The sequence below is a fragment of the Streptomyces sp. NPDC002884 genome (assembly GCF_040295245.1).
Lineage (GTDB): Bacteria > Actinomycetota > Actinomycetes > Streptomycetales > Streptomycetaceae > Streptomyces.
Map to the genome: position 1 here is coordinate 171588 of NZ_JBEOVB010000011.1, position 90177 is coordinate 261764.

Sequence of the window (90177 nt, forward strand, 5' to 3'; positions counted from 1 at the left end):
CCCGGATCCCTCGGGTCCCGGGCCGCCGGTGGCGCGTGCTTCCCGTGACCGCCGCACCTGTGGCGGTGATGGCCGGGGTGAGTGCCGTGACCGTGTCGGCGCGTGGTGGAGCGCCAGGGTCGCCGCCGGCGGTTCCGCCGCGTCGGATCGTTCGTCCATAGGCCGTGCATCGCCCGTCGCCCCCCTCGCAAGTCTGAAATGTCCATCCCTGACGCCGAACGTGCGCGGCGCAGCCCCTGTCGGGACGATACACCAGTCTCGTCACTCAGGGACATAGTTCCTCTACGCTGCGTGACGATCATCGGCATATGCGCCCGGAAGAGGTACGGAACGCGTCCGGAGGACTGCGGAGGGTGCTGGAACCGGACTACAGGAGCGCCCCGGCCGTCACGATCCGTTCGCCGTGCCCGTAGTGAGGATCACGTTGCGCAGTGGCTCCCGGTTCACGAAGCGGCCCAACTGGTCCACCAGCAGGCGTACGGCCCGGGGCAGGAAGGCGGAGGTGGGCCCTCCGACGTGCGGGCTGACGAGGACGCCGGGCGCGCTCCACAACGGGTGACCGGGGGGCAGGGGCTCGGGGTCGGTGACGTCCAGGGCGGCGGTGAGGCGGCCGCTCTCCACTTCGGTGAGCAGGGCCTTGGTGTCGACGACCCCGCCGCGGGCCACGTTCACGAGCAGCGCGCCGTCCTTCATCCGGGCCAGGAAACCGGCGTCGGCCAGGCCGAGGGTGCTCTCGTTCAGGGGCGTGCAGAGGATCACGACGTCCGCGTCGGGAAGCAGGGCGGGAAGTTCGGCGATCGGATGCACGGGACCGCGCGCCGTCGTGCGCCAGGAGCGCGCGACGCGCGCCACCCGCGCCACCTCGAAGGGCACGAGCCGGTCCTCGATGGCGGAACCGATGGAGCCGTATCCGACGATGAGCACGTTCTTGTCGGCGAGCGCGGGCCGGAACCCGCTCAGCCACTCCCCCCGGTCCTGGGCCCGGACGAAGTCGGGGATCCCTCGCAGCGAGGCGAGGATCAGGGTGAGCGTGAGCTCGGCCGTGCTCGCCTCGTGGACCCCCCGCGCGTTGCACAGCCGCACGCCCGGCCGCAGCGACGCGAGGGCCGGCACCACGTGGTCGATACCGGCGGACAGGGTCTGGACGACCTCCAGCGAGGTCATCGCGGACAGCGGCCGCTGCCCGAGGCCGGCGGGCTTCATGTAGGGGACGACGTAGAAGGCGCAGTCGGCCGGGTCCGCCGGGTAGTCCTCCTCACCGTTCCAGAAGCGGTAGTTCGGCCCCTCCGGGAGGCCCTCGATCTCTTCCGGGGGGATGGGAAGCCAGACGTCAGCGCTCATGGTCAGGAGGCTATGTCAGGTACGCGCGCGTGCAGAGGTTAGGTTGGGGGCTCGGGAGAGGGAGGGTCACGGGCAGGTGGAGCGCAGGACGATCGGCGCGGGGGCGCTCGAGGTGGGAGCCGTCGGTCTCGGGTGCATGCCGATGAGCTGGGCGTACAGCGGGTCGCGGCAGCGGGGCGACGAGTCGCTCCGGGCGGTGCACCGGGCGCTGGACGCGGGTTCGTCCCTGCTGGACACCGCCGACATGTACGGCCCGTTCACCAACGAGCTGCTGGTGGGGCGGGTGTTGAAGGAGCGGCGCGAGGACGCGTTCGTGTCGACGAAGGTCGGACTGCTCGTCGGCGAGCAGCACATCGTGGCCAACGGCCGGCCCGGGTATGTGAGGCGGGCCTGCGACGCCTCGCTGCGGCGCCTCCAGACGGACGTCATCGACCTCTACCAGCTGCACCGGGCCGATCCCGAGGTGCCGGTCGAGGAGACCTGGGGCGCGATGGCCGAGCTCGTCCGGGCGGGGAAGGTGCGGGCGCTGGGGCTGTGCGCGGTGGGGGCCCGGGGTGGTCGCCGGTCGGGCGGCCTGTACGACGGAACGATTCGGCAGTTGCGGCGCGTCCAGCAGGTCTTCCCGGTGAGCGCCGTGGAGGCCGAGTTGTCGGTGTGGTCTCCCGAGGCGCTGGACACCCTGCTGCCCTGGTGCGACGCGCGCGGTGTGGGCTTCCTGGCGGCGATGCCGCTCGGCAACGGCTTCCTCACCGGCACGCTCACCCCCGGCCAGGGCTTCGAACCGGACGACATGCGCGCCCGGCACCCCCGCTTCACCGCCGAGATGATGGCCGCGAACCAGCCGATCGTCGCCGGTCTGCGCCGGGTCGCCGCCCGGCACGGCGGGACCGTGACGGCGGCGCAGGTGGCCGTGGCCTGGGTACTGGGACAGAGCCGGCACGTGATCCCGGTCCCGGGCGCCAAGCGGGAACGCTGGGTGACGGAGAACGCGGCGGCGGCCGGCCTGCGTCTGACGCCACAGGATCTGACGGAGGTCGCGGAGCTGCCCGGGGCACAGGGATCGTGGGAGTAGCGCCGATTTCGGGTCGCGACGGCCGGAATCGGGAACCTGTGAGGCCTGAGCCGCGTAGGACAGGTGAAGCCCGCCGCAGGAACCGCCGTGTCGAAGGGACCATGATCGTGCAACGTCGAGCTGTTTCAGCCGTGTTGGCCGCGAGTGCTCTGCTGGTGACGGCCGGCTGCTCCTCCGACGCCGGGGGGTCCTCGGGCGCCTCGGCCAGTGCGTCCCCGAGTCGTACGGCGGCCCAGGTCTCCCCGTCCGCCGAGGAGACCCCGCCCGCGAAGGGCACGGTCGAGATGGTGCGCACGGTCGCCGAGGGCCTGAACACGCCCTGGGGCCTGGCGCCCCTGCCCGAGGGGGGCCTCCTGGTCGCCTCACGCGACGAGGGCACGATCACCCGGGTGGACACGGAGACGGGCGGGAAGACCGAGCTGGGCGAGGTGCCGGGGGTCTCGGCGGCCGGCGAGGGCGGCCTGCTGGGCCTCGCCCTCTCCCCCGACTACGCGGCGGACCGCATGGTCTACGCGTACTTCACCTCGGCCTCGGACAACCGCGTCGTCCGGATGATCTACGACCCCGCGCGGCCCGCCGGCGACCAGCTGGGGGCGCCCGACACGGTCTTCAAGGGCATTCCCAAGGGCATGATCCACAACGGTGGCCGGATCGCCTTCGGTCCCGACCGGCTGCTCTACGTCGGCACCGGCGAGAGCGGCGACCGGGGCCTGGCCCAGGACAAGAAGTCCCTCGGCGGCAAGATCCTCCGGCTGACCCCGGAGGGCGAACCGGCCCCCGGCAACCCGTTCCCGGACTCCGCGGTGTACTCGTACGGGCACCGCAATGTGCAGGGGCTGGCCTGGGATTCCAAGCAGCGCCTGTTCGCCGCGGAGTTCGGCCAGGACACCTGGGACGAGCTGAACGCGATCGTGCCGGGCGCCGACTACGGCTGGCCGACGGCCGAGGGGAAGTCCGAGGACACGAAGTTCCGGAACCCGACAGCCCAGTGGCACACCGACGACGCCTCGCCCAGCGGCATCGCGTACGCCGAGGGCTCGGTCTGGATGGCGGGGCTGAAGGGGCAGCGCCTGTGGCGTGTCCCGCTGAAGGGCACGGCGGCCTCGGCGGATCCGCAGGCCTTCCTCCAGGGCGAGTACGGCCGGCTGCGCACCGTGCTGTCGGCGGGCGGCGACAAGCTGTGGGTCACGACCAGCAACACGGACGGCCGGGGCGACCCGGCGAAGGGGGACGACCGGATCCTGGAGCTGCGGGTGAGCTGAGCGGCGGCGTCACTCGTCCCGCGCCTGCGCGTCCGCCTCCTCCGGCTCGGTCGGCCGGACCACGACCTTTCCGGACGCGAGGTCTATCGGCCCGCGACCCGGGTCGCCGTCGCCGACGTCCTCCCTGGTCAGTTCCAGCCGGTTCTGCTCGTCCCGGGTGTGCTTGCGGCCCGGCGCGAAGAGGTCCTCGAATGCGTTGAACATCGTTCTCCCATGCCGGGCCGGCTCGCGGTCGGTGGCCTGTACGGCTCCTCCCTGGTGGCTTGCCCCATTATCGCGCGATCAGCCGTTCTTCGGCCGTCTGCGGGAACAGCCCCAGCCGATGGGCCACCGCCGCCGCCTCGCCGCGGCCGGAGACGTCGAGCTTGGACAGGATGTTCGAGACATGGACGCTCGCCGTCTTCGGGGAGATGAAGAGCGTCTCGGCGATCTGGCGGTTGGTGCGGCCGGCCGAGACCAGACGCAGGACGTCGCGCTCCCGGCTGGTCAGGCCCAGCGCCGTCAGGGGGTCGGTGGGGTCGGCCGGGGTGCCCGGCGGGCCCGCGGCGGGGGTCAGGGTGAGCCGGGCGCGTCGGCCGAGAAGGGTGACGGCCTCGGTGAGGGGACGGGCGCCGAGGTGGGCGGCGACCGCGTGGACGAGACGCAGCAGCTCGGCCGCCCGGTCGCGTTCGTCGTCCCCGCCGACGGACAGGAGTGCCTCGGCCAGGCGGTGCCGGGTACGGGCGAGGTCGTAGGGCCGTTCCAGGCACTCGAAGGCGGCGACCACCTCGGTCCAGTCCTCCGGGTCGGTCCGGCCCTCGGCGCGCAGGAGTTCGGCGCGGACCCAGCGTTCGTGGGCCTGCCAGACGGGGGCGATCGTGGCGAGTCTCTTGGCGGCCGCCCGGATCCGGTCGAGGAGGCCGGCGCGGCCGGGGTCGGCGGCGGGCAGCGCGCGGGCGTCGCCCTCGGCGGAGGCCGCGGCGAGCAGCAGCGGCCAGGCGTAGCGCTGGGTGCCGGGCTGGAAGTCGCGGTCGAGGGCGCGCGCGAAGTGGGCGCGGGCGTCCAGCGGGCGGCCCTGCGCGGCGGCGAGTCCGACAGCGAGGCGGGTGAGGGGGAGGTGGTTCTGAGGGGCGTGTCCGTGGGAGCCGAAAAAGCCCTGTGCCGCGGCCAGTTGACGGCCGGCCTCGGCGAGGTCGCCGCGGGCGAGGGCGAGTTCGGCGACGAGGGTGGCGTGGAAGCCCCGGACCGCCACGCCCTGGCCCACCCTTCCGGCGGCGGCGCAGGCACGGTCGGCCTCGTCCCAGCGGCCGAGGGAGAGCAGCGACTCGGCGAGGTTGCCCCCCACCCAGGCCTCGGAGTCGGGCGGTCCGTGCCGCTCGGCGAAGGCGAGGCCCTCCTCCAGGATCGGCACGGCCTCCCGGGAGCGGCCGATCCCCTCCAGTTCGGAGGGGAGGTTGACGTAGGCGTTGAGCGCGACGGAGGGGGTGCCTTCGGCGAGGGCCTGCTCCCTGACCTCGTACAGTTCCGCGAGGCCTGCCTCGATGTGGCCGGCGTCGACCATGAGGACGCCGAGGACCTGGCGGGCGTCGAGCTCGATGTCACGGGCACCGACCAGCCGGGCGTACTCCACGGCCCGCTCGGCAGCCCCGTAGGCGTCGGGGCCGGGCGCGTGGACGAGGGACCAGCAGGCGACGTGGGTGAGCACCTCGGCGTGCACCTCGTTGGGCGGCAGGCCGCGCAGGAGGTCCTGCGCGGTGGCCAGCTCCTCGCGGCCGCTGCCCCGGCCCAGGGAGTGCGTGAGCCGGGAGCGCTGCACCCAGAACCAGGCGGAGCGCAGGGGGTCGTCCTCGTCCTCCAGCAGGCGCAGCGCCCGCTTGGTGATCTTCAGGGCGCGTTCGCGTTCCCCGCAGTAGCGGCCGGCGACGGCGGCCTCGGCCATCAGGTCGAGGTAGCGCAGCGGGGTGGTGGCCGGATCGCAGCCGCAGGGGGGATAAGCCTCCGTGTAGTCGACGGGGCGCAGAGCGGCCCTGATGTCCTCGGGCGCCGTCTCCCACAGTTCCATCGCCCTTTCCAGCAGCCGCAGTTGCTCGCTGTAGGCGCGTCGGCAGCGGGCCTCGACGGAGGCGTCGAGGACGGCGGGGAGGGCCTTCGCCGGGTCGTGCGCGTGGTACCAGTAGCTGGCCAGCCGCATGACGCGCTCGTCGGCGGGGACGAGGGCCGGGTCGGCCTGGAGGGCCTCGGCGTAGCGGCGGTTGAGGCGGGCGCGTTCGCCGGGGAGCAGGTCGTCGCTCACCGCTTCACGGACCAGGGAGTGGCGGAAGCGGTAACCGTCGCCGTCGGGGGTGGTGAGCAGGAGGTTGGCGCCGACGGCGGCGCGCAGTGCCTCGATGAGGTCGTCCTCGGCGAGCCGGGCGACGGCGTCGAGCAGCCGGTACTCGACGGTGGAGCCGCCCTCGGCGATGATCCGGGCGACCTTCTGGGCGCTGTCGGACAGCGCCTCGACGCGGACGAGCAGCAGGTCGCGCAGGGTGTCGGTGAGGCCGGTGCAGCAGCCTTCGTGGGCCGCCACGGCGAGTTCCTCGACGAAGAAGGCGTTGCCGTCGGAGCGTTCGAAGATGTCGTCGACCTGGGCGGGGTCGGGTTCGGCGGCGAGGATGCCGGCGATCTGGCGGCAGACCTCGTCGCGGGTGAAGCGGGCGAGTTCGAGGCGCTGGACGGTACGCAGCCGGTCGAGTTCGGCGAGCAGGGGGCGCAGCGGATGGCGGCGGTGGATGTCGTCGGCGCGGTAGGTGGCGAGGACGACGAGCCGGCCGGTGCGCAGGGTGCGCAGCAGATAGGACAGCAGGTGGCGGGTGGAGGCGTCGGCCCAGTGCAGGTCCTCCAGGGCGACCACGACCGTGCGTTCGGCGGCGACGCGCTCCAGGACACGGGCGGTGAGTTCGAAGAGGCGGGCCATGCCCTCCTCGTCGTGGCCCCGGCCTGGGGCGGTCTCCCGCAGTTCGGGCAGCAGCCGGGCGAGTTCCTCCTCCTGGCCGGCCGTGGCGGCGGCCAGTTCGTCCGGCAGGGCTCGGCGCAGGGCGCGCAGTGCGGTGGAGAACGGGGCGAACGGCAGTCCGTCGGCGCCGATCTCCACGCAGCCGCCGAGCGCGACCACGGCGCCCCCGCGGTGGGCGGCCGCGGCGAACTCCTCGACGAGCCGGGTCTTGCCGACCCCGGCCTCACCGCCGATGAGCAGCGCCTGCGGCTCTCCCGCGGCGGCACGGGAGAGCGCGTCGTTCAGGGTGTGCAACTCGTCGGCGCGACCGACGAAGACGGGGCTGACGGACCTGGTCTCCACGCAGGCGAGCATCGCACGCGGGTGCGACGACGGCCCAGCGGATATCGCCGGGGCCCCGGCGGGAGGGCGGCCGACCCCCGTGCGGCCGCCCTCCCCCGCCCCCGTGTTCACGCCGGCCGGGCGAACCGGAGCCGGCGCAGGAGATGGGTATGCGACTCGCTCCCCGCGCCGCCGTCCGCCCGTTCGGCGGCGGCGCGTCCGGCGGCCTCGCGGCGGGCGGCGCGACGGCCGCGGAGGGCCTCGCGGGCCAGTCGCTCGTGCTCGGCCCGGCTGCGCAGTTCGGCGGAACGGGCCTGCTGAAGTTCGTACTCGTACATGGTGTGTCCCCTGAGAGGTCGTTGTTCCGGCTTCGCTCTTCGCGATGCCTCAACCTTCGTCTCCCAGGGGGGTCCGCCACATCGGGAGAGTTCCGCATCTTCGGCGGCGGACGGCGCCTTAGACGCGGCCGAGGGGCCTTAGGGCGTCCCGTGAGTGGCTCACGGTCGCCTAAGACCCCTCGTGACCTGCGGTTCGATCAGCTCGCGGACGGCAGTCCGAGCAGGGCGTCGGTGTACTTGAGCACGGCCAGCAGCAGGCCGATGACACCGAGCGCGACGCCGGCCCAGGAGACGGACTTGATCCAGGGGGCCTGCGGCCTGGCGGGGGTGCCGAAGGCGGGCAGGGCCAGGACGACCACCCCGATGATCAGCGCGACCAGCGCGAACAGGCCGGACCACAGCGCGGTGGTCTGCCAGGCGTCGCCGTAGACCTCCTTGATCTGGGTCGCCACGCTGGCGCTCGACGAGGTCTGGAGCTGACCGACCAGTGTCTCGCGGGCGGCGGCGACGGTGCCGATCCAGCCGCCGGTGAGCGACACGAGGCCGAGCGCGGCGGAGACGACGGCTCCGGCGCCCTGGCCGACGCCGGTGGAGGCGGCCGCCGTGTCGGCGCCCTCCTCGGCGAGGACCTCGTCACCGTCCTCGGTGTCGTCGGCGTCGTCCGCGTCGACGGCGGTGGCGTCCTCGACGGCCTCCGCCTTCGTCCCGGTCGCCTCGTCCGGCGCCTCGGTCTTCGTGACGTCCACCTTCTCCTCGTCGCGCTTCGCCTCGGTACCGGATTCCGTGCCGGCCTCGTCCACAGTCTTGGTTCCCATACCTCGCACCGTACGGACGCTCTCTGAGAGGTCCCTTAATGATCGTTGTGAGCGGCACCCGCGCGTGCGTCGCGCCACTCCTGGGCGAGCACGGACCACACCTCGAGGTCGTGCCGCACCCCACGATAGGGGTAGGCCTGCCGGCGTACGCCGTCGCGGGTCATTCCCAGCCGCCGGGCGACGTCCAGGCTGGGGGTGTTGCCCGCGGAGGCGACCCATTCGACCCGTTGGATCCCGCGTCGCTCCACGGCGAAGTCGATCAGTACCCGCATGGCCCGGGTGACCAGACCGCGCCCGGTACCGGCGGGTTCCAGCCAGCAACCGACCTCGCAGTTGGCGTCCTCGGCGTCGAAGTTCAGGAAGAGCACACCGCCCACGAGCATGCCGTCCAGCCACAGGCCGTGCAGCGAGCCGGTGTCGGCGGCGCGCATGTCGGCGTACCTCTGGAGCGCCTCGCGCGCGGCGGCCACGTCGGTGGCCTTCGAGCCGAAGGGGACGTACTGGTTGATGAACTCCCTGCCCCGCTCGAGATGCGCCAGGAACTCCTCGGCGTGCCAGGGCTCCAGCGGGCGCAGTTCCGCTCCGTCGTCACCCAGCGATATCGCGTACATCCGGCCGCCGCTCCTTCTCCATCGCCTCCACTGCCTCGGTGAGCCTCTCATGGGCGGTACGGCACTCGGGCGGCTCGATGCTGATCCGCGGCAGGTGCCGGTCGAGCCGGCGGGGCAGCCACCAGTTGGCGCTGCCGAGCAGGTGCATGAGGGCGGGCACCAGGAGTGTCCGCAGAACGAAGGCGTCCAGGGCGACGGCGGCGGCGAGGGCGATGCCGAACATGGCGATCACCCGGTCTCCGCTGAGCACGAAGGCGAGGAAGACCGAGATCATGACGACCGCGGCGGAGTTGATCACCCGGCTGGTCTCGGCGAGGCCCACCCGGACGGCGCGCCGGTTGTCGCCGGTCTCCAGCCACTCCTCGTACATCCGGCTAACCAGGAAGACCTGGTAGTCCATGGAGAGGCCGAACAGCACCGACACCATGATCACGGGAAGGAAGGGCTCGATGGGCCCCGCGCGGCCGAGCCCCAGCAGCTCGCTGCCCCAGCCCCTCTGGAACACGGCCACGACGACCCCGAAGGCGGCGGCGACGGCGGCCACGTTCATCACGGCCGCCTTGAGCGGTATGCCGACGGACCGGAACGCGAGCAGGAGCAGCAGGCAGCCCAGGCCGATGACGACTCCGACGAACAGCGGGAGCTTGCCGACGATGACGTCCGCGAAGTCGTCGTAGCCTGCCGTCACCCCGCCGACGTGCACGTCGAGGGAGGTGCCGGTCTCGGCGCGGGGCAGCACCTCGGTGCGCAGCCGGTCGACGAGTTCGCTGGTGCGCTGCGACTGCGGGGCGGACTCGGGGACGACGGTGAGGTACGCGGTGCGGCCGCCGGAGTCGAACGTCACCGGTGTCACCGAGGCCACGCCCTCGGTGCCGCGCAGGGCGGTGTCGAGGTTGTCGAGGGCGAGCCGGTCCTGGGCGCCCTCGACGCGGGTCACCAGCGTCAGCGGACCGTTCACGCCGGCGCCGAAACCCTCGGCGAGGAGGTCGTAGGCCTGCCGGGTGGTGGCCGATTCTGGGCCGTTGCCCTGGTCGGAGGTGCCGAGGCGGAGGGAGAAGGTGGGCAGGGCGAGGACGGCGATGACGACGAGGGCGAACGTGCCGAGCAGCTTGGGGTGGCGCTCCACGAACGCCGACCAGCGGGCGGCCAGGCCGGTCGGCAGTTCCGGCCGGGGTCCGTGTTCGGCGAGCCGGCGGCGTTCGCGGCGGCTGAGGGCGCGCATCCCGATGAAGGAGAGCAGGGCGGGCAGCAGCGTCACGGAGGCGGCGACCGTGAGGACCACGGTCAGGGAGGCGGCGATCGCCACGCCGTTGAGGAAGCCGAGCCGCAGGGTCAGCATGCCGAGCAGGGCTATGCACACCGTGGCGCCCGCGAAGACGACCGCGCGTCCGGTGGTGGCGACGGCATGCGCGGCGGCCTCGGGGACCGTGAGCCCCCGCTTCAGTCCGCGCCGGTGTCTGGTCACGATGAACAGCGCGTAGTCGATGCCGACGCCGAGCCCGACGAGCAGGCCGAGCATGGGCGCGAAGTCGGCGACGGTCATGGCGTGTCCGAGGAGCACGATGCCCGCGTACGCGGTGCCGACGCCGACCAGGGCGGTGGCGATGGGCAGGGCCGAGGCGGCGAGCGAGCCGAAGGCGAGGAACAGCACGACGGCGGCGACGACCACGCCGACGATCTCGGCGAGATGTCCGCCGGAGGACTCGGTGAGGCCGATCGCGGCGCCGCCCAGCTCCACCTGGAGGCCGTCGGTCTCGGCTGCTTCGGCGGCGTCGACGACGGCCCGCGCCTCGCCCTCGTCGACGTCCTCGGCGCGGTCCTCGAAGGTGACGGTGGCGTACGCCGTGTGCCCGTCCTTGCTGATCCGCGTCGCGCCCCGGTCGTCGTAGGGGCCGGCGACGGAGGCCACGCCGGGCAGGTCGGCGATCTCCTCCAGCGCGCGGTTCACGGTCTGTTCGACGTCGGCGGCGCGCACGGAGCCCGAGGCGGTGTGCCAGACGACGGTGTCGCTGTCGCCGGCGAGGTCCGGGAAGCCCTCCGTGAGCAGCCGGGTGGCGCGGTCGGACTCGGTGCCGGGGACCTCGTAGTCGTCGGAGTACGCGGAGCCGACGGCGAGCGCGGCGGTCGCGGTGCCGCCGAGAGCGAGCAGCCAGATCAGTACCGCCATGAGGCGGTTGCGAACACACCAGCGTGCGAGGGCTGCCACTTGACGTGCTCCCGGAGGGTGAATGGTCGATCTTTGACCGGGAACCGTCACATCTGACCAGAACAGCCCGCAAAGAACGTATGAGCGATGTGGGGCCACTCTTACAGGCGAAGTCGATCGTTTGCCGCGTTCGTGGGGCTTTTCACAGGAGTGGGAGGCAGATCACAGGACAATAACGGCCGCGGTGTCAGGCCACGTAGGGCACGTGTCAGTCGGCCTGGTCGCCGATCGCCATCACCATCACCCCGGCGATCAGCAGCCACAGCGCGCGCCGGGTACGGCCGCGGGAGCCCAGGAGGGCGGCGAGGGCGCAGACCGCGGCGCCGAGGGCGTAGGCCGCCGGGACGAGGGCGGGGGCGGAGCCGGTGAGGCGCATGAGGGACGCGGCGAGTCCGGCGAGGGTGAGCAGCGCTCCGGTGCCGATCGCCGTCCAGCGGGCCCGCCGGGCGTCCTCGGTGCCGAGTTCCTCGTCCGTTTCGTCGTCCGCTTGGCCGTCCGTGTCGCTGTCCGTGTCGTCGTCCGGGTCCGCCGCGTCGGCCGCTTCGGCCGTGCCGTTCGCTCCGGTCGTTCCGGCCTGCGGGCCGTCGTGTATGTCGTCCTGCGTGTCGGAGTCGGTTCGTGCCCTCATGGCGGGCGAGCGTAGCGCGTCGCGCTGAGAAGGGAGACGCCCAGGGGGAACGCGCCGGTGCGGCGCATTCCCCCCGGGCGCGAGGAGAACGGCGGGCTCAGCCCTCGCTGACGCCCAGCTTCTCCAGGATCAGCTCCTTGACGCGGGCCGCGTCGGCCTGCCCGCGCGTGGCCTTCATCACGGCGCCGACCAGGGCACCGGCCGCGGCCACCTTGCCGCCGCGGATCTTGTCGGCGATGCCCGGGTTGCCGGCGATGGCCTCCTCGACGGCGGCGGTGAGCGCGCCCTCGTCGGAGACGACCTTCAGACCGCGCTTGTCGACGACCTGGTCCGGGGTGCCCTCGCCGGCGAGGACGCCCTCGATGACCTGACGGGCCAGCTTGTCGTTCAGATCGCCCTTGTTCACCAGCTCGGTGACCCGGGCGACCTGCTCCGGCGTGATCGCCAGCTCGTCGAGCGGGACGCCCGACTCGTTGGCGCTGCGGGCCAGTTCACCCATCCACCACTTACGGGCGGAGGCCGCGTCGGCGCCGGCGTCGATGGAGGCGACGATCAGGTCCAGCGCACCGGCGTTGGTGATCGACTGCATGTCGGCGGCGGCGATGCCCCACTCGGCGAGCAGCCGGTTGCGGCGGGCCAGCGGCAGCTCCGGCAGACCGCCCCGGATCTCCTCGACCCACTCGCGGGACGGGGCGATCGGCACCAGGTCGGGCTCCGGGAAGTACCGGTAGTCCTCGGCCTCCTCCTTCACGCGGCCCGAGGTCGTCGACCCGGTGTCCTCGTGGAAGTGGCGGGTCTCCTGGATGATCGTGCCGCCGCCGTTCAGCACGGCGGCGTGCCGCTGGATCTCGAAACGGGCCGCGCGCTCCACCGACCGCAGCGAGTTCACGTTCTTCGTCTCGGACCGGGTACCGAACTTCTCCCGGCCGTGCGGGCGCAGCGACAGGTTCACGTCGCAGCGCATCTGGCCCATCTCCATGCGGGCCTCGGAGACGCCGAGCGCCTTGATGAGCTCGCGCAGCTCACGGACGTACGCCCGCGCGACCTCGGGGGCGCGCTCGCCGGCCCCTTCGATCGGCTTGGTGACGATCTCGATGAGCGGGATGCCGGCGCGGTTGTAGTCCAGCAGGGAGTGGGACGCGCCGTGGATACGGCCGGTGGCGCCGCCGACGTGCGTCGACTTGCCGGTGTCCTCCTCCATGTGGGCGCGCTCGATCTGCACCCGGAAGGTCTCGCCGTCCTCCAGCTGTACGTCGAGGTAGCCGTCGAAGGCGATCGGCTCGTCGTACTGGGAGGTCTGGAAGTTCTTCGGCATGTCCGGATAGAAGTAGTTCTTCCGGGCGAAGCGGCACCACTCGGCGATCTCGCAGTTCAGCGCGAGACCGATCTTGATCGCCGACTCGATGCCGATCGCGTTGACGACCGGAAGCGCGCCGGGCATGCCGAGGCAGGTGGGGCAGGTCTGCGAGTTGGGCTCGGCGCCCAGCTCGGTCGAACACCCGCAGAACATCTTCGTCCTGGTGCCGAGTTCGACGTGGACCTCGAGGCCCATGACGGGGTCGTACGACGCCAGCGCGTCCTCGTACGACTCCAGGTCGGTCGTGGTGGTCACGGTGAAACTTCCCTCTCAGCCCAGCAGGACGTCGTCGTCGCCCAGCCGCTTCAGCTCGCGGTAGAGGATGGCGAGGCCGGTGACGATGGCGACGGCGGACACGGTGGCGTCGATCAGGACCAGGGTGTCCTTCTCGGCGCGGGCCTTCTTCAGCCGCTTGGCGACGCCGAACGCGCCGAACGCGGTCCCGGCGATGGACAGGTACGTACCGGACTTGGACTTCTTGAAGCCCTTGGCCTTGTTCAGTGCGCTCACAGCGACGGAGCCTCCTCGAGAAGCGGGTGACCCCACCTTTCCACGAAGGCGGCCTCGACGGCGGCGCCGACCTTGTACAGCCGGTCGTCCTTCAGCGCCGGGGCGATGATCTGCAGCCCGACCGGGAGGTTGTCCTCCGGGGCGAGGCCGCAGGGCAGCGACATGGCCGCGTTGCCCGCGAGGTTGGTCGGGATGGTGCACAGGTCGGCCAGGTACATCGCCATCGGGTCGTCGGCGCGCTCGCCGATCGCGAAGGCGGTGGTCGGCGTCGTGGGCGACACGATCACGTCGACCTGCTCGAAGGCCTTCTCGAAGTCCCGCGTGATGAGCGTGCGGACCTTCTGGGCGGAGCCGTAGTACGCGTCGTAGTAGCCGGAGCTCAGGGCGTACGTGCCGAGCATGATGCGGCGCTTGACCTCGGGGCCGAAGCCCGCCTCACGGGTGAGGGAGGTGACCTCCTCGGCCGAGTGGCCGCCGTCGTCGCCGGTCCGCAGGCCGTAGCGCAGGCCGTCGAAGCGGGCGAGGTTGGAGGAGCACTCGGACGGCGCGATCAGGTAGTACGCCGACAGCGCGAGGTCGAAGGACGGGCAGTCCAGCTCGACGATCTCGGCGCCCAGTTCCTTCAGCAGCGCGACGGACTCGTCGAACCGCTGGATGACGCCGGCCTGGTAGCCCTCGCCGCGGAACTGCTTCACGACGCCGACCCGCATGCCGTCGACGCTGCCGTTGCGGGCGGCCTCGACGACCGGCGGGACGGGCGCGTCGATGGAGGTGGAGTCCAGCGGGTCGTGCCCGGCGATGACCTCGTGCAGCAGTGCCGCGTCCAGGACCGTACGGGCGCAGGGGCCGCCCTGGTCGAGGGAGGACGAGAAGGCGACCATGCCGTACCGCGAGACCGCGCCGTACGTCGGCTTCACGCCGACCGTACCGGTGACAGAGGCCGGCTGGCGGATGGAGCCGCCGGTGTCGGTGCCGATGGCCAGGGGCGCCTGGAAGGAGGCGAGCGCGGCGGAGGAGCCGCCGCCGGAACCGCCGGGGATCTTGGTGAGGTCCCAGGGGTTGCCGGTCGGCCCGTAGGCGCTGTTCTCGGTGCTCGACCCCATGGCGAACTCGTCCATGTTGGTCTTGCCGAGGATGACGACGTCGGCGGCCTTCAGCCGCTTGGTGAGCGTCGCGTCGTACGGCGGGATCCAGCCCTCGAGGATCTTGGAACCGACGGTCGTCGGGATGCCCTCGGTGGTGAAGATGTCCTTGAGCGCGAGCGGTACGCCGGCCAGCGGGCCGAGCTTCTCGCCCCGCTCCCGCTTCTCGTCCACGGCGCGGGCCTGGGCCAGCGCGCCCGCACGGTCGACGTGCAGGAAGGCGTGGACCTTCTCATCGACGGCCTCGATGCGCGCCAGATGCGCCTCGGTGACCTGGACGGCCGTGAGCTCGCCGGAGGCGATCTTCGCGGCGGTCTCGGCGGCGGTGAGCTTGATGATGGTGACGTTGTCCGTCATGGCGGTTAGTCCTCCCCCAGGATCTGCGGCACCTTGAAACGCTGCTGCTCCTGGGCCGGGGCGCCGGAGAGCGCCTGCTCGGGGGTGAGCGACGGACGGACCTCGTCCGCCCGCATGACGTTCGTCAGCGGGAGCGGGTGCGAGGTCGGCGGTACGTCTTGGTCGGCGACCTCGCTGACGCGGGCGACCGCGCCGATGATGTCGTCCAGCTGTCCCGCGAAGTGTTCGAGCTCTTCGGGCTTCAGCTCCAGACGCGCCAGCCGGGCGAGGTGGGCGACCTCCTCGCGCGTGATGCCAGGCATGCAGCGTTCCTCTGGGGTGGAGTGAGTGTGTGGTTTGGGCCCAATCCTAGGGGGCGGGGCCCTGAACCCGTGACACGGATACTCCGGGGCTGTCCGGGGCGGGGGCTACTCGTCGGACGCCGCTGCCGGAAGGGCCGCGGCGGGGCGCTGCCAGCCGCGTGAGCCGCGGGCCCGCAGCCAGGCCGTCGTCTCCTCCGGGGGCATCGCCGCGGCCACCAGCCAGCCCTGCACCGCGTCGCAGCCCAGGTCGCGCAGGCGTTCCCAGGTCTCGTCGTCCTCGACGCCCTCGGCGACCACCAGCAGCCCCAGCGAATGCGCGAGGTCGACCGTGCAGCGCACTATCTCCGCGTCCTCGGTGTCGACGGCCAGCCGGGCCACGAAGGAGCGGTCGATCTTCAGCTCGCTCACGGGGAGGCGGCGCAGGTGCACCAGGGAGGAGTAGCCCGTCCCGAAGTCGTCCAGCGACATCTTCACGCCGTGCCCGGTCAGCGCGTTCAGGGTGTCGGCGGCTCGCTGCGGGTCCTCCAGCAGCACGTGTTCCGTTATCTCCAGTTGGAGCGCTCCCGCGGGCACTCCGTGCCGGGCCAGCCGGGCCGCGACGGAGCCGGCGAAGCCCGGCGTGTGCACGTCGCGGGGGGAGACGTTGACCGCGACCGGCACGTACAGCCCCTGGGCCCGCCACTTGGCGACCTGGCCGAGCGCCGTCTCCAGCACGTACTCCGTCAGATGGGGCATCAGCCCGGACGACTCGGCGATCGCTATGAACTCGTCCGGCGGTACCCTCCCGCGCTCCGGGTGCACCCAGCGGACCAGCGCCTCCAGCCCCGCCACCTGCCCGTCGAAGCGGACCTTCGGCTGGTAGTGCAGCTCGACCTCGTGGGCGTCGAGGGCCCGCCGCAGGTCGCCCAGCAGTCCGAGCCGGTCGGGGGTGTTGGAGTCGCGCTTGGACTCGTACACCTCCACGCCCGTACGGTCCCGTTTGGCCTGGTACATCGCCACGTCGGCCCGGCGCAGCATGCCCTCCGCGTCGAGAGCGTGGTCGGGGTAGACGGCGACGCCCGCGCTGGCCTCCAGGACGAGGGTGAGCCCGTCGAGGTCGAGCGGCGAGCTGAGGTCGGAGACCAGCCCGCGGGCGACCCGTGACGCCGAGGTCGTGGAGTCCGCGACGGGCAGTAAGACGGCGAACTCGTCCCCGCCGAGCCGCGCGACCTCCGCCCCGCGCGGCAGGGCGAGCTTCAGCCGCTCGGCTATCTGGAGCAGCAGCCGGTCGCCGGCAAGATGACCGAGGGTGTCGTTGACCGAGCGGAAACGGTCCAGGTCGATCAGCATCAGGGCGGCCCGGGCGCCGATGCGCTCCGCGTCGTCCAGGGCGGTCCAGATGCGCTCCAGCAGCCACTGGCGGTTGGGCAGCCCGGTCAGCGGGTCGCGCAGCTGCTCCTCGGCGCGGGCGCGGGCCATCCACAGGGTGGAGTCGAGGGCGATGAGCGGGATGGCGAACAGCGGCAGCAGGATCGGCTTGGCCACGGCCACCACGCAGATCAGCGGCGCGATGCCCAGCAGGGCGACCGCGACCAGGCCCTGTCGGACCAGGGCCGTGCGGGCGACGGTGGGCAGTCCGCCGGAGCGCGGGGCGTGCAGGTACCAGAGCAGGACCCGGGTGACGGCGAGATAGGCGACGGCCACCAGGACCACCTGGGGGCCGGTGTAGACCGTCCAGCTGTCGGGGGTCCAGGGGTGTTCCACGGACGGTATCCGGCCGCAGGCGGCCAGCAGCAGCGCGCCCGCGCCGATGCCGAGGATGTCCACCGCGCCGTGCAGGATGCCCTGCCGCCAGCGGTGGCGCCGGGCTATGCCGACCAGGACGACGACGGTGAGGCTGACCAGTCCGGCCGCCACCCAGCCGTACAGCAGCAGGACGGCGAGGGTGAGGGCGGCGCCGGAGCCGGTGCCGCCCCACCAGCGGGCGCGGCCGAGCAGGACCAGGTGGCCGACGATGACGCCGGCCAGTACGGCCAGGGCCCAGCCGGCCGTGCCGGACGGGAAGAGCGCGTGGTGGCCGGTGAAGGCGCGGTAGAAGCCGGCGCCGAGGGCGAAGGCGGCCACGGAGACGACCGAGGCGGGCAGCGCGGGCCAGGCCAGGTGCCGGTCGGCCTCGGGGTCGGACAGCCCCGGATGCGGGGCGGAGGTGACGCGGAGGTCGGGAGCGGAATGCGGCGTCGCGTACGGCGCGGTGTGCGGCACGTAGGCCTCCGCGCCCGGAGGCCGCTCGGAGCGCGCCGTCCACCAGTTCCCCCACCAGACGCCGGCGACCCGGCGTCGGCGCAGCCGTTCGTCCGGGGCGGCGCTCTCGGTCGGTTCCATTCCCGTCCCTCTCACAGCCTGCGGTGCCCACGCCACGCGACCCGTTGCCCGACAACTCCGGGCGGCGCCGCGTTGGAGAACCCTTCCCCGTGTCTCACCAGGAGCACGGGGATGCCCCGGCCGCGGCTGGGCACGGCAGGCGCACGTCTCAACAGTAGGCCGCGGAAGGCTTCCACGGGCAGCGGTCGTCGACGGTTGCCCGAATGCGCCCCGGCCACCCGTATGCATCTGGTATGCGCCGATCGGGTGACCTTCAACCGCCGATCTTGGCTACTCCTCGGTCGGAAGGGCCACTTCGGCCGCCGCCTCGGGTCCCTGTTCCAGGAGGACGGTGAAGCCGTCCTCGTTCAGAACCGGCACCTTCAGTTGCATCGCCTTGTCGTACTTGGATCCAGGATTGTCACCCACAACGACGAAAGATGTCTTCTTCGAAACCGAACCGGTCACCTTCGCCCCTTGGTTCTGCAGGGCGTCCTTGGCGCCGTCCCGGGTGAAGTGCTCCAGGGTGCCGGTGACGACGAGGGTCAGCCCTTCGAGGGGACGCGGTCCTTCGTCCTCCCCGGAGCCCTCCTCCTCCATGCGGACGCCGGCGGCCCTCCACTTGCGCAGGATCTCCTGGTGCCAGTCCTCGGCGAACCACTCCTTGAGCGAGGCCGCGATGATGGCACCCACCCCGTCGGTGGCCGCCAGCTCCTCCTCCGACGCCTGCTCGATCCGCTCGATCGAGCGGAACTCGCGGGCCAGCGCCTCGGCCGCGACCGGTCCGACGTGACGGATCGACAGCCCGGTGAGCATGCGCGCCAGCGGGCGCTCCTTGGCGGCGGCGATGTTCTCCAGCATGGCGAGCGCGTTCTTCTTCGGCTCGCCCTGCTGGTTGGCGAAGACCGTGGCGATCTTCTCCTCGCCCGTCTTCGGGTCCCGCTTGGGCAGCCCGCTGTCCTGGTCGAGGACGTACGCCTTGATGGGCAGCAGCCGGTCGATGGTGAGGTCGAAGAGGTCGCCCTCGTCCCGCAGCGGCGGGTCGGCCGGCTCCAGCGGGTTGGTGAGGGCGGCCGCGGCGACGTAACCGAACTGCTCGATGTCCAGCGCCTTGCGGCCGGCCAGGTAGAACACCCGCTCGCGCAACTGGGCCGGGCAGGCACGGGCGTTGGGGCAGCGCAGGTCGATGTCCCCCTCCTTCATCGGCCGCAGCGCCGCACCGCACGCCGGGCACTCGGCCGGCATCACGAACGCGCGCTCGCTGCCGTCGCGCAGGTCGACGACCGGGCCGAGGATCTCCGGGATCACGTCACCGGCCTTGCGCAGCACCACCGTGTCGCCGATCAGCACGCCCTTGGCCTTGACGACCTCCTGGTTGTGCAGGGTGGCGAACTCGACCTCGGAGCCCGCCACCGTGACCGGCTCGACCTGGGCGTACGGCGTCACGCGGCCGGTACGGCCGACACCCACCCGGATGTTGACGAGCTTGGTGTTGACCTCCTCCGGCGCGTACTTGTAGGCGATCGCCCACCGGGGGGCACGGGCCGTGGAGCCGAGCCGCCCCTGGAGGCGGATGTCGTCGAGCTTGACGACCACGCCGTCGATCTCGTGCTCCACCGAGTGCCGGTTCTCGCCGTAGTACGCGATGAACGCCCGTACGCCGTCGAGGTCGCCGACCACCTTGTTGTGCGGGGAGGTGGGCAGGCCCCAGGTCCTGAGGAGGTCGTAGGCCTCGGAGAGACGGGTGAGGCCCTCGTAGCCCTCCAGGGCGCCGATGCCGTGCACGACCATGTGCAGCGGGCGCGAGGCGGTGACACGCGGGTCCTTCTGGCGCAGTGAACCGGCCGCCGCGTTGCGCGGGTTGGCGAAGGGCTTGTCGCCCGCCTCGACCAGCCGGGCGTTCAGCTCCTCGAACTTCTCCATCGGGAAGTAGACCTCGCCCCGGATCTCCACCAGGGTCGGGACTCCGTCACCGGTGAGGCGGTCGGGGATCTCCGCGATGGTGCGCACGTTGGGCGTGATGTCCTCGCCCGTGCGGCCGTCGCCGCGGGTCGCCGCGCGCGTGAGCCGGCCGTTCTCGTAGGTGAGGTTGACGGCGAGGCCGTCGACCTTGAGCTCGCACAGGAAGTGGTACGCGGAGCTGCCCACGTCCTTGTGGACGCGCTCGGCCCACGCGGCGAGCTCCAGGTCGTCGAAGGCGTTGTCGAGGGAGAGCATGCGCTCGCGGTGCTGGACGGCCGTGAACTCCGTGGCGTAAGCGCCCGCGACCTTCTGGGTCGGCGAGTCGGGCGTCCGCAGCTCGGCGTACTCCTCCTCCAGCGCCTCCACGGCGCGCAGCAGCCGGTCGAACTCCGCGTCGCTGATGACGGGAGCGTCCTTCACGTAGTACCGGAAGCGGTGCTCCTCGATCTGCTCAGCCAGCTGCGCGTGCTTCTCCCGTGCCTCGCTGGGCACCGTCGTCTCCGCTTGCCTGTCGCCGGCCACCGTGTCGTCCTCCCGTTACTCTGGGTTGTCCGCGAGGGATCTCGCCGCCAGGACGCAGTGGGCGAGGGCCTGGCGCGCGTACGCGGGGGAAGCTCCCGCGAGGCCGCACGACGGCGTGAGCGTGACCGCCTCCGCGAGCAGCCCCGGCTGCAGCCCCAGCCTGCGCCACAGCGTCCTGACACCCATGACGCTACCGGCAGGGTCTGACAAAGGGGCGTCCACGCCCGGCACGACACCGGCGAACAGCCGGGTACCCCCTTCGACCGCCTCGCCGATCGCGTCGTCGTCACGCTCGGTGAGCAGCGAGAAGTCGAAGGAGACGGCCGCCGCGCCGACCCGGCGCAGCAGGGCGAACGGGACGTCCGGTGCGCAGGAGTGGACCACGACGGGCCCGTCGCCGTGCGCCTGGACGACGTCCCGGAGCGTGGCCTCCACTACCTGCCGGTCGACGGCGCGGTGGGTCCGGTAGCCGCTGGCGGTCCGCACCTGGCCGCGCAGGACGGCGGTCAGGGAGGGTTCGTCGAGCTGGAGCACGAGCTGCGCGCCGGGTACCCGGCGCCGCACCTCGTCGAGGTGGAGGCGCAGACCCTCGGCGAGGGAGCCGGCGAGGTCGCGGCGGGCGCCGTGGTCGGAGAGCGCCGACTGACCGTTCCTCAGTTCCAGGGCGGCGGCGAGGGTCCAGGGCCCGACGGCCTGCACCTTCACCTGGCCCTCGTAGCCCTGCGTGAACTCCTCCAGCGCGTCGAGGTCCTCCCCCAGCCAGGACCGGGCCCGCTTGGTGTCCCGGCCCGGCCGGTCGCCGAGGCGCCAGCCACTGGGCTCCACGCGCGCGAACAGCTCGACGAGCATCCCCGCGGTACGGCCGATCATGTCGGCGCCCGGACCGCGGGCCGGCAGCTCGGCGAGAAACGGGAAGTCCTCGAAGGACCCGGTGGCGGCCCTGGCGGCCTCGCGGGCGTCACCGCCGGGCAGGGAGCCGACGCCGGTGGCGGGGCCGAAACTGAAGTGTGCGTTCACGGGTGAAGCCTACGTAGGCGCGGGAGCGTGTCCCGCCCCCCGCGGACGCCTCACCGCCCCGGCCGCACCGTCAGGTCGTTGACCTCCGCGTCCCGGGGCAGGTCGAGGGCCATGAGGATCGTCGTCGCGACCGACTCGGGGTCGATCCACTCCCCCGGGTCGTACTCCTTGCCCTCCTGCCGGTGGACCTTGGCCTGCATGGGGCTGGCGGTGCGGCCGGGGTAGACGGAGGTGACGCGGACGCCGTTGCCGTGCTCCTCGGCGCGCAGGGCGTCCGCCAGCGCCTTCAGGCCGTGCTTGGAGGCGGCGTACGCGGACCAGTCGGCGCTCGCCCGCAGCCCCGCCCCGGAGTTCACGAAGACCACGTGCCCCCGGGTGGTCCGGAGCTGGGGCAGGAAGTGGCGGGTCAGCTCGGCCGGGGCGATCAGGTTGACGTCGAGCTGGTGGCGCCAGGCCTTCGGGGTCAGGTCGCCGACCGGGCCCAGGTCGACCACGCCGGCGATGTGGAGGAGCGAGTCCACCCGGTCGGGGAGCGTCTGGTGGGAGAAGGCCCAGCTCAGCTTGGCGGGCTCGGCCAGGTCGCCGACCAGGGTCCGGGCCCCGGGAAACTCCGCCGCGAGTTCCTTCGCGCGGCCCGCGTCGCGCGCGTGCAGCACGAGTTCGTCCCCGCGCGCGTGCAGGCGGCGGGCGACGGCCGCGCCGATGCCGGAACCTGCTCCGGTGATCACATGAGTAGCCATGCCCGCCATGCTCGCATCACCGGGGAGTCACGCGATGTCCTGCCCCGCGGCGGCGGCCGACGATGTCCCGGCCTCCAGGTAGGCCAAGGCGCCGACCGGCTCCTCCGCGAAGAACACCAGGTCGGCGAGGGGGCGGGGCAGGAAACCCTCGTCCTCCATGCGGCGGAACTGCTCCTTGAGGCCGTCGTAGAAGCCCGCGGTGTTGAGCAGCACGACCGGCTTGTCGGTGTGTCCGTGCTTCTTCAGTTCCAGGATCTCGGTGGCCTCGTCCAACGTCCCGGTCCCGCCGACCATGATCACGACGGCGTCGGACTTCTCCAGCAGGAGCCGCTTGCGCTCGGCGAGGTCCCGCGCGACGACCATCTCGTCGGCCCCGGCCCGCGCCTTGGCGGCGAGGAAGTCCACCGACACCCCGCACAGCCGGCCGCCCGCCTCCTGCACACCGTCCGCGACCACCTTCATCAGGCCGGTGTCGGAGCCGCCCCACACGAGGGTGTGGCCGCCCTTGCCGAGGAGTTCGGCGAACTCGCGCGCGGGGCGAGTGTAGCGGTCGGCGAGGTCGGCGGCGGAGAGGAAGACGCAGATACGCATGCGACCACCGTACGCGGGAAGAACCGGCGGCCCGCAGGCGCTTTCCCGTCATGACCCGAGGACACACGATCACCATCGAGCGGGACGACCGGCACGTCAGGGTCGTCCACGGGGGCCACGTGCTGGCCGAGACCGACCGGGCGCTCGCCCTGCGCGAGACCGGCTGTCCGGTGCGGTACTACCTCCCCGCCGAGGACGTACGGCTGGACCTGCTGACCCCCTCCGACACCCACACGTACTGCCCCTTCAAGGGGACGGCCTCGTACTGGTCACTGCCGGACGCGCCGGACCTCGTCTGGGGCTATCCCGATCCCAAGCCCGATGTCGCCGAGATCAAGAACCATCTCTGCTTCTACGAAGTGGAAGTCTCGGAAGCCGAGGTGTCGTAGGCCGATGACCGCCGTGCCGTGCGGCAGTCTGCATGAGCATGGACAAGAAGACCATTTCGCGCGACGGCACCGAACTCGCCTACGCAAGCGCAGGCGAGGGGCCCGCGGTCATCCTGGTGAGCGGGGCGATGTCCACGGGCGGCACCATGGCGCCCCTGGCCGGCCTGCTCACGGACCGCTTCACGGTCCTGCGGTACGACCGCCGGGGCCGCGGCGAGAGCGGCGACACGGCCCCCTACGCGGTGGCACGCGAGGTCGAGGACCTGGCGGCCCTCATCGACGCGGCGGGCGGCGAGGCGGCGCTGTACGGCGTCTCCTCGGGCGGCGCGCTGGTGCTGGAGGCGGCAGCCGCCGGCCTGCCGGTGCCACGCGTGGCCGTGTACGAGACGCCGTACGCCCTGGACGAGGAGGACGTGCGGGGCCGTGCCGCGTACACCGCGAACCTCACCGAGGCGCTCGCGCAGGGACGGCGCGGGGACGCCGTCGAGCTGTTCCTGCGGCTGACGGGGCTGGCCGAGGAGATGATCCGGGGCGCCCGGCAGTCACCGATGTGGGAGGGGATGGAGGCCATCGCGCCGACCCTCGCCCACGACGACGCCGTACTGGGCGGCGGCCCGCCGCCCCGGGAGCGGCTGGCCTCGGTCGGCGTCCCGGTGCTCGCCCTTGCGGGCGAGGCCAGCCCGCCGTGGCTGCGCGAGGCCACACGTGCCGTCGCGGACGCGGTCGCGGACGGCGCGTACCGCGTGCTCGGGGGCCAGACCCACATGGTGGACCCGAACGTCCTCGCGCCGGTGCTGGCGGAGTTCCTCGGGTCGCGCGGCTGACGGTCAGGCCACCCCGGCCGTCGTCCGCACGGTGGCCGCGATGGTCGCCGAGCCCACCACGCGCGTGTCGTCGTACAGCACGATCGCCTGGCCGGGGGCCACGCCCCGGACGGGCTCCGTGAAGGTGACCTCGAGGGAGCCGTCGACGAGTTCGGCCCGCACCTCGGTCTCGCCGCCGTGGGCGCGCAGCTGGGCCGTGTAGGTGCCGGGGCCGGTCGGGGCGGCTCCGCACCAGCGGGGCCTGATCGCGGTCAGGGCGCCGACGTCCAGGGAGGCGGCCGGGCCGACCGTCACCGTGTTGTTCACCGGGGAGATGTCGAGGACGTAGCGCGGCTTGCCGTCGGCGGCCGGGGTGCCGATGCGCAGGCCCTTGCGCTGGCCGATGGTGAAGCCGTACGCGCCCTCGTGGCTGCCCACCTTCGCGCCGGACTCGTCGACGATGTCGCCCTCCGCCCGGCCCAGGCGGTTCGCGAGGAAGCCCTGGGTGTCGCCGTCGGCGATGAAGCAGATGTCGTGGGAGTCGGGCTTCTTGGCGACCGCCAGGCCCCGGCGCTCGGCCTCCGCGCGGATCTCGTCCTTCGTCGTCACCGTGTCGCCGAGGGGGAAGAGCGCGTGGGCGAGCTGCCGGTCGTCGAGGACTCCGAGGACGTACGACTGGTCCTTGGCCATGTCGGAGGCGCGGTGCAGCTCGCGCGTGCCGTCCTCCCGGACCAGCACCTTCGCGTAGTGGCCGGTGCACACCGCGTCGAAGCCCAGGGCGAGCGCCTTGTCGAGCAGCGCGGCGAACTTGATCTTCTCGTTGCAGCGCAGACAGGGATTGGGGGTGCGGCCGGCCTCGTACTCGGCGACGAAGTCGTCGACGACGTCCTCGCGGAAGCGGTCGGCGAGGTCCCAGACGTAGAACGGGATGCCGATGACGTCGGCGGCCCGGCGGGCGTCGCGGGAGTCCTCGATCGTGCAACAGCCTCGCGCGCCGGTGCGGAACGACTGCGGGTTCGCGGAGAGCGCGAGATGGACGCCTGTCACGTCGTGGCCGGCTTCGGCTGCGCGGGCGGCGGCGACGGCGGAGTCGACCCCGCCGGACATGGCGGCGAGTACGCGGAGGGGGCGGGAACGCTGCGAGGTCTCAGTCATAACCCTTCCAGGGTACGGGTCGTCGGGAACCGGAGCCCGCGAGTATGCGTTGACGATCACGAGGGGCGAGGAAGGGCACGGACATGGGGGCGAAGAAGAGCGACTCCGACCGGCGGATCGGGCGGCGTGCCCTGCTGATCGGCGGGGCGGCGGCCGCCGTCGGCACGGGCGTGCTGGCGCGTGACGAACTGGCGCGGCTGTACTGGCGGCTGCCGGGCGTGCGCAGACAGCGGGTGGAGGGGGCGGTGGACTTCCGGGGCGCTCGGTGGGTGGCCGCGTCGGAGGCCAACTTCCGCTGGGCGGACCGGCCGGACGACTACGGGATCGACATGGTCGTCGTCCATGTCACGCAGGGCGACCTCGACAGCGCGGTGAAGGCGTTCGAGGACCCGGGGCACAAGGCGGCGGCGCACTACATCGTCGGCAAGGACGGCCACGTCACGCAGATGATCCGGGAGCTGGACGTGGCGTACCACGCGGGCAACCGGGCGTACAACGAGCGCAGTGTCGGCATCGAGCACGAGGGCTTCGTGGACCGGCCGCAGGACTTCACCGACGCGATGTACACCGCCTCCGCCCGGCTGACCGCAGCGATCTGCCGGCGGTACGACATAGCCGTCGACCGGGAGCACATCATCGGGCATGTGGAGGTGCCGGGCACGGATCACACCGACCCGGGCGAGCACTGGGACTGGGATCGGTATCTGCGGCTCGTGCGCGAGGCGCAGACCTCGGCCGCCTGAGGATCAGCAATGTGATACAGGTCACATGTGCTCAATATCGTGAACAACCGATGAGAGCCGGCCGTCCGATGTGTCCCGCGCCATGAACATGACCTGCGTTCCACCAACTTGGCTTTTCTTCAAGGGAGTTGGGAGGCACGGAGGTCGCACAGCCTCCTCGGCTCACTCCTAGGTTCGACCCAGTCTTCACATAGGCCTTAGCCCGAAGCTCCACGGCCATGACCCACACCACAGATCCCGCCTCCGGCGCGGGACGGCAGAGCAAGGGCGCCCACGCGCGAAACGACCGGGGCGCCAAGGACGAGCGCCACGCGAAGAGCGGTGAGACCAAGGGCGGGCAGGGCAAGGGCCTGCACCGGCGGAAGTTCCTCGGCGGCATGGCGGGCGCGGCCGGGCTGGCCGCCGTCGGGACGGCCGGGGTCACCTTCTCCCTGCTGACGGGCGGCAACAGCAACAAGGCGTCGGCCGCCGACGCCACCGGCACCCTGACCATCCCCGACCTGCTGGAGGCCACCACCACCGACGGCGCCACCACCTACACCCTGACCGCGAAGACCGGCACCAGCGAGGTGCTCGGCGGCGTCACCAGCACCACGGCCGGCTACAACGGTTCGTACCTCGGCCCGACCATGAAGTGGACCAAGGGCGACACGGTCCTGATGAACTTCACCAACACCCTGGGCGCGGACACCTCGGTCCACTTCCACGGCGCCCACATCCCGCCCAAGATGGACGGCGGCCCGCAGAACGCCTTCGCGGACGGCGTGACCTGGTCGCCCACCTTCGAGGTCCTCGACGAGGCCAAGACCCTCTGGTACCACCCGCACGCCCTGGGCACCACGGCCGAGCAGGTGGTCCACGGCCTGGCCGGGATGATCATCGTGGAGGACGACTCGGACGTCTCGGCCGCGCTGCCGAGCGAGTACGGCGTCGACGACATCCCGATCATCCTCCAGTGTCTGGCGGTCGACGCCGCCGGCGACATCAAGTACGAGGCCACCGGCTACCGCAGCTCGGGCGTCGTCTTCCCGGTGCTGGTCAACGGCACCAACGTGGACTCGACGACCCTCGGCTTCACCGCCACCAAGAAGCGCACCCGCTTCCGGGTCCTGAACGCCTCCCCCGCCGACATCATGACCGTCCAGCGCGGCGACGGCGGGACCCTCACCCAGATCGCCACCGACCAGGGCTATCTCACCGAGCCCACCGAGGTGACCACCATCCGGCTGGTGGCCGGCGCCCGCGCCGAGTTCGTCCTCGACCTCGAGGACGCGGTCACCCTCCAGGCCGTCGTCACCACCGGCTGGATCCGCGGCGGAAGCGGCACCTACGACTTCCTGACCGTGACCCCGGACGCCACCGACACCCCGGCCGCCCTGCCGAGCACGCTCAACACCATCACCCGATACGACACGAGCACCTTCACCGCCCGGACGATCACCCTCGGCCAGGGCACCGGCGGGACCATGACCATCAACGGCTCGGTGGGCACCACCATGGCCAAGATGGCGATGATCAGCACCACGCTGGACGCCGAGGAGATCTGGACGATCACGAACAGCACGCAGCTCGAGCACTCGTTCCATCTGCATGACGTGCCCTACCAGTTGATCGAGATCAACGGCGAGGCGCCGACCGGCGTGAACCTCGGCTGGTTCGACACCTTCGAGGTGGTCGGCGGCGGCTCCATCAAGATCGCGATGAAGTTCACCGACTTCACCGACGACACGTACATGTACATGCTCCATTGCCATCTTCTCCAGCACGAGGACGAGGGCATGATGGCGTCCCTCATGGTCACGGAGAGCTAGCCCGCCCCCGGCGGGCCGGTCACCGCGGCCCTCCCGAGCAGGCTGCCGCCGGCAGTGGAAGTGCCGGCGGCAGCCCCGGCCGGGCGTACCCGGGCCAGGTCCATGGTGGCGGCGGTGGCTGGCAGGCACCTTTGAACACATCCGCCTCGCCTCCGGCGCCGTCGGCCACCGCGAGGTCGCGTACGCCGTCACCGTCGAGACCGGCCGCCGCCGCGTCGCGGCCGCCGGGGACGGCCGGCGTCACGTCAGTCCGGCCGCGCGTGCCCGCTCCACCGCCGGGCCGATGACCTTGGCGACGGCCTCGACGTCGGCCTCGGTGGAGGTGTGGCCGAGCGAGAAGCGCAGGGTGCCGCGGGCCAGGTCGGGGTCGGTGCCGGTGGCCAGCAGGACGTGGCTGGGCTGGGCGACGCCGGCGGTGCAGGCGGAGCCGGTGGAGCACTCGATGCCCTGGGCGTCGAGCAGCAGCAGCAGGGAGTCGCCCTCACAGCCCGGGAAGGTGAAGTGGGCGTTGGCCGGCAGCCGGTCCACCGGGTCCCCGCCGAGGATCGCGTCCGGGACGGCCGCACGGACCGCGTCGATCAGCGCGTCGCGCAGGGCGCCGATCTCGCGGGCGAACCACTCGCGCTGCTCTGCGGCGAGGCGTCCGGCGACCGCGAAGGAGGCGATGGCGGGGACGTCGAGGGTGCCGGAGCGGACATGGCGCTCCTGGCCGCCGCCGTGCAGGACCGGCACGGGGGTGTACTCACGGCCGAGGAGGAGGGCGCCGATGCCGTACGGGCCGCCGATCTTGTGGCCGGAGACCGTCATCGCGGCGAGGCCGGAGGCGGTGAAGTCGACGGGGACCTGACCGAAGGCCTGGACGGCGTCGGCGTGCAGCGGGACGTCGAACTCGGCTGCCACGTCCGCCAGTTCACGGACCGGCAGGATCGTGCCGATCTCGTTGTTCGCCCACATGACGGTGGCCAGGGCGACGTCGTGAGGGTTGCGGGCGATGGCTTCGCGGAGCGCTTCGGGGTGGACCCGCCCGTAGGAGTCGACCGGCAGGTACTCGACCGTGGCGCCCTCGTGCTCGCCGAGCCAGTGCACGGCGTCGAGGACGGCGTGGTGTTCGACCGGGCTGGCCAGGACGCGGGTGCGGGCCGGGTCCGTGTCGCGGCGGGACCAGTACAGGCCCTTGACCGCGAGGTTGTCGGCCTCGGTGCCGCCGGAGGTGAGGACGACCTCGCTGGGACGGGCGCCGAGCGCGTCCGCGAGGGTCTCCCGGGCTTCCTCGACCGTGCGGCGGGCCTTCCGGCCGGCCGCGTGCAGGGAGGAGGCGTTGCCGGTGACGCCCAGGTGCGCGGTGAGTGCCTCGACCGCCTCGGGGAGCATCGGCGTGGTCGCGGCGTGGTCGAGGTATGCCATGGTGGGCCCGATTCTACGGGGGCCGGGTGGCACGCCTCGCTGGCAGGTGAGCCCGGGCGGTCAGAAGCTCCAGGAAACCGTCGAGTCCGCCTGCATGAACGCCACGAGGACCAGCAGGTCGGCGACGCCCAGACCCAGTCCGAGGAAGGCGCGACCGCGACGGGCCGTGCCGCGCCAGAGGGCGACCGTCGCCAGGACGATGGCGATCGGGCCGAGGAAGACGTTGAGGACGAGCAGGCCGACGAGGCCGAGGACGAAGGACGCGACGGCCATGCCGTCGGTGTCCCGGATGCCGGTGCGGCGGGTGGCCGGTGCGGTGAGTTGCATGGCTGGTCAGCTCCTGTGGATGACGGTGCGGCGGGTCAGTGGGCCGAGGTCGAGGTGTGCCGGCGACGGCCGTGGCGCTCGCGGAGCGCGAAGACGCCGAGCCAGGCGGCGATCACGGCGGCGGCCACGAGGGTGAAGGCGAACGGCGCGTGGGCCACGGTGCCCATGACGACGCCGAACAGCAGCAGGGCCGCAACGAGGAACAGCATGGGATCGGATCCCCCTCCGTAAAGTTTGGGTGAACAGTTGTGGTTACACTTGTTCACTGACTCTTGAGTCTAGCGTGTACCCCGGCTTTCCAATTCCAGAGAACAGTTGTTAACTGGATGACATGAGTCACACCCTCGGCATCAGGCAGGCCCAGAAGCAGAAGACCCGGCAGGCGCTCATGGACGCGGCGTTGGTGCTGCTGGAGGAGCAGAGCCTGAGCAGCCTGGGGTTGCGCGAGGTCACCCGTGCCGTCGGGGTCGCCCCGACCGCCTTCTACCGCCACTTCCGCTCCACCGCGGATCTGGGCGTGGCCCTGGTCGAGGAGGCGCTGGGCAGCCTGCACCCGATGATCCGCACCACCGTGACCACGGCCGGCTCCAGCGAGGAACGCATCACGCGCGCCGTCGAGTTGATCGCCGGTCATGTGACCGCGCACCCCGCCCCCGTCCGTTTCATCGCCCGGGAGCGGCACGGCGGGGTACAGCCGGTGCGGGAGGCGATCCGGGACCAACTGGCCCGGTTCGCCGAGGAGGTGAGGACCGAGCTGGCCAAGGACGCCGAGGCCGAGGGCTGGAGCGACGACGACCTGCTGATGCTCTCGCACCTCTACGTCGACCAGATGCTCGTCACGGCCTCGCTGTTCCTGGAGGCGCTGGAGTCCTCACAGGAGGAACGGGAGCGGGTCGGCCTGCTCGCCGCCCGCCAGATGCGGCTCATCAGCATCGGCCGCCGGCACTGGCTGGACTGACAGCCCCGCGGCACACCCGTACGCCGACGCCACAGGGGCGGCGCGCCCGTTCCCGGGTGCGCCGCCCCTGTGGCCGAACCGTCGTCAGCCCTGCTGCTGGGCCTGCTGCCCCTGCTGTCCCTGGCCTCCGCCCGGACCGCCGCAGCCGCCGCCCTGGCCGCCGCCGGGGCCACCCTGACCGCCGCCGCCGGGACCGCCGCTCGGCATGCCCGACGGAACACCCGTCGGCGTGCCGGTCGGTGTGCCCGTCGGCTGCCCCGAGGCGGCGCCGGTCGGCGCACCCGACGGGGCTCCCGACGGAGCACCGGAGGGGGCGCCGCTCGGCCTGCCCGAGGGGTTGCCGGACGGCGGCTGACAGGACTGCTGGGCAGTCGTCCCGCTGGTCGAGGAGGAGTCGCCCGAACCGCAGGCCACCAGGGCGAGGGGCGAGAGCGCCAGCAACGCCACCGCGGGGACGAGACGGACGGGCATCAGCGCACGCTTCATGAGAAACAGCTCCGGGGAAGATGAGGAGGACCTGAGACCGGAACTCAACCAACGGCGCTTAGGCCTTCCTTGGGGCCCCTCTGTCCCCTGCCTGTCAATCAGGTAAAGCGCATCTCAAGAAACCTTGCTGACCTGGCAGTTCACCTCGGCGGTCGGCTCGGTGCGCTGGTACAGCTCCGTGACAGAAGCCCCCGGGTGCCCGGGCTCAGCCGAGCCTGACCCGCGCCAACTGCCGTGACTGCGCGACCAGTCGGTCCGCGCTGTCCCACACCTCGGCGTCCTCCTCCAGGAAGCCGCCCGCGAGGTTGCGGGTGGTGACGGAGACGCGCAGCGGGCCCGGAGCCGGACGGCAGCGGACGTGGACCGTCAGCTCGACCGTGGGGACCCAGCCGCGCAGGCCGATCTCGAAGGCGGTGGGCGGCAGGGCGTCCACCGCGAGGAGGAGGGAGAGCGGGTCGGGGTCACGGCCGTCCTTCAGACCGAACCAGGCCCGCATCTCGCCCTTGCCGGAGGGCTGTCCGAGCGCCCAGCCGAGGGTCGACGGGTCGAGCTTGAGCATCAGACGGTCGGCGATCGCGGAGCTGCCGTCGACGGGCGCCGGTCCGTCCTCGGGGCCGAAGCACTGGTCCATCGGCGGGAGGGCGGGCGGCTTCGCCGTCGTACGGACGTCGTCCGGCAGGGTGTCCAGGTCGCCGTAGGAGGCGAGGACGCGGATCCGCTCGACCTCGGCGCCGTTCTCGTCGTACTGGAAGAGCGAGGCCTGGCCGGTGGACAGGGTGCGGCCGGTGCGGACGATGTCCGTACGGACGACCGCGGGGCCGGGCTGGGACGCCGTGAGGTAGTGCGCCGAGATCGTGAACGGGTCGCGGTGCGGCAGGGCGTCCGCGAGCGCGCGGCCGAGGACGGCGAGAAGGTAGCCGCCGTTGACGGCGCTGATGATCGTCCAGCCGGCCGAGAGGTCGATGTCGTAGACGCCGGGCGCGCGTCGGGTGAGCGCGGTGTCGCGGTCGAACTCGAACTCGGACTCGCTGTCACCGGTCGGGGCCGTGACGAAGGCGGTGGAGGTGCGCTCGGCCGCCGCGGTAGCTGCTTCTGGCATGCCTGAACCGTACAACAGCTCATTACTAAGCGGTAGCTTTGGATGCTTCGGCCGGGCTACGGCGGCGCTGCGGCCGCGCCAAGGCCGCGTCACTGCCGCACTACAGGCGTACTACAGGCGTACTACAGGCGTACTACAGGCACACTGCCGCCGGATGAACACACCGAGCCCGGGTCATGACCGGTTCGGGTCCCATCGGTGACCGGTTCGGGTGAGCGGTCGGCAATTTCTTGGTAAGTGTCCGAACTCGTCCGTAACCTCGACGCCCGGTTTCCCCTCTGCAAGGACATGAGCCTCACCGGGACTCCGTTCCTCTACACCCTGATCGCGCTGTCCGTGCTCGCCGTCGCGCTGCCGCTGCTGATGTGGTCGCGGCTGCGCGGGCCGCGGGTCCTGCGCGCCGCGGCCCGGATGGTGATGCTGCTGTTCGCCCAGGGCACGGCCGTGGCCCTGGTCTTCGTCCTGGTCAACAACTCCAACGGCCTGTACGACACCTGGGACGACCTGCTGGGCACCGGCACCCATGTGCAGCAGGCCGCCGACCTGGGCGCCGACGGCACCGGCGGTATCGCGCTGGACCGGCTGCCCAGGGTCCGGCAGACGTTCACGCAGGCCGAGGGGCCGGGCATGCACGCGGCGGGCGGGGTACGCGTCACCCAGCTCAAGGGCCAGGTCTCCGGCGTCAACGCCGAGGTCTACGTCTGGCTGCCCCCGCAGTACGACGAGCCCGCCTACGCCCGCCGCGCCTTCCCCGTGGTGGAGCTGCTGCCGGGCTACCCGGGCTCCGCGAAGTCCTGGTACGGGACGCTGCACGTGCACGAGCAACTGGCGCCGCTGATGCGCGCGGGCAAGGTCGCCCCGTTCATCCTGGTCGCGCCGCGCACCACGCTGCTCCCGGGCGTGGACACCGGCTGCGCCAACGTCCCGGGCACCGTCAACGCCGACAGCTGGCTCAGCATCGACGTACCGAAGATGGTCAGGGACAACTTCCGGGCCCAGCCCGCGCCCAAGGGCTGGGCGGTCGCCGGCTACTCCGCCGGGGGCCACTGCGCGGCCAAGCTCGCCGTCGCCCACCCGGACCGCTACCGGGCCGCGGTGAGCCTGTCCGGGTACAGCGACCCGATCGTCGAGCCCAACTCCCTCGCCGCGCAGAGCCCCGCCCTGCGCCGGGCCAACAACCCCTACGTGCTGCTGTGCAAGGCCGCCGTGCCGCCCCCCGTGGCCCTCTACCTCTCCGGCCAGCCGAAGGACGGCTACGAGGCGGCGCTGGCCCTGCGCCGGGAGGCGAAGGCGCCGACGGCCGTGCACGTCGTCTACATCCCGACCGATGCGGGCGGCCACACCATGGCGCTGTGGCGGCCGCAGGTCGTGCCGGCGTTCCGCTGGCTGACCACCCAGCTGGACCAGCACCCGGTCACCCACGACGGGAAGGGGAAGGGGAAGGCCAAGGGGACTACTCCTCGCGCACCGTCGACCGTCGATTCCAGGCACGCGGCGCTCGCCAGTGGAACCGCATCGCGAGCAGCCGCAGCACGAAGGCGGTGACGACGGCCACCCCGCTGGCCAGCGGGGTGAGCGCGTCGTAGCGGATGCAGAGCGCCACCACGGTGGCGCCGACGATCGCCGGGACCGCGTAGAGGTCGCGGTCCCAGCGCAGCAGCGAGGGGACCTCGTTGGCCAGCACATCGCGCAGCACACCGCCGCCGACGGCGGTGGCGACGCCCAGCGCGGCCGACGCGGTGAGGCCGAGGCCGTAGTCGTAGGCCTTCGTCGTCCCCGTGACGCAGAACAGGCCGAGGCCGGCCGCGTCGAAGGCGTTGACGCCCGCCTGGATGCGCTCCACCTGCGGGTGCAGGAAGACGACCAGGAGGGCGGCCAGCAGCGGGGTGAGGAAGTACCCCAGGTCCGTGAAGGCGGCCGGGGGCACGGCCCCGATGACCAGGTCCCGGAAGACTCCGCCGCCCAGCGCGGTGACCTCGGCGAGCATGGCGATGCCGAACACGTCGAAGTTCTTGCGGACGGCCAGCAGCGCGCCCGAGATGGCGAAGACGAAGATGCCGATCAGGTCGAGCGTGTGCTGGACGGAGGGGCTGAAGATTTGCTGGAGCACCCCTACATTCTCACCCAGCACAAAGCCCCCGCCTTACATTGCAAGGCGGGGGCTCGGTGTTACTTACTTCTCTTTGGCCGGAGCATCGTCACCGGAAGCCTCCGGAGCGGCCTGCGGGGCCTGCGCGGCTCCGCCGGTCTCCTCGGCGTCCCCGCCGGCCTCGCCCGGCTCGGCGGGCCCCGCAGCCGCTTCGGCCGCCGTTTCCGCCACTTCCGCCGCCACCGCGGCCGACGTCTCCGCCGACTCCGCGAGCACCTCGTCGGCCACCAGCTCCGCCGCCTCCTTGGCGACGGTCAGCAGGACGGTGTCCTGCGGGGCCTGGTCCTCGAAGTTCTCCGGGTGGTGGCAGGCCACCTGCTGGCCGGTCCGCAGCTCGACGAGGACCGGCTCGGTGGTCTTGCAGACCTGGGTCGCCTTCCAGCACCGGGTGTGGAAGCGGCAGCCGCTCGGCGGCGAGATCGGCGAGGGCACGTCGCCCTTGAGCAGGATCCGCTCACTCTTGGCGTGCTTGCGCCGCGGGTCCGGGATCGGCACCGCCGACATCAGCGCCTTGGTGTACGGGTGCATCGGCGACCGGTAGAGCAGATCCCGGTCGGCCAGCTCCACGATCTTGCCGAGGTACATCACCGCGATGCGGTCCGAGACGTGCCGGACGACCGAGAGGTCGTGCGCGATGATCACGTAGGTGAGGCCGAGCTCCTGCTGGAGGTCGTCCAGCAGGTTGACGACCTGGGCCTGGATCGACACGTCGAGCGCCGAGACCGGCTCGTCCGCCACGACCAGCTTCGGGTTCAGCGCGAGCGCGCGGGCGATGCCGATGCGCTGACGCTGACCGCCGGAGAACTCGTGCGGGTAGCGGTTGTAGTGCTCGGGGTTGAGCCCCACGACCGACAGCAGCCGCTGCACTTCCTTCTTGATGCCGCCCTCGGGCTCGACGCCTTGGAGCTTGAAGGGAGCGCCGACGATCGTGCCGATGGTGTGGCGCGGGTTCAGCGACGAGTACGGGTCCTGGAAGATCATCTGCACATCGCGGCGCAGCGGACGCATGCCGCTCACGCCGAGGTGCGTGATGTCCTTGCCCTGGAACTCGACCTTGCCCGCGGTCGGCTCGAGCAGCCGGGTGATCAGCCGGCCCATCGTGGACTTGCCGCAGCCGGACTCGCCCACGACGCCGAGGGTCTCGCCGGAGCGGACCTCGAAGTCGATGCCGTCGACCGCGTGCACCGCCCCGACCTGCCGCTGGAGCAGGCCCTTCTTGATCGGGAAGTGCTTCTGGAGCCCGGTCACCTTCAGCAGGACCTCGCCCGGGGCGGCGTCCGCGGTGAGCGTGGCGCCCTGATCGGTCGGCCCGTCGGCCTGTGCGGGGATCTTCACCGCTTTGTCGTCGTCACTCACAGCTTCGGCGCAATCTCTTCGGTCCAGATACGCTCCCGCTGCTCCGTGCCCAGGTGGCAGGCGGCCCAGTGCCGGCTGCCGACCTCGGCCAGCTCGGGCCGGACGGTGCGGGTCACGTTGTCCTTCGGGAGGTCCGCGTACGGGCAGCGCGGGTTGAAGGCGCAGCCGGACGGGATGTTGATCAGCGAGGGCGGGGAGCCCTTGACCGGGATCAGGCGCTCCTGCTGCTCACGGTCCAGCCGCGGCATCGAGCCGAGCAGACCCCAGGTGTAGGGGTGCCGGGGCTCGTAGAACACCTTGTCGGCCGGACCCCGCTCGACGCAGCGCCCGCCGTACATCACCAGGATGTCGTCGGCGAGTTCGGCGACGACGCCCAGGTCGTGGGTGATGACGATGACCGCGGAGCCGAACTCCTTCTGGAGGTCACGGATGAGGTCGAGGATCTGCGCCTGGACGGTCACGTCCAGGGCGGTCGTCGGCTCGTCCGCGATCAGCAGTTCGGGGTTGTTGACCAGCGACATCGCGATCATCGCGCGCTGACGCATACCGCCGGAGAACTCGTGCGGGTAGCTGTCGACCCGCTTGTCCGGCTGCGGGATGCCCACCCGGTCGAGCATCTCGACCGCGCGGCGCTTGGCGGCCTTCTTGGTGACGTCGTGGTGGATCCGGTACGCCTCCACGATCTGCTGACCGATCGTGTAGTACGGGTGCAGCGCCGACAGCGGATCCTGGAAGATCATCGCCATCTCGCGGCCGCGCAGCTTGCGCACGTGGTCCGGGTCGGCGGACAGCAGCTCGGTGCCGTCCAGCCAGATCTCGCCGGAGATCTGCGCCTTGCGCTTGCCGTACTGGCCGGCCGTGTGCAGACCCATGATGCCGAGCGAGGTCACCGACTTGCCGGAGCCGGACTCGCCCACGATGCCGAGGGTCTTGCCCTTCTCCAGCTGGAAGCTGAGCCCGTCGACGGACTTGACCAGACCGTCGTCGGTCGGGAAGTGCACCTTGAGGTCGCGCACTTCGAGGAAGGCGTTCGGCGCGGGCGAGGCGGGGGTGGGCTCGCCCACGGCCGCTCCGCTCTTGCTGAGTTCGGTCATGAGAGCCTCACTCGGGGGTCGATCACGGCGTACAGGATGTCCACCACGAGGTTGGCGACGAGTACCGCCAGAGAAGTGATCAGGGTGACGCCCAGGATGATGGGCAGGTCCTGGTTCTTGATGGCGTTGAGCACCGCCTGGCCGAGGCCGGGCAGGTTGAACGCCGTCTCGGTCAGGATCGCACCGCCGATGAGGGCGCCCAGGTCCATGCCGAGCATGGTCAGCAGCGGAGTCATCGTGGAGCGCATCGCGTGCTTGCCGATGACGGTGTGTTCCTTGAGACCCTTGGCGCGGGCGGTGCGGATGTAGTCCTCGCCCAGGATCTCCAGCATGGTGGCCCGGGTGATGCGGGCGTACATGGCCGCGTACAGGAACGCGAGGGTGACCCAAGGCAGGATCATCCCGCCGAACCAGCCGCTGAGACTGTCCTCCAGTGGCACGAACTGCCCGTCGAACAGATCCAGTCCGTAGACGAAGATCGACAGGGCGACCATGCCGGTGAAGTAGATCGGGAGGGAGACGCCCGAGAGCGCGATCACCATCGCGCCGCGGTCCCACAGGCTGCCCCGCTTGAGCGCGGAGAGCACGCCCGCCGAGACACCGAAGATCAGCCACAGCACGGCGGCACCGAGCGCGAGCGCCAGGGTCACCGGGAAGCGGTCGGTCAGCACCGGCCAGACGGCCTGCTCACTGCGGAAGGAGTAGCCGAAGCACGGGGCGGCGCAGTGTATGGAATCGCCACCGCCCGTGTAGGTCCGGCCGGCGAAGATGCCCTTGAAGAATTCCCAGACCTGGGCGTAGATCGGGTCGCCCAGGCCCAGCTTCTCGCGCACACCCTCGACGGCGGCAGGGTCGGCCTGCTTGCCCACGAAGCTCAAGGCGATGTCTACGCCAGCCCACTTGGGGATGAGGAAGAAGATGCCGAAGACCACCATGACGATGACCACGAGCATCACTGCGGCGGCGAACAACCGCCTGATGAGATAAGCGAGCACAGCTCTCGGCCCGCCGCGGACCGCGGGCCGTCGGAGATCGTCCGACGGCCCGCGATCACGCCGCGCCGGCCTTCACCTGCCTTTCGTGCCGTTCGGCGGGTGTGCCGGGACTACTTCTTCGGGTTCTTCAGGCCGAGGTTGACGAAGTCGTACTGACCGCTGTAACCGTCGGTGGTGTAGACGTTCGCCAGGTTGTCCGAGCGCCAGTTGAGGAACCGCTCGAAGACGAAGGGCAGGTAGTACGCGCCCTCCATCACCTTGTGGTTGATCTCCGTGGCGATCTTGGTCTTGCCGGCGTCGTCCAGCGTGGTGACGTACGACGAGAACAGACCGTCGATCGTCTTGTCGTTGATGAGGGCGTAGTTGTTGTTACCGCTCTCGGCGATGTACTTGCTGTTCCACAGCGGCAGACCGAAGCCCTGGACGGACGGGAAGTCCGGACCCCAGCCCATGATGATGATGCCGTAGCCCTTCTTCTTCACGTTCGAGGGGCTACCGATGATGCCGGCGGTCTGCGAGCCGTCGTACTGGTCGATCTCGGCGGTGATGCCGATCTTCTTCAGCGACGCCTGGAGGGACTGGGCGGTGGCCACCTCGACCGGCTTGTTGTTACGCACCGCGATGGTGGTCTTGAAGCCGTTCGGCTGACCGCAGGCCTTCAGGGCCTCCTTGGCCTTGGCCTCGTTGCCGCTCTTGTTGGCGCCGGAGATCTCGTACGGGTCGTACTTCTGACCCTCGGCACCCGGGACGGACGGCGGCAGCATGTTGGTGCCGATGTCGCCACCGGCGACCGGACCGCCGCGGGCGGTCTGGAGCGACACGTGGTCGGCGCCGAGGATGACGGCCTTGCGGCACTCGATGTTGTTGAACGGCGCGACGCTCTGCGGGAAGACCGCGTAGCGGACGTAGCCGGTGACCGGGTTGTCCAGGTTGCCCTTGTGCTCCTTCAGGGCGGTGGTGCGGCCCTGCGGCGACATGCCGGTCTGGTTCAGGTCGAGGTCCAGGTCACCACTGAGCAGACGCTGGTCGAGCTGGTTGGCGTCCGAGAAGAACTTGATGGTGATCTCGTCCGGGTAGGCCTTGCGGATCGGGTCCGAGGCCTGCTTCCAGGAGGTGTTGCGGACCAGCTTGAGGTCCTTGCCCGGGCTGTAGGACGCGAACTTGTACGGGCCCGAGGAGAACGGCTTCAGACCGTACTTGGCCTTCGTGTCCTGGTCCTGGCGGACCGGCGAGGCCGAGACCAGGGCCAGCATCTCCTCGAAGTCCGAGTTGGCCTGCGGGAGGTGGAAGACGATGGTCTTGTCGTCGGGCGTGTCGATCGCCTTCAGACCCAGCTTGTCCGCGGACGTGTCCTTGTAGGGGCCCTTGTACTCGCCCTTGGGGTCCAGCACGTCCTTCAGGTACGTCGGACCGCCGGACAGCACGTCCTGCGCCCACACGCGCTCGATGCCGTACTTCACGTCCTTGGACGTGATCGCCTTGCCGTCCTCCCACGTGATGCCGTCACGCAGGGTGTACGTGTAGGTCTTGCCGTCGTCCGTGACCTTCGCGGTCTCGGTGGCGAGGTCCGGAGTGACCTCGGCGCCCGCAGCGCCCGGCTCGGCCTTGTTCGTGACGAGCTGGCGGCTGTAGTAGCGGGCGAAGTTCCACATCATGCCGTAGTAGCCACGCGTGGTGTCCCACGAGTCGGCATCCTGCGCGGCACCGAACTTCAGCGTGCCGCCCTTCTTGGCGGCGGAGGCCTGGGCGACCTTGTTGTTCGCGGCGTCGAAGCCGGCGGCACCGGAGCTCGAGCCCTTGTCGCCGTCATCTCCACCGCCGCCGCACGCCGCCGTGGTCAGCAGCGCGGCGACCGCGGCAGCAGCGGCAAATGCCTGCTTCCGCCGCCCTGAGGTGCGTTGGGTAGTCACGATCTCGGATCCTCCGGATAGATGAGAGATACCCCGTGTGGAGACCACGGGACGGTTGAGGCGCCGTGTTTCGGCGGTTCTGCGGCTCGCTGTGTTCGCGGATCCCCGACGGGGCGGATCAGCGGGAGGCCTTCGGGTCCAGCGCGTCCCGGATGCCGTCACCGAAGAGGTTGAAGGCGAGCACGGTGATGAAGATCGCCACACCCGGGACCACCATGTACATCGGGTCCGACTCGTAGTAGTCGATCGCGCTCGAGAGCATCTGCCCCCACGAGGCGGTGGGCGGCTTGACCCCGACACCCAGGAAGCTGAGCGCCGCCTCGGTGAGGATGTTGGTGGGGATCATCATCGTCGTGTACACGACGATCGGGGCGACCAGGTTGGGCAGCAGTTCCTTGAACAGGATGTACAGCCGCCCCGCGCCCAGCGATCGGGCGGCCTCGACGTACTCGCGCTCCCGCAGCGAGAGCGTCTGGCCGCGCACCACGCGTCCGATGTAGGGCCAGCCGAAGAAGCCGATGACCAGGATCATCACGAAGACACGCACGCTCGAACCGGAGAGTCCCAGCATGTCGCTCGGCATGACGGAGACCAGCGCGATGATGAACAGCAGCTGCGGGAAGGCGAGCAGACCGTCCATCACCCGGCTGATCAGGGAGTCGACCCAGCCGCCGAAGAAACCGGCGAGGATGCCCAGCACCGTTCCGAGGATCACGGCGACCACGGCCGACAGGAAGCCGACCAGCAGGGAGATCCGGGCACCGTAGAGGATGCGGGCGAAGATGTCACGGCCGTTGACCGGCTCGACACCGAAGAGGTGATCGCCGCTGACGCCGCCCAGGGAGCCCGTGGGCGTGCCGAAGAGCGGGTCGATCAGGTTCTCGTGGTACTCGTTCGGGTCCTGCCCCAGGAGCCCGGTGATGACCGGCGCGAGCAGCGCGATCACGACGAGGGCGAGCACCACGACGCCGCCCGTGAGGGCGAGCTTGTCCCGCTTGAGGCGCTCCCAGGCGATCCGGCCCAGGGAGCGGCCCTGAACGGCCTTGGCGCCGCTGGTGGCGACCGACGCTTCCTCGGCCGCGCTCGGGGCCGCTTCCGCGGTCGGCTCGTGCAATGGTGCCGTCATCTGGCAGGGACCCCTCTCAACCGGCGGTAGCCGGCCCGCACTTGCCGCTGTAGCGGCGTGATCAGTCCGTAATACGCAGGGGATAAGTCCCCTGACGCCGGAGTCTTCAACGGTTTGGCGATCTGTAGCCAGACTTGGCAGTGAATGGATGCGTAAACGTGATCCGGGTAGAGGGGTTCCGTTATCCGGACGGCGGGTAACGGCCCCCGGACAGTGACTTATTGGGTCACATCGGACAAAACCGGTATCAATCGTCGTCATCTACGCGCGAAGACATCCTGTCCCGACCTCGCGACAGGACCGTATTCGGACGTCAGTATCGTCCGGTGGGCGGGTAGCCGTAACCGCCGGCGGGAGCCTGGGCCGGAGCGGGGGCGTGGGCCTCGCGGTCGTAGAAGGGCCGGGCGGTGGCACGCATCCACATCACGACGGGGTCGTACTCGTCGGTCATCGCCACCGTCGACACCGGCAGCCCGTCCGGCACGGCCCCGATGGACTGCTGCATCATCGCCCGTACGGCGTCCACGGCCGGCGGGGAGGAGTCGTACACGTCGAGCCCGATGGCCAGATAGGGCGCGCCCAGCGCCGGCTGGACCCAGGCGCGGCGCAACGCGCGGACCGCCGGGGTACGGTGGGCGTTCTGCGCGAGCAAGGCATAGAACTGCGGGATCTCGATGCCCGGTTCGGACAGCCGCAACGGCCCGGCCGGCTGGCGCTCCAGACCGGTGGCGATACGGCGCAGATCCAGCCACGGGATGCCGACGCCGCCGCCGGGGGCGTGCGGGTTCAGCCAGAGGCCGTAGTGGTCGGGGTAGAGGGTGCGGGCCACGTCCAGCCCGTCGACCACCTCGTACGACCTGTTCCAGCCACTCGCGCTGAGCTCCTGCGCGGAGGTGACGCAGGGGGCGTAGCCGTGCCCTTCGACCTCCATGTTTCCGTACTGGGCGTCGGGGGAGCCGGCCTGGCCGTGCCACAGCAGCATCCAGAGCCGGCCGGAGGAGGGGGTCGCGAGCGCGCGCAGGAGCGCCTCGTAGGCGTCGTAACGCCCGGGCGTGACCTGGCGCAGCATGTGCTCGACCGAGCCGGTCGCGGCAGTGCCAGCGCTCACTTTTTATCGCCCCTTCGAGAAGTTGCCCCGCGTAGGGGCCCAGCTTAGGCGCTCCGCTCGGTCGAGCCGTTGAGAGCTCGAGGCCGGCTGTGCGTCGGCGGATGCATGTCGGGTGTGGCCGGGCGGGCCCCGCGGCGGAGCCGCGGCCGGATACGGCCCCGCTCCCCCCGCGGTGGGCTGCTCCTCAGCCCGGTGTCTGGTGCAGCGTCGTGTAGAAGGGGCGGACCCGCTCCCGCATCCAGTCGGCCACCGGGTCCTGGGCCACATCCAGGAGGACCAGGTTGACCGGCCAGGGTGCGGCCGCCCTCGTCAGGGCCCTGCCCAGGGCCTCCAGGGGGAGGGCGCGCAGGTCGCCCTCCCGCGGGGAGAGTTCCACGCCCACGAACATCACCGGGTCCGCCGTCTCGATGGCGGCCAGGCAGCGGCGGGCCGTGCGGACCACGCCCGTGGCCTCGAACTCCGCCGAGGCCGCGGCCAGGAAGTCCATCGGGTCGTCCTGCCAGTCGGGCTCGTAGAGGCGGACCCGGCCGCCGGCCGCGGTGCCGTCCAGCGGGGTGCGGCCCGCCCGGCAGAGCTCGGCCACCGCGGGCGGCGGCAGCGGGACGCCGACCACGCCGTCCGGGTTGACCAGGATGCCCACCTGCGGGGGCAGTCCCCGGGCGAACTCCACGGCCGGCGCGATCGTGAACGACATGTGCGAGCCGACGACCTGCCGGAACTGCTCCTCGGAGCTGAAGACCGGCACGTACACCTGGCCCTCGAGCTCCATCGTGGGCAGGTCGAGGGGACCGCTGCGCGGGCCGCCGCCGCCGGGCAGCGGCACCCAGACGAAGCTGCGCCCGAGCACCTCGACGATCCGGCCGCCGGCTCCCGGCACGCCGAGGGAGACGGAGAGCACCTCCTCCAGCTCGTTGCCGGGCCATCCGCCGTGCGGATGGGGGTGTGCCTGCGCCGGAAAGTCCGCGGAGTAGTCCGTCGGAAAGTTCGCCGGGGGGAAATCCATCTGCCTACCGCCTGCTGAGAACCGCTCACTTCGCTGTGGCTGAAAGGCTAGCGGGTGCCGGGGGTCGCACCCGAGCCCTCAGTCCGTGAAACCGATACGGCGCAGCGCGTCGGCCGCCTCGCGGTCGAGCAGCACCGCCGAGCCGCAGCCGTCGGGCAGCCGGCCCTTCTCCACCGAGCGCACCAGTCGGGCGGCGGCATGGCGGTGGCGCAGGAACGCGTACCGGGAGACGCCCCGGCCGCGCTCGCGCTGCCCCTCCAGTGCCGTGTCCGCGCCGACGTCCAGCAGCAGCAGGTGGAGGGTGCCGCCGCGGCGGCGGGCCTCGCGGGCCAGCCAGTCACGGACCCAGGCCTGCGTACCGCAGTCGTGCACGACGACGCCCGCGGAGCCGCGCAGCGCCCGGCGCAGCCCGGCGTAGTGGGCGAGCCGGACGAGGGGCCGGTAGAGGCCGTAGGGCAGGAAGCGGGGGGCGCGGGCGTCCCAGCGGTCCCGGGTGTCCTGGGAGTCGATGCGGCTGCCCTGCACGGTCCGCCGCATGAGCGTGGACTTGCCGCTGCCGGGCAGGCCGGTGACCACGACCAGGTCGCGGGGGCCGAAGAGCAGGCCGTGCGGGCTGCGGCCGGCCCGCTCGCGCAGGTCGCGGACGACGGGCGCCGGCTGCGGACCGCACCCCTCCCGGGTCGGGGCGACGGGCTGCGCGGGCAGCGCGATCGCCGAGCCGGTCGCGAATGCCGTGGACCTCGCCGTGGTCGTCCTGTTCACCGTGATCGTCCTCCCCTGGGGTCAGATGGTGTCCTCATCCCCACCGAGCGTAAAGAGAAGGTAATGCGCCGCGCCCGGCGTTTTCGTGCGCGTACCGACACAAGCCGGTTACAGATGCGGCCTGCCGTGATCGGGGCGAGCCGTGCAATGATGGCCGCGCCAACTGCATACCGGCCGTTTGAATCCGCGCGGGAGAGTCCTCAGCAGCAGCTTCGCTGGGGCGCCGAAGGAGCAAGTCCCTCCCTTGAATCTCTCAGGCCCCGTTACCGCGCGGGCGAGGCACATCTGAAAAGCGGGTCGCTGTCTCCAGTGGCCCCACCCAAGGTGCAAGTCGTCACCGGCGTTCGCGCGGTCACGACGAACCTCTCAGGTTCCGATGACAGATGGGGAGGAACGACCTCGCCGTCATGCCTTGGGAGACGAACGTCCGATGAGCAGCAACGCCCCCACCGAACAACGCCACACCGCCCTCGACGCCGCGCATCGTGCGCTCGGCGCGACGATGACCGACTTCGCCGGCTGGGACATGCCCCTGCGCTACGGCTCCGAGCGCGACGAGCACCAGGCCGTCCGCACCCGGGCCGGGCTCTTCGACCTCTCGCACATGGGTGAGATCACCGTCACCGGCCCGCAGGCCGCGGCCCTCCTCGACTTCGCCCTGGTGGGCAACATCGGGGCGGTCAAGGCCGGCCGCGCCCGCTACACGATGATCTGCCGGGCGGACGGCGGCATCCTGGACGACCTGATCGTCTACCGGCTCGCCGAGACCGAGTTCATGGTGGTGGCCAACGCCTCCAACGCGCAGGTCGTGCTGGACGCGCTGACCGAGCGCGCCGAGGGCTTCGACGCGGAGGTCCGCGACGACCGCGACGCCTACGCGCTGATCGCCGTGCAGGGCCCCGAGTCCCCCGGCATCCTCGCGGCCGTCACGGACGCCGACCTGGACGGCCTGAAGTACTACGCCGGCCTGCCCGGCACCGTCGCCGGCGTCCCCGCGCTGATCGCGCGCACCGGCTACACCGGTGAGGACGGCTTCGAACTGTTCGTGCGGCCGGAGCACGCCGTCGAGCTGTGGCAGGCGCTGACGAAGGCGGGCGAGGGCGTCGGGCTGGTGCCCTGCGGTCTGTCCTGCCGGGACACGCTCCGCCTGGAGGCGGGCATGCCGCTGTACGGACACGAGCTGAGCACCTCCCTCACCCCGTTCGACGCGGGGCTCGGCCGGGTGGTGAAGTTCGACAAGGAAGGCGACTTCGTCGGGCGTACGGCGCTGGAGGCGGCCGCCGGGCGCGCCGCCTCGCAGCCCCCGCGGGTCCTCGTGGGCCTGGTCGCCGAGGGCCGCCGGGTCCCGCGCGCCGGGTTCGCCGTGGTCGCCGGCGGCGAGGTGATCGGCGAGGTCACCTCGGGCGCCCCCTCCCCCACCCTCGGCAAGCCGATCGCGATGGCGTACGTCGACGCCGCCCACGCGGCGCCCGGGACCACCGGCGTCGGGGTGGACATCCGAGGCAGCCACGAGCCGTACGAGGTCGTGGCGCTGCCGTTCTACAAGCGCCAGAAGTAGACACTGGGCGCATCGACGCCCGCCCGCGCGTGACCCTGCGCACATTTCCGCTGCTCACGTGCGTCAACAGCAGTCCCCCATTCACCAGCACCCTCCCGCGTACAGGAGAATTCAAGCCATGAGCAACCCCCAGCAGCTGCGCTACAGCAAGGAGCACGAGTGGCTGTCGGTCGCCGAGGACGGCGTCTCGACGGTCGGCATCACGGAGCACGCGGCCAACGCGCTCGGCGACGTGGTCTTCGTCCAGCTCCCCGACGTCGGTGCCACGGTGACCGCGGGCGAGACCTGCGGCGAGCTGGAGTCGACCAAGTCGGTCAGCGAGCTGTACGCGCCGGTCTCCGGCGAGATCGTCGAGGTCAACCAGGACGTCGTCGACGACCCGGCGCTGGTGAACTCCGCCCCGTTCGAGGGCGGATGGCTGTTCAAGGTACGCACGGCGGGCGAGCAGGACGACCTGCTCACCGCCGACGAGTACACCGCCTTCATCGCCGGCTGAGGAGTCGTAGTCGCATGTCCGTCCTGAACACGCCCCTGCACGAGCTCGACCCGGAGATCGCCGCCGCGGTCGACGCCGAGCTGAACCGCCAGCAGTCCACGCTCGAGATGATCGCCTCGGAGAACTTCGCTCCGCTCGCGGTGATGGAGGCGCAGGGCTCGGTCCTGACCAACAAGTACGCCGAGGGCTACCCGGGCCGCCGCTACTACGGCGGCTGCGAGCACGTCGACGTGGCCGAGCAGATCGCGATCGACCGGGTCAAGGAGCTGTTCGGCGCCGAGTACGCCAACGTCCAGCCCCACTCGGGCGCCTCGGCCAACCAGGCGGCCCTGTTCGCGATGGCCCGGCCCGGCGACACGATCCTCGGCCTGGACCTGGCGCACGGGGGTCACCTGACCCACGGCATGCGGCTGAACTTCTCCGGCAAGCAGTTCGACGTGGTCGCCTACCACGTGGACGACGCCGGCCTGGTCGACATGGCCGAGGTCGAGCGGCTCGCCAAGGAGCACCGCCCGAAGGTGATCATCGCCGGCTGGTCGGCGTACCCGCGGCAGCTGGACTTCGCGGAGTTCCGGCGGATCGCGGACGAGGTCGAGGCCTTCCTGTGGGTCGACATGGCCCACTTCGCGGGTCTGGTGGCGGCCGGTCTCCACCCGAACCCGGTGGAGTACGCCGACGTCGTGACGTCCACCACCCACAAGACGCTGGGCGGCCCCCGCGGCGGCATCATCCTCGCGAAGAAGGAGTTCGCGAAGAAGCTGAACTCGTCCGTCTTCCCGGGCTTCCAGGGCGGTCCACTGGAGCACGTGATCGCGGCCAAGGCGGTCTCCTTCAAGGTCGCCGCGAGCGAGGACTTCAAGGAGCGTCAGGCCCGCACGGTCGAGGGCGCGCGGATCCTCGCCGAGCGCCTGACCTCGCCGGACGCCCGCGCGGCCGGGGTGAACGTGCTGTCCGGCGGCACCGACGTGCACCTGATCCTGGTCGACCTGCGCGAGTCCGAGCTGGACGGCCAGCAGGCCGAGGACCGGCTCCACGAGGTCGGCATCACGGTCAACCGCAACGCGGTCCCGAACGACCCGCGGCCGCCGATGGTCACCTCCGGTCTCCGTATCGGCACGCCCGCCCTCGCGACCCGCGGCTTCACCGCCGAGGACTTCGCCGAGGTCGCGGACGTGATCGCCGAGACGCTGAAGGCGCCGTCCCCGTTCGCGCAGGCCGACGCGGCGGCGCTGAAGGCCCGGGTCACGGCCCTGGCCGACAAGCACCCGCTGTACCCCGGTCTGAGCCGGTAGTTCCCTTTCCCGGGTGCCGCGCACACTGTGAGGTGTGGGCGGCACCCCGCACCACCCCTGTATTGAGGAGTCCCCGTGGCCATCTCGGTCTTCGACCTGTTCTCGATCGGCATCGGCCCGTCCAGCTCCCACACGGTCGGCCCGATGCGCGCGGCCCGCATCTTCGCACGACGGCTGCGGGGCGAGGGCCTGCTGGACTCCACCGCGTCGGTGCGCTGCGAGCTGTACGGCTCGCTCGGCGCGACCGGCCACGGCCACGGCACGCCGAAGGCGGTCCTGCTCGGCCTGGAGGGCTCCTCGCCGCGCACGGTGGACGTGGAGGGCGCGGACGACCGGGTGGAGCAGATCAAGGACTCCGGCCGGCTGCGGCTGCTGGACTCGCACGAGATCCCGTTCTCCTTCGACGACGACCTGGTCCTGCACCGCCGCAAGGCCCTCCCGTACCACGCCAACGGCATGACGATATGGGCCTACGACGCCCAGGGCGCCGAGCTGCTGTCGAAGACGTACTACTCGGTCGGCGGCGGCTTCGTCGTGGACGAGGACGCGGTCGGCGCGGACCGCATCAAACTCGACGACACGGTGTTGAAGTACCCCTTCCGCACGGGCGACGAGCTGCTGCGCCTGGCGAAGGAGACCGGCCTGTCGATCTCCTCGCTGATGCTGGAGAACGAGCGCGCCTGGCGCACCGAGGACGAGATCCGGGACGGGCTGCTGGAGATCTGGCGGGTGATGCAGGCCTGCGTCTCCCGGGGCATGTCCCGGGAGGGCATCCTGCCGGGTGGTCTGCGGGTCCGCCGCCGGGCGGCCATGACGGCACGTCAACTCCGGGCGGAGGGCGACCCGTTGGCGCTCTCGATGGAGTGGATCACGCTGTACGCGATGGCGGTGAACGAGGAGAACGCGGCCGGCGGCAGGGTGGTGACCGCCCCCACGAACGGCGCGGCCGGCATCATCCCGGCGGTCCTGCACTACTACGTGAACTTCGTGCCCGGCGCCGATGAGGACGGCGTGGTCCGCTTCCTGCTCGCGGCCGGCGCGATCGGCATGCTCTTCAAGGAGAACGCCTCCATCTCCGGCGCCGAGGTCGGCTGCCAGGGCGAGGTCGGCTCGGCCTGCTCGATGGCGGCGGGCGCGCTCGCCGAGGTCCTCGGCGGCTCCCCCGAGCAGGTCGAGAACGCGGCCGAGATCGGCATGGAGCACAACCTCGGCCTGACCTGCGACCCCGTGGGCGGCCTGGTCCAGATCCCGTGCATCGAGCGCAACGGCATGGCCTCGGTGAAGGCGGTCACCGCGGCCCGTATGGCGATGCGCGGCGACGGTTCGCACAAGGTGTCCCTGGACAAGGTCATCAAGACGATGAAGGAAACCGGCGCGGACATGAGCGTCAAGTACAAGGAGACCGCCCGGGGCGGGCTGGCCGTGAACATCATCGAATGCTGATCGAACACTGAGGGAGCTTCCCCCGATATGAGCAGGTCCGTCGTCAGCGCTGTCAGCAGCAGCGGCACGTACTCCTTCACCAAGCCCAACCGGGAGAGCGTCACGCTGGTCGCCGGGCTCGGGGTGGCGGGGGACGTGCATGCCGGAACCACGGTGAAGCACCGGTTCCGGATGGAGAAGGATCCCTCGCAGCCCAATCTGCGGCAGGTGCACCTCATACACGAGGAGCTCTTCGAGGAGGTGCGCTCGGCCGGGTTCGAGGTGGCCGCCGGGCAGCTCGGGGAGAACGTGACCACCCGCGGGATCGACCTGCTCGGGCTGCCCGTGGGGACACTGCTGCGGCTCGGCGGACAGGCCGTGGTCGAGGTGACCGGCCTGCGCAATCCCTGCAAGCAGATCGACGACTTCCGCAAGGGCCTCATGAAGCAGGTCGTCGGGCGGGGTCCGGACGGCCGGCCGGTCTTCCGGTCCGGGATCATGGGCGTGGTGCTCAGCGGGGGTGTGGTGCGGCCCGGGGACTCGATCACCGTCGAGCTGCCGGACGGACCGCACCGCCCCCTGCGGATCGTCTAGGACCCGCTCAGCCCCGGAAGGTCGCCGGACGCTCCGGGCTCGCTTCGGCCAGGGCCTTGGTGACCGCCTCGACGCCGGCCCGCAGTCCGTAGACGGGGGTGTCGGGCTGCTGGCGCCAGGAGTCGTCGATGCCGCCCGTGTCGACGGTGTCGAAGCCGAGCTCGTCGATCAGGGCGCGTACCTTCGCCTTCGCCGCCTCGTCGTCGCCGGCCACCGGGAGCGCGATGCGGTCGGGGTCGCCCGCGGCGAGCGGGCGGTCAAGGATGTCCTGGGCGTAGGTGCCGTTGAAGGCCTTGATCACGGGGTGGCCGATGCGGCGTTCCGTCCAGCGGCTCTCGGTGAGGCCTTCGTCCTCGATCTCCGCGATCCGGCCGTCGCGCTGTTGCGGGTAGTAGTTGTTGGTGTCGATGACGGCCACGCCGTCGGCCGCGCCGTCCAGGATGCCGGACGGCAGGTCCGGGACCGCCTTGACCGGAATCGTGACGACCACGACCTCGGCACCGCGCGCCGCCTCCTCGACGGTGACGGGGGTCGCTCCCGTCTCGTCGGCGAGTTCCTTGAGCGTCTGCGGGCCGCGGGAGTTCGCGACGGAGACGTCGTGGCCGAGCGCGCTGAGGCGCCGGGTGAGGTTGCCGCCGATGTTGCCCGCGCCGATGATGCCGATCTTCATGAGAGGCCTTGCCTTCCGGGACCGAGAGTCGATTCAGGTTCGATGCACATGCATGCACCTGATGGGGGCAACCTCGGCCGTCGGCGGGCTATTCCGCCTCCGCGGCGATCCGTACGAGATTTCTCCGCGGCCCGGGGCGCGGCCTAGCACCGGCCGCCGAACGGGTCCTCCAGTTCCGCCGTGAGGACGGCCGCCGCGGCCTCCGGGTCCCCGTCCGCGACGGCCCGGGCCAGCGCCTCGTGGGCCCCGTCGGAGGTGTTGGGCTCCTGGACGCGCAGTCCGGTCAGGGTCAGGAGGTCGACCAGGCCCTTGCGCAGGACCGGGACGAACTCCGCGAAGAGGTCGGTGAGCACCGGGTTGTGCGCGGCGGCGACCACGGCCGCGTGAAAGGCGATGTCGGCGTCGACGAAGGCCTCGTCGTCCCCCTCCGACGCGGCCCTGCGTCCCCGCAGCGCGAGCTGGATCGCGGTGACGTCCTCGGGTGTGCGGCGGCGCGCGGCGAGCCGGGCCGCGTGGACCTCGACCGCGGCCCGGACCTCGTACACGTCCGTCACCGCGGCCCGGCGCAGCCGGGTGGGCCAGTCCTCGGCCGGCTCGGTCGCGACGACGAAGACGCCGGCGCCCTGCCGGGACCGGACGAGGCCCGCGCCGGCCAGCGCGCGCAGGGCCTCGCGGACGGTGGAGCGGCCGACGCCGAGCTCCTTCGCGAGCGTGGTCTCGCCGGGGAGTTTCGCGCCGACGGGCCAGTACCCCTCGGCGATCCGCGCGCGCAGGGCCTCGGCGGCCTGTTCGACCAGCGGACTGGGGCGGACGGCGCCGAGGGGCGAAGGCAGGGGAGGCACGGACACCGGCGCGACCAACTTGTCTGAGGAGTGAGTGGATTCCACTTGTCTGAGGACCTGAGGAGTGGATAGCGTACTCGGCATGACGCTCAGCGGTCTCCTTCTTCTCGGCTGCCGCGGCGGGGCCTGACGCGACCGGCACCCCGCCGCGGGTCGCCGTGCTGCCGGTCACCGCCCGACCGAGCCGAAGGCAGCCGCTCCCTTGACCACCAGGTCCCGCTGGAACCCGCAGCGCCCCAGCCCCATGCCGTACCACCGCTACCGCCCCTTCCACGAGCGGGTGGACGTCCCCGCCACCGACCGGCGCTGGCCCTCCGCCCGCCTCGAACACGCCCCGCTCTGGGTCCCCGTCGACCTGCGCGACGGCAACCAGGCGCTCGCCGAACCGATGGACACCCCCCGCAAGCGCCGCTTCTTCGACCTGCTGGTGGCCACCGGCTTCAAGGAGATCGAGGTCGGCTACCCGTCCGCCAGCCGCACCGACTTCGACTTCGTACGGCATCTGGTGACCTCCGGAGCCGTCCCGGACGATGTCACGCCGGTCGTGTTCACCCCGGCCCGCCCGGAGCTGATCGACCGGACCTTCGAGGCGATCGAGGGGCTGCCGAAGGCCGTCGTCCACCTGTACATCGCGACCTCCCCGGTATGGCGGGAGGTGGTGCTGGGCCGGGACCGCGGCGAGGTGTGGCGGACGGTACGGGAGGCGGCCGAGCGCATGGCACGGCGGGCCGGCGACACGAGTGGCATCCGCTTCCAGTTCTCACCGGAGACCTTCAACCTCACCGAACCCGACTTCGTCCTCGAACTCTGCGACGGGCTGACGCGGCTGTGGGACGCGAGCCCCGACCGCCCGGTCACCCACAACCTCCCCGCGACCGTCGAGATCGCCACGCCCAACGTCTACGCCGACCAGATCGAGCACCTGCACCGCAACCTCGCCCGCCGGGACAGCGTGATCCTCTCCGTCCATCCGCACAACGACCGCGGCACCGGCGTCGCCTGCGCCGAACTCGCCGTGCTGGCCGGCGCCCAGCGCGTGGAGGGCTGCCTGTTCGGCAACGGGGAGCGCACCGGCAACGTCGACCTGGTCACCCTCGCCCTGAACCTGTACGCGCAGGGCGTCGACCCCATGGTCGACCTCCGTGACCTCGACGCCGTGCGGGACACGGTCGAGGAGTGCAACCGCCTGCCCGTCCACCCCCGCCACCCCTACGCCGGTGAGCTGGTGCACACGGCGTTCTCCGGCACCCACCAGGACGCCATCGGCAAGGGCCTCGCCCAGCACGCCCGGCGGGCCGCCGAGTCGGGGGTGCCGGCGGCCGAGGCGCCCTGGGCGGTGCCGTACCTGCCGATCGACCCGGCGGACGTGGGCCGCTCCTACGAGGCGGTGATCCGGGTCAACTCGCAGTCGGGCAAGGGCGGAGTGGCGTATCTGCTGCGCACCCGCCACGGAGTCGACCTGCCTCCGCGGATGCGGCCGGACTTCTCCCGGGTCGTCCAGCAGGCGGCCGACGACAGCGGACGCGAACTGCCGGCGAAGGAGCTCCACGACCTGTTCACCGAGACGTACATGACCGAAGGACCCTTCCGCGCAAGGGAGTTCGAGGAGGTCGGCACCGTGTCCGGCCTGCTCGACGCCCTCGCCGCCCGCGGCGTCCACGTCGACGTCCTGGACCTCGGCCTCGGAACGGACGGTACGACCGCCTTCGCCGAGTGCCGGGTGGACGGAGCCGTCGCCTGGGGCGCGGGCGAGGGGACGACCGCTCCCGTGCGCGCGGTGCTGTCCGCGGTCAACAGGGCGAGCGCGCGATGACGGAGGTACTGCGCGCCGAGGACATCCACGTCGTGCGCGCCGGCCGGGCCATCCTCCAGGAGATCTCCCTGACCGTACGGGCCGGTGAGCACTGGGCGCTCCTCGGCGCCAACGGGGCCGGGAAATCCACCCTGCTCAGCCTGCTCGGCGCCCTCGTCCACCCGACCCGGGGCACGGTGGAGGTACTGGGCCGGCGACTCGGCCGGGTCGACGTACGGGAGCTGCGGGCGCATGTCGGGCACGTCGATCCCCGTCATCCGCTGTCCGAACCGCTGACGGTCCGCGACGTCGTCCTCACCGGTCTCACCAACTCCGTCGCCCCCGTCCCCCGTTGGCGTCCCACCTCGGCGCAGGAGGCGCGCGCCGACCATCTGGTCGACACGCTCGGCCTGGCCGGGCACCGCACGGCACGCTGGCCCACGCTCTCGCAGGGGCAGCGCGGCCGTGCCCTGATCGCCCGTGCCCTCATGCCGGAACCCAGGCTGCTGCTCCTGGACGAGCCGGCGACCGGCCTGGATCTGCCGGGCCGCGAGCAGCTGCTCGACGCGCTGGACTCCCTGCGCCGGGCGCATCCGCGCCTGGCGACCGTCCTGGTCACCCACCACCTGGAGGAACTCCCCGCGGGCACCACCCACGCCCTGCTCCTGCGCGACGGCCGCGCCCTCGCCCAGGGCCCCGCCCCGGACGTCCTCACCGGTGACCGGGTCGGCAAGTGCTTCGACCTGCCGCTGGCGCTGGAACGGCACGGCGGCCGGTGGACCGTGCGCATCGAGCGCCGGTCATGAGGAGGGGGCGCCCCGCATCGCGAGGCGCCCCCTTTCCGCTCGTCTCACTTGTTCAGGTGTGCCCAGAACTCGTCGAACGAGAGGAGCTTGTCACCGTCGAGGTCGCGGCTCTTGATGATGACCTCGGCGACCGACTCGGTGACGTTCCAGTCACCCCCCTGGGCCAGGGCGGTCTTGAACTCGGCCGCGGTGATGAAGCCGTCCCCGTCCGTGTCGATCCGCTGGAACTGCTTGCGCGCTTCTTCGATGTCGGCCACCGATCCGCCCCTCTTCGTCATGCCTTGCGGTCATACTCGCTGTTCTACTGACGCAGGTCAGATTAACGGCCCTGGTGAGCGCGGAGCGCGGCGACCACCCAGGAGAACTCCTCGTCGTACGAGGGCCCGCCTCCGACGCCGTTCACGATCGCCGACAACCGGCGGTAGCGGGCGACCCGTACGTTCGCGGCGGCGGTCAGCCGGTCCAGGACGGCGGCCCGGTCCGCGTCGCCCAGCAGGCCCCGCAGGAACTCCTCGGCGGCCGGGTCGTCGGGAGCGACGCCCTGGCGCAGCGCCTCGCCGCCGAGGTGCACGAGACGGCTCATGAACCACAGGGACGTGCCCGCCGGGACGTCCGGCCCGCGGTCCGCCGCGTTGAACTCGACCGTCTTCCGCATCAGGACCCGGAACTCCGGGTCCTGGATCAGCTCGCCCAGCTCCACCCAGGCGTCCACCTGCTCGGGAGCGGGATCGTCCGGCAGCTCCGCCGCGGCGAACCGCAGCCGGGTGCGGATGTCGGGGTCGGCGGTGTCGAGACCGTCGAAGATCTCCGCCATGAAGTCGTCGAGGAGCCGTTTGCGTTCGGCCGCCGACAGCCGGGCCAGTCTGTTCATCAGGGTCATCTCCTCCGCGGTCGAACCGCGTCGCGCCACGGACGACAGCACGGCTCGGGTCACCTTCAGCGATCCGATCTGCGCGTCCAGCGCCACCACGTGCGCCGCCGCGACCTCCGCGACCGTCCGCTCCCCGGTCAGCACCAGGCGCACATCCGCCAGGCCGAGGCCCAGCTCGCGCAGGGTGCGGATCAGTTCGAGCCGGGCGGTGGACTCCGCGTCGTAGAGGCGGTAGCCGCCGGCCGAGCGGGTCACCGGGGTCAGCACGCCCTCGTCGGACCAGTAGCGGATGGTGCGCACGGTCAGTCCGGTGGAACGGGCCAGCTCTCCGATGGTGAAAAGTCCGCCGCCGTCGTCGATCATGTGTGTGAGTGTGGGCCTTCCAGTGGGTGGAGGCTCAAGGAGCGCGAAGGGGACCGGTGCGGTGGGGGACCTGCGGAACATTCTCGACGCGGCCGCGCACGGTGTCTTCCCTCCCCCCGACGGCCGCACGACCGTCCTCCCCCAGCCCTCCCCGCGCGACGCGGGCGTCCTCTCCTTCACCGCGCACTCGGTGGTCTTCACGGACGAGGACCCCGGGTGGGTGCACGAGACGTTGCGGGCCGCCGACTGCGACGCCCTCGCCGCGTCGATGAGCCCCCGGTTCCTGACGGCTCTGCTGGACCGTACGGGCCGGGTCGCGGAGACGATCGACGCGCTGGTGGTCGGCTCCCCGCTGCCGGGCCCGCCGTCCCTCGCGCTCACCGAGATCGAGGACCCGGACCATCCCCGGGTGGTCAGCTCGCGCAGGCGGCGCGACGAGGTGCGGGTATGGGCCGCGGAGGGGGGCGTGCTCGTCCTGGGCCGCGGGGTCGCGGGCCGGCTGGAGGTCGCCGTGGAGGTCGAGGAGGGCGTACGGCACCGGGGGCTGGGCCGGGCCCTGGTGGGCGCCGCGCGGCATCTGGGCGGCGGCGAGCCGGTGTGGGCGCAGATCTCGCCGGGGAACGCCCGCAGCACACGGGCGTTCCAGGCGGCGGGCTATCTGCCGGTCGGGGCGGAGGCGCTGCTCACCGTCCGGCAGGGGACGGGCGTCGCGGCGGCCAGTGCCACGGCACATGATGCGGGTTGCCCACACACCCGCTGAGCACTTCGGTCTTCGTCGCCTTGCCGACGGGACACGCGCCGAGGACGTACGGCCGGGCGACGCCTCCGGCCCGCCGCCGGACGCGAGTGCCGGTCCTGCGCGGCACGATGTCGGTCCTAGCGGAAGATGCCGGTGTGGCCGAGCGAGTAGCGGCCCGGCTGCGGATAGACGGCCAGGCCGTGCGGGCCCCTGCCGACCTTGATCCGGGCGAGCTGCTCTCCGGTGCGGGTGTCGATGGCGTAGACCTCGGCGTTGTACCGCCCGGACAGCCACAGCACCTTGCCGTCCGCCGAGACGCCGCCCATGTCGGGGCTGCCGCCGTGCGGGAGACGCCACTTCCTGGTGAGCGCGTTCTCGTGGAAGTCGAAGACGGAGACCGTGCCCTCACCGCGGTTGGAGACGTACATCTCGCGGGAGTCGCGGCCGACGTACAGCCCGTGGCAGCCCTTGCCGGTGTGCAGGAACTCCGGCTTGCCGAAGCTGTCGCCGTCGACGATCCACATCCCGTCGGCCATCATGTCCGCGATGTAGAACCGCTTCCCGTCGGGCGAGACCTTCACGTCCTGCGGCATGGCGCCCTTGAAGGGCAGCTTCTGCTGTGCGACGACCTCCATCTTCTCGGTGTCGACCTTCAGCAACTCGCCGCTGAACTCGCAGGACACGATGAAGTATCTCCCGTCGAGGGAGAAGTCGGCGTGGTTGACGCCGTAGCAGGTGACCGGTTCCGTCTTGATCCGCTTCATGGTGTGCGGGTCGCGGAAGACGAGTTCGCGGTCCATGGAGGCCATGACGACGGCGTACTTGCCGTTGGGCGTGAAGTAGAGGTTGTACGGGTCGTGCACCTCGACCGGCCTGCCCGCCCTGCCTGTCTTCGGGTCGATGGGGGTGAGGGTGTGCCCCCGGTTGTTGTTGACCCACAGCGTCTTCATGTCCCAGGAGGGGACGACGTGCTGCGGCTGCCGTCCCACCCGGAGGGTCTCGATCACCTCGTACGTCTTCGGGTCGATGACGGAGACGGTGTCGGACTCGGTGTTGGGGACGTAGACCCGGGACGGGAAGTCCTTGACCACCGGGGAGAGTCTGCCGGGGCGGTCGGCGGCGTAGACGTCCTTCGGGTCGAGCACCGGCGGCATGCCGGGGAGACCGTCGACGAGGGGCTTGGCCTTCTTCACCGGTGCGGGGGAGGCTGCCTTGGTGGCGCCGCCCGGCCCCTCCTTGCCCGCCTCGCCTCCGGCGCCGGTGCCGCAGGCGGCGAGGACGGTGAGCGCGGCGCCGGCGAGCAGGGCGCTTTTCGCGAGGTTGCGGTGCATCAGCCGATCAGCTCCGTGGTGGTGACCGCGCGCAGTCCGCGGCGGTCGAGTTCGTCGAGTACGGCGGGGAGTGCGGCGACCGTGTCCGCGTACCCGAAGTGCAGGCTCACGACGGACCCGTCCCGGATCTCGCCGAGGATGTTGCGGGCGACGGCGGCGGCGCCGGGCGAGGTGAAGTCGAGGGAGTCGACGTCGTACGAGAGGACGTGCGGGTAACCGGCGTGGCGGGCCAGCGTCTCCACGAGCGGGGAGGCGCGGATGGCGCGGGAGGGCCGGAACCAGGTGCCGATGGACCCGGTGAGCCTGCGCAGCCGCTCGGCGCAGCCGGCGATCTCGGCCGCCGCCTCGGCCTTCGGCATGGCGTTGATGTCCAGGTGGCGCTGGGTGTGGTTGCCCAGGTCGTGGCCGCCGTCGAGGACCCGGCGGGCGAGGTCGGGGTGTGCGTCGAGCCAGGACCCGACGGCCAGCACGGTGACCCGCGCGCCGTGCCGCTCGGCCTCACCGAGCAGGGCCCGGGCGACGGAGGGCTCCCCCTGACCGTGAAACGTGAGCGCGACCCGGGAGCGACCGAGCGGACCGTGACTGATCTGAGCGGGCTGCCGGGGAAAGGCACGGGGCGCGGGCGCGACGAGGGGTCGGGCCGGGGCCTCGGGGGCACGGGTGGGCGAAGCGGTGCCCGAAGAGGCGGAGGCCGGGGAGGCGGAGCCCGGCGAGGCGGGGGCGCTCTGGGCGGCTGCGCCGGAAGAGGACGTGGAGGGCGAGCACGCGGCCGCGAACGCACCCCCGGCGACGAGCCCGGTGCCCGCCCGCAGCACGGAACGACGGTCGGATGTGGTCACCCGCACCATTTAAGGGCCGATACGGGGCAATTCCGGCCATTGACGGCACCCGCCCCGCCGACCGAGAACACCACACCCGGCGCGCGGCTCGGGGACGGCGGCGCCGCATCGAGCCCGCCCGGCGATTGAGGACGAGGCCCTTCAGGGCCGAAGTGGGGGCCCGGGGCGGCAGCCTCCGGACGACGGCCACTGGACGCACCCGCACACACCCGCGCACACCCGACCGACCGCCGGAGGCGCTAGCGGTCGGCGACCCGCATCTCGAACCACGTCGTCTTGCCCCGGGGCAGCAGATCCACGCCCCACCGGTCGGAGAGCTTGTCGACGAGGAACAGCCCCCGCCCGCTGACGTCCAGTTCCTGGACCGGCATCAGACAGGGCAGCCCCCGGGAGGGGTCACGGACCTCGACCCGGATCCAGCCGCGCCGGCGCCGCATCCGCAGACCGAAGACCCGGGCGCCGGTGTGCCGTACGGCGTTGCCGACGAGCTCGGAGACGAGGAGGACCGCGTCCTCGGTCATCTTGGGGGTCAGTCCCCACTGCCGCAGGACGACGACCTGGGCCAGCCGGCGGGCCGTGGCGGCGGACTCGGGGCGGGACGGCAGCGGAACCTCGCCGTCCGTCGGGTTGCCGAACAACTCCAGCGCCTTCAACGCCCGTTCGTCCTCGACCGCAGGCGACCAGCGCGCCGCGGTCGCACGGCCCGGTCCCCGCGGCTGTTCGATGCCCTCCAGCCCCGCCATGCCACCATCATGGCCGCCCCGGGCCGCCTCCGGGGCCGTTCCGACGGAATACGCCCCCCGGAACCTGTCGTTCCGGATGGATCGATCGGCATATGCCAGGGACAGTTCAAAGCCCGACAAACCAGGACTGACCTGCGGCGACAACATGCCACAAGGCGCTCGGCGGAGCCGCTCGACAAGGCAGACTTAAGGTCGCCTTAAGGTTCCCATAAACCGCCCCATCGAGGGATCCGGATGAGACACCCCGTCAATTGCAAGTGATTCCGGGGAGTTCGAAGGAGACCTCTCTCACAGGAACTTGGCCTTGCCCGGGCCCTCCTCGACGAAGCTGCGCATGCCGATCTCACGGTCGGCGGTGGCGAACAGACCGGCGAACCAGTTCCGTTCGACCGCCAGACCCGTCTCGATGTCGGTCTCCAGACCGGTGTCGATCGACTCCTTCGCGGCGCGCAGCGCGAGCGCCGGACCCTGCGCCAGCTTCGCGGCCCAGCGGTGCGCCTCCGTGTACACGTCGGCGGCCGGGACGACCCGGTCCACCAGGCCCAGGGTCAGCGCCTCGTCGGCCTTCACCATCCGGCCCGTGAAGATCAGGTCCTTCGCCTTGGAGGGGCCGACCAGCCGGGAGAGGCGCTGGGTGCCGCCCGCGCCGGGGATCAGCCCGAGCAGGATCTCCGGCTGGCCCAGCTTGGCGTTGTCCCCGGCGATCCTGAAGTCCGCGCACAGCGCGAGCTCACAGCCGCCGCCCAGGGCGTAGCCGGTGACCGCCGCGACGACCGGCTTGGGGATGCGGGCCACCGCCGTGAAGGAGTCCTGGAGGGCGCGGGCCCGCAGGATCATCGCGGTGTGGTCCATCTCCTGCATCTCCTTGATGTCCGCGCCCGCCGCGAACACCTTCTCGCCGCCGTACACGACGACCGCGCGTACGTCGTCACGCCGGGTCGCCTCCTCGGCGAGCTCCTTGAGCCGGTCCTGGGTGGCCACGTCCAGCGCGTTCATGGGCGGACGGTCGAGACGCAGCGTGCCGACGCCGTCGGCGACTTCGAGATTCACGGTCATGGCAGCAGGTTAACGGGGACTAACGGCGAGCGGATCGGTGCGGTCGGTCACATCCGGCCGGGGGTCCGGGGGTCGCCCCCGGGCAGACACAGCACGGGGACCGATCGCCGGCGGATCCGTGCGGTCGGCCGTACCGGGAGCGTCCGGGGCGACGGGACGGCGAAGGGCCCGGCGCCGTGTGTCGCGGCGCCGGGCCCTTCGTCGGGTCGTCAGGTCGGGCGGGAGCTACTTCGTCCACTCCGCCCACGGGATGTTCCAGCCGTTGAGGCCGTTGGCCGGGTTCACGGTCGGGTCGGTGGAGTTCTTCACGACCACCACGTCGCCGACCATCGAGTGGTTGAAGAACCACGCGGCCGGCACGCCGCTGTCGTAGCCGCCGCGCACGTCCCGCAGGCCGATGCAGCCGTGGCTGGCGTTGTAGTTGCCGAAGGCGTCGCCGCCCCAGTAGTTGCCGTGCACGAAGGTGCCGGAGTCGGTCAGGCGGATGGCGTGCGGGACGTCCTTGATGTCGTACTCGCCGTCGTAACCGACCGTGTCGCCGTTCATCCTGGTCACGGTGAACTTCTCGCTCATGACCATCTGGCCGTTCCAGGTGGCGTAGCCGGGCTTGCCGGTGGTGACCGGAATGGTCTTGACGACCTTGCCCTCCTGCGTGACCTTCATCGTGTGCTTCTTGGCGTCCACGACGGACACCTGGTCGCGGCCGATGGTGAAGGAGACGGTCTTGGCCTGCTTGCCGTAGACGTCCTTGCGGCCCTCGACGCCGTCGAGGTTCAGCTTCACGGTGACCTTGGTGCCGGCCTTCCAGTACTTCTCGGGACGGAAGTCGAGCCGGTCGTTGCCGAACCAGTGACCCTGCACGTCGACGGCCGGCACGGTGGTGACGGAGATGGCCTTCTCCACGTCGTCCGGGTGCGTGATGCCCCGGGTGAAGCGCACCGAGAACGGCATGCCGACGCCGACCGTGGAACCGTCCTCGGGCGTGAAGTTGCCGGTGAAGGTGTTCTGCGGGCTCAGCGTGGTGAAGGACGAGTCCTCGGCTGCCGTACGGCCCGCGGAGTCCTTCGCGACGGCGTGCACCTGGTACTTGGTGGACCCGGCGAGGTGCGTGGCCGGCGTCCAGCCGGCGCCGTCCGCGGAGATCGCGCCGGCGACCGCCGTGCCCTTGTCGTCCTTGACGACGACCTCGGACAGTTTGCCCTTGGCCGCCGTCACCTTCAGGGCGCCGCTGGTGTCGACATCCTTGGCGCCGGTCTTCGGGGCGATGGTCACGACCGCCTCGGACTGCTTGCTCTCGGCGGTGGCCGAAGCGCCCTTGCCGCCGGAGCCGGCGTCCTTCGCGTCGGAGTCCGAGTCGCCGCCCCCGCCGCAGGCCGTGACGGCGAGCAGCAGCCCGCCGACGATCAGCGCCAACCGCTTGTCGCGGCCGCGCGGACGTCCCCCAACCGACGCCCCCGATATCGGTCGCACGTTCAAAGTCGTTCTCCCCACTCCCCCGGGCCCTCCCCGGGCCCGCACCGCGACGCGTCCCCCGCGTTCGCCGCATATTAACCACAAGGTCAACGGCCTGGACGGGCCAAGATTGTCACCGTTCAGTCCCAACTAGGACCGTGAGAACGCGGGGAAGGTTGCACGGGGGGCGCGGTCATTTCAGGGCGCCGCCGGCGATCCACTCCTTCCAGCTCATGTTCCAGCCGCCGAGCCCGTTGTCCGGGGCGACCTGCTTGTCCTTGCTGTGCACGACCTCGACGACGTCACCGACGAGCGAGCGGTCGAAGAACCAGCCCGCGGGCGTGTCCGAGGCGCCGCCCTTGACGTCCCGCAGGCCCACGCAGCCGTGGCTCACGTTGGCCCGGCCGAAGACGTCGTCGGCCCAGTAGTTGCCGTGCAGGAAGGTGCCGGAGTTCGTCAGCCGCATGGCGTGCGGCACGTCCGGGATGTCGTACTCGCCCTTGCCGTCGGCCTTCTTGAAGCCGACCGTGGCGCCGTTCATCCGGGTCAGCTCCAGCATCTCGGTCACCACCATCTTCCCGTTGTAGGTGGTGTTCTTCGGCGCCCCGGCCGTGATCGGCACGGTGGCCAGCAGTTCGTCGTCGCGGCGCACCTGCATGGTGTGTTTCGCCGCGTCCACCAGGGACACCTGGCTGCGGCCGACGGTGAACGAGAACGACTTGTCCTGGAGCCCGTAGACCCCGGGCGCCCCTTCGATGTCCCGCAGTCCGAGCGTGACGGTGACCCGGGTGCCGGGCTGCCAGTACTCCTCGGGACGGAAGTCGAGCCGGGTGTCGCCGAACCAGTGCGGCCGGATGTCCGCCGCGGGTTCGGCCGTCACCCGGACGGCGCGCTGGACCGCGGCGCGGTTGTCGATCTCCCGGTTGAACTCCAGCGAGACGATCATCCCGGTGCCGACGGTGGCGCGGTTCTCGGGGGTGACGTAGCCGATGAAGCGTTCCTCGGGGACGTAGGTGGTGAAAGTGGTGTGCCGGGCCGAGCGGTTCCCGTCGCCGTCCAGGGCGACGGCGTCGACGGTGTAGCGGGCGGCCAGCCCCAGCCGGTCGTCGTCCGGCCGCCAGCTCAGGCCGTCCGCGGCGATCCTGCCCGGGACCGGGGTCTCCTGGGCGTCCTGCGACCTGACGACCTTCACGGACTCCAGCCGCCCGCCCGGTACCCGCACCAACAGCCGCTCCTCGGGCCGTACCTCCTTCGTGCCGTCCTCCGGGGTGACGCGGATGACGTCCTCGGGGGCCGGGGGTTTGCCGAGCACCCGGTCGAGTCCGCTCCGGCTGTCGCCGCCGGTGCAACCGGCGGCCCCGGCGAGTAGTCCTGCCCATGTCAGTACGGCGGCCAGTGCGACCCCCGCGCGCCGTGCGCGCCCATGTACGTGCCTCACATGGTGCCCAACGACCGGGCACGCTCCGGGGAAACGTGAGTGCGAGGGCCGCTCTGGGCAGAAATGGGGGGAGGACGACGCGACGGGGAGCCGCGGCCGGGACACCGCGCGCTCTTTTCCCACGTCGTTCCATGAGCCGCGGGAGGCTGAACGGTGTCCAGCGCAGCCGAGCAGGAGGCGGTGGCGGAGCGCGCCACGCCGGACGCCGTCATGAACGGTGCATCGCGCAAGGTGCCCGGTCCACCCGTGTGGCCGGGCGCGTCCACACCACTGGGCGCCCGCTTCCGGGTCGGCCCGGACGGGGTCGCGGGCACCAACTTCGCGCTGTGGGCGGGTGGGGCGGAGTCCGTCGAACTGTGCCTGTTCGACGAGGGCGGCCGGGAGACCCGCGCCCGGCTCACCGAACTCACGCACGAGATCTGGCACGGCTTCGTGCCGGGGATCATGCCGGGCCAGCGCTACGGCTACCGGGTGCACGGCCGCTGGGATCCCTGGACCGGCGGCCGCTGGAACCCGGCCAAGCTGCTCCTGGACCCGTACGCCCGCGCGGTGGACGGCGAGTTCAGCCTGCCGCCCGAGGTCTACGGGCACGTCCGCGACTGGCCCCAGCAGCAGGTCGCCGACACCGTGCGCGACGAACGGGACTCGGCGCCGCACGTCCCCAAGGGCGTCGTCGTGCACGATGACGACGACTGGGCCGACGACCGCCGGCCGAAGACGCCCTGGGCGGACTCGGTGATCTACGAGCTGCATGTGCGCGGCTTCACCCGGCTGCACCCGGGGATTCCGGAGGAGCTGCGCGGCACGTACGCCGGCCTGGCGCACCCGGCGGCGGTGGAGCACCTGGTGAAACTGGGCGTCACGGCGGTGGAGCTGCTGCCGGTCCACCAGTTCGCGCACGAGGACCATCTGCTGCGCAGGGGGCTGAAGAACTACTGGGGCTACAACTCCATCGGCTACTTCGCCCCGCACGCCGCGTACGCCTCCGCCGGGACGACGGGCGGGCAGGTCGGCGAGTTCAAGCGGATGGTGCGGGCCCTGCACGCGGCGGGCATCGAGGTGATCCTCGACGTCGTCTACAACCACACGGCCGAGGCCGGCGAGCTCGGGCCGACGCTGTCCCTGAAGGGCATCGACAACCGGGGCTACTACCGGGTCCAGTCGGACGCGCGCAGGTACGCCGACTACACGGGCTGCGGGAACACCCTGCACGTGGTCCAGCCGCATGTGCTGCGGCTGATCACCGACTCGCTGCGCTACTGGGTGACGGAGATGGGCGTCGACGGCTTCCGCTTCGACCTGGCGGCGGCGCTGGCCCGTTCCATGCACGACGTCGACATGCTGTCCCCGTTCCTGGCGGTGATCGCGCAGGACCCGGTGCTGCGGCGGGTGAAGCTGATCGCCGAGCCGTGGGACGTGGGGTCGGGCGGCTACCAGGTGGGGGCCTTCCCTCCCCTGTGGACGGAGTGGAACGACCGCTACCGCGACGCCGTACGGGACTTCTGGCGGCACGCGCTGCCGGACGTGCGGGAGATGGGCTACCGGCTGTCGGGGTCGAGCGACCTGTACGCGTGGGGCGGACGCCGGCCCTACGCGTCGGTCAACTTCGTGACCGCGCACGACGGTTTCACCCTGCGCGACCTGGTGTCGTACGACCGCAAGCACAACGAGGCCAACGGCGAGGGCAACCGGGACGGTACGAACGACAACCGCTCCTGGAACGGCGGGGCGGAGGGCGAGTCGGCCGACGAACACGTACGGGCGCTGCGGCGGCGGCAGCTGCGCAACCTGCTCACGACGCTGCTGCTGTCGACGGGCGTGCCGATGCTGGTCGCGGGCGACGAGCTGGGGCGCACCCAGCGGGGCAACAACAACGCCTACTGCCAGGACAACGAGATCAGCTGGGTGGACTGGGGGCTGCTCGAGGAGCCGGGGTGGCGGGCCCTGTTCGACCTCACCTCCCGGCTGATCGCGCTGCGCCACCGGCATCCGGTGCTCCGCCGCCGCGCCTTCTTCTCCGGGCGGGCGCACTCGGCGGACGGGCTGCGGGACCTCGCCTGGTTCACCGAGCGGGGCACGGAGATGACCGAGGGGGACTGGTACGCGCCCGCGGCGACCCTCGGGATGTATCTGTCCGGGCGGGACATTCCCGGCCGGGACGAGCGGGGCGCCCCGATCATCGACGACAGTTTCCTCGCCGTCCTGCACGCCGGGGACCGGCCGGTGAGCTTCGTGCTGCCGGGGGCGCCCTGGGCGGAGCGGTACGAGGTGGTCGTCGACACGTCGAGCGAGGAGCAGGGGGCGGCGCCGGGTGTGACGCACCCGGCGGGGATGCCGGTGACGGTGCCGGGCCGGGCGGTCCTGCTGCTGCGGGTGGTGGGGTGGGACACCATTTCGGGCAGCGTCTCGGGCAACGCTTCGGACAACGTCGCGGGCAGCGTTCCGGGCAACGTTTCAGGCCCATGAACTCCCCCGCGGATTCCTGGCCCCGGGAGCGGACGGCTGATCACATGGACGCAGTGCCCAGGCCGCCCCCCACCCTTCGCCTGCACCGAGGATCCCCATGCCCGAGATGTCCCGTCGTGTCTTCGGCGGTCTCGTCGGCGGTGGCGCCGTCACCGCCGTCGCCGGTACGGCCACCGCCGCCGAGGCGGCCCCCGCCGAACAGCCGTTCCGAGCCCGTCCCACCGCCGCGCGGAGCCGCCGCCCCAACCTTCTGGTCGTCCTCGGCGACGACCTGGGCTGGGCCGACCTGTCCTCCTACGGCGCCCCGCACATCAGGACGCCGAACCTTGACCGGCTGGCCCGGCAGGGGGTGCGTTTCACCGACGCGTACTCGGGGTCGGCGACCTGCTCGCCCACCCGGTTCAGCCTGTACACCGGGCGCTACCCGGGGCGTACGAAAGGCGGGCTGGCCGAGCCGATCGCCAACAGGGCGCAGGGCCTGGACCCGAACCACCCCACCCTGGCCTCCCTGCTGAAGAAGGCGGGCTACTCGACCGCGCTGATCGGCAAGTGGCACTGCGGCTGGCTGCCGGACTACAGCCCCACCAAATCCGGCTGGGACGAGTTCTTCGGCAACCACGGGGGCGTGCTGGAGTACTTCTCCAAGCTGGGCCAGCTCGGCGACTACGACCTCTACGAGGGGGACGCCGAGTACAAGGACCTGCGCTACTACACGGAGGTCCTCACCGAGCGGGCGGTCGAGTACGTCGGCCGGGACCACGACAGGCCGTGGCTGCTGAACCTCAACTTCACCACCCCGCACTGGCCCTGGCTCGCGGAGGACGACGCCGAGACGGGCGCCGAGATCGCGGCGAGGATCCGGGCCGCGAAGACCCAGGCCGAGGTCGGCAGGGCCCTCAACCACTACGACGGCGGCTCGGTCGAGAAGTACGCGCAGATGGTGGAGAGCCTGGACGCGGCGGTCGGCGAGGTCCTCACCGCGCTGCGCCGCTCGGGCCAGGAGGAGAACACGCTGGTGCTGTTCGCCAGCGACAACGGCGGTGAGCGCTACTCCTACAACTGGCCCCTCAGCGGCCAGAAGTTCGTGCTCCTCGAGGGCGGGATCCGGGTCCCGACGATCGTCCGCTGGCCCGCCGGCATCGACGGCAACCAGGTCAGCCACGAGCCGAACGTCTCCCCCGACTGGACGGCGACCCTGCTGGAACTGGCGGGCGCCCGCCCCGATCCGGCGTACCCGCTGGACGGCAGGAGCCTCGCGGGATATCTGCTGCGCGGTGAACGTCTCCCGGAGCACGACCTGTTCTGGCGGGTCCGGGCCAACCGGGCGCTGCGCCGCGGGGACTGGAAGTACTACCAGGACGCCACGAAGACCGACCACCTCTACAACCTGGCCGCCGACTCCCGCGAACAGGCCGATCTCGCCCCGGACCGGCCCGAGTTGCTGGCCGAGCTGAAGGCGTCCTGGGAGCGGACCGCGGCCGGGCTGCTGCCGTACACCGACTGAGCGGGGACCGGCCGCTCAGCCACCCGCCCGCCCGGGACGCGGGCCACCCCCTCGTGGTCGGCGACGGGGTCGAGGCCGGTGACCCGGCCCCGGCCCGCGTCCGGCACCCGCATGCCCTCGACGCACTCGACGGTGGTGGTCCTGCCGGGGCCGTCCGGGCCGAGGATGCCGAAGACCGCTCGCCCGAACGGGCATCGGCCGATCGGCTGATGCCCCTGGTACGGCCCCTCGGACACGCAGGTCGTAGGACCTGCGACCGAGCCCGGTCGGGCCAAAACTCGGTGTGCGTTGTCAGTGCCGGTACGTAGGCTCGCGGTGATGCCCAGGACACCTGCAACCGCTTCCCACGACCGCTCCGCCGTACGCTCCCTGCTGCGCCTGTGGCCGTATGTCCGTCCCGTGCGGATACGGCTCTTCGTGGCCGCCTTCGTCGCCGTGCTCGCCTCCTGTACGGGGCTGGTCATTCCGCTCGTCCTGAAGTGGATGGTGGACGGCCCGGTGGCCGACCGGGACACGGCCGGCGTCTGGCTGGGCGCGCTCTGTCTGCTGCTGCTCGGGTTCGCGGAGGCGGTCCTGTTCGGGTTGCGGCGCTGGCTGGTGGCGCGTCCGCTGTCGCATGTCGAGGCGGAGATGCGGGCGGATCTCTACGGGCGGCTCCAGCGGCTGCCGGTGGCGTTCCACGACCGGTGGGCCTCGGGGCAGTTGCTGTCGCGGGCGACGGCCGACCTGGGGCTGCTGCGCATGTTCCTCGCCTTCCCGCTGACGTTCCTGCTGGTCAACTCGGTGACGATCCTCTTCGGGGTGGTCATCATGCTGCTCCAGGACTGGACGCTCGGGCTGGTCATCCTCGGGCCGGCCGTCCCCGTCGTCCTGATGTGCGTGTACTTCGAGAACCGGTACGCGGTCGTGGCGCGGCGCGCCCAGGACCAGGCCGGGGACCTGACGACGGTGGTCGAGGAGAGCGTCCTCGGGATCAGGATCATCAAGGGCTTCGGGCGGCACCGCAGCCAGGCACGCGCCTTCCGGGAGCTGTCGTCGACGCTGCGCGGCACGGAGTTGCACAAGGCGCGGCTGCTGGCCACGATCTGGGCCGTCATCGTGACCCTCCCGGAGGTGGCGATCGGGGCGGCGCTGGTGCTCGGCGCGGTGCAGGTGGCGGACGGCGAGCTGTCCGCGGGCACCCTGGTCGCCTTCCTGTCCACCGCGCTCGCGCTGCGCTGGCCGGTGGACTCGATCGGGTTCCTGCTGGCGATGAGCCAGGAGGCGGCGACGGCGACGGAGCGCTACTTCGAGGTGATGGACGAGCCGCCCGAGGAGCCCGACGGCCACGCCGGGCGGGCCGCCGCGTCCGACGGCGGTCTGCGGTTCGCCGGCGTCACCTTCCGCTATCCCGACGCCTCCCCCGACTCCCCGCCCACCCTCGACGGCGTCGACCTGCACATCCGGCCCGGCGAGTCGATGGCGCTGGTCGGGGCGACCGGCAGCGGGAAGACCACGCTCACGGCCCTCGTCCCCCGGCTGCACGAGGTGACCGCCGGCCGCATCACGCTCGACGGCGAGGACATCACCACGATGTCCCGGGAAGAGCTGCGCTCACGGGTCGCCGTCGCCTTCGAGGAGCCGACCCTGTTCTCCGCGAGCGTCGGGGAGAACGTCCTCATGGGGGCGGCGAAGGGTGCGGGCGCCGTCGAGCTGGAGCGGGCGCTGGGCGTGGCGCAGGCCGATTTCGCGCACGCGCTGCCGCAGGGCGTCGAGACACAGGTCGGCGAGCAGGGGCTCAGCCTCTCCGGCGGGCAGCGGCAGCGCCTCGCGCTGGCCAGAGCCGTCGTCGGGCAGCCCCGGTTCCTCGTCCTGGACGACCCGCTGTCCGCGCTGGACGTGCACACCGAGGCCGCCGTGGAGGCCGCGCTGCGGCAGGTCCTCGCCGACACCACCGCGCTGATCGTGGCGCACCGCCCGTCCACCGTGCTCCTCGCCGACCGCGTCGCCCTGCTGTCCGACGGACGCGTCACCGCCGTGGGCACCCATCACGAACTGCTGCGCAGCAACACCGAGTACGCCCACCTCATGTCCGGAGAGCCGTCCGGTACAGAGTTCGCCACCCAGTTCGGTGAACAGGAGGCCGACCGCCGATGACCGCCCCCGCCACCGCTTCCCCCGTCACCGACGACGACCCCGAAGTCCCGCCGCGGACGACCGTCGACGACCCCTTCGACAAGGACGTCCTGCCCACCCCGCCCGGCGCCACGGGCGTCCTGCTGCGCTCCCTGCTCGATCCCATGAGGGCGCGGGTCGCCTGCACCGCGCTCCTGCTGCTGCTCCAGCAGGCCGCCGTGCAGGCCGGCCCGCTGCTGGTGGCGTACGCCATCGACCGCGCCGTGCCGGCGTTCCGGGCCGACGACCACGGGCCGCTGGTCGCGGTGGGCGTCGGCTATCTGCTGTGCGCGCTGGTCTCCGGCGCACTCCAGTACGCGTTCCTGATCGCCTCCGCCCGCGTCAGCCAGGACGCGCTGCTCGACCTGCGCGGCCGGATCTTCCGGCACGCGCAGGCGCTGAGCCTCGACTTCCACGAGCGCTACACCTCGGGCCGGCTGATCTCCCGGTCCACCACGGACGTGGAGTCGCTGCGCGAGCTGCTCAGCGAAGGTCTCCAGGAACTCGTGACGGTGATCCTGTCCTTCCTCTACATCTCGGCGATGCTGCTCTGGCTGGACCTGGGCCTCGGGGCCGTCGCGGTGGCCTCCTTCGTACCGCTGTACCTCCTCGTCAGGATCTATCAGCGGCGCGCCGGGGAGGTGTTCCGGGCCCGCTCCACCGCGATCGCGGCCGTGATCGTGAAGTTCGTCGAGACGATGAACGGCATCCGGCCGGTGCGCGCGTTCCGCCGCGAGCCCGTCAACGACGCCGACTTCCAGGTCCTGAACCGGCGGCACGAACTGATCAACGGCAACGCGCTCCTGGAGATGGCCCGGTACGTCGTCGGATCGCGGCTGGTCGCCAACACGGCGGTCGCGGTGATCGTGCTGTGGGGCGCCACCCGGGTGGCCGACGGCTCGCTGGAGCTGGGGGTGCTGGCGGCGGCCGTGCTGTATCTGCGGCGGCTGTACGACCCGATAGACCGGCTCGGCATGTTCCTCAACTCCTACCAGTCGGCGGCCGCCTCGCTGGAGAAGATCGCGGGGCTGCTCGCGCAGACGCCGTCCGTGCCCGAGCCGTCGGCGCCGCGCGAACTCCCGGCGCTCGAGGGCGAACTGCCCGGCCGGGAGGTCGTCTTCGACGGGGTCTCCTTCGGCTACCGCACGGGCGGCGAGATCCTGCCCCGCTTCGACCTCACCCTTCCCGCCGGGCAGACCGTCGCCGTGGTCGGCTCGACCGGCGCGGGCAAGTCCACGCTGGCCAAGCTGCTCGCCCGCTTCTACGACCCGTCCGAGGGGCGGGTGCTGCTGGACGGGGTCGACCTGCGCGAGCTGGCCGTGCCCGAACTGCGGCGCGGGGTCGTCATGGTGACGCAGGAGGCGTTCCTGTTCTCCGGCACGGTCGCCGAGAACATCTCCATCGGGCGGCCGGACGCGAGCCGGGAGGAGATCGAGCGGGCGGCGAAGGCGATCGGCGCCCACGAGTTCATCAGCGCCCTGCCCGACGGCTACGACACCGACGTACGCAAGCGCGGCGGCCGTATCTCCGCCGGGCAGCGGCAACTCGTCGCGTTCGCACGGGCGCTGCTCGCCGACCCGGCGGTGCTGATCCTCGACGAGGCGACCAGCTCGCTCGACATCCCGGGCGAGCGGTCCGTGCAGGCGGCGATGGCGACGGTGCTGAAGGGCCGTACGGCGGTGGTGATCGCGCACCGGCTGTCGACCGTGGAGATCGCCGACCGGGTCCTGGTCATGGAGCACGGACGGATCGTCGAGGACGGCAGCCCGGCCGGACTGATCGCGGGCACCGGCCGGTTCGCGGACCTGCACCGGGCCTGGCGGGACAGTCTGGCGTGAGCGTCCAGGGGGGACCTCGGGGGCCGGAAGGACGAGTGGATGATCGACGCGTACGAGGATCCCGGCACGCCCGACCGCCGCGGCGGCTGGGCGTATCTGGCGTGGCTGGTGCGCTGCCAGCCGTGGCGGGCACTGGCCGGGGCGGTGCTGGCCAGCGTCTGGATGGTGCTGATGGCGTTCACGCCGTATCTGCTGTCGAAGGCGGTGGACGACGGTCTCGAGCCCGGTGACACGGCCGCGCTGGCCGGCTGGACGGCGGCCCTGTTCGCCGTGGGCGCGTTCAACGCCTGGGTGAGCATCATGCGGCACCGCACGATGACCCGGGTGCGCATGGACGCCTACCTGCGCACCACCAAGGTCGTCGTCGCCCACACGGTGCGGCTCGGCGCCGCGCTGCCGCGCCAGGTGGGGGCCGCGGAGGTCGTCACCATCGGGGTGAGCGACGTGCACATGATCGCGGGCGCGCTGACGGTGGTCGGGCCGGGGGTCGGCTCCGTCGTCGTCTGTGTCTTCGTCGCCGGGCTGCTGCTGTCGGTGTCACCGCTGCTGGCGGTGGTCGTGCTGCTGGGAATGCCGGTGGTCGCGGTGCTGGTCGGGCCGCTGATGTCGCGGCTGCAGGGCACGGAGACCGAGTACCGGGAGCGGCAGGGAATGCTCACCGCGCGGATCGGCGACCTCGCGGGCGGGCTGCGGGTGCTCAACGGCTTCGGTGGCAAGGAGCTGTTCGCGGCCTCCTTCGACCGCGACTCGCAGCGGCTGCGGGCGCAGGGCTACCGGGTCGGCGCGGTCACCAGCTGGATGCAGGCGCTGGGGACGGGCCTGCCGACGCTGTTCCTCGCCGTGGTGACCTGGCTGGCGGCCCGGCTCGCCGCCCAGGGGGACATGACCGTCGGCGAGCTGGTGTCGGTGTACGGCTATGTCGCGGTCCTGATCGGGCCGGTGGCGTTCCTCGTGGACATGGGCTACCAGCTCAGCCGGGGCGTGGTGGCCGCCCGGCGCGTCGTACGACTGCTGCGGCTGGAGCCGGACTCCGCCACCACCGCTGCTTCCGCCGTCGCCGCCGATGTCGCCGACGCACCCGTCGAGCCGTCGGTGCTGCACGATCCCGTCTCGGGTGTGCGGGTGGCGCCGGGCCGGCTGACCGCTCTGGCCGGGGCGCGGCACGCGGAGGTGACCGCCGTCGTGGACCGGCTCGGCCGGTACGGCCCCACGGACGCCACCTGGGGCGGGACACGGCTGGACGCCGTCCCCCTGGACCAGGTCAGGGACCGGATCCTGGTCGCCGACAACGAGGCCGACCTGTTCGCCGGGAGCCTGCGCGAGGTGGTGGGCGGACGACGTGCGCCGACCCCGGCGGACGTCGGGCGGGCGGTGCGGGCGGCGGCGGCCGACGACATCGTGCAGGGTCTGCCCGCGGGGCTCGAGTCGCCGGTGACCGCGCAGGGCCGCAGCCTTTCCGGGGGCCAGCGGCAACGGGTGCGGCTGGTACGGGCGTTGCTCGCCGACCCCGGGGTGCTGCTCGCCGTCGAACCGACATCGGCGCTCGACGCGCACACGGAGGCGGCGGTCGCCCGGCGGCTGCGCGCGGCGCGGACCGGCCGGACCACGGTGGTGACCACCACCTCCCCGCTGCTCCTCGCCCAGGCCGACACCGTCCACTACCTGGTCGACGGAAAGGTCACGGCGACCGGCCGCCACCACGACCTGCTCGAACGCGAGCCGGGATACCGGGCCTTGGTGGCCCGGGACGCCGCCGACACCGACGACGGCACCGACACCGACACCGACACCGACACCGAGGAGATCGTGCGGTGACGATGGCCGACGAGGGCTCGGGACGGTTGCCGATCGCCGCGCCCCGTGACGTGCGCCGGGCGGCGGTCCGGCTGTTGCGGGCCGACCGGCGGGCCTTCGCCGGTGCTCTCGCCCTGAACGTGCTCGCCGCCGGGGCCGGTCTGGCCGGTCCGTGGCTGCTGGGGCGGATCATCGACGAGGTGCGGGCCGGACACGGCACGGGGGTCGTGGACCGGCTGGCGGCGGCCATCCTGGCCTGCGCCTTCGCGCAGTTGCTGCTGGCCCGCTGGGCCCGGTACGCGGGGCACCGCTTCGGTGAGCGGACGCTGGCGCGGGTGCGGGAGGAGTTCGTCGGGCGGGCGCTCGCGCTGCCCGCGTCGGTGGTGGAGCGGGCCGGCACCGGCGATCTGACCACGCGCGGCACCGCCGACGTGGCGGCCGTGGGCACGACGCTGCGGGACGCCGGGCCCGAGCTGCTGGTCTGCACGGTCCAGGCGCTGTTCACGCTCGGCGCGGTGTTCGTGATCGACCCGCTGCTCGGGGCGGTCGGAGTGCTGGGACTGACCCCGATCTGGTTCGCGCTGCGCTGGTATCTGCGGCGGGCGCGCGCGGCCTACCTCGCCGAGGGCGCGGCCACCTCCGAGGTCGCCGAGATCGTCGCCGCCACCGCGTCCGGGGCGCGCACGGTCGAGGCGTTCCGGCTCCAGGAGCGGCGGACGGCGGCGAGCCGGCAGGCGCTGGAGATCTTGCGGCGCACCCGCTTCCGGACCCTGTACCTGCGCTCCGTGTTCTTCCCGGTCATCGAGGTGTCGTACTCGCTGCCGGTGGCGGGCGTGCTGCTGCTCGGCGGTGCGCTGCACGCGCGGGGCGCGATGAGCCTGGGCGCGGTGGTGGCGGCCGCGCTGTATCTGCGGCAGTTCACCGAACCGCTCGACCAGATCCTGTTGCGCGTCGAGCAACTCCAGAGCAGCGGGGCCTCGTTCGCCCGGGTGGAGGGCCTGGCCGGGGCGCCGCGCACCGAGCCGGACGGCGTGGCGCCCACTCCGGTGGACGACCGGATCGACGTGACGGGCGTGCGGTACGCCTACGAGCGCGGCGGCGAGGTGCTGCGCGGGGTCGACCTGACGGTGCGGCCCGGGGAGCGGCTCGCGGTCGTCGGCCCGTCGGGCGCGGGCAAGACCACGCTGAGCAGGCTGCTCGCGGGGGTGGACGCGCCGAGCGCGGGCACGGTGACGGTGGGCGGGGTGCCGGTCGCGGAGCTGGCGCCCGAGACGCTGCGCCGGCAGGTCGTGCTGGTCACCCAGGAGCACCATGTCTTCCTCGGTACGGTGCGCGACAATCTGCTGATCGCCGAACCGGCGGCGAACGAGGCGCAGTTGTGGGCGGCGCTGACCGCGGTCGGCGCCGTCGACTGGGTGCGCGGGCTGTCCGGCGGTCTCGACGCCGTGCTCGGCGGGGACGGCACCCGTACGGACCCCTCGCAGGCCCAGCAACTCGCGCTGGCCCGGGTGGTGCTGGCCGATCCGCACACGCTGATCCTGGACGAGGCGACGGCGCTGCTGGATCCGGCGACCGCCCGGCACACCGAGCGCGCCCTGGCCGCCGTGCTCCGGGGCCGGACCGTCATCGCCATCGCCCACCGCCTGCACACCGCGCACGACGCGGACCGGGTCGCCGTCATGCAGGACGGCCGTCTCACCGAACTCGGCACACACGAGGCACTGGTGACCGCGGACGGCGCATACGCGGCCCTCTGGCGGACATGGCACGGAGAACGGACCTGAAGGGCACGGACCTGAAGGGGGAGCGGGACCGAGGGAAGGCGGGCCGAATCCTGCTCCGCCGTTCACCCCCGCCATGCCCCGCGAGCCGCTCGTCATGTCCCGCCGACCGTCGTCACGCCCCGCCGACCGTCGGCGTCTCCCGTCGGCATGTCCCGTCGGCCAATTGACCGCATATCGAACATGAACTACCGGACAACGAACCGTTTCCGGCCAACTTACTGACGCGCTCCTGACAGATAGCGCAATCCACTGCCACTCTTCCCACTGCTGGTTCACAGCAACCCCACAGCTAAGCCCGCTCCACGTTCCGCCTTTGTTCTGCGTACCGCCTTTGTCGTGCCCGCACGGCTCACCCGCCGTCGGGTCTCCCCTGGCCGCGTGACCCGTGGCCGCGCAGAAGGAGTCAGTGTTGAGCAGCAGTCCCTCTCGCAGACGCACCCCCCACAGCACCTCCCGTCGTGCCGCGGCCGTCGCCCTCGTCGGCGTCTCCGCGCTCATCGCCGCCGCCGTGCAGTCCGGCGCCGCGACCGCCGCCCCGGTGAAGGCACCGCAGGCGGCCGGCCAGGCCGCCCCGGGCGCCGAGTCGGTGCGCCTGACCCCCGCCCAGCGCGCCGCGCTGATACGCGAGGCGGATGCCGGCAAGGCCGCCGCCGCCAAGGAGCTGGGCCTCGGCGCCAAGGAGGCGCTCGTCGTCCGCGACGTCGTCAAGGACGCCGACGGCACCCTGCACACCCGCTACGAGCGCACCTACGGCGGTCTCCCGGTCCTCGGCGGCGACCTCGTCGTCGCCACCGCGAAGTCCGGCGCCACCGAGGGCGTCACCAAGGCCACCCGGGCCGCCATCAAGGTCGCCTCGCTGTCGCCCACCCTCAGCGCGGCCAAGGCGCAGAAGCAGGCGCTGAGCCTCGCCGCGGCCGCAGGCGCCGAGCAGGCGGACACGAACCGCGCCCCGCGCAAGGTGATCTGGGCGGCGAACGGCACACCGGTCCTGGCGTACGAGACGGTCGTCGGCGGCCTCCAGGAGGACGGCACCCCGAACGAGCTGCACGTCGTCACCGACGCCACCACCGGCGCGAAGCTGTACGAGTACCAGGGCATCGAGACCGGCACCGGCAACACGATGTACAGCGGCCAGGTGACCCTCGGCACCACGCAGTCGGGGTCGACGTACAACCTGACCGACGGGGCGCGCGGCAGCCACAAGACGTACAACCTCAACCGGGGCACCTCCGGCACCGGCACGCTCTTCTCGGGCTCCGACGACGTCTGGGGCACCGGCGCCGCGTCCAACCTGGAGACCGCGGGCGCCGACGCCCACTACGGCGCGGCCCTGACCTGGGACTACTACAAGAACGTGCACGGCCGCAGCGGCATCAGGGGCGACGGGGTCGGCGCGTACTCGCGCGTCCACTACGGCAACGCGTACGTCAACGCGTTCTGGTCCGACAGCTGCTTCTGCATGACGTACGGCGACGGCTCGGGCAACACCCACCCGCTGACGTCCATCGACGTGGCCGGGCACGAGATGACGCACGGCGTCACCTCCAACACCGCGGGCCTCAACTACAGCGGCGAGTCCGGCGGCCTCAACGAGGCGACCTCGGACATCTTCGGCACCTCGGTCGAGTTCTACGCGCAGAACGCCTCCGACGTCGGCGACTACCTCATCGGCGAGGAGATCGACATCAACGGCGACGGCTCGCCGCTGCGCTACATGGACAAGCCGAGCAAGGACGGCGCGTCGAAGGACAGCTGGTACTCGGGGATCGGATCGGTCGACGTCCACTACTCGTCCGGCCCGGCGAACCACTTCTTCTACCTCCTGTCGGAGGGCAGCGGCACCAAGACCATCAACGGTGTCACCTACAACTCGGCCACCGCGGACGGCCTGCCGGTCACCGGCATCGGCCGCGACAAGGCGGAGAAGATCTGGTTCCGCGCGCTGACCACGAAGTTCACCACGACCACCAACTACGCGGCGGCGCGCACCGGCACGCTGGCGGCGGCCGGTGAGCTCTACGGCACGACCTCCACCGAGTACAAGGCGGTGCAGGACGCGTGGGCCGGTGTCGCGGTCGGCGCCCGCTCCGACGGCGGGGGCGGCGGTGGCGGCACCTCCTTCGAGAACACCGCCGACGTATCGATTCCGGACAACGGGGCGGCGGTCACCTCCTCGGTCACCGTCTCCGGCCGGACCGGCAACGCGCCCTCGAACCTCGCGGTGGCGGTCAACGTCGTCCACACCTACATCGGTGACCTCCAGGTGCAGTTGCTCGCCCCCGACGGCACGGCCTACACGCTGAAGGCGTACGGCACCGGCGGGAGCACGGACAACATCAACACCACGTACACGGTGAACGCCTCGTCCGAGGTCGCCAACGGGGTCTGGAAGTTGCGGGTCCAGGACAACGCGGCGCAGGACACCGGCTACATCAACAGCTGGAAACTGACCTTCCCGTAGGTCACAGGCCCGGCAGGGGCCGCGCACAGCCCATCGAGAGGCAAGGCACAGGACGCCGTCCCGGAGTTTCGACTCCTCCGGGGCGGCGTCCTCTTTTTGCCAGTGCCTTACCTACGCCCTGTTGGCCTTTTACCGAGGTCAAGTCCGTTTACATTCCGGCAATGTTCATCCGGCAGTTGATTTTCAGCCAACATCACTTCGGGGTCCTGACATGTACGCGCCTTGATGCCAGTCTTCCTGTCACCCGCCGCACAACTTCACAACAGCCACGGACAGCCACCCCACGCCGCCCGGGCACCCCCACATCCAAGGAGCTTGTGTGACCTCCCTCTACGCGCGTCACAAGCGCACCACTCTGGCCATCGCCACCGCCGTCGCGGCCGGAGCCCTGGTCACCACCGGCCTCACCGCCGGCACCGCCGCCGCCCAGACCCCGGCGGACGCCACCAGCGCGACGCCCCTCGCCGTGCCCACCGCGCTGGCCCCGGCCGCCCGCACCGCCCTGATCCAGGACAAGCAGGCTGACGCGCCCGCGACCGCGCAGGAGATAGGCCTGGGCGTCCAGGAGAAGCTGGTCGTGCGCGACGTCGTCAAGGACGCGGACGGCACGGTCCACACGCGCTACGAGCGGACCTACGCGGGTCTGCCGGTCCTCGGCGGCGACCTGGTCGTCCACGAGTCGGCCGCGGGCGCGAACAAGGGCGTCACCAAGGCGACGAACACCACCATCAAGGTGGCCTCGCTCACCCCCGTCGTCACCGCCGCCAAGGCCGAGAAGCAGGCCCTGACCCTCGCCAAGGACGCCGGCTCCGCCAGCACCGAGGCCAGCGACGCGCCCCGCAAGGTGATCTGGGCCGGCAACGGCAGCAAGCCGGTTCTCGCCTACGAGACGGTCGTCGGCGGTCTCCAGGAGGACGGCACCCCGAACGAGCTGCACGTCATCACCGACGCGGCCACCGGCAAGAAGCTGTACGAGTACCAGGGCATCGAGACCGGCACCGGCAAGAGCCTCTACTCGGGCACGGTGACCCTCGGCACGACCCTCTCGGGCTCGACGTACAGCCTGACGGACAGCACGCGCGGCGGGCACAAGACGTACAACAAGGCGCACGCCACGACCTCCTCGGCGGGCACCCTGTTCACCGACGCGGACGACACCTGGGGCACCGGCGCCGCCTCCAGCTCGACCACGGACCAGACGGCCGCCGTCGACGCCGCGTACGGCGCGCAGGCGACGTGGGACTTCTACAAGTCGACGTTCGGCCGCAGCGGCATCAAGAACAACGGTGTCGCCGCGTACTCCCGCGTCCACTACGGCAACGCGTACGTCAACGCCTTCTGGGACGACAGCTGCTTCTGCATGACGTACGGCGACGGGTCGAGCAACACCCACCCGCTGACCTCGCTGGACGTGGCCGGGCACGAGATGACCCACGGCGTCACCTCGAACACGGCGGGCCTGAACTACTCGGGCGAGTCCGGCGGCCTCAACGAGGCGACCTCCGACATCTTCGGCACCGCCGTCGAGTTCTACGCGGCGAACACCTCCGACGTCGGCGACTACCTCATCGGCGAGAAGATCAACATCAACGGCGACGGCACCCCGCTGCGCTACATGGACCAGCCGAGCAAGGACGGCGGCTCGGCCAACTACTGGTCGTCCTCGCTGAAGAACCTGGACGTGCACTACTCGTCCGGCCCGGCGAACCACTTCTTCTTCCTGCTGAGCGAGGGCAGCGGCAGCCGGACCATCAACGGGGTGAGCTACAACTCCCCGACGTACAACAGCTCCACCCTTACCGGTATCGGACGCGCCAAGGCCGTCCAGATCTGGTACAAGGCGCTCACGACCTACATGACCTCGACGACCACCTACTCGGGCGCCCGCACGGCGACCCTGAGCGCGGCGTCGGCGCTGTACGGCTCGACCAGCACCGAGTACAAGGCGGTGGCGGCGGCCTGGACCGCCGTCAACGTCGCCTGACCCATCAGTAGTTGACGTGAGGCGGTACCCGGGACGAAGGCATCCCCGGGTACCGCCTTACTCTTGGCTCCCATGTCTTCGAAGGACTTCACGTACGACGACGTCGGCGCGACCCGCGACCGCCCCGGCCACTGCCCTCCCGGCTTCCACTCCCTGCACGTCCGCACCCGCCTCGGCGAGGGCCACGACGTCTTCCGCCGAGCCGCCGAAGCGGTCCTGACCTGGGAGATGCACCGCACCCTCGGCGTGGGTATGGACACGACCGCGGAGCGGGCGGCCCCCGACGTCGAGGTCACCGTCACCCTGGCCGGCCTCATAAAAGCCCCCTGCCGAGTGGTCTGGACGGTGGACGAACACCGGCGGGCCGGCTGGGCGTACGGCACCCTCCCCGGCCACCCCGAATGCGGCGAGGAGTCCTTCGTCGTCGACCGCACCGGAGACGGCACGGTCTGGCTGACGGTGTCCGCCTTCAGCCGCGGCGCGAAGTGGTACGCGAGGGCCGCGGGCCCCGCGACCCGAGGCCTGCAGCAGGCGTACGCACGCCGGTGCGGTGTGGTGCTGCGGGAGCTGAGCGAGGGCGACAAGTCGTAGCCGGTCGGGCCGGGCGGGCGACGGTCCCCGCCGGCGGCGGGGACGCGGAGGCGGCGACGCGGAGGCGGCGGATTCCGGCCCGCCCGGCACCCCTGCGCCGGCCGGCCCCCTAAGGCGTGGCAAGAGGCCTGGTCTCGACCGGGTCCCCCGGCTGCCATTCCTCGGAACTCCACTCCGGCGTGGGCGACGGACGGGCCGGCGCGGGCGGAGGGTTGGATCCCCGGTTGGGATTCTGCGCGACGGAACCCGACCCGCCCGACCCCCGCCCACTCGTGCCGGAACCACCCGACCCGCCGGAGCCGCCGCCCACACCCGCCGACGAGTTCCTCGTCGCCCGCGGAGCCGAGGTCTTCGAGCGTGACGGCGTGGCCGACGCGGCCGCCGAGCGACTCGGAGCGGGGCTCGGCGAGACGGCACCACTCGACGAACTCACCGACGTGCTCACCGACGCGGACACCGTGCTCCCGGGCGAACGCTTCCCGTCCGCAGGCTCGTCGGCACTGGTTCCCCCGGCGGCCGAGCACCCCACCACGCACAGACCGGCCAGCACCACGACAGCCCTCAGGACAGCCGGCCCACGAGGGCGGAGTCTCGACATCTCGGGTCTCTCTTCGCTCACTTGCTTCATTCCACTCATTCGCTGTTCCGACGTGCCGAACGTGCGGAATCCCCCGCCCAAACGATCACGAGTGGCCAAGTCCTAAAGGATCTCCCAGCCGAAGCACAAGATGTTCACATGGTCCCCCCGCTCGAAGTGAACGCGATCACACGACATTCGCCACAGAACGCCCTGACCCTGCCGCCCGGTCACCCGGTCACCCGATCTCCACCACCCGGGCCCAGGCGGGCGGCGACTTCGGCACGTAGTCCGGGTCTTCCTCGTCGTACGACGCCGACCCGCGGGGGAAGAGGCCCACCACCGTCCGGCACGGCGGGCGACTGCTCGGCCAGGGGGTCTGGCCGTCGGTCAGGGCGACGATGACATCGGGACGGGGCCGCGAGCGGAGCGCCTTGGTGAAGCCCGCGCGCAGATCCGTACCGCCCCCGCCCAGCAGGGGGATCCCCTCGCCCCGGCACAGCGGGTGCACGATGCGGGCCGCCGCGTCGCACGGCACCACGGTGACCAGGTCGCGCCGGCCGCCCACGGCCCGGGAGATCGCGGCGACCTCGAGGATCGCGCTCCCCAGCTCGGCGTCGCTGACCGATCCGGAGGTGTCGATGACCACGCTCACATGCGGCGGTCTGCGTCGCAGGCTCGGCAGCACCGCGCCCGGGACGCCGGCCGAGCGGCGGGACGGACGGCCGTAGGAGTAGTCCTCGCCCGCGCCCGGGGCCGAGGCCGCCGAGCGGACCGCCGCACCCAGCAACTCCCGCCACGGCTGCGGCGGATGGAAGGCCTCCTCCGCCCACCGCCGCCACCCCGCCGGGGCGGTCCCCCGGCGCCCGGCGATGCCCTGTGCCACGCGGAAGCGGACGGCGTCCCGTTCCTGTTCGCTCAGGCCGTGCGCGCCGTCCGGGCCGAGGTCCCACTCCCGCTCCCGTCCGTCGGCGCCGCTGCCGCAGTCCAGCCAGGCCAGGTTCTGGGTGTGCGGTCCGAGCCGGAACTTGCGCAGGTAGTCCTCCATCAGCTCGCCCGTCCGCAGCCCGAGCGAACCCGGGGTGACCGCGCCCTCGGGCTGGACCAGCCCGTCCCCGAACACGTCGTCGTTGATCTCGCAGTCGGCGGCGATGTTCATCCGCAGCCGCTCCCCCGCACCGGTCAGCCCCTGCTCCCGGGCGACCCGTTCACTGCGCCCGTGGTGGTCGCGCAGCAGGTGCGAGACCTCGTGCACCCACACCCCGGCCAGCTCCTCCACCGGCATACGGTCGACGAACGCCGGTGAGACGTAGCACCGCCAGTGCCGGTCCACGGCCATCGTCGGCACCCATCGCGACTCCACGGGGTGCAGCGCGAACAGGGCCGTCGCCAGGTAGGGCCGGGCCCGGGCGGCCTGCAGCCGGGCGGCGAAGAGCTTGTCGAAGTCCAGGGGCCTCGGCTCCACCCTGCCCGGGAGCGGCTCCACCCTGCCCTGGGGCCTGCCGGTGACACCGGTGTTCCGCGGCTCGTCGGGGCTCATCGGCCCGCCTTCGCGGTGTCCGCGGTCCGTACCGCCGCACGGCCCGCCGCCCGGTCCGCCCGCCGGGACAGGGTGACCACTCCGGCCAGCTTCTCGATCGACGCCGGTACGTCCCAGTCCTCCCGGCGCAGCGAGGCGAGCGTCGTCGCGGGGACGACCACCAGATCCGGGGCGCCGGTCTCCAACGCCCGTACGAGGAGCGCCCAGGCCGCGTCCCAGCGGGACCGGTCGGCACGGGTGCGGACCGCCGCCACCACACCGTCCAGCACGGCCTGGCGCAGATCGCCCCGCTCGGGCAGGTCGGCGCCCGCCGGGTCGGCGAGCAGCGTCTCGGGATCGGGGAGGTCCATCCGGTCCAGGCTCGCCAGCAGTTCCAGTCCCGGACCGTCACCGACCGTGCCCCTGACCAGCAGGGAGAGTACGTCGCGGGAGGAGCCGGCCGCCGTCGCGAAGGCGATCAGACTCAGCGTCATGTCCCAGCTGCGCGGCGACGGCCAGGCGCCGCCCCGGCGCGCTTCGCTGCTGGGCAGCTGATGCACGAGCTTGGGCCGGGCGGTGAGCAGTCCGCACACCGCGCGCCGCGCGAAGTCCACGGCCTCCGGCAGCTTCGCCGGGTCGAGCCGGGGCAGGGTCGCCCGCGGCCAGGTGCCGCCGAGTCCGCGGACGACGACCTCGTGGTCGTGGGTCCACTGGAGGTGGACGAACCGGTTGGCCAGCGGCGGGCTCAGTTCCCAGCCGTCGGCGGCCGAGCCCCGCGGGTTGGCGGCGGCCACGATGCGTACGCCGGGCGGCAGCGTCAGCGCTCCGATCCGGCGCTCCAGGACGAGGCGGAGCAGGGCGGCCTGCACGGCGGGCGGCGCGGTGGACAGCTCGTCGAGGAACAGCAGTCCGCGGCCGGCCCGCACCAGGCGCACCGCCCAGTCCGGCGGTGCCATCGGGACGCCCTGTTCCGCCGGATCGTCCCCGACGACGGGCAGCCCGGAGAAGTCGGACGGCTCGTGCACGCTGGCGATCACCGTGGTCAGCGGCAGGTCCAGCGCCTCCGCGAGCTGGGTCAGCGCGGCGGTCTTGCCGATCCCCGGCTCACCCCACAGCAGCACGGGGAGGTCGGCGGCCACGGCCAGCGTCAGGGCCTCCAGCTGGCTGTCGGGGCGCGGTTCGGTGGTGGAGTCGCGCAGCAGCGCCAACAGCTCACCCGCCACGTCGAGTCGGGACGCGGAAGACGGGACGGAAGACGCCGGGACAGAAGGCGCCGGAGGGACGGAAAGGGTACGCGTGGGCATGGGTGTGGGCATGGGTGTGGGCATGAGTGATCACCTTGGGGGTTCGTAGGAAGTGCGAGGGAAGTGCGAGGGAGGTTCGAGGAAGGTACGCAGGACGAGAAGAGGGGTCAGCGAAGGGCGCCGTGGCGTGGGTGTGCGCGCAGCCGGCCGGTTCGGCGGCGATCCTGGCCGGGCCCGGGACCGACCAGGCCGGCCCTGAACAGCCCGTAGGTGATCCGCCGTTGCGCGGCCGCCTCGAGTTCGTCCCGCAGGGCGCCGTCGCGCAGGACCGCCTCGGGGCCGAGCAGCCCCTCCACGACGGCCAGCGCACCGGCGACATCACCGTGGACCAGGCGTTCGCGCACGCCGAAGAGACAGTCCGGGCGCCGGTGTGCCCGGTCGATCGCCTGGAGGCAGGGCAGCGGAGTGCCGGTCAGCGCGGCCAGCAGCTCCTCGCGCCGGATCTCGGCCGGGTCGTGGTCCAGCGCAGCGAGTACCCCGTCGACCAGGCCGATCCGGTGCGTGGCGCCCCGGCACTCCACGAGCCGGGCCCGTCCCGCCCGGTCGGGCACCCGCCCCGGACCGGGCTCCGCGCACTCCGGTGCGAGGTGCTCCGGCACGACGGACTCCGCCACGACGGGCTCCGGTACGAGTGCCGAGGCGACCAGCGGATGCAGGCGTCCGGCCTCGATCGCCCCCGTACGGAGCAACTCCAGGTCGGGCAGCACCCAGGTCGCCGCTTCGGGCAGCACGGGCAGCGCGGAGACACAGCCTGTCGCAGCGCGCAGAACGGGCCGCGCGTCCGGGCCGCCGGCCGGATCCAGGACCAGCCGCCGCCCGGACCCGAAGCGCACCAGGACGTTCCCGGTGGTCCGCCCCTCCGCCCGCAGCACGATCCTCGCCTCGGCCGCCCACCGGTCCACGGCGCAGCCGGGTCCCGGCAGTTCCGCAGCGGGCCCGAGCGGATCCGGCGGGGGCGGATCGTCCCCCGGCGGCCGATCGGCTCCGCACCGGACCCGCAGCTCATCCGTTCTGCGGGCGTCCCACAGATGTCGGTGCAGGTCGAGACGGAACCGCCGGTCGGGGCGCGGATGCGGATGACGGCGGTCGCCCGCCGCCGATCCGGCCGCGTCCCACAGCGCGAGGCTGATCCGCTGCCCGGAGTCCGCCCAGGCGGGCGGAGTCCGCACCACAAGGTGCACGGGCCACCGGGTGTCGTCCCGCCCGGCGGCGCCGACGCCGGCCTCGTACCGGGCGAGGGAGACGGTCACCCCCGGCCGGAGCAACCCGTCGGGAGCGACCCTCGGCAGATGCCAGCGCAGCAGGTCAGGGGCCAGGTGACGGAGATCGTCCCGAAGCCGGGACACGAAGGCACGACCGTGGACGCGTGCCACGGTACGAAGGTCGAGATCGACGTCGATACCTGCGGCGGCACAGGCCCCGGCCCAGTCCCCTACGTGGCGGCGGGCGGTCGCAGTCTCGATCATGGAGGCCGGCACGGCGAACTCGCGCACGCGCAGCCAGAAGGAAAGCCGGGAATCCTCGTTCGCGGTTTGGGTGAGCATCAGCACTCACCTTGCGCGGACGGGTCCCCCGATCTGACACCAGAAGGAGTAGTCATCGCGGGGAGCATAGCCCCCGCCCCGCGATCTGCCCACCGAATTTTCCCCCGGCCCCGCCGGCCCTCACCCACCGACCTCGGACCCCGGCCGACTTCCCGACCCCGCCGCCACCATCACCGGGCGCCGTCCCCGTCGATCGGGTTCAGGTGCGGGACACCACGCCGCAGCCCGCTTCGCGCTTCTCGTCGAGGCTCTGGCTGCGGTCGTACGGGTCCGAGGTCGGTCCGGTGGCCGGCGCGCCCGTCGGCTCGGTCGTCGAGAACTCGGGGTGCAGATAGCCGTCGTAGACGTCGCAGGCGGAGTTGCCGATCTCCTCGTCGTACTTCGTGACGGAGATCTTCCCCGGGGTGACGATGTACTCGGCGGCGTCGTAGAGCTCGACGTCGAGTACGCGGCGGATGATGGTGCGTTCCACCTCGGTGGTGGCGTCCTTGCCGATGCGCATGACCGGGTAGACGAAGGTGTAGTCGGCGTGCACGACGACGGAGGAACGTTTGCTCGCCTTGAACGTCATCCGTCCCCGGGTCTTGACCACGTCGCCGGCCAGGCGCAGTTCGGCGGGGTCGAAGCGGCTGAACATCGACAGCGGGTCGTGGTCCTTGTCCGGCTTGCTCAGCGCGGTGTTCAGCAGCTCGATCAGGTCCGTCTGCTGAGGGTCGATCACCGCGAGCGCGGTCTCCGGACGTCCGCCGCGCAGGGTGGCCGGGTCGAGGTTGGCGTCGATCAGGAGCTTCCCGGTCTGCTCGAGCGCCCGCTCCACCTGTGCCTTGGAGAACGATCCGACCGGGGTCGCCTTCGGCAGGACGATGCCGGCCTCGCCGTCGGCCCACCGCGCGGCCGGCGAGCCCGCGAACGGCCGTGCGAGGGTGGGCCGTTCGGGATCCACCGAGTCGGGTGCCGCGCTCGGGGCCGCGGTCTCGGCCGGCAGCGGCGGCGCGGAGACGGCGGCCTGCGGATCAGAGGCGCTGAAGAGATTCCCGGGCAGCAGCGACGGCCGCATCGCCACGAGGGCCAGAGCGGCCACGACGGGCAGACCGAGGAAGGCCCACCGCCGCCGTCTTCTGCGGGACGCCCGCTCCTCCATCTCCTGCAGGGAAGCAGTGGTACGCCACCCCCCGGGCTTCTCCCCGCGCGACTCCTGCTCCCGCAGCCGCCTGGTGACCGACCGAGCCCGCGCGGACGGCTCCTTCGGCGCGGAGGCGGGAATCCCGCGTTCGCTCTCCTGGACGAACTTCGCCCATTCCGCGTCGGATATGGAGCCACCGGACCCGGGAGGCACCCCGTCCTTGTCCCCATCCCCCTGTTGCGAACCGGATCTGTGCTCTTCGGACGGTCTCTCGGCCACGCGCTCGTCGGCCTTTCTCTCAGTCGATCAACGAGCGGCAAAGCCTATGCCAGCGCTGATCGGACAGGGTGACGATGCGATCTCGACAGGTCGGGTGCGTTCAACACGGCGCAGGCGCCGACGCCATCGCGTCGGCGCCCGAAGTGCGCGTCGTGCCTCTGCCGCACGGCTACCGCAACACCACCCCCGCTCCCTCCACCGCCTCCTCCGTCGGCACCTCCACCAGGCCCAGTTCCGCGCCGGAGGCCAGGAGGCGGTGGGACGGCAGGATGCGGACCGTGTAGCCGTAGGGGCCCGTGCGGTCGAGGGCGAGAGGGCCCTCGTAGAGCCAGCGGCCCTCCAGGTCCGGGCCGCCGGACGGTTTCAGCGGGACCGTCGTCGCGTCCGTGATGCGGTCCTGCTCGTCGACGCGGCCCGAGACGGCCTGCACCTCGACGTCGTCGGGGGTGAGGTCGCCGAGGCCGACGCGGACCCGCAGTGCGAGGGTCGTGCCGAGTTCGGCGGTGGTGGTGGCCACCGCCGTCTCGACATGGTCCACCTGCACCGCGTGCCAGGACGAGCGCACCCGCTGTTTCCAGCGGGCGAGTTCGCGCGCGGTGTCGGTGCCCATCGCCCGGTGCGCGTGGGCGGCGGGCGTGTAGAGCCGTTCGACGTACTCGCGGACCATGCGTCCCGCCAGCACCTTCGGGCCGAGCAGCGTGAGGGTCTGGCGGACCATCTCGATCCAGCGGTCGGGCAGGCCCGCCTGGCCGCGTTCGTAGAAGCGGGGGGTGATGCGCTGTTCGAGCAGGTCGTAGAGGGCCGCCGCCTCGATGTCGTCGCGGTGGTCGGGATCGGTGCCGACGCCGTCGGCGGTGGGGATCGCCCAGCCGAAGTCGGGCTGGAACCACTCGTCCCACCAGCCGTCCAGCACGGAGAGGTTGAGACAGCCGTTGAGCGCCGCCTTCATACCGGACGTGCCGCAGGCCTCCAGGGGCCGCAGTGGGTTGTTGAGCCAGATGTCGCATCCCGGGTACAGCTTCTGCGCCATCGCCATGCCGTAGTCGGGCAGGAACACGAGGCGGTGCCGCACGCGCGGGTCGTCGGCGAACCGGACCAGTTCCTGGACCAGCCGTTTACCGCCGTCGTCCGCCGGGTGCGCCTTGCCCGCGACGACGATCTGGATCGGCCGCTCCGCGTGCAGCAGCAGGTCCATCAGCCGGTCGCGGTCCCTCAGCATCAGCGTCAGGCGCTTGTACGAGGGGACCCGGCGCGCGAAGCCGATGGTGAGGACGTCCGGGTCCAGGACGCCGTCGATCCAGCCCAACTCGGCTGTTCCCGCTCCCCGTTGACGCCAGGAGGCCCGCAGCCGCTGCCGCACCTCCACCACCAGTTGCTCGCGCAGCTCGCGGCGCAGCTCCCAGATGTCCTGGTCGGGGATGTCGGCGACGGCGTCCCAGCGGTCGGAGCCGCCGACGCTCAGCGCGTCCTCGGCCCGCCCGGGGCCGAACTGGCGGGCGCCGAGGCGCAGGACCTCCGGGGCCACCCAGGTCGGCGCGTGCACACCGTTGGTGACGGAGGTGATCGGCACCTCGTCCGGGTCGAAGCCGGGCCACAGGCCGGAGAACATCTCCCTGCTCACCTGGCCGTGCAGCAGTGACACACCGTTGGCGCGCTGCGCCAGCCGCAGGCCCATCACGGCCATGTTGAAGAGGTTCGGCTCGCCGCCCGGGTAGGTCTCCATGCCCAGCCGCAGGATGCGGTCGACGTCCATGCGCGGGAGCTCGGCCTGCGGGCCGAAGTGGCGGGCGACCAGTTCACGGTCGAAGCGGTCGATGCCGGCCGGGACGGGGGTGTGGGTGGTGAAGACCGTGCCGGCCCGGACGGCTTCGAGGGCGGAGTCGAAGTCCAGTCCCGCGTCGCCGAGTTCGGCGATCCGCTCCAGGCCGAGGAAGCCCGCGTGGCCCTCGTTGGTGTGGAAGACCTCGGGCGGGGCGTGGCCGGTCAGCCGACAGTACGTGCGTACCGCCCGGACACCTCCTATGCCCAGCAGCATCTCCTGGAGCAGCCGGTGCTCGCTGCCACCGCCGTAGAGCCGGTCGGTCACCCCTTGTTCGCCGAGGTCGTTCTCCTCGACGTCCGAGTCGAGCATGAGGAGCGGGACCCGGCCGACCTGGGCCAGCCAGACCCGGGCGTGCAGCTGTTTGCCGGCGGGGAGGGCGAGGGAGATCTGCGCGGGGGTGCCGTCGTCCTCCTTCAGAAGGGTCACCGGCAGTTCGTTGGGGTCGAGGACCGGATAGTGCTCCTGCTGCCAGCCGTCCCGGGAGAGCGACTGCCGGAAGTAGCCGTGCCGGTAGAGCAGCCCCACGCCGATCAGCGGGACGCCCAGGTCGCTGGCCGCCTTCAGATGGTCGCCGGCCAGGATGCCGAGACCGCCGGAGTACTGGGGCAGCGCGGCCGTGACGCCGAACTCGGGTGAGAAGTAGGCGACGGCGGCGGGCAGCCCCGCGGTGCGCGGCTGCGCCTGGTACCAGCGGTCGCCGGTCACGTAGTCGTGCAGGTCGTCGGCGGCGGCACTCAGCCTGCGCAGGAAACGGCGGTCCCCGGCGAGCTCGGTCAGGCGTGCCGGACGCACGCCGCCGAGGAGTCTGACCGGATCGCCGTCCGAGACGGCCCAGCGCTCGGGGTCGACGGACTGGAAGAGGTCGCGGGTCTCCGCGTGCCAGGACCAGCGCAGGTTGCGGGCCAGCTCGCTGAGTGGCCGGAGGGGGTCGGGGAGGAGGGGTCGGACGGTGAATCGACGGATCGCCTTCACATTCCACCTCGGCGTGCGTGAGGAAGAGACGCACGGCGGTGTGCGTCCACGTCGTCTAAGAAGGTACCGGCGCCGACGCGGGCCCCGCTGAGGGCTGGCCGCCCGCGGACCCTCGCTTTTCGGCCCGATCCGCGACAACGGGCCGAAACCCTGATTCGCCCCGGTAGGCCACCTTGTGGCCGTTCGCCCCGCACGAGAGGCTGCCCAGTGGCGTACCCGGCGAAGTCGGATAAGTCGGCGGAGCCGTCGTGCGCCGAGTCGAGGAGGGGAACTCGAACCATGGCACGGACGCGAACGCGGCGTCTGCGCCGGGTGGGGGGTCTGACCGCGGTCGTCACGGCCGTGGTCCTTTCGGCCGTCACCCTGCCCGCGCACGCCGCACCGGAGGGGAAGATACTCGGCGCCGGTCTGCCCGGTTCCGTCGGCGGAAGCTATCTGGTGACACTGAAAGGGGACACCGACGCGTCGTCGAAGGCCGGCCGGAGTCTCGTCGGTTCGTACGGGGCGACCATCGGCCGGACCTACGGGACGGTCCTCAACGGGTTCGCCGTCGCGGCCGACGAGAGACAGGCCCGGCGCCTCGCGGCCGATCCGCGGGTGGCCTCGGTGGTCCAGGACACCCGGGTGACCCTGGAGGCGGCCGGGGTCGCGAAGAATCCGCCGTCCTGGGGGCTGGACCGCGTCGACCAGCCGGGCCGGCCGCTGGACAACAGCTACAACTGGCCGAAGTCCGCGGGCGCCGGGGTCACGGTGTACGTGATCGACACCGGCGTCCGGATCACGCACGCCGACTTCGCCGGCCGGGCGGGCTACGGCTGGGACGTCGTCGGAGGCGACCGTGTCGCCGCCGACGGCAACGGCCACGGCACGCATGTCGCCGGCACCGTCGCGGGCACCCGGTTCGGCGTCGCCAAGAAGGCCAGGGTGGTCGCGGTACGGGTGCTCGACAACGCCGGCACGGGCACCACCGCGCAGGCCATCGCGGGCATCGACTGGGTCACCCGGCACGCGCACAAGCCGGCGGTCGCCAATCTCAGCCTGGGCGGCGGCTACAACGCGGCGCTGGACGCGGCAGTCCGCGGCTCCATCCGGTCCGGCGTCACCTACACCGTCGCCGCGGGCAACGTGGGACAGCCGGCCGCCCTGCACTCCCCCGCCGACGTGCGGGAGGCCGTCACGGTCGGCGCGACCGACCGGGGGGACGCCAGGGCGGGCTTCAGCAACTACGGTTCGGCCCTCGACCTGTTCGCGCCGGGCGTGTCGATCACCTCCGCTTCGTACACGAGCGACACCGGCCGGGTGACGTACTCCGGTACGTCGATGGCGGCGCCGCACGCGGCGGGCGCGGCCGCGCTCCACCTCGCCGACCACCCGAAAGCCACGCCCGCCCAGGTCGCGCGGGCGCTGGTCACGGGGGCGGTGAACGGCAAGGTCTCCGGTCGGGGGACCGGTTCGCCGAACAAACTCCTCCAGGTCCCACCGTTCACCTGACGGGGCTCCCAGGCCGGCTCCGTTCCCCTCGAACGGGGCCGGTCTTGTGCGTTGACAAAGGCACGAGTAGTTAACAACGTGCCGGATTGCTCACCCGAATAGGGTGGAAGGCTCCCCCGCAGGACCCCCTCCCCACCACATCCATCCGCCTACCCCCCGTTGATGCGGACAGGAGCGGTCATGCCAGCAAGGCACCACCCGTCATCACCCCCGACGCCTCGCCCCAAGAACGACAAGAGCAGCAAGAACGGCAAGAGCACCGACAGGGCCGAGAAGGCCCCGCCCGTCCCGGTGCTCACGCCCGCACCCGGTCCGCCGGCCCCGGAGCGATCCTCCTCGGGCGACGGCGTCACCACCGTCGGGCGCATACCCGTCCTGGACGTCCGCCCGCTCGTCCAGCAGGGACGCCGGCCCGCCAAGGCGGTCACGGGTGAGACGTTCGAGGTCTCGGCGACCGTGTTCCGGGAAGGGCACGACGCCGTCGCGGCCAACGTCGTCCTGCGGAATCCGGACGGCGACCCGGGCCCCTGGACGCCGATGCGCGAACTCGCCCCGGGCACCGACCGCTGGGGCGCGGACGTCACGCCGGACGCGACGGGCCGCTGGACGTACACCGTGGAGGCCTGGAGCGATCCGGTCGCCACCTGGCGCCACCACGCCCGCATCAAGATCCCCGCGGGGATGGACACCGAGCTGGTCCTCGAAGAGGGCGCGCGGCTCTACGAGCGGGCGGCCGCCGGAGTGCCGGAGGGGTCCGACCGCACCGCGGTGCTGACGGCGGCCGAGGCGCTGCGCGACGACACCCGCCCGCCCGTCTCCCGGCTGGCGGCGGCGTTGACGCCGCAGGTCGACGCCGTGCTCGGCCGGTATCCGCTGCGCGAGCTGGTCACCGCCTCCGAGCCGCTGCCGCTGCTGGTCGAGCGCGAACGCGCCCTGTACGGCGCCTGGTACGAGTTCTTCCCCCGCTCCGAGGGGACCCCCGAGCGCCCGCACGGCACGTTCCGCACCGCCGCGCGCAGGCTCCCCGCCATCGCCGCGATGGGGTTCGACGTCGTCTACCTGCCGCCCGTCCACCCCATCGGCACGACCTTCCGCAAGGGCCGCAACAACACCCTCGACCCCGGCCCGGACGATGTCGGCGTGCCCTGGGCGATCGGCTCGCCGGAGGGCGGCCACGACGCCGTCCACCCGGACCTCGGGACCATCGAGGACTTCGCCTGGTTCGTGGAGCGGACGGGCGAGCTCGGTCTGGAGATCGCCCTCGACTTCGCCCTGCAGTGCTCCCCCGACCACCCCTGGGTGCAGAAACACCCCGAGTGGTTCCACCACCGGCCCGACGGGACCATCGCCTACGCCGAGAACCCGCCGAAGAAGTACCAGGACATCTACCCGATCGCCTTCGACGCCGACCTGGACGGTCTCGTCGCCGAGACGGTGCGGGTCCTGCGGCACTGGATGTCGTACGGGGTGCGGATCTTCCGGGTCGACAACCCGCACACCAAGCCGGTCGTGTTCTGGGAGCGGGTCATCGCGGACATCAACCGCGCCGACCCCGACGTGATCTTCCTCGCCGAGGCCTT

The 90177-nt window shown here is 71.8% G+C and carries 75 protein-coding genes, 1 pseudogene and 2 riboswitches; of the genes and pseudogenes, 28 read left to right on the top strand and 48 right to left on the bottom strand.

Annotated elements, in window-relative coordinates:
- Positions 1–387: 387 nt before the first annotated feature.
- Positions 388–1341 carry a 2-hydroxyacid dehydrogenase gene (locus tag ABT070_RS23270; protein WP_351763629.1) on the bottom strand — a complete coding sequence of 318 codons (954 nt, stop codon included), beginning with the start codon at positions 1339–1341 and terminating at the stop codon, positions 388–390.
- Between the two features lie 76 nt (positions 1342–1417).
- On the opposite strand from ABT070_RS23270, the gene ABT070_RS23275 reads away from it, so the two are divergent.
- The gene (locus ABT070_RS23275; protein WP_351763631.1) at positions 1418–2413 is read left to right on the top strand and encodes an aldo/keto reductase; all 996 of its coding nucleotides are present in this window, start codon (positions 1418–1420) and stop codon (positions 2411–2413) included.
- 101 nt (positions 2414–2514) lie between these two features.
- Positions 2515–3675 carry a PQQ-dependent sugar dehydrogenase gene (locus ABT070_RS23280; RefSeq protein WP_351763633.1) on the top strand — a complete coding sequence of 387 codons (1161 nt, stop codon included), beginning with the start codon at positions 2515–2517 and terminating at the stop codon, positions 3673–3675.
- A 9-nt stretch (positions 3676–3684) separates the two neighbouring features.
- Here ABT070_RS23280 and ABT070_RS23285 read toward each other — a convergent pair whose 3' ends face one another.
- The 16 genes from ABT070_RS23285 to ABT070_RS23360 all read right to left on the bottom strand — a co-directional run bounded on the left by ABT070_RS23285 (position 3685) and on the right by ABT070_RS23360 (position 22408).
- The gene (locus tag ABT070_RS23285) at positions 3685–3879 is read right to left on the bottom strand and encodes a DUF6191 domain-containing protein (protein ID WP_351763635.1); all 195 of its coding nucleotides are present in this window, start codon (positions 3877–3879) and stop codon (positions 3685–3687) included.
- Positions 3880–3946: 67 nt separating this feature from the next.
- Entirely contained in the window at positions 3947–7003 is a 3057-nt protein-coding gene (locus tag ABT070_RS23290) for an ATP-binding protein (protein WP_351763639.1), read from the bottom strand.
- A 95-nt stretch (positions 7004–7098) separates the two neighbouring features.
- Positions 7099–7308: a hypothetical protein gene (locus tag ABT070_RS23295; protein WP_351763641.1), complete on the bottom strand. Its 210-nt coding sequence runs from the start codon at positions 7306–7308 to the stop codon at positions 7099–7101.
- A 197-nt stretch (positions 7309–7505) separates the two neighbouring features.
- Complete coding sequence (locus ABT070_RS23300) at positions 7506–8123, bottom strand: hypothetical protein (RefSeq protein ID WP_351763643.1); 618 nt, start codon at positions 8121–8123, stop codon at positions 7506–7508.
- 35 nt (positions 8124–8158) lie between these two features.
- Entirely contained in the window at positions 8159–8734 is a 576-nt protein-coding gene (locus tag ABT070_RS23305) for a GNAT family N-acetyltransferase (RefSeq protein WP_351763645.1), read from the bottom strand.
- Positions 8712–10940: an MMPL family transporter gene (locus ABT070_RS23310; RefSeq protein WP_351763647.1), complete on the bottom strand. Its 2229-nt coding sequence runs from the start codon at positions 10938–10940 to the stop codon at positions 8712–8714. The genes ABT070_RS23305 and ABT070_RS23310 overlap by 23 nt, the downstream gene beginning before the upstream one ends.
- 208 nt (positions 10941–11148) lie before the next feature.
- Positions 11149–11568, bottom strand: coding sequence for a hypothetical protein (locus tag ABT070_RS23315; RefSeq protein ID WP_351763649.1), 420 nt, complete (start codon positions 11566–11568; stop codon positions 11149–11151).
- A 97-nt stretch (positions 11569–11665) separates the two neighbouring features.
- Positions 11666–13180: an Asp-tRNA(Asn)/Glu-tRNA(Gln) amidotransferase subunit GatB gene (gene gatB, locus ABT070_RS23320; protein WP_351763651.1), complete on the bottom strand. Its 1515-nt coding sequence runs from the start codon at positions 13178–13180 to the stop codon at positions 11666–11668.
- A 15-nt stretch (positions 13181–13195) separates the two neighbouring features.
- Complete coding sequence (locus tag ABT070_RS23325) at positions 13196–13435, bottom strand: hypothetical protein (protein ID WP_020131415.1); 240 nt, start codon at positions 13433–13435, stop codon at positions 13196–13198.
- Positions 13432–14934, bottom strand: coding sequence for an Asp-tRNA(Asn)/Glu-tRNA(Gln) amidotransferase subunit GatA (gatA, locus tag ABT070_RS23330; RefSeq protein WP_351763653.1), 1503 nt, complete (start codon positions 14932–14934; stop codon positions 13432–13434). The genes ABT070_RS23325 and gatA overlap by 4 nt, the downstream gene beginning before the upstream one ends.
- A gap of 5 nt (positions 14935–14939) precedes the next feature.
- The gene (gene gatC, locus ABT070_RS23335) at positions 14940–15236 is read right to left on the bottom strand and encodes an Asp-tRNA(Asn)/Glu-tRNA(Gln) amidotransferase subunit GatC (protein WP_007384860.1); all 297 of its coding nucleotides are present in this window, start codon (positions 15234–15236) and stop codon (positions 14940–14942) included.
- 105 nt (positions 15237–15341) lie between these two features.
- Positions 15342–17597 (bottom strand): putative bifunctional diguanylate cyclase/phosphodiesterase, encoded by a 2256-nt coding sequence (locus tag ABT070_RS23340; protein WP_351763655.1) that lies wholly within the window; start codon positions 17595–17597, stop codon positions 15342–15344.
- 270 nt (positions 17598–17867) lie between these two features.
- Entirely contained in the window at positions 17868–20060 is a 2193-nt protein-coding gene (ligA, locus tag ABT070_RS23345) for an NAD-dependent DNA ligase LigA (protein ID WP_351763657.1), read from the bottom strand.
- 15 nt (positions 20061–20075) lie between these two features.
- Positions 20076–21077 (bottom strand): methionine synthase, encoded by a 1002-nt coding sequence (locus tag ABT070_RS23350; RefSeq protein WP_351763659.1) that lies wholly within the window; start codon positions 21075–21077, stop codon positions 20076–20078.
- 50 nt (positions 21078–21127) lie between these two features.
- Entirely contained in the window at positions 21128–21817 is a 690-nt protein-coding gene (locus ABT070_RS23355; protein WP_351763661.1) for an SDR family oxidoreductase, read from the bottom strand.
- 27 nt (positions 21818–21844) lie between these two features.
- Positions 21845–22408 carry an LOG family protein gene (locus ABT070_RS23360; RefSeq protein ID WP_351763663.1) on the bottom strand — a complete coding sequence of 188 codons (564 nt, stop codon included), beginning with the start codon at positions 22406–22408 and terminating at the stop codon, positions 21845–21847.
- 50 nt (positions 22409–22458) lie between these two features.
- Between ABT070_RS23360 and ABT070_RS23365 the strand changes: the two genes are divergently transcribed.
- Complete coding sequence (locus ABT070_RS23365; protein WP_351763665.1) at positions 22459–22797, top strand: DUF427 domain-containing protein; 339 nt, start codon at positions 22459–22461, stop codon at positions 22795–22797.
- Between the two features lie 38 nt (positions 22798–22835).
- Positions 22836–23621 (top strand): alpha/beta fold hydrolase, encoded by a 786-nt coding sequence (locus ABT070_RS23370; RefSeq protein WP_351763667.1) that lies wholly within the window; start codon positions 22836–22838, stop codon positions 23619–23621.
- 3 nt (positions 23622–23624) lie between these two features.
- Here the strand turns inward: ABT070_RS23370 and mnmA are convergent, their stop codons facing one another.
- A complete protein-coding gene (mnmA, locus tag ABT070_RS23375) occupies positions 23625–24755 on the bottom strand; it encodes a tRNA 2-thiouridine(34) synthase MnmA (protein ID WP_351763669.1) in 1131 nt (376 codons plus the stop codon).
- An 83-nt stretch (positions 24756–24838) separates the two neighbouring features.
- Between mnmA and ABT070_RS23380 the strand changes: the two genes are divergently transcribed.
- Both ABT070_RS23380 and ABT070_RS23385 read left to right on the top strand, forming a co-directional pair.
- Positions 24839–25498, top strand: coding sequence for an N-acetylmuramoyl-L-alanine amidase (locus ABT070_RS23380; protein WP_351763671.1), 660 nt, complete (start codon positions 24839–24841; stop codon positions 25496–25498).
- A 218-nt stretch (positions 25499–25716) separates the two neighbouring features.
- Positions 25717–27309: a multicopper oxidase family protein gene (locus ABT070_RS23385; RefSeq protein ID WP_351763673.1), complete on the top strand. Its 1593-nt coding sequence runs from the start codon at positions 25717–25719 to the stop codon at positions 27307–27309.
- A 240-nt stretch (positions 27310–27549) separates the two neighbouring features.
- Here the strand turns inward: ABT070_RS23385 and ABT070_RS23390 are convergent, their stop codons facing one another.
- Genes ABT070_RS23390 through ABT070_RS23400 form a run of 3 tightly spaced genes read right to left on the bottom strand, consistent with a single transcriptional unit; the run spans position 27550 to position 29249 of the window.
- Complete coding sequence (locus ABT070_RS23390; RefSeq protein WP_351763675.1) at positions 27550–28713, bottom strand: cysteine desulfurase family protein; 1164 nt, start codon at positions 28711–28713, stop codon at positions 27550–27552.
- 60 nt (positions 28714–28773) lie between these two features.
- A complete protein-coding gene (locus ABT070_RS23395) occupies positions 28774–29040 on the bottom strand; it encodes a DUF4190 domain-containing protein (RefSeq protein WP_351763677.1) in 267 nt (88 codons plus the stop codon).
- A 35-nt stretch (positions 29041–29075) separates the two neighbouring features.
- Complete coding sequence (locus tag ABT070_RS23400) at positions 29076–29249, bottom strand: hypothetical protein (RefSeq protein ID WP_351763679.1); 174 nt, start codon at positions 29247–29249, stop codon at positions 29076–29078.
- Between the two features lie 122 nt (positions 29250–29371).
- Here ABT070_RS23400 and ABT070_RS23405 point away from each other — a divergent pair, with 122 nt between their 5' ends.
- Positions 29372–29998: a TetR family transcriptional regulator gene (locus tag ABT070_RS23405; protein WP_351763681.1), complete on the top strand. Its 627-nt coding sequence runs from the start codon at positions 29372–29374 to the stop codon at positions 29996–29998.
- Between the two features lie 84 nt (positions 29999–30082).
- On the opposite strand, the gene ABT070_RS23410 is transcribed toward ABT070_RS23405, so the two are convergent.
- Both ABT070_RS23410 and ABT070_RS23415 read right to left on the bottom strand, forming a co-directional pair.
- The gene (locus ABT070_RS23410; protein ID WP_351763683.1) at positions 30083–30484 is read right to left on the bottom strand and encodes a hypothetical protein; all 402 of its coding nucleotides are present in this window, start codon (positions 30482–30484) and stop codon (positions 30083–30085) included.
- Between the two features lie 205 nt (positions 30485–30689).
- On the bottom strand, positions 30690–31583 hold the full coding sequence (locus ABT070_RS23415; protein ID WP_351763685.1) for a thioesterase family protein: 894 nt from the start codon (positions 31581–31583) through the stop codon (positions 30690–30692).
- Between the two features lie 288 nt (positions 31584–31871).
- Between ABT070_RS23415 and ABT070_RS23420 the strand changes: the two genes are divergently transcribed.
- Complete coding sequence (locus tag ABT070_RS23420; RefSeq protein WP_351763769.1) at positions 31872–33128, top strand: alpha/beta hydrolase; 1257 nt, start codon at positions 31872–31874, stop codon at positions 33126–33128.
- Here ABT070_RS23420 and ABT070_RS23425 read toward each other — a convergent pair.
- The 9 genes from ABT070_RS23425 to ABT070_RS23465 all read right to left on the bottom strand — a co-directional run bounded on the left by ABT070_RS23425 (position 33037) and on the right by ABT070_RS23465 (position 43092).
- A complete protein-coding gene (locus tag ABT070_RS23425) occupies positions 33037–33693 on the bottom strand; it encodes a trimeric intracellular cation channel family protein (protein ID WP_351763687.1) in 657 nt (218 codons plus the stop codon). The genes ABT070_RS23420 and ABT070_RS23425 overlap by 92 nt on opposite strands.
- Positions 33694–33756: 63 nt before the next feature.
- Positions 33757–35088 (bottom strand): ABC transporter ATP-binding protein, encoded by a 1332-nt coding sequence (locus ABT070_RS23430; protein ID WP_351763689.1) that lies wholly within the window; start codon positions 35086–35088, stop codon positions 33757–33759.
- The gene (locus tag ABT070_RS23435; protein ID WP_351763690.1) at positions 35085–36182 is read right to left on the bottom strand and encodes an ABC transporter ATP-binding protein; all 1098 of its coding nucleotides are present in this window, start codon (positions 36180–36182) and stop codon (positions 35085–35087) included. Before ABT070_RS23435 ends, ABT070_RS23430 begins: the two co-directional genes overlap by 4 nt.
- The gene (locus ABT070_RS23440; protein ID WP_351763692.1) at positions 36179–37177 is read right to left on the bottom strand and encodes an ABC transporter permease; all 999 of its coding nucleotides are present in this window, start codon (positions 37175–37177) and stop codon (positions 36179–36181) included. Before ABT070_RS23440 ends, ABT070_RS23435 begins: the two co-directional genes overlap by 4 nt.
- Positions 37178–37287: 110 nt before the next feature.
- Positions 37288–39087 (bottom strand): ABC transporter substrate-binding protein, encoded by a 1800-nt coding sequence (locus ABT070_RS23445; RefSeq protein WP_351763694.1) that lies wholly within the window; start codon positions 39085–39087, stop codon positions 37288–37290.
- A gap of 118 nt (positions 39088–39205) precedes the next feature.
- Positions 39206–40213 carry an ABC transporter permease gene (locus ABT070_RS23450; protein WP_351763696.1) on the bottom strand — a complete coding sequence of 336 codons (1008 nt, stop codon included), beginning with the start codon at positions 40211–40213 and terminating at the stop codon, positions 39206–39208.
- A 313-nt stretch (positions 40214–40526) separates the two neighbouring features.
- Complete coding sequence (locus tag ABT070_RS23455) at positions 40527–41282, bottom strand: enhanced serine sensitivity protein SseB C-terminal domain-containing protein (protein WP_351763771.1); 756 nt, start codon at positions 41280–41282, stop codon at positions 40527–40529.
- A 223-nt stretch (positions 41283–41505) separates the two neighbouring features.
- Positions 41506–42324: an enhanced serine sensitivity protein SseB gene (locus tag ABT070_RS23460; protein WP_351763698.1), complete on the bottom strand. Its 819-nt coding sequence runs from the start codon at positions 42322–42324 to the stop codon at positions 41506–41508.
- Between the two features lie 78 nt (positions 42325–42402).
- Complete coding sequence (locus ABT070_RS23465) at positions 42403–43092, bottom strand: AAA family ATPase (RefSeq protein WP_351763773.1); 690 nt, start codon at positions 43090–43092, stop codon at positions 42403–42405.
- Between the two features lie 173 nt (positions 43093–43265).
- Positions 43266–43365, top strand: a riboswitch (glycine riboswitch).
- Positions 43366–43479: riboswitch (glycine riboswitch) on the top strand.
- Positions 43480–43516: 37 nt separating this feature from the next.
- On the opposite strand from ABT070_RS23465, the gene gcvT reads away from it, so the two are divergent.
- From gcvT to ABT070_RS23490, 5 genes are all read left to right on the top strand, one after another.
- Positions 43517–44644 (top strand): glycine cleavage system aminomethyltransferase GcvT, encoded by a 1128-nt coding sequence (gene gcvT / locus ABT070_RS23470; RefSeq protein ID WP_351763700.1) that lies wholly within the window; start codon positions 43517–43519, stop codon positions 44642–44644.
- A 118-nt stretch (positions 44645–44762) separates the two neighbouring features.
- Entirely contained in the window at positions 44763–45140 is a 378-nt protein-coding gene (gene gcvH, locus ABT070_RS23475) for a glycine cleavage system protein GcvH (protein ID WP_351763702.1), read from the top strand.
- A gap of 14 nt (positions 45141–45154) precedes the next feature.
- Positions 45155–46432 carry a serine hydroxymethyltransferase gene (gene glyA / locus ABT070_RS23480; RefSeq protein ID WP_351763704.1) on the top strand — a complete coding sequence of 426 codons (1278 nt, stop codon included), beginning with the start codon at positions 45155–45157 and terminating at the stop codon, positions 46430–46432.
- Positions 46433–46507: 75 nt separating this feature from the next.
- On the top strand, positions 46508–47875 hold the full coding sequence (locus ABT070_RS23485) for an L-serine ammonia-lyase (protein ID WP_351763706.1): 1368 nt from the start codon (positions 46508–46510) through the stop codon (positions 47873–47875).
- Between the two features lie 27 nt (positions 47876–47902).
- Positions 47903–48448, top strand: a complete 546-nt coding sequence (locus ABT070_RS23490) for an MOSC domain-containing protein (protein WP_351763708.1) — start codon at positions 47903–47905, stop codon at positions 48446–48448.
- Between the two features lie 7 nt (positions 48449–48455).
- Here the strand turns inward: ABT070_RS23490 and ABT070_RS23495 are convergent, their stop codons facing one another.
- Together ABT070_RS23495 and ABT070_RS23500 are read right to left on the bottom strand one after the other, a co-directional pair.
- The gene (locus ABT070_RS23495) at positions 48456–49118 is read right to left on the bottom strand and encodes an NADPH-dependent F420 reductase (protein ID WP_351763710.1); all 663 of its coding nucleotides are present in this window, start codon (positions 49116–49118) and stop codon (positions 48456–48458) included.
- 143 nt (positions 49119–49261) lie between these two features.
- A complete protein-coding gene (locus ABT070_RS23500) occupies positions 49262–49966 on the bottom strand; it encodes a FadR/GntR family transcriptional regulator (RefSeq protein ID WP_351763712.1) in 705 nt (234 codons plus the stop codon).
- Positions 49967–50204: 238 nt separating this feature from the next.
- Between ABT070_RS23500 and ABT070_RS23505 the strand changes: the two genes are divergently transcribed.
- Both ABT070_RS23505 and ABT070_RS23510 read left to right on the top strand, forming a co-directional pair.
- Positions 50205–51773 carry a 2-isopropylmalate synthase gene (locus ABT070_RS23505; RefSeq protein WP_351763775.1) on the top strand — a complete coding sequence of 523 codons (1569 nt, stop codon included), beginning with the start codon at positions 50205–50207 and terminating at the stop codon, positions 51771–51773.
- Positions 51770–52558, top strand: a complete 789-nt coding sequence (locus tag ABT070_RS23510) for an ABC transporter ATP-binding protein (protein ID WP_351763714.1) — start codon at positions 51770–51772, stop codon at positions 52556–52558. The genes ABT070_RS23505 and ABT070_RS23510 overlap by 4 nt, the downstream gene beginning before the upstream one ends.
- Before the next feature lie 44 nt (positions 52559–52602).
- Here the strand turns inward: ABT070_RS23510 and ABT070_RS23515 are convergent, their stop codons facing one another.
- Together ABT070_RS23515 and ABT070_RS23520 are read right to left on the bottom strand one after the other, a co-directional pair.
- Positions 52603–52815: an EF-hand domain-containing protein gene (locus tag ABT070_RS23515; protein WP_351763777.1), complete on the bottom strand. Its 213-nt coding sequence runs from the start codon at positions 52813–52815 to the stop codon at positions 52603–52605.
- 62 nt (positions 52816–52877) lie between these two features.
- On the bottom strand, positions 52878–53792 hold the full coding sequence (locus ABT070_RS23520; RefSeq protein WP_351763716.1) for a helix-turn-helix domain-containing protein: 915 nt from the start codon (positions 53790–53792) through the stop codon (positions 52878–52880).
- Positions 53793–53853: 61 nt separating this feature from the next.
- Between ABT070_RS23520 and ABT070_RS23525 the strand changes: the two genes are divergently transcribed.
- The gene (locus ABT070_RS23525; protein WP_351763718.1) at positions 53854–54552 is read left to right on the top strand and encodes a GNAT family N-acetyltransferase; all 699 of its coding nucleotides are present in this window, start codon (positions 53854–53856) and stop codon (positions 54550–54552) included.
- A 116-nt stretch (positions 54553–54668) separates the two neighbouring features.
- Here the strand turns inward: ABT070_RS23525 and ABT070_RS23530 are convergent, their stop codons facing one another.
- The 6 genes from ABT070_RS23530 to ABT070_RS23555 form a co-directional block, all read right to left on the bottom strand.
- The gene (locus tag ABT070_RS23530; protein ID WP_351763720.1) at positions 54669–55862 is read right to left on the bottom strand and encodes a YncE family protein; all 1194 of its coding nucleotides are present in this window, start codon (positions 55860–55862) and stop codon (positions 54669–54671) included.
- A complete protein-coding gene (locus ABT070_RS23535) occupies positions 55862–56710 on the bottom strand; it encodes a polysaccharide deacetylase family protein (RefSeq protein WP_351763722.1) in 849 nt (282 codons plus the stop codon). The genes ABT070_RS23530 and ABT070_RS23535 overlap by 1 nt, the downstream gene beginning before the upstream one ends.
- Positions 56711–56940: 230 nt before the next feature.
- Positions 56941–57444, bottom strand: a complete 504-nt coding sequence (locus ABT070_RS23540; protein WP_057601615.1) for an ATP-binding protein — start codon at positions 57442–57444, stop codon at positions 56941–56943.
- A 288-nt stretch (positions 57445–57732) separates the two neighbouring features.
- Positions 57733–58500 (bottom strand): enoyl-CoA hydratase/isomerase family protein, encoded by a 768-nt coding sequence (locus ABT070_RS23545; protein WP_351763724.1) that lies wholly within the window; start codon positions 58498–58500, stop codon positions 57733–57735.
- 225 nt (positions 58501–58725) lie between these two features.
- Positions 58726–59976 (bottom strand): L,D-transpeptidase, encoded by a 1251-nt coding sequence (locus ABT070_RS23550; protein ID WP_451101332.1) that lies wholly within the window; start codon positions 59974–59976, stop codon positions 58726–58728.
- A 169-nt stretch (positions 59977–60145) separates the two neighbouring features.
- Complete coding sequence (locus tag ABT070_RS23555; RefSeq protein WP_351763726.1) at positions 60146–61390, bottom strand: L,D-transpeptidase; 1245 nt, start codon at positions 61388–61390, stop codon at positions 60146–60148.
- A 153-nt stretch (positions 61391–61543) separates the two neighbouring features.
- On the opposite strand from ABT070_RS23555, the gene glgX reads away from it, so the two are divergent.
- Positions 61544–63856: a glycogen debranching protein GlgX gene (gene glgX, locus ABT070_RS23560; RefSeq protein WP_351763728.1), complete on the top strand. Its 2313-nt coding sequence runs from the start codon at positions 61544–61546 to the stop codon at positions 63854–63856.
- 97 nt (positions 63857–63953) lie between these two features.
- Positions 63954–65360, top strand: coding sequence for a sulfatase family protein (locus tag ABT070_RS23565; protein WP_351763730.1), 1407 nt, complete (start codon positions 63954–63956; stop codon positions 65358–65360).
- On the opposite strand, the pseudogene ABT070_RS23570 reads toward ABT070_RS23565, so the two are convergent.
- Positions 65357–65536 (bottom strand): annotated as a pseudogene (locus tag ABT070_RS23570) (ABC transporter ATP-binding protein); the annotation flags it as partial. The gene ABT070_RS23565 and the pseudogene ABT070_RS23570 overlap by 4 nt on opposite strands.
- Before the next feature lie 142 nt (positions 65537–65678).
- On the opposite strand from ABT070_RS23570, the gene ABT070_RS23575 reads away from it, so the two are divergent.
- The 8 genes from ABT070_RS23575 to ABT070_RS23610 all read left to right on the top strand — a co-directional run bounded on the left by ABT070_RS23575 (position 65679) and on the right by ABT070_RS23610 (position 78670).
- Positions 65679–67496 carry an ABC transporter ATP-binding protein gene (locus ABT070_RS23575; protein ID WP_351763732.1) on the top strand — a complete coding sequence of 606 codons (1818 nt, stop codon included), beginning with the start codon at positions 65679–65681 and terminating at the stop codon, positions 67494–67496.
- Positions 67493–69352 carry an ABC transporter ATP-binding protein gene (locus ABT070_RS23580; RefSeq protein ID WP_351763734.1) on the top strand — a complete coding sequence of 620 codons (1860 nt, stop codon included), beginning with the start codon at positions 67493–67495 and terminating at the stop codon, positions 69350–69352. Before ABT070_RS23575 ends, ABT070_RS23580 begins: the two co-directional genes overlap by 4 nt.
- A gap of 39 nt (positions 69353–69391) precedes the next feature.
- The gene (locus ABT070_RS23585; RefSeq protein WP_351763736.1) at positions 69392–71167 is read left to right on the top strand and encodes an ABC transporter transmembrane domain-containing protein; all 1776 of its coding nucleotides are present in this window, start codon (positions 69392–69394) and stop codon (positions 71165–71167) included.
- 2 nt (positions 71168–71169) lie between these two features.
- Positions 71170–72930, top strand: a complete 1761-nt coding sequence (locus ABT070_RS23590) for an ABC transporter ATP-binding protein (RefSeq protein WP_351763781.1) — start codon at positions 71170–71172, stop codon at positions 72928–72930.
- Positions 72931–73336: 406 nt separating this feature from the next.
- Complete coding sequence (locus ABT070_RS23595; protein WP_451101328.1) at positions 73337–75391, top strand: M4 family metallopeptidase; 2055 nt, start codon at positions 73337–73339, stop codon at positions 75389–75391.
- 319 nt (positions 75392–75710) lie between these two features.
- The gene (locus ABT070_RS23600) at positions 75711–77375 is read left to right on the top strand and encodes a M4 family metallopeptidase (protein WP_351763739.1); all 1665 of its coding nucleotides are present in this window, start codon (positions 75711–75713) and stop codon (positions 77373–77375) included.
- Between the two features lie 72 nt (positions 77376–77447).
- Complete coding sequence (locus tag ABT070_RS23605; RefSeq protein ID WP_351763741.1) at positions 77448–77966, top strand: DUF1990 domain-containing protein; 519 nt, start codon at positions 77448–77450, stop codon at positions 77964–77966.
- Between the two features lie 272 nt (positions 77967–78238).
- Positions 78239–78670, top strand: coding sequence for a hypothetical protein (locus ABT070_RS23610; RefSeq protein ID WP_351763743.1), 432 nt, complete (start codon positions 78239–78241; stop codon positions 78668–78670).
- A 111-nt stretch (positions 78671–78781) separates the two neighbouring features.
- On the opposite strand, the gene ABT070_RS23615 is transcribed toward ABT070_RS23610, so the two are convergent.
- From ABT070_RS23615 to ABT070_RS23635, 5 genes are all read right to left on the bottom strand, one after another.
- Entirely contained in the window at positions 78782–80083 is a 1302-nt protein-coding gene (locus tag ABT070_RS23615; RefSeq protein ID WP_351763745.1) for a vWA domain-containing protein, read from the bottom strand.
- Entirely contained in the window at positions 80080–81366 is a 1287-nt protein-coding gene (locus ABT070_RS23620) for an AAA family ATPase (RefSeq protein WP_351763747.1), read from the bottom strand. The genes ABT070_RS23615 and ABT070_RS23620 overlap by 4 nt, the downstream gene beginning before the upstream one ends.
- 107 nt (positions 81367–81473) lie before the next feature.
- Positions 81474–82910, bottom strand: a complete 1437-nt coding sequence (locus ABT070_RS23625; protein ID WP_351763749.1) for a hypothetical protein — start codon at positions 82908–82910, stop codon at positions 81474–81476.
- A 199-nt stretch (positions 82911–83109) separates the two neighbouring features.
- Positions 83110–84246 (bottom strand): hypothetical protein, encoded by a 1137-nt coding sequence (locus ABT070_RS23630; RefSeq protein WP_351763751.1) that lies wholly within the window; start codon positions 84244–84246, stop codon positions 83110–83112.
- Between the two features lie 235 nt (positions 84247–84481).
- The gene (locus ABT070_RS23635) at positions 84482–87106 is read right to left on the bottom strand and encodes a glycosyltransferase family 1 protein (protein WP_351763753.1); all 2625 of its coding nucleotides are present in this window, start codon (positions 87104–87106) and stop codon (positions 84482–84484) included.
- A gap of 279 nt (positions 87107–87385) precedes the next feature.
- Here ABT070_RS23635 and ABT070_RS23640 point away from each other — a divergent pair, with 279 nt between their 5' ends.
- Positions 87386–88597, top strand: a complete 1212-nt coding sequence (locus tag ABT070_RS23640) for a S8 family peptidase (protein WP_351763754.1) — start codon at positions 87386–87388, stop codon at positions 88595–88597.
- Between the two features lie 180 nt (positions 88598–88777).
- Positions 88778–90177: maltotransferase domain-containing protein (locus ABT070_RS23645; RefSeq protein ID WP_351763756.1), on the top strand; the 1400-nt coding region annotated here is incomplete at its 3' end.

Excerpts from the sequence above, each read along its gene's own strand:
- ABT070_RS23270 (WP_351763629.1), bottom strand. The coding sequence starts at position 1,341 with ATGAGCGCTGACGTCTGGCTTCCCATCCCCCCGGAAGAGATCGAGGGC.
- ABT070_RS23410 (WP_351763683.1), bottom strand. The coding sequence starts at position 30,484 with ATGAAGCGTGCGCTGATGCCCGTCCGTCTCGTCCCCGCGGTGGCGTTG.
- ABT070_RS23615 (WP_351763745.1), bottom strand. The coding sequence starts at position 80,083 with ATGAGCCCCGACGAGCCGCGGAACACCGGTGTCACCGGCAGGCCCCAG.
- ABT070_RS23540 (WP_057601615.1), bottom strand. The coding sequence starts at position 57,444 with ATGGCGGGGCTGGAGGGCATCGAACAGCCGCGGGGACCGGGCCGTGCG.
- ABT070_RS23545 (WP_351763724.1), bottom strand. The coding sequence starts at position 58,500 with ATGACCGTGAATCTCGAAGTCGCCGACGGCGTCGGCACGCTGCGTCTC.
- ABT070_RS23510 (WP_351763714.1), top strand. The coding sequence starts at position 51,770 with ATGACGGAGGTACTGCGCGCCGAGGACATCCACGTCGTGCGCGCCGGC.
- gatA (WP_351763653.1), bottom strand. The coding sequence starts at position 14,934 with ATGACGGACAACGTCACCATCATCAAGCTCACCGCCGCCGAGACCGCC.
- ABT070_RS23605 (WP_351763741.1), top strand. The coding sequence starts at position 77,448 with ATGTCTTCGAAGGACTTCACGTACGACGACGTCGGCGCGACCCGCGAC.
- ABT070_RS23400 (WP_351763679.1), bottom strand. The coding sequence starts at position 29,249 with ATGCTGTTCCTCGTTGCGGCCCTGCTGCTGTTCGGCGTCGTCATGGGC.
- ABT070_RS23520 (WP_351763716.1), bottom strand. The coding sequence starts at position 53,792 with ATGATCGACGACGGCGGCGGACTTTTCACCATCGGAGAGCTGGCCCGT.
- glyA (WP_351763704.1), top strand. The coding sequence starts at position 45,155 with ATGTCCGTCCTGAACACGCCCCTGCACGAGCTCGACCCGGAGATCGCC.
- ABT070_RS23370 (WP_351763667.1), top strand. The coding sequence starts at position 22,836 with ATGGACAAGAAGACCATTTCGCGCGACGGCACCGAACTCGCCTACGCA.
- ABT070_RS23380 (WP_351763671.1), top strand. The coding sequence starts at position 24,839 with ATGGGGGCGAAGAAGAGCGACTCCGACCGGCGGATCGGGCGGCGTGCC.
- ABT070_RS23390 (WP_351763675.1), bottom strand. The coding sequence starts at position 28,713 with ATGGCATACCTCGACCACGCCGCGACCACGCCGATGCTCCCCGAGGCG.
- ABT070_RS23290 (WP_351763639.1), bottom strand. The coding sequence starts at position 7,003 with ATGCTCGCCTGCGTGGAGACCAGGTCCGTCAGCCCCGTCTTCGTCGGT.
- ABT070_RS23455 (WP_351763771.1), bottom strand. The coding sequence starts at position 41,282 with ATGCTGCGCCAGGTCACGCCCGGGCGTTACGACGCCTACGAGGCGCTC.
- ABT070_RS23575 (WP_351763732.1), top strand. The coding sequence starts at position 65,679 with ATGCCCAGGACACCTGCAACCGCTTCCCACGACCGCTCCGCCGTACGC.
- ABT070_RS23360 (WP_351763663.1), bottom strand. The coding sequence starts at position 22,408 with ATGCGTATCTGCGTCTTCCTCTCCGCCGCCGACCTCGCCGACCGCTAC.
- ABT070_RS23435 (WP_351763690.1), bottom strand. The coding sequence starts at position 36,182 with ATGACCGAACTCAGCAAGAGCGGAGCGGCCGTGGGCGAGCCCACCCCC.
- ABT070_RS23395 (WP_351763677.1), bottom strand. The coding sequence starts at position 29,040 with ATGCAACTCACCGCACCGGCCACCCGCCGCACCGGCATCCGGGACACC.
- ABT070_RS23280 (WP_351763633.1), top strand. The coding sequence starts at position 2,515 with ATGATCGTGCAACGTCGAGCTGTTTCAGCCGTGTTGGCCGCGAGTGCT.
- ABT070_RS23415 (WP_351763685.1), bottom strand. The coding sequence starts at position 31,583 with ATGCCAGAAGCAGCTACCGCGGCGGCCGAGCGCACCTCCACCGCCTTC.
- ABT070_RS23580 (WP_351763734.1), top strand. The coding sequence starts at position 67,493 with ATGACCGCCCCCGCCACCGCTTCCCCCGTCACCGACGACGACCCCGAA.
- ABT070_RS23450 (WP_351763696.1), bottom strand. The coding sequence starts at position 40,213 with ATGACGGCACCATTGCACGAGCCGACCGCGGAAGCGGCCCCGAGCGCG.
- ABT070_RS23340 (WP_351763655.1), bottom strand. The coding sequence starts at position 17,597 with ATGGAACCGACCGAGAGCGCCGCCCCGGACGAACGGCTGCGCCGACGC.
- ABT070_RS23505 (WP_351763775.1), top strand. The coding sequence starts at position 50,205 with ATGCCGTACCACCGCTACCGCCCCTTCCACGAGCGGGTGGACGTCCCC.
- ABT070_RS23460 (WP_351763698.1), bottom strand. The coding sequence starts at position 42,324 with ATGGATTTCCCCCCGGCGAACTTTCCGACGGACTACTCCGCGGACTTT.
- ABT070_RS23585 (WP_351763736.1), top strand. The coding sequence starts at position 69,392 with ATGATCGACGCGTACGAGGATCCCGGCACGCCCGACCGCCGCGGCGGC.
- ABT070_RS23355 (WP_351763661.1), bottom strand. The coding sequence starts at position 21,817 with ATGGCTACTCATGTGATCACCGGAGCAGGTTCCGGCATCGGCGCGGCC.
- mnmA (WP_351763669.1), bottom strand. The coding sequence starts at position 24,755 with ATGACTGAGACCTCGCAGCGTTCCCGCCCCCTCCGCGTACTCGCCGCC.
- ABT070_RS23590 (WP_351763781.1), top strand. The coding sequence starts at position 71,170 with ATGGCCGACGAGGGCTCGGGACGGTTGCCGATCGCCGCGCCCCGTGAC.
- ABT070_RS23365 (WP_351763665.1), top strand. The coding sequence starts at position 22,459 with ATGACCCGAGGACACACGATCACCATCGAGCGGGACGACCGGCACGTC.
- ABT070_RS23490 (WP_351763708.1), top strand. The coding sequence starts at position 47,903 with ATGAGCAGGTCCGTCGTCAGCGCTGTCAGCAGCAGCGGCACGTACTCC.
- ABT070_RS23305 (WP_351763645.1), bottom strand. The coding sequence starts at position 8,734 with ATGTACGCGATATCGCTGGGTGACGACGGAGCGGAACTGCGCCCGCTG.
- ABT070_RS23535 (WP_351763722.1), bottom strand. The coding sequence starts at position 56,710 with ATGGTGCGGGTGACCACATCCGACCGTCGTTCCGTGCTGCGGGCGGGC.
- ABT070_RS23405 (WP_351763681.1), top strand. The coding sequence starts at position 29,372 with ATGAGTCACACCCTCGGCATCAGGCAGGCCCAGAAGCAGAAGACCCGG.
- gatC (WP_007384860.1), bottom strand. The coding sequence starts at position 15,236 with ATGCCTGGCATCACGCGCGAGGAGGTCGCCCACCTCGCCCGGCTGGCG.
- ABT070_RS23300 (WP_351763643.1), bottom strand. The coding sequence starts at position 8,123 with ATGGGAACCAAGACTGTGGACGAGGCCGGCACGGAATCCGGTACCGAG.
- ABT070_RS23495 (WP_351763710.1), bottom strand. The coding sequence starts at position 49,118 with ATGAAGATCGGCATCATCGGCGCGGGCAACATCGGCGGCAACCTCACC.
- ABT070_RS23565 (WP_351763730.1), top strand. The coding sequence starts at position 63,954 with ATGCCCGAGATGTCCCGTCGTGTCTTCGGCGGTCTCGTCGGCGGTGGC.
- ABT070_RS23530 (WP_351763720.1), bottom strand. The coding sequence starts at position 55,862 with ATGCACCGCAACCTCGCGAAAAGCGCCCTGCTCGCCGGCGCCGCGCTC.
- ABT070_RS23385 (WP_351763673.1), top strand. The coding sequence starts at position 25,717 with ATGACCCACACCACAGATCCCGCCTCCGGCGCGGGACGGCAGAGCAAG.
- ABT070_RS23295 (WP_351763641.1), bottom strand. The coding sequence starts at position 7,308 with ATGTACGAGTACGAACTTCAGCAGGCCCGTTCCGCCGAACTGCGCAGC.
- ABT070_RS23285 (WP_351763635.1), bottom strand. The coding sequence starts at position 3,879 with ATGTTCAACGCATTCGAGGACCTCTTCGCGCCGGGCCGCAAGCACACC.
- gcvT (WP_351763700.1), top strand. The coding sequence starts at position 43,517 with ATGAGCAGCAACGCCCCCACCGAACAACGCCACACCGCCCTCGACGCC.
- gcvH (WP_351763702.1), top strand. The coding sequence starts at position 44,763 with ATGAGCAACCCCCAGCAGCTGCGCTACAGCAAGGAGCACGAGTGGCTG.
- ABT070_RS23620 (WP_351763747.1), bottom strand. The coding sequence starts at position 81,366 with ATGCCCACGCGTACCCTTTCCGTCCCTCCGGCGCCTTCTGTCCCGGCG.
- ABT070_RS23315 (WP_351763649.1), bottom strand. The coding sequence starts at position 11,568 with ATGAGGGCACGAACCGACTCCGACACGCAGGACGACATACACGACGGC.
- ABT070_RS23625 (WP_351763749.1), bottom strand. The coding sequence starts at position 82,910 with ATGCTCACCCAAACCGCGAACGAGGATTCCCGGCTTTCCTTCTGGCTG.
- ABT070_RS23640 (WP_351763754.1), top strand. The coding sequence starts at position 87,386 with ATGGCACGGACGCGAACGCGGCGTCTGCGCCGGGTGGGGGGTCTGACC.
- ABT070_RS23420 (WP_351763769.1), top strand. The coding sequence starts at position 31,872 with ATGAGCCTCACCGGGACTCCGTTCCTCTACACCCTGATCGCGCTGTCC.